Raw genomic sequence first — 96,538 nt, 5'->3', positions numbered from 1 at the left:
GATTTTTAGTGCAAGCACTTTTTTAAATTAATTTTAAAAAAGTGCTGACGGTTTGTTTGTATAAAATATTAAGCAATTGTTATGAGACTTCATCCCTTATATAGAAACCCAAAAGAGAAGCCGAAGCTTCTCTTTAAAGGTGTTAACACAATGCTCTTACTTTAAATTATCTGGGCCAAAGGAATAAGGTAGCAGTTCATTCATCGTTAATGTCTTACGAACTCCCTCAGGTGAACAGATATGTATAAGTGTTTCACTCGAAGAAAACTCTCGAATTCGCTGGCGACAACCACCGCAGGGCGTCACCAACTGCTCACCTTTGCCCATTACAAAAATTTGCTTAATGTGAGTATCGCCTCCTATAACCATCGCAGCTATCGCGCCAGCCTCAGCACAGGTACCTTCGGGGTAGGATGCATTTTCCACATTACAGCCAGAATAGATCTTACCTGTTTCCGTTTCAATGACAGCTCCAACTTGAAAGTGTGAGTAAGGCACATAGGCCTTACTCATGGCTTTCTTCGTCAACGCAATCCATTGTTCTGAGTGAGACATTAAGCACGTTCCTTAACATATGGCTTACCGATCGCTTTTGGACCTACTGCTTTACCAATGAATCCAGCAAGCAGCAGTACAGTCAGTACGTAAGGCAATACTTCGATCGCTTGCACTGGCACTTCACCAATACCAGGCAAAGAAACACCCTGTAAGCGCACCGCTAATGCATCAAGGAAACCAAACAGCAAACATGCACATAACACAGGAACTGGACGCCATTTACCAAAGATGAGTGCTGCCAGCGCCATGTAGCCTTTACCTGCACTCATATCTTTTAGGAAACCTGCATTGTGAGCAGTAGATAAGTAAGCTCCTGCAAGACCACATAAAATGCCACAAATGATCACCGCTCGATAACGTACTAAAGCAACCGAAATACCTGCTGTATCCACTGCATGAGGATTCTCCCCCACCGCTCGCAAACGTAAACCAAAGCGAGTTTTAAAAACAATCCAATAAGTAAGAGGCACCATTGCAAATGCTAAATACACCAGAATGTTGTGGCCACTTAACAACTCAGAATAGATCAGACCAATCACTGGCACATCAGCTAGCTGATCAGCAAACGGGAAAGTAATCGGCGTAAAACGGGCATCTCCCGTTAACGATGGCGTCTGACCACCTTGATCAAACCAATCTAGACCAAGCGTCACTGTTAACCCTGCAACAATGGTGTTGATTGCTACACCAGAGACAATGTGATCTCCGCGATGAGTAATACAGGCAAAGCCATGAATCAGCGCCAAGCTTACTGAAGCAGCAATGGCAAATAGCAAACCAATCCAAGCAGAGCCGAATACTGCAGCCGCGGCGGCAGCGGCAAATGCCCCCGCCAGCATCTTACCTTCTAAGCCAATATCGACTATGCCAGAACGCTCAGAAAATAAGCCAGCAAGCGCTGCTAAAATTAATGGTGTCGATACGCGCAGGGTCGCATCGAGAATCAGTATCAATGTTTCAAACATACCGCGCTCCTATGCTGCCGCTTTACGTAAAAAAAGACCTTCAATCTTGCCTTTGAACATATTTTCTAGCGCGCCAGAAAATAAAATCACAAGACCCTGAATCACCACCACTATCTCAGGTGTAATCGTTGGGATCTCAAAAGACAACTCGGCACCGCCTTGATACAACGCACCAAACAACATAGCCGCTAGCACAATACCAATCGGATGATTACGCCCCATCAAGGCAACGGCGATCCCCGCAAACCCATAACCAGCAGTAAAGTTAAGCAATAGATTGTGGTTGACCCCCATAATCTCGTTTACGCCAACCAAACCTGCCAGACCACCAGAGATCAGCATCACCCAAATAGTCACTTTTGCATTATCTATACCCGCATACTGTGCAGCAGTAGGGTTTGTACCCACGGTACGCAATTGATAGCCCCAGCGGGTATGCCACACCAATGCCCAGTAGAACACACAACACAGTAGCGCTAGCACGAATGCCAAGTTTAATGGCGAGTCACCGATATCAAAACCAAATGGTGCAAAGATGTCATGCATGTATGGCAGCCAAGCACTTTCCTCAAAGGTACGACTGATAGGTGACATAACACCCTCGGCCTTTAGCCAATTCACCATCAGGTAAACCATCAAAGACGAGGCAATAAAGTTGAACATGATGGTCGTAATAACGATGTGACTACCACGTCGAGCTTGAAGATAAGCTGGAATATAAGCCCATGCAGCACCGAACAAGGCGCCACCAATAATCGCCAACGGAGCAATCACTAGCAAAGGCAATGAGCTATCAAACCACAAACAAAGTAAACCTACCCCTAAACCACCGATATAGGCCTGACCTTCACCACCGATATTGAACAGCCCAGCTTTAAAGGCCACCGACACAGCAAGGCCAGTGAAAATTAAGTTGGTCGCGTAATATAAGGTATATCCGATCCCTTCATCATAACCAAAGGCACCATATACTAGGTAACCCGCTGCTTCGATTGGGTCTTCTCCGATCGCCAGAAACACCAAACCAGAGACTAAAAACGCCAATAGAATATTTAACAGTGGTATTAGACCCACACTTACCCACGCAGGGACTTTCGCTTGACTCATGCCTGTGCTCCTTGTCCCTCATTCCACGCATTGGCCATCATTAGACCTAGCGTACGTTCATCTGCTTCGTTGGCTGAGACTTCACCTACAACCGCCCCATCAAACATCACAATAATTCGATCACTCAACGCCATAATTTCATCTAACTCTACCGACACTAGCAAAATCGCTTTGCCAGCATCCCGTAGTTTCACGATTTGCTCGTGAATATTTTCAATTGCACCAATGTCCACACCACGTGTGGGTTGTCCGATTAACAGTACATTAGGATTTTGCTCAACTTCTCGAGCAATAACGATTTTCTGCTGATTACCACCAGAAAAGTTAGCCGTTTTCAAATGAGGATTCGGCGGTCGAACATCCCAAGCAGCCATGCGCTCATTACACTCTTCGAGCATCGCGCTACGCTTCATCAATACCGAACCGTTATAAGCCTCTGAATCGTGATAGCCTAATACTGCAGCTTCGTAGGCCTCAAAGCCCGTCACCAAGCCCATTTTGTGACGATCTTCTGGCACGTGCGCCATTTTAAGATCACGCATTTGCGCAGCATTCTTTGGCTCACTAGCAGTAATAGTCTGTCCCGCAAACTGGATTTCACCCGACGCCATCGGCGTGATACCAGAAAGCACATTTAAAAGTTCACTCTGGCCATTACCTGAAACCCCTGCAATACCAAGGATTTCACCAGCTTTAAGCTCAAGAGACACTTTTTTAAGGCGTTCAACACCTTGCCCATCAAAGAATGAAAGATCTTTTGCCGACAAGACTGTTTGCTCAGGTTTGGCTTCGTCTTTATTTACCTTAAGACGAACCTTCTTACCCACCATCAATTCAGCCAATTCTTCCTTATCGGTTTTTGAAGTTTCACGGTGCGCTACCATCTCACCTTGGCGCATCACTGAAACATTGTCCGTTGAGGCTAAAATCTCTCGCAGCTTGTGGGTAATCAGGATCACTGTCACCCCTTGCTCTTTGAGAGACTTAAGGATGCGGAATAGATGATCTGCTTCTTGCGGTGTTAACACACCCGTTGGCTCATCCAAGATGAGAATTTTTGCACCACGGTATAACGCCTTAAGGATTTCAACACGCTGCTGCAACCCTACTGGTAAATCTTCCACGATCGCATCAACATCAATATCCAGACTGTACTCTTGCTCCAAGCGCTTAAGCTCTTCACGGGCTGCATCCATACCTTGTTTTAGAACAGCGCCACCCTCGGCACCCAAAATAACGTTTTCTAAAACTGAAAAGTTTTCCACTAGCATAAAGTGCTGATGCACCATGCCAATGCCCACATTAATGGCATCTTGAGAGTTTCGGATCGCCACCTGCTGACCATCAATAGAGATCGAGCCCGAATCGGCTTCATAAAAACCGTAGATAATGCTCATTAAGGTAGATTTGCCGGCACCGTTTTCACCAATAATGCCGTGAATCGTGCCAGTAGGGACTTGCAAGTCGATATTCTTATTCGCCTGCACTGCGCCGAACCGTTTCGAAATCCCTTCTAACTCAATCGAGTATGGATGTGTTTGTTGAGTCATATTTCTTTCTATGCAAAGTTTTAAGCAAAAAAAAGCAGCTGTTCACTACTTAACATAGTGAACAGCTGCTTTTTTTGCGATTAATAGTTACAAGTGCTGTCAGACATGTAGTCGTGCACGCTGATTTCACCGCTGATGATTTTCGCTTTAACATCATCCATTTTAGCTTTCATATCCGCAGTGATCAGACCTTTATTGTTATCGTCTAAAGCCCAATCTACGCCACCATCAGATAGACCTAAGACTTCTAGTCCAGGCTTCCATTCACCTGTATTAGCTTCTTCAAACACTTTGTAAGCAGCAGAGTCTACACGCTTAACCATGGATGTTAGCATCGTACCAGGCTGAATATGGTTTTGGTTCGAGTCGACACCAATCGCCAATTTACCTTCGTCTTTAGCTGCTTGGTATACACCAATACCTGTACCACCTGCAGCAGCAAAGACTACATCAGCACCTTTAGAGAATTGGCTTTTCGCAAGCTCTGAGCCTTTTGTTGGGTCGTTGAACGCAGCGCCTGTAGAACCCGTCATGTTCTGAATAACGGTTGCATTTGGTGTGATAAATTTCGCACCTTGCTCATAGCCACAACCAAACTTACGAATCAAAGGAATGTCCATACCACCAACGAAGCCAACCGTATCCGTCTTGGATGCCATGGCAGCCAATGCACCAACAAGGAATGAACCTTCGTGCTCTTTAAATACGATAGACTGCACGTTTGGCAGATCAATTACCGCATCAATGATCGTGAACTGCACATCAGGAAAATCCTGAGCGACCTTTTGTACCGCAGACATCATAGTGAAGCCCACCGCAACAATTGGCGAATAACCACGTTTCGCTAAACGACGAAGGTTTTGCTCAACTTGAGCTTCGTTTTTTGGTTCAGATTCACGAACCTCAATACCCGTGTCTTCCGTAAACTTTGTAATGCCGTTGTAAACACCCTCGTTAAACGACTTATCAAACTTACCTGCTTGATCATAAACAACCGCTGGTTTGATATCAGCAGCATAAGCAGAAGATACAGCCATGGCTAATGCAGTAGCCGACGCAAGAAAGACACCTTTCATTCTATTCCCCTTTGATTTTTATCATGGCAATTTTCGATTACCAGAGCCAAAAGTTGGCTATTCGGTCAAAAATAAACTGATTAAGCTTTGAGCGCAATAACGACGTGCACATTTGCAGCATTATTCACTGAATTTTATGCAGTGCACTTCACTTTGCCCTTAAATGTAGACATAGCAAAAATGATTCGCCTGAAAAAATTTTATTCTGCAATAACTGTGCCTAGCACTATTTCTGACAAACAGTACAAAACACTGTACTACGCTGACCTTGGCGAATTTCTTTCAGGGGGGCTTTGCATATCGCACAAGGTTGATCTGCTCGGCCGTAGACTTTTAGCTCTTGCTTGAAGTACCCCGGCTTACCTTCGCCACTGACAAAGTCTTTTAGTGTCGTACCGCCTTGCTCAATCGCTGCTGTCAACACAGTCTTGATGCATTCTACAAATACAGCTAAACGCGCTTTACTGATATTACCCGCTGCGCGGGTGGGGCGAATGCCCGCCATAAATAACGCTTCATTGGCGTAAATGTTACCAACCCCAACTACGATTTTACTGTCCATAATAAACTGCTTGATCGCCTGCTTACGGCCTTTGGCTTTTTCATACAAATAATCAACATTGAAAACATCAGTAAGCGGTTCTGGCCCTAGGTGTGAAATCAGCTCATGAGCATGCCAATCGCCTTCTTGCCATAACATCGCCCCAAAGCGACGTGGATCGGTGTAGCGCAATACTTTATTAAGCCCCACAAAATGAATGTCCACGTGATCATGAAACATCGGCGGTGTTTCGGGAGCAACAAAGTACAAACTGCCCGACATACCTAAATGGATAATTAACGTACCGGAATCCGTTTGAACTCCGATGTATTTTCCACGGCGAGCAACCTCTCGAATCACCTGCCCAGGCAGCTTTGCAGACACATCCTCAGGAATCGGCCAGCGTAATTTAGGTTGGCGAATCTCTATACTTTCGATGGTTTGATTTAAAATATGCGGCGCAATGCCGTTCTTAGTGGTTTCAACCTCTGGTAATTCAGGCATACATTCCTCAAAGAGCATTTGCTGTGTTATATAAGTTCTTTTATCGCGAATAGAATTCGCTCGTACGACTTCGTACTATCGGAAAATAACGACTCGTACGACCCGATTCTATCGGGGACAAAGCCTTTTCACCACTAAGCCCGATCATCTCATGCTCTATATTTCAGACACAAAAAAACCGGCACTAGGCCGGCTTTTTTGTTTACAAGAAAGCAAAAATTATTTGATTTTCGCTTCTTTGTACATCACGTGCTTACGAACAACTGGATCAAACTTTTTCATTTCCAGTTTGTCTGGAGTGTTACGTTTGTTCTTGTCAGTCGTGTAGAAGTGACCAGTACCTGCAGAAGATACCATGCGGATTAGATCGCGAGCGCCTTTAGAAGCCATGATTCAGATTCCTTATACTTTTTCGCCACGGGCACGCATTTCAGTAAGAACTGAATCGATGCCTTTTTTATCGATGATACGCATACCTTTAGAAGATACACGAAGACGAACGTAACGGCTTTCACTTTCTACCCAAAAACGGTGCCAGTGAAGGTTAGGAAGAAAGCGACGCTTAGTGTGACGCTTTGAGTGAGAAACGTTGTTACCTGTAATAGGACGCTTCCCAGTAACTTGACATACGCGAGACATAATTAAATACCTTATGCTATCCGAAGATTATTGGAAGTTTGCACTTCCTCAGGCGGAGCGTGGGTCACTCTGGAACACTTTGCAGTGAACGCGGGGGCCACAAAATCCCGTACCGAGGATATAGCGGCGCGAATTCTCCCATAGTCCCCCGAAAACAGCAAATGATTTGTTAAAAAATGATCAATTAACTTAATCTGAGATAGCTACCCTGCATTCAAATCACTGAATTAAAAAGCTCGTAAACCAAACAACAGGAAATCTATTTGCAGGCAATCTCAGTCAGAGCAACCCTCGCTCTGCCAAAGACAATGGTCGTGCATCTCCTACGATAAAATGGTCCAATAAGCGCACATCAATCAGCTCTAGTGCTTTGCGGATACGTTCGGTAATGTTGATATCTGCTTGGCTGGGTTCAGAAACACCAGAGGGATGATTGTGAGCTAAGATCACCGCTGCGGCATTATGAGTCAGTGCAGCTTTCACTACTTCTCTTGGATACACAGCTGCGCTGTCGATAGTACCCATAAAGAGCTCTTGATAGCGGATCAGTCGATGTTGTGAATCTAAGAACAACACCGCAAAAATTTCCCGAGGAGAGTGGCGCAACTGAGTCGATAAATAAGTACGCACCGCTTCAGCACTGTTAAAAACCGCATCGCGGGTCAGTTGCTCTTGCAGATGTCGCTTGGACATTTCTAACACAGCCTGCAACTGGGTATATTTAGCATCGCCTAGCCCAAAACCTTGACAGAATTCTTCTCTGGAAGCCGACAGCAATGGGCGTAAGCCACCAAATTGATGTAATACTCTGCGCGCCAATTCCACTGCACTAATACCTTGGGTACCCGTTCTCAGAAAAATCGCAAGTAACTCTGCATCACTTAAGGCGTGAGCGCCTTGGTGCATTAACTTTTCCCGAGGACGCTCGGCTTCTGGCCATTGTTTTATACTCATAATACTCACCTCCTTGTGGTACTCTTTGCACATTCTAACTGCGAATACATGAGCACACCCTGTGCTTCATCATATTCAGCGAATATCTGCCACTTTGTGATAAGAAGCGAATTATGTCCAGTCTTGCGAACAAACAGATTCTCGTGGGGATTACCGGCGGTATCGCCGCTTATAAAACCATTGAGTTGGTCCGCCTGCTCACCAAAGCCGGTGCCGACGTTCAAGTGGTGCTAACTGAAGGGGCGAAAGCCTTTGTCACAGAGATGACATTGCAAGCCGTCTCTGGACACCCTGTGCGCAGCACTTTGCTTGATCCATCCGCCGAGTTGGGCATGGGACATATTGAATTAGCGAAATGGGCAGACCTCATCATCATCGCCCCAGCGTCGGCTGATTTTATGGCTCGTTATGCACAGGGTATGGCCAATGATTTACTAACCACCTTATGTTTAGCAACGGAAGCACCTGTTGCATTAGCGCCAGCTATGAACCAAGCCATGTGGAAGCATCCCGCGACTCAGACCAACCTACAGACACTGATCTCACGTGATGTTGCCATCATAGGGCCAGCCTCTGGCGCACAAGCCTGTGGCGATGTGGGCGCGGGGCGCATGGAAGAGCCAGTTGATTTATTCAAAGCGATCGAGCAGCTTCTAGCCCCTATCCAACAAGACTTGGCAGGTCAGCATTGGGTGATTACCGCTGGACCAACCATGGAAGCCATCGATCCAGTACGTTACATCAGTAACCATAGCTCAGGCAAAATGGGTTATGCGCTGGCAGCGGCTGCACAAGCACGCGGCGCAAGTGTCACACTTGTGAGCGGCCCAACACAATTGGACGCACCACAAGGCGTAAAGCGTATAGAGATCAAAAGTGCAGAAGACATGCTAAGCGCTTGTCGTGAAGCTATGGTCAAACCTGCCGATGTATTCATCGGTGCTGCCGCGGTTGCTGACTTTCGCATGAAAGAAGTCGCTTCCCAAAAGATGAAGAAGACTGGTGATAGCGATGAAATGCAGTTAACGCTGGTTAAAAATCCGGACGTGATTGCCACTCTAAGCCAAGAAAATACTGCCAAATGCATGGTTGGCTTTGCCGCAGAAACCCAAGATGTGATCGCTTACGCAAAAAGTAAGTTAGAACGTAAAGGTCTGGACTTGATCATCGCCAACGATGTATCACGCACTGACATTGGTTTTAACAACGATGAAAACCAAGTCACAGTACTGTCCAAAGATCAACAATGGACACCACCAAAAGAGTCAAAATCCGCCCTAGCCATTGAGCTTGTGGAGCTGATTACCCAATACCAATCCACCAAGTGATGAGTGAATCAATGAAACACCCTATTCAACTTAAAATCCTGAACCCAAAGATCGGTACAGAATTACCTTTGCCAGCTTACGCGACGGAAGGCTCTGCGGGGCTAGACCTTCGCGCTTGCCTAGACGAAGCAATTATTTTGGAACCAGGCCAGACTACTTTGTTACCGACAGGCTTAGCAATTTACATTGAAGATCCAAATTTAGCCGCGACGATTCTTCCACGCTCAGGTTTGGGGCATAAACACGGTATCGTATTAGGTAACTTAGTGGGTCTGATCGACTCAGATTACCAAGGCGAACTCATGGTTTCTTGCTGGAACCGCGGCCAAACAACGTTCACGATCGAACCGGGCGAGCGCGTTGCCCAGCTTGTTCTATTGCCAGTTGTTCAAGCGGAGTTCAACATTGTAGAAGACTTCGTTGCCAGCGATCGCGGCACAGGTGGATTCGGTTCTACCGGCACAAAGTAATCTCTTGCACTTGAAATAGTTGAGTTATTCTCAACTATTTCATTGCTCTTTTCGAAGCAGTTCACCCATCTTCCCTTTGGTAAATAAAGATCATTTTATTCGGTCAGAAATTCGTCAATTTTCTTTAATTTTTTATAGAGAGTCGACGCAGTTCACGTTATTATTTTCCACCATAAGTGGTCGCTTACACTCACTGTAATGTTTCTGGCACATAGTGTGCTTAAACTCAGTTGAGTTTTAACTGCACCCTCCCACAACTTTTTTCGACTCTGTCAAAAAAGCTCTTTGAATAACAATAGGAGTGTTACCAACGTGGCTTATACACGCGAATCTGCATTAGATGTAGCTCAGGTATTGAGTGAATCGCTTCCCTACATCCAACGTTTTGCTGGCAAAACATTGGTCATCAAATACGGCGGTAATGCCATGACTGATGAAGCACTGCAAGCAGGGTTCGCACGCGATATCGTGTTGATGAAAGCTATCGGTATTAATCCAATTGTTGTTCACGGTGGCGGCCCTCAGATTGGTGAAATGCTTGCCAAGCTAAGCATCGAGTCTAAGTTCATTAACGGCATGCGTGTTACAGACACTGCAACTATGGACGTAGTAGAAATGGTGCTTGGTGGTCAGGTAAACAAAGACATCGTGAATCTAATCAGCCGTGCTGGTGGTAAAGCGATCGGCCTAACGGGTAAAGACAGTGGTTTCATCAAAGCGAAAAAACTGTTTGTAAAACACCAAGCAGAAGGTATGAGTGCACCAGAACAAGTCGATATCGGCCATGTGGGTGAAGTGGCGAGTATTGACACAAGCGTTTTGAAAGTTCTTGAAAACAGTGATTTGATTCCTGTTATCGCACCGATCGGTATTGATGATGAAGGCAACGCTTATAACATCAACGCGGATTTGGTAGCAGGTAAAGTAGCCGAAGCGGTTAACGCAGAAAAGCTCATGCTACTAACGAATATCTCAGGCGTACAAGATAAGCAAGGTAACGTGCTAACTGGGTTAAGCACAGCACAAGTTGACAACCTTATTGCTGACGGCACTATCTACGGTGGCATGCTACCAAAGATCAGCTGCGCTTTATCTGCAGTCAATGCTGGCGTTACCAGCGCACATATCATTGATGGTCGAGTACCTCACGCTACGCTACTTGAAATTTTCACTGATACTGGTGTGGGCACTTTGATTACTAATCAAGCCAAAGACCTTTAATTCGCCCATTTAAAGCGATAGGCCGTATTAATATGAGTACAAAAAAAAGCGATCGACGCACGGAAATATTACAGTCCTTAGCGGGCATGTTAGAAAGCAGCCCAGGGGCTCGTATTACTACTGCCGCTCTAGCAAAAGAAGTGGGTGTGTCAGAGGCAGCTCTGTATCGCCACTTCCCAAGCAAAGCGAAGATGTTTGAAGGTTTAATCGAATTTATCGAAGAGACCTTATTTACTCGCATTCACCGCATTGTGCAGGACGAAGAAGACGTTAATAAACGTTTAGAAGTGATTCTATTCTTAGTATTGAGTTTTTCTGAGCAAAACCCTGGTATGTGTCGTCTACTCACAGCAGATGCCTTGGCAGGAGAAACGGAGCGCTTGCGTGTTCGTATTGCGCAGCTGTTTGATCGTATTGAAACTCAGCTTCGTCAAGTGTTACGTGAAGCCGATTTGAAACAAAACTTACGCCCAGTGATGGGCACAAACGCCTGTGCCAACTATCTGCTGGCGTTGTTGGAAGGTAAGATTCGTCAATACGTTCGTACTGAATACAAAACAAAGCCACTACAGAATTGGCAGGAGCAATGGCATGCCATTGCTCCAACTTTAATGGCAGGTCGCGCGTAAGGCACGGACTTACATTAATTAAACACCGTACTGATCGCGGTAAGCTTTGACAGCAGCTAGATGCTGAGCAAACTCAGGTGAGTCCTGCTCTTCCAAGTAAGTCATGATGTCATTCAGCGACACAATGCTCACAACAGGCATGCTGAAATCACGCTCTACTTCTTGGATGGCTGACAACTCTCCACGACCGCGTTCTTGACGGTTCAACGCAATAAGCACACCGGCAGGTTTTGCACCCGCTGAATTGATAATGTCCATCACTTCACGGATTGCAGTACCTGCAGTGATAACGTCGTCAATGATCATGATGTTACCTTCAAGTGGTGCACCAACTAAGGTACCACCTTCACCATGATCTTTTGCTTCTTTGCGGTTAAACACGTACGGTGTATCAATGTCATGATGATCATACAATGCAACTGCAGTGGTCGTCGCCAAAGGGATACCTTTGTAAGCAGGGCCGAATAAAACGTCAAATGACACACCTGCTTCAACCAATGCCGCAGCATAAAAGCGGCCTAGTTTTGCAAGCGCAAGACCTGAACTAAACAGGCCTGCGTTAAAGAAATATGGGCTTACTCGCCCAGATTTAAGAGTGAACTCGCCAAAGCGCAATACTTTTTGCTCAATGGCGAACTCGATAAATTCTCTTTGGTAAGGTTTCATGCCGACTCCAAGGGGGATAAAAAATTACAAACAAATTGCCTCTTGTCAGCAAAGTATGCTTTCCTGACAACCAATGGGCGCTAATATAACACACGGCTAGGAATTGTAGGGACCAGAAATGAAGGTCATCAGCCTTAATGTAAACGGTATAAAACAAGCAGCAGAGCGCGGCTTCTTTGAGTGGATGGTTCGTCAGAACCCAGACGTTGTATGTCTACAAGACATTCAAGCGGATGAACGCAGTCTGAACGACAGCGTATTCTTTCCTCCAGAATTCAACGCATACTTCTTTGATTCACTTGATAACCCTGATGAAGCAGGTGTTGCGATCTATAGTAAAGCAATGCCAAAAGCCATTATGACTGGTATGGGCTTTCCAGAATGCGACTTTGAAGGGCGTTTTATTCAAGCGGACTTCGATAAAGTAAGCATCGGGTCTTTTTTAACGCCACATGGCTCAAATCATGAAGAGGCGCTACAAGAGCATAAATATCGCTTCATGGAAGGTTTTAAAAACCACTTAATTAAAACACGTCGAAAACGCCGTGAGTTTATTTTCTGTGGTACTACCAATGTGGCTCGCTCACCTATCGACGTTAGTAGTTGGTTTGTGAACCAGCGCAACTCTGGTTTCTTGCCAGAAGAACGTAAGTGGATAAATGAGATTTTTAACGATCACGAATACATCGACGCGTTCCGCCAAGTAAATAAGCAAGATAAGCAATACACTTGGTGGCCAGATTATGAACGTGCATGGAAACTAGATGAAGGTGGTCGTTTGGACTATCAGATTGCCACACCGGGCTTAAAACATGTGATTCAAGGTGGTAGTGTGTACAAAGGACAGCGTTTCTCAGACCATGCTCCCATCATCATGGAATACGACTTAGATTAAAATGCGTACTTGAGACATTAAAAAAGCCCTAACAAGTTTTCTGTTAGGGCTTTTTCTTTATTTAGATGCCAATTCTAGCTAGAGGCGTTATTTTTCAGCGGCTCAACTTTTACCGTGAACCTCAACTGATGCATGTCTCCAGCTGGTATCTTGTAAGCATTGTCTAAAGCATTGGCTGTCTCGATACAAACAAACTGACGATAGTCTTCATCTTCCATGTCCGTGCGGAGCTTTGCTAACGCTTCACCTGGGTTCCACAAAACCGTTGATTGAGCACCTTCAGAGCTAATCACAAGCTTTCTCTGCAATACTAGGTCTTCCAGCACCGTTTCTTGGGGCGCATTCAAGTAGACACGATCTAACTCTTCACAAGGCTGAACAGAGCCTATCTGCTGTTTTTTGTTACCGTCATCAAACTTATCTACGTATTGGACGCCGTCTAAGCCTTTTATTTCTGCAGTTTTATTATCTCCCACTCGGAAATAAGTATGCAGTGCTTCAGAAATCGGCATAGCTTTATCTGATAGGTTCGCAGCAGAAAAGTTGACACTGAACCCTTCACCTAAACGGAACACTTGGCGCAACTCAAATGCATAAGGCCACATTTCTTCAATAAGAGGATGATCCTCTGACGCTAATCTGAGAACGATTTTTGCGTCACCATTCTTGAATCGGCCCACTTCAACCAGCTGCCAACGAAAATATCTTGCCAAACCATGGGCTGGCAAATCATCGTCCTCAGCATTGGCTCCAAACCAAGGCCAACACACTGGTACACCAAAATGACGTCGCCCAAAACGAGTTTGCGCTCCCTCATTATCTGACTGGAACAGAAGATCTTCTTGCCCCGTTTGAATAAAGCTAACTAAATGACCACCCCACAATGCAATACGGGCACTAAAGCTAGGCTGATCGATGAGAATCTCATCGCACTCTCTAAGGCTATTAGGGCGAATTTCGCCTCCTATTTCCTCAAGCTCTCGCATTAGCTGAGCATCCATCTATCGCTCCAATATAATTACTACGATTGGCTCATATTAGACCTTCACACCCTGATTACAATAGTTTGACGTAATGCTGAACATTCAAATCACAAAATGATCGTAGATTTTTAAATAGTACTTACTTATTGGTCAACTTTAAGATATAACGCAAACTTGTTTTCAAGGGTGCAGCCACTGCACATTGTCTCTGTGTAAGCTATCCTTGTTCATTATTGTTTTTCTCCCATGTATTAACGAGACTGCTGCATTATGAGTGAGTTTTTTGACCAAAAGTCAGTGATAGGTAATGCCGAATGGTGTGCCTTTCCTTCCCTGAATATTCCAGCGATAAAAGCGCGGGTTGATTCTGGAGCGAAAACCTCCTCGCTTCATGCTGTCAATATTCAGCCGTTCCAAAGAGCTGGCCAACAATGGGTGACATTTGAGGTGCACCCTATTCAAGACAGTCGTAAAGTAGTGATTTACTGTGAAGCAGAAGTCATTGATCAACGAGTCATCAAGAGCTCAAGTGGCGACAGAGAAAAACGCTATGTGATCTGTGTTCCTTTACAACTCGGCGAACGTACATGGGATGTTGAACTTACACTAACCGATCGCGATAGCATGGGCTTTAGAATGCTTCTTGGGCGAGAAGCCATGAATGGTCGTTTAATTGTAGACCCTCAAGTCAGCTGCATTTTCGGTGACCGACCTCAAGAGACCTTATCCAAGCTCTATGAAACACCTGAGATTCGTGAAGGCGGTTTGCGTATTGGTGTTTTAGCCAGTAATCCTGACTTGTACAGCAATCGCCGCATTATCGAAGCTGGTGAAGCGATGGGACATGAAATGCAGTTTCTAAATGTGCGCCACTGTTACATGAAACTAGATGCCACAACACCAGAGATTCATTATCGTGGCGGTCGAATTCTAAATGACTTGGATGCAGTCATTCCTCGCATTCGTCCAAGCATGACGTTTTATGCTTGCACACTGTTACGACAATTTGAGTCCTTAGGCATTTTTTGCCTAAACGATTCAACTGCAATTGCGCAATCACGAGACAAGCTACGTTCATTACAGCTATTACTAGAACATGGCCTTGCCATTCCTACTACTGGCTTCGCTAACTCGCCATTAGATACAACGGATTTGATCAACATGGTTGGCGGTGCACCATTAATTGTGAAACTACTTGAAGGCACACAAGGAAAAGGGGTTGTACTTGCTGAAACCAAAAAGGCGGCAGAGTCCGTTATTAATGCCTTTAAGAGCTTAAACGCCAATATTTTAGTACAAGAATTCATCAAAGAAGCCAGCGGCAAAGACTTACGTTGCTTCGTGATTGATGGCAAAGTGGTTGCTTCGATTCAACGAGTAGCCGCTCCTGGTGAGTTCCGCGCTAACATCCACCAAGGCGGTCGCGCTGAACTGGTGAAAATCACTGCGGAAGAGAAACGTATTGCCATCAAAGCTGCCAAGGCGATGAATCTAAAGGTCGCTGGGGTAGATTTGATACGCTCAAACAATGGTCCTCTTCTACTTGAGGTGAACTCTTCTCCAGGTTTACAAGGCATTGAAACCGCAACAAATGAAGACATTGCCTCAATGATGATCTCAGCTATTGAGAAGCGAGTGTTGAATAAATAAGAGCAAATAAAAAGCCCTACCTCTTAAGGTAGGGCTTTCTTGAACACTCTGATCCGTAAAATTTTACTCAGCCATCACGGTTTTATTGCGGCCTGTTTCTTTTGCTTGATACAGCGCATTATCAGCGCTTTCGATCCATTCCCCAATCGTATTGTGCTGCTTACCAAGCTCACAACAACCAAGACTCACTGTTATGTTAATGTTGCCTTTGTTCGTCTTAAAAACGTTTTCTTCCACTTGCTGACGAATCTTCTCACAGTAACTGTGCGCACCTTCTTTGCTGGTATTTAAAAGAATGACACAGAACTCCTCACCACCATATCGCCCGACAAAATCACCTCTACGAGAACCAGCGGTTAAGATTTTTGCCATTTCCTGAAGAACCACATCACCTGCAGGGTGACCATAGTTATCATTAACACTCTTAAAGTGGTCAATATCAGCAATCACAATCGTATGTGGACCACTATTACCCGCCGCATACGCATCAAATGTCATCTTAATCGCTTTATCTAAACTCGCACGATTGTTTAATTCCGTTAACCCATCCGTTTTGCTCATTTGATCAAGCTTACGGTTTGCGGCGGACAATGCTGCCTTGTTTACCGCCACATCAGTTACGTCGTAAACGACCAAACATATATGATCCACTGTACCGTTTGCATTATTAATTGGTCGAATCACTACATTCTGGAACATTGACTCAGAGATACTGGTTACGGAACGGTAAGACTTAAATGGAAACAAATATGGTCGCTGTTCCCATGAAATATAAATAGGCGTTCGAAGCGCCAACACTGTATCCAGCTTCTGCTGTAACCAAGCTGCATTTATACTGGGGAAAATATCAAACAGAGATCGATTGCGGGCATTCGTTGAGCTAACACCAGAATGATTCTCCATGAAGCCATTCCATAGCTCCACTTCATACTTGTTATTAATGACTACGAGGCCTACATCGATATGCTGTAGCATGTCGAATAACCAATGTAATTCAGTCATATCAGTTTGCTGCGACATAATCACTCATCCTCAACCAAATAAGACAGAAGATTCTCGAGTACTGACAACGAATCCTCTGTAAACAACAACATCAAATCACAGCTAATTTTATAATTATCCACTTCGTAGACAATTTCGACCGCTAATGTGCGCTTCCATTGCGCTCGTTTTACATTAATCAGGTCGGCTACTTTAATATGCTGCCCCAGCACCACCGGATGGCTGTAGCTAAAGTCGATATTCAGCTGATCCCCCAACGCTTTGATAAATGGACCAATCAAAACGGATGAGATATCCATTTGTAACTCAACTTCCAACGCACGATCAATATCCTCTGTGACATTGAGCAACTTCGCCATGTCTGGAAAGCTTGAGTCTGAGAAAATAAGTAGAGCTTCCATCGCGATGCCAGCCCCAACAAAACCTTGAGTCACAGCTGAACAGCGTCCCGTATTCATGGAACCGTACGTCAATGCCATTTGAAGCTCGCTAACCTCAAGGATATTCACTTTTGGAACAGGAAGCTTAACAAATACATTTAGCATATCAGCTAAAACACTGGCAGCGCGCCCCATCGCAACGTTGGAAACTTCTTGTAGACATTGACTTAAGCTAAAGTCATCGGCCGCACTTCCAGTCACAACCAGCCCAGCTGTTACTCCTGAGCCAAAAAGTCCATGCTTTTCGATCGCCTGATACAGATCATCTTTATCGACGGGTTTTTTCAGGAAATCTATCGCCCCCAGATCGGTAACGCGCTTGAGTGCTTGTGCCTGTACATCACCTGATACCACCAACACTTGTGGCGCATTCGGAATCATTTGAAGCGCTTCCAATGTTTGGTAGCCATCAAGCACAGGCATATTTAAATCTAAGAAGAGTACGTCGACTGGATTTTGCTGTATATAATCAAGTGCTTCTTGACCATTTACCGCAAACGCTACTTCTGCATCCCATTCTTGAGGGAGAACGCGAGCAAGCTGCTTACGTGCAATGCCAGAATCATCACAAATGAGAATTTTTTTGCTCATGAAAAATAAGGCCGCCTAACCGGGTGAGCACACTATCGCTCATTTTTTCTACAAGTTTGCACAAGTGTAGCGCTTTAGCTACGTGAATTATAGTCCAACTCATTGTCTTAGATAACTAAGTGAAAGATAACAAAGCCTCAACGACCAAATGCTCAGAGTACATATCTGGTTCATTGGTGATAAGAGGTGTTTTGACAACATTAACCCCCCATCCCTGTAATCGGCGATAGTCTATTTCTCCGTAATCATAAGCTTCATCAATTAATAACCAATTTAATACTGGCGTTTCATTGTTTTTTTCCGCATCCCCGAGCAGTAAAGTCAGTAGATACTCCACTCGTGACATCAACCCCCAACCAAGTTGCTCAGGGTCTAGGCCTAAATTAGGCAAATAAATTTTGGGGTTAGGGTTATTAATGATTGCTTGGCTAACACCATCTACCAATAAATTAGCGATTAAGCTTGTGAAAAAACTTCCTGGAGGAAAGCAGATAAGATCGGCTTGCTCTATGCTTTGTCGGCGATCTTCAGGCAATTTGGCAGAAATAGGTGAATACTTCTGCAGCCCCTGATTTAACCAAATGTGTTCAATTGGCTCAGCCAATGGTGACTGCTCTTTACCAGTAATCAAATGCTGCCCTAAGACAACTTCTCCCGAAGTAAGACGAACACCTAAATGGTGCGTCTCATCTATAATAGTCGCCACCTGTCCTAAGGTTTTCACCAATCGAGACACTAAAAAGACAATAGGATCTAATAACTCCTGATGACTTAAATACCCTCCAGCAATAATCAAGTTGCCAACGCTCGCTCCCCGTAAATCAAAGTCAGGTGGCAGGCGATCTTTAAGCTGAGCTAATTGAGTGGTAATCAGTGTTTTCATTGGCGCCATAATTGGCTCCATTAAACGATGAGTGCCCGCTGCCAGTTGCGCTAGCTCCATTTTAAGTTGCGACATTGAAGCATTATAGGGTAAGCGATAACTAAACAGCTCAAAGACATCTGGTTGGCCTAACACAGTCTCATCCGCAAGTGCCATAATACGACTTCTCAGATCACCTACGGCGGGAATATTAAAAGCTTGCCGTAACTTAGCCGAACTTCCACCGGAGTCAAAAGGCGTCACCAAATGCATCGAGTGATGAGTATAGCTTTTCAGCACTCTGGCGATTTTATTAAGAGCTGAGCCGCCGCTGAAAAACAAAAGAGACGGCGCTATTTCTGGAAGACTTTGATAGCGGTGAATGCGTACCGAATCTGGTACAACTAAACGGCGAGAAACATTAGACATAAGACATTATCCGCAGAAGGGAAGTACGATAGTTACAAAGAATCACCTAGATTGCCATCTTGCCAAAGGGTAACACGGTTACGCCCACTCTTTTTTGCCTGATATAAGCACTTATCTGCCTGATCAAATACTTTTAATAATGAGTCTGAAGACGACTCTTGGACACTTACACCACAGCTTACTGATAAATATTGATGGGGAGAAGATGGATGAGGGACATGTTGTTGATATACCTCTTCCACAATGTCTTGGGCAATTTCTAATGCTTCAGAAGAGTTTGCTTTAGGCAAAAAAACCAACAACTCTTCACCACCATATCGAATCGCCATTCCTTTGCTTGGGGTATTTCTTTTTATGACGGATGCAACCATTTTGAGCACTTGATCGCCTTGCAAATGCCCCAATTTATCGTTGTATTGCTTAAAGAAGTCGACGTCAAACAATAACACGGCAAAACTCATAAACTCCGTCGTCTGTTTTAATGACGCCACCTGATCCTCAAATAGTTTACGATTATACAAGCCTGTCAATGCATCTAACTTTGACTCGCTTTCTACAACCGAGAGCGTCTTTCGAAACTCTTGTTCAGCACGAACTTGAGAGGAGACATCCGTTAAACTAATTAAATACGCTTTTTTCCCCTCCCACAAAATATTGTCTTTGCTAACTTGAAACCAACTCTGACGATGAACATCCCAATAGGCCGACTCTAAGGTAGTCAAATCACCTATTTGAATCGATGCAATGCGTCGCTGAAAGTCGTCGGGGAAATCGTGTATAGACTTTAATTCTCTGTCCTTAAAAAGTTGGTAGAACGGTTCACTTAAATACAGGATTTCATCCTGGTATATCACTGCCGCCATCATATGTGAGTGTTTTATAACACTCTGTAACTGTAAGCTTGTCGATTCTATCTGAGCTTGCTGCTTCGAAATCGTTTCTAGATACGTTTGCAGCTGCTTTACTAACGAGCCCAGCTCGTTTCGCTCATCAAAGAACGCTACATCATGCGCAGTGATCTTCTTACGCTGACCGACTAAGCCTTTGAGGGCATACAAACGTCGAAATAAGTGCTTATGTAAATAGACCATGAGTGCTGCCGCTACCATTAACTGCACTAATAGAACCAACATAAGGACATTTATGAAGTCATTACTGTTTTTTGAAATAGCTTGAGCTTGTTGAGCCACGTTTGCTTCATTATCCATGTAAACTCGATGGCCGAAATCCACAATATTACCCAATAATATTCGATTCTGCGTGGTTAACCCCACCACTTCAGAATTATGTATTTCTCTTTTTGAAAGTAACTCAAGGACTCCTCTTGGCGACAATAATAGTGGCTCTAGTGGCTTATAATGAATAAGAGCTTGTTGCTGAAGCTGCTGCATTTGCTTCACTAGTCTAGCTGTAATTTGGTTTTGCTCGTATAGATGAGGACGAGTAATCAATTGAGCCAGATCTGACGTTATCTCACCTAATATCTGTTTGACTTCTTTATCATTTGCTTGATTGAAACTAGCCAAAGTCACTGTCATTGCTGAAAATAGACGCTCATTAAGCGCCTTATCGACCTGATCAAGCATGGACTTAGACAGAGAAATATTCGTAACACTTGGTTCGACTTTACCAACCACATCCATCAAACGCTTAATCTGTGCGTTATTCTCAGCCAAAAGCTCTAAGCTATGTTTTAGCTCATCAACTTGCTCTCTTACCTGAGACATCAGTATTCGGCTATAGGCAGGTGACGTACTATTGGATACTTCAATGGCGAGATTCGCTAGACGAGTGATATTTAGCTGAGCGCTATTTAGAACTTGTAGTTCGGGAAGCGCTTGCTGTGACTGTTGGTTCACCGCACTCTTCAGTTTGAAAAAATAAAAGAAAGAGATACCACTTGTTAAAAGCATCAATAACAACATAAACAAAACCGCCGCCGCTATTCTAAAGCGCAGACTTTTTAAACCGGATGCTTTTTGCTCTACTTCCACAACAAGTGCCTCAAGGAAGAATAGGAGTTACATTAACAATACGCCCTTCAATCACTGGCTGAATTTCATCATATTGCTCTAAGTAATCTGAAACGATATTCCAGATTAATCGCTGACTACTCACTTTATCAGATACAACCGTTGCGTCAGAGAAGTCATAATCGTCTCCCCCCTCAAGCATATAATCAGAAATGGCTACGGTGTACTCGCCCTCGTCAATTTCTCGATTATTACTGTGCAACATTTCTACTATACGTTGCCCAACGGGACGACTCGCATCGTATTTATAATGCAAACCTGAAACCTGTAAAAAGCGGCCATCTAGCCCTTCGACCTGTGACACGCCATGCTCTAAAACTTGTTTTAGTTTAGCCTTGGTAATACGAACAACGTATACTGTGCCACCAAAAGGCAACTCTCTTTGAATGTCTCTTCGGGTAAGAACATAGCCTGCCTCATAATCACGATAGCCGCGAATACTTCCACCAATGATGAGGGAAAAGTCTGCATGGGTATATTGACGGATGGCATCCATTACAATATTTCCCCAACTGGACTCTGCACTTCTTAATGTATCACGCTGAGAATCCATAGGACCGCTCAGGCGAGTCAATTGTTGACCTAAAACAACGTCGAGTTGACTGGTATAACGTTCGATAACTTGTGTCATCGCTGCATCAGGCTCTTCCTCTGCAATATGCAAGACAGATGCTGTTTGTCCGTCTTTGGTAACATCTATGAGCGTCATTTCATCGTCAACTCCGCCCGAAGCAAATATCCAGGGGCTGCTTGAAACTTGATGATCTTCAACATCTTGGGTAACCATCATCATATCGACCCCCTCAATCGAATGAACGGGGACACTTTTAAGAAAGTCTCGCTCGGTAACTAAGATGACTTTGGTTGCGCCACTTGAACGCACTTGCTGAACCCATCGATTGATATGCTCAACCGTTTCGTAAACAAAAGCTTTATTAAAGAGAAATGTGGTATTAATGTTTTCAGATACCGCCATGAGTACGGCAATGGAATGTTCCCCTAAGGGCAGCAATACATATGGCTGAACACCTTCCACTGGCTGCATAGAGCGGCGATCTAACAGATTCGTCAAAACCATTGGAAACTGAGCTTGGGTACTCAAAAGTGTTACTTGATCAATGCCATCTTTAAACTCTCTCTGATTTACTGCCAAGACATCTACACCTAACTCATTCATAATAGAAATCATATGAGCCCCTTTATCGTATACAGACAAAGGGTTTGGTGAGAGGCTGTCTCCACCGTGCACAAATAAGACAGGCTCATTGCTGCTTTTCAAGCGCTTAACAACCGTTGCCATTTTCGCCAGTGAATAGCCATTTTCTTGAGCAAACAACTCAGGGACATTCGACGTAAAGATAATTTTATCGGCATGAGCCATCATACTAAACATGTACATAGATAGGACAACAAACAGTTTTTTTATCATGGCCGACGCCCCTTTAATCCGGTTATTTACCGCAGGCAACATTAACTCGCTTGCATTAATACTGTATTAAAATCAATCAAACACCTAACTACGTTTTCCTAGCCAGCGCTCTAGAACTTCAGCGAGACGTTCCTTAGTAACAGGCTTTGCAACATGATCATCCATGCCGGCATCAAAACATAGCTGGTCATCGCCTTTCATGGCGTTAGCACTTAAAGCAACGATCACTACATTATTGGAGGTCGCCGAGTTTTGTTCTAGTTTACGAATGGCTTTTGTCGCTTCATAACCATCCATCACGGGCATCTGACAGTCCATGAAAATTAAATCGTACGCTGTCTCTTGGCAGGCTGTAACAGACTCCTCACCATTTTCCACAACATCGACCGTGACACCAAATAGCCCCAACATGCCCTTTGCTACAATTTGATTGGTTAAATTATCTTCTACTAACAGTATTCGCATGTCTTTCAAATAATCATCTTCTACTGCTGAATTCAACTCCGCATGCTTTGCAACGGGCATAGAATCGTCTTGCAAAAACGACTCTATTACAGCAAACAGAGCGCGACGGTGAACAGGCTTATAGATCGAAGCTATGTTATGCCCATCCAAGTTTTCCAAAGACTGGCCTTGCTCTAATAATGTAATCACATGTTGCTGGGGCACTTTAAAGCTCAGTTGACTTTCGACTCTAAGTGCATCATCAATAATAAGCAACGTACTATCATCAAGCGTAGGCAACTCCTCTGCAGACCGTAAAAACTCCACTGGGATAGATTTAGAAGCCAATAAAGATCTAATATAGGGAACATCATCTTGCTGCTGACTCAACACATAGACCATTTTCAAAGGGCCTAAATCGCTTAATGACTCATCTGACTTAGGCTGAATGGGTAAGGTAAGCTCAAACCAGAAGTTGGCCCCCTGCCCTAATTGGCTTTGGACCCCTATTTGCCCTTGCATAGCCTCAATTAACTGTTTGCTAATCGCCAATCCAAGCCCTGTGCCACCATACCGGCGCGTCGTTGACGCATCAGCCTGCTTAAAGCGCTGAAACAATCTCTGCTGTAAACTATCTGAGATACCAATACCAGTGTCTTGTATGCTGATTCTGAATGTTGCTTTATCCCCCTCAAGCAACAGATTCTCTGCCTTAAGCCGGACGTCTCCACCCGCCGCAGTAAACTTGATCGCATTTCCCAACAAGTTCAATATAACTTGTTGTAGGCGCTGCCGATCTCCATAGACCATCAACTCCGGCAAAAGTGTTTCAGGCGCAATAAAGGTAAGATCTTTTTCTTTAGCTTTGATACGCATTAAGCTTGCTGTATCTTCAAGTAAATCCTGCAGGTCAAAGTATTGAGGCTCAAGCTCCAATTCCCCCGCCTCAATTTTCGACAGATCTAGAATATCATTCACTAAACCAAGCAACGTATCGCCACTTTGATGCGCCAAATCTACCAACTTCACTTGTTCATTATTCAATCGTTGAGATTTCAATAAAGATAAACTACCTAACATCCCGTTAAGTGGCGTACGAATTTCGTGACTCATATTCGCTAAAAAGCGACTTTTAGCTTGGTTAGCATCTTGGGCGGCAAGCGTTGCTTGCTTCAACTTCTCACTCGATTCTCTAAGGGCCAAGTTCGCCTTAGAAAGCTCTTTTGTCCGCTCTGCGACCTGTCTCTCCACTTGAGCGGCATGACTGAACACAAGGCTTAATACCCAACCTAAAAGTCCTGCAACAAATAGACCTCCCACTAAGACAAAATGCGTTCCCCATGGCTGCTCAATAAACGATGAACGTGCTATGTGGACAAGCTCCCAACGATGGGCTTCCACTGGAATCATTGAACGATGTATGACGGGATACCGCTCAGCATTTACCCCATCAATCAATTCACTTATCTCAAGCGTTGCATTGCCACTTGCAGATAATATGTAAGGCGATTGCCCTGCTGGCCGGTCGATTAGGTAAATTTCAACGCCATTAGTAGGCGTACGCTCCAAAATACGCTCGGACAGATCTTCGATCTCAAAAAGACCGGTAGACATAGCAAACAGTTTTTGCTGCTTATAAATAGGTAAAAACATTAAGACAGCCTTGTTACCCTGCACCAGAGTAATGGCCGATGTCGGAAAGGCCGCGTTTAAGCGGATTGCATTTTGTATTGCGCTTCGTCTTGATGCTTCTGAGTATACATCAAAGCCCAGCGCCTTTAGATTCGGCTCTTTAGGATAAATCAGTCCAACTGGTACATAGCGATCTCGTACACTGGGTGCTACAAACTCACCCTCTACACTTCGCTCTTTTACTTGATAAGGAAAACCGTGCAAAGCCGACATTTGGGACTCATACATTGGAATATCTTGATAATCCAATACATGGTTAATAGAAAGCGCTTTAATTGCGCGATCTTGACTCATAATACTTTCGCTGAAGTTTTGAAACTCTTCAGCCGAGACTTTAGCGCTGCCGCGTACATAGCCTGCCATGCTATACAAGATATCAACCGAGTTTTTGATTCGTTCACTGAGTAACGTGGAACTCAGGTCTGCCGAGGCATTAAAAGCCTGCTTCTGTTTATTGATTTCAAAAAATGCCGTCGAAAACGATAAGATGCCCGTTGTTAACGCTACGATAACGAGAGCAAAAACAACCCTCATTGGATGGTCATAATAGACAGAAAAATGTTTGCGAAATAAAACAGCCAGCCAAGGAACCAATACCACGACACCGACCGTATCGCCTAGCCACCAACTTAACCAGTTAAGTAAAACCTGATCAGAGGAGAGCATCCCAAAACTATACAATATTGTTGTACCGGTGCTTGCACTCACCAAACAACCTAGAGGGCCAGCTACAACAATAAAGCTTAGAACATGACGAACATTGTAAAACTCGAGCTTTTTCCCGATAAAAAAACGAACCAGGGAATAAGCAAAAATCGTCTGCAATGCACTCCCAGATGCAATCAAAGCAGGAATGAGAATACTAATTTGACCTGTATTTTCGAACCCAATTAGCACATTGACACAAGTCGAGCCAACAAAGACACCAAGAGCAGGCCAATAGCCAAACAGCAGGCAAGCAGCAATGGCAATACCGGAAGCAGGCCAGATCACCGTTGCATACCCAGGAGGAATTGCAAACACCTGACCAATCCAACCCGCAATGAAGTAACTTATTGCAGTTAGTAGGATAATCTTCAAAACCCGAGTCATCTTTGCTACTACCTTTTCCTTATGCATCGCATTCCATTGGCGCAAATGCACGACAATAAAAGCAAATAACGCATTTTGTTTGCTAAAAATATAGCAAAGCCTGCAAGCAAAGATAAGAAAAGTTTAAATAGTGTGAAAGATTAACCTGAGAACGCAAAAAGGCTAAGATGAGAAAAGATTCTGATGAACAGAAACAAAAAAGCCTCGCATTAGCGAGGCTTTAATATACATGGTGCCCAGAGGCGGAATCGAACCACCGACACGGGGATTTTCAATCCCCTGCTCTACCGACTGAGCTATCTGGGCTTAACAAGTAAGCTTGATTTGGCACTTACTTTATATAAATCAGCAACTTGTCTGATTTAATAAAATAATGGTGCCCAGAGGCGGAATCGAACCACCGACACGGGGATTTTCAATCCCCTGCTCTACCGACTGAGCTATCTGGGCAAGTGCGGCGTATTATAAATAACTCACTACCACCGTCAACAGTTTTTTAATTTTTTTGTTGTTAAGTTAGTAAATTAGCTCTCTCTGGTATGATATGAACAATATAGGAGAGATGACATGCTGCACATTGTTTTGTACCAACCAGAAATACCACCTAATACGGGTAACGTTATTCGTCTATGCGCAAACACCGGCTACAAGCTTCATTTAATTGAGCCTTTAGGGTTTGATTTAGATGAAAAGAAAGTTCGACGTGCTGGTCTGGATTATCATGAGCTCGCAAATGTAAAACGCTACGAAAACTGGCAAGCTTTTTTAGAACAAAATGCAGGCCAACTTGGAACGGTATATGCCTTAACGACCAAAGGGAGTCACACCCATTCAGAAGCGTCTTTTCAGGCAAACGATGTATTAGTATTTGGTCCAGAAACACGTGGACTGCCTGCAGACTTTATTGAAGCATTACCATTTAGTCAGCGCTTACGTTTACCCATGCAACCCGGTTCACGCAGCTTAAACCTTTCAAACACGGTTGCTGTCATGGTTTACGAGTCATGGCGTCAACTTGGTTATGCCATGCCAAATGAACACCCTTAAATAGGACAAGTTATGTTGCTAGGAAAGCTGGTTCATAAAAAAAATAGGTCACGTCAACGTTATCGAAAGCAAGTTCACCTGCATGCGGTCAAAGACCTTAAGCGACGCTTTCTTATGCTGGCTGCTGTCGTTGCCGCGCACAGCGTTGCCATGGTCTACTTTGAAGACCTAGATTGGTGGCAAGCATTTTGGTTAACCATGACCTCAGCTAGCACGACTGGCTATGGAGACCTCTCTGCCGCCACCTTTTGGGGACAGCTTGCCACCATTGTATTTATTTACGGGATGGGCATTACGTTACTTGCTCAAATAGCAAGTGACTATGTTGAAATACGCCTACTTCGTAAAGAGATGAAAATTAAAGGACGTTTGGAGTGGAGCGATATGCAAGACCACCTTCTTATTATCAATACCCCCACGACTGATACTGAGCGCTATTTAACTCTCTTAGTTCAGCAAATTTGTAATACCCCTGGCCTAGACGATGCTCCGATACAAATACTGACTCCGAAATTTCCAGAAGGTTTGCCCGAGACACTTAGAGCACAAGGTGTCGTCCATCATACTGGGGACGCAACCACTCCCGGCATGCTTGATAGTGCAGGCGTGGCCAATGCCAAATACATCGTTGTACTGTCCCCTGAAAGCCTTGATGCTCATAGCGACAGCTTAGTTTTCGATACCTTACATCGCATTAAAGAAATTGGCACCAATGCTTTTATTCTGGCCGAAGCTATTGAAGACGCAAACAGAGAGCGATTTCGCCAGTCAGGAGCTAAGGCCGTCATTCGTCCTGTGCGCGCCTATCCAGAAATGCTTGTACGATCGTTAGTTGCTCCTGGTACAGAACGTGTACTAGAAGATCTATTTCGTTACCAAGGTGACCATACTATTCGTATCAATGTCTCACTTTACAATGTGAGATGGGCTGATGTTGTAACAGAATTGATTCAACGTGATTTAGGAACAGCTATTGGATTCGAAGACACGATGGGAAACATTATCACTCACCCTAAGTCCAGTGAGCGCATCAGTTTAAATGCTTTGATACTGTTAATTGGTGAAGATCAAAAGGCCCCCACAAAAGAGGACATCCTGCTAATTTTAGCTCAGCATAGCCAAGCATAAAAAAAGCCAAGCAAATGCTTGGCTTCTTTTTAAAGTTGCCCTGTTAGGACAAGGTATTTTTCCATCAACTGTTCTTCAGACTCTTTGAAATTAGGGTCATGAGGAATACAGTCTACAGGACAAACCTGCTGACATTGAGGCTCATCATAGTGGCCAATACACTCTGTGCACTTAGCCGGGTCGATGACATAAATCTCTTCGCCTTGGCTAATCGCTTCGTTAGGACACTCTGGTTCACACACATCACAATTGATGCATTCATCAGTAATCATTAGAGACATATTGCTCTCCTAATAAACCAACGCCCGTAGGCATTATAAAATCAAGAACGCTTTGTCGCCGCTTGACGATAGTGCTCTGTTAACACCTGCTTTACCTTAGGATGAACAAACATACCAAAGTCGCCGTCAAGCGAAGCTATTTCACGTACCAAAGTTGATGAGATGTACGAGTGCTTTTCTGAAGGTGTTAGAAATAAACTCTCAACATCCGGTGCAATTACTCGGTTCATATTGGCCAATTGGAACTCGTATTCGAAATCCGATACAGCGCGCAAGCCACGCACAACAACTTGGCCATTCACCGAGCGAGTAAACTCAGTTAGCAAATTATCGAAGCCTAACACTTCGACATTATCAAGATGACCTAGCACCTCTTTTGCCAACTTTATGCGTACATCGTGAGCCAAAGCAGGGCGTTTCTTTGGACTTGCTGCAACAGCAACAATGACCTTGGGAAACAGTTTCGCAGCACGTTCTACAAGATCTGCATGACCATTTGTAATCGGGTCAAATGTGCCAGGATAAACTGCGATTGTACTCATAGCTCTAGTCCAATTTTTAATATTAATTTGAAGAACCAGAAGATTCTCGGCTAACCTTTCGGCTGGGCATCATATAAGAATCTTCTACTCTTCTCAAATAAGCAGGCCATTTGTTCTAAATAACGAATGGGGCAACAAACTGTTTCAATACTGAAATCGCCAGAAAAATAAAGATTGGCGATAGGTCAAAACCACCTAAAGATGGTATGAAGCGATGACAGACACGGTACAAGGGCTCACACACCTGTCCGACCAATAGCGCTCCAGGGTGACCAGATCCAGGCGCCACCCAGCTCAGAATCACTGAGATCAGCATAGCCCAAAAATACAAATCCAATAAATGATACGCCACACCAGCCAGTGTATAGATCACATAATGAGTGGGTGTAAGCTGATAACCTACAATTGCCATAACAATCATTAGAATGACCGCTTGGACTGCCAAAGCCAGCACTACTGAAGAGGTATCAATACGTCCAATAGATGGAATAATTTTACGCAATGGCTTTAATAGCGGACTTGTTGCTTTGACAACTCCTTGGCTAATTGGGTTGTAAAAATCCGCTCGACTTAATTGCAATACCAGTCGTAGCAATACAATAAATAGATACAAATTGCCTAGCGTTTTTACCACCAAAATCAATGGATCACTCATCATTGTCTTTTTCAACCCTTATTATTTATTGGCAAACTCTTTGCCTAGCTCTTTTGATCGCGCCGCACAAGCATCTACCGCAGCAGTCATTAATGAATGAACGCCCTTATCCTCTAATGTTTCTAATGCCGCTTGGGTCGTACCGTTTGGTGAGGTAATGTTACGACGCAATTGGTCAATATCTTCATCTAACTCAGTCACCATGGCCGCTGCGCCCTTCATTGCATACGTAGCAAGCTTTCGGCTGGTTGCCTCATCTAAACCTTGAGCGATGCCAGCTTCAATCATTACTTCGAGAATACGGAAAAAATACGCTGGTGCACTGCCTGAAAGCGCCGTCACTGTGTGCATTTGCGCTTCATCATCAATCCAAACATGACTACCAAAACTATCAAAAGCCTGAGAAACCCACGTTTTTTGCGCATCTGTAGTATGAGTATTAGCGATTAAACCAGACATACCAGAGCCAACTAGCGCCGGCGTATTTGGCATAGAACGAACCACAGCCACAGGCTGTTTCAACCACGCCTCAAGCGAACTTATTTCCACACCTGCGGCAACTGAAACAAAAAGCTGATCAGGGCGTACAACCGGAGCAAACTCTTCAACTACCGTCTGTAATAGGTTTGGCTTTACACATAAGAAGATAACGTCTGCCTCCGCAACCGCTACTTTATTATCTGTGTGCATAGTCATACCAAAGCGCTGTTCTAGGCGTGGATGATCGTCAATATTGATCGAGCTCCCTACTATGGCATTCCCAGCATAACCACTTGCGCGCAAGCCGCCAATAATTGCCGATGCCATATTTCCTACGCCTATAAACGCAATTTTCAAACTCATGTTTCACCTTATTAATTTATGTTCGTTTTTTATATAAACGTATGATTTATGTGTACTGTCTAGCCCCAAAAATGGCCGTACCCACTCGTACCATTGTGCTGCCTGAAGCAATTGCTGCTGACAAGTCACCAGACATGCCAATGGAAAGAGTGTCGATCTCAGGATCCTCTGCACGCAGTAATGAAAAAGCTTTAGACAACGGTGCATATACTTCCCGCTGCAGTAACTCATCTTCCTGTGGTGCAGGAATCGCCATCAGGCCTCTCAACTTTAGATGCGGAAGACTTTTAACCAGCGTAACCATGTTATCTAAATCTGCCAAAGCGATACCGGACTTGGACTCTTCATGGCTAATATTAACTTGAATCAAAACGTTTAGTGGCGACAAATGGTCAGGTCGTTGCTCACTTAATCGGCGCGCAATTTTTTCTCGATCAACCGTATGCACCCAGTCCATCGTTTCTGCTATTTGACGCGACTTATTCGACTGTATTGGACCGATGAAATGCCATTCAATATCCTGTAAATGGGAGAGAGCTTGATGCTTTTCAACGGCCTCTTGGACATAGTTTTCGCCGAATAATCTCTGTCCAGCCATGTAGGCAATTTCTAAATCTTCAATCGGCTTTGTTTTGCTCACAGCAAGTAAACGAACATCATTTAGTTGACGGTGGCAAAGCTCTACACATTCTGAAATTTCTTGATGAACTTTTAATAAGTTTTCAGGAATTGACACAAAAACCTCATCTTTAAGCACCGTAGGCTTCATCCAAATCTTTGACAAACTTGCCATAATATTCCAAACGATACCCCATGCTCTCAGTCACAGCATTCGCCGCCGCTACCGAGGCAAAGTACAGTTTGTCGTGATTGGCCTGCTCTGGATAAAGTGCAACACCTATCTTCACTCCACCACTCAAAGCAGATATTTGACTTGGGTCCGCTTTGAGCAGTGCGCTCTGTACTTTTTCTGCCACGACAGGGGCATCGTCTAACTGAGAGATGCGCATCGCCATAACAAACTCATGATCCGAAACGTTCGCTAATAAATCATTATCACGCAAAGTTTCTCGTAATATATCGGATAACAACTTGAGTTCGTCTTCCTCGGCCTCTTCACTGACGAGTACCGAGACAAACGCCAACCGTTGAAAATAACGCCGAGCATCTCTTAACATCATGTCAAGCGCCTTAGCAAAAGCATGAGGTTGCAATAAACCTGTGATCTCATTGGTATGCTGTTGAAGCGTTATATCTGTTTGGCAGCGGGTGACCATTGCTTTTATCCACTGGGGAATAGAATGCAATACTTGCTCTAACGCCCAATAATGCGTTTGCGTCTCATAATCTGACGAGAATTTTGGAGAAAAGAGGCAAAAGGTAAACCAGTTTTTTTGGTCGTCTTGAATGCTCACCATATCGCAAGTATCAATAAAGTGTTCTGCCAAAAAATCCTGCCAACGCGACCAATCAGCACGAGCCACTAGATTCGTTTCTCGGGCAAAAGAACGGGAAGGACTGGCTACAAATGTTGCCAAAGATTGAGGAACATGAGGCAAACTACCAAGTGAGTCCCCCAAACCAGGCCAGTCCTGGTAATTCATGACGCGCCATTGCGTTAGTTCTTCATCGCACCAAAGAACACAAGGTTTCAATGTGCTAGGAAATAAGGCTTGTATGCTACTTATAATTTGCTCAACATAAATGATGAAACTGGCGCTATTTGCCACATGTTCCAATACTTTTTGGTCAGCCTTGCGTAATTGCAACAGAAAATCTCGCTGCAAAAGCGACTCATGCAACGCCTCATTAATTTGAGTGTCCTTAATTCCTATGTCCATAGACTCCATTACCAAAACAGTTCAAGCATCGAGATCACATACCCCATAACAAGCATGCGATCCTTATGCCACAACTCTAACACTAAAATTGAGTCTAATCACGAAACCACACCGTAACAGAGCTTCTAGCTTAAACTGTAAACTCGCTGGCCTGATATGTATGTCTGGGTCACACGACCAGTCATCTGTTCTCCTGTAAAGCCAGAGTTTGAGCCTTTTGATTTACGTGTCATACGGTCCCATACCCATTTATCTGTACTGTCGAAAATCACAAGGTCTGCAAAGCTTCCAACAGACAGTGAGCCGGCTTCGAGACCAAAACAAGCCGCTGGACCAACCGTTAAAGCAGTCAGTAGCTGATTAAGCTCTAAATCACCTTCATCCATCAAACGCAACGCTAAAGGTAACAGCACTTCAACGTTTGCCATACCAGGCTCTGTCGCAGCGAACGGCGCCACTTTAGCCATTTTTTCATGAGGCTGATGATCAGAACAGATCGCGTTAATCACTCCTGTTTTCAATCCTTCAATCAACGTTAAGCGATCGTTTTCAGAGCGAAGAGGTGGCAACACATGGAACTGACCATCGAATTCTTTGAGCACTTCATCAGTTAATAACAAGTTATGTAACGCCACGTCACACGTCACATCCAAGCCGGATGCCTTAGCATCAGCGATCATCTCAACCGATTTGGCGCAAGATAATCGAGCAAAGTGAGCCCTTACCCCGGTTTTCTCTACCAACAGTAAATCACGCATCAAGCCAATCGTTTCAGCCGTTTCTGGAATGCCCGCTAAGCCATGCATAGTTGACATCATTCCCTCATGAGCACAGCCACCTTCTGACAAGCTGCTATCATTGGCATGAAACACAACCAACAAATCATGTGTCGCAGCGTATTCTAATGCGCGCGATAACACTCGATTACTCGCCATGTCTCGACCATGGTTGGATAAAGCAACACAGCCAGCATCCGTCAACGCCACCATATTGCTCAATTGTTCACCTTGCAAACCTTGAGTCAGCGCACCAATCGGAAACACATTCGCCATGCCCGCTTCATCTGCTTTGTCTTGGATCAAGGCTGCTACGGCAGGAGTATCCACAATAGGTTTTGTATTCGGAGGGCAAACCAGTGTCGTCACACCACCTGATACTGCTGCACGACCTTCCGAAGCGATCGTTCCTTTCTGAGAGTAACCCGGTTCACGCAAGGCAACAGCGGTATCAACCAATCCTGGCAACACCCACCTCCCAGCCGCATCCAAGACTTCGGCATCATCAAATCCTAACGGAGCCTCACCTATTGCTACAATGCGGTGATCTTCAATGAATAAATCTACTACTGAGTCTAAATTCTGGCTTGGATCAATAACCCGACCATTCGTTATACGGAGCTTCATATCAATCCTCTTCTCCAGCAACTTGTTGCGCTTGTACTTGACCACTCATCGCCATAGACATCACAGCCATACGTACCGCAATACCATTGGTTACTTGATCGAGAATAACCGCTTGATCGCCATCTGCAACTTCAGAAGAAATCTCTACACCACGGTTAATTGGTCCTGGGTGCATAACGATTGCATCTGGCTTTGCCCAAGACAAGCTTTCTTCTGTCAATCCATATAAACGGTAAAATTCGCTCTCACTCGGCAGCAGTGCACCTGCCATACGCTCTTTTTGCAAGCGCAGCATGACTACAACATCTACATCCTCAAGACCGGCTCTTAAGTCATGACAAATGTTGGCCCCCATATCGCGGAAAAATTCCGGCACTAACGTTTTAGGCCCCACCAAACGGACTTCTTCAACGCCCAATGTTTTCAAAGCGTGCAGTTCAGAACGAGCCACTCGAGAATGAAGAATGTCGCCTACAATCGCAACCTTAAGCCCTTCAAATTGTCCCTTGTTACGACGAATCGTCAGCATATCCAACATCGCTTGCGTGGGGTGGGCATGACGGCCATCCCCCGCGTTGATGATCGCAACATTAGGAGCGCAATGCTCTGCAATAAAATGTGGTGCGCCACTGTCTTGATGTCGTACAACAAACATATCACTCTGCATCGCTTCTAGGTTTTGTAACGTATCAAGAAGGGATTCGCCTTTAGAGGTTGCTGATGTTGCAATATTGAGGTTAATCACATCAGCCGACAGGCGTTTTGCAGCTAATTCAAAGGTTGTTCGTGTTCGAGTGGAGTTTTCAAAGAATAGATTTACAACCGTTTTCCCTCGAAGTAGAGGGACTTTTTTAACGGACTGTTCTCCCATTGATAGGAAGGATTCAGCTCGATCTAGAATCTCCGTTAAAATTTCTTTGCTTAGGCCATCTAAGGTTAGAAAGTGCTTCAGCTGACCTTGTTCGTTTAACTGTAACGCCCGAGGGTCGGATCGCATCATAGTTTGCTTTCCTCAATCACTATGTATGATAGGAAAATGCCCGGCGTAGACAATTCTACAACCGGGCATTCGTGGCACTAAACATAGGCTATTTGGCTGGTCATTTTCGCCAAACACACCTCATCAGCGAACCACTGTATCCAAGCTCTAATTGTCGTATGAGTTGCTAAAAAAATAAAGCGCAGATGCCAACTTTAATCCGTTTCCATTACAGAAACCGCTAATGGTGCTGGGCCGGATAGCTTTATACGCTGTTTTTCACTCAAAGACAGATGCTCTCCCACTATATCTGCTCGAATAGGGAGCTCATGACTGTTTAAGTCAAATAGAATGGCAAGTGTAATGCTCGCTGGGCGGCCAAAGTCAAAAATCTCATTCATAGCGGCTCGAATCGTTCGGCCAGACATCAGCACATCATCCACCAAAATTACATGACGATCTTCAATGGCAGGTAAATTGGTTTGACCAACTTTTGGGTGTAACCCCGCACGAGTAAAATCATCTCGGTAAAAAGTAATATCAAGCGTCGCTAACTCTTCTTTAGTTGGCACCGCTTCAAGGATTTCATTTGCGACCCACACCCCACCAGAATGAATACCTACGACTATAGGGTTGTCAATATGTTGTTGCTGACAGTAGTCAGACAACTGCTGCTTCATAGAAGCCAGCGCTTTATCAAGATCCAATGTCATATACCGTGCTTATCCTTGGTCTATCCGTTCGATGTCTCAGCCTGCTGCGCAAACCATGATTCCAGAATCATTTGTGCTGCTAAGCCATCTACTGAATTTTCTTTAAAGTTACGATTACCACCTTGAGCAATCACTTGCCCTTTAGCTTCATAAGAAGACAGGCGCTCATCCATCATATGGTAAGGAAGGTTATAACGTCCATGCAGACGCTTAGCGAATTTCCGTGCTCGTTGACACATCTCATTCTCACTGCCATCCATATTTAAAGGCAACCCGACTACAAAAGCATCCGGTTGCCATTCTTCGACTAGTGCACTGATTGTATCCCAGTTAGGAATACCATCAGTGGCTTTAAGTGGCGCAAGCGGGCGACCTTGCCCAGTCAGGCTTTGGCCAATGGCAACCCCAATGCGGGTCGTACCAAAATCAAACCCCAATACCGCGATCGCGATATTGGGGTTTGTTGACGTCTTTGATGTGGACGTTTCAGTCATCAAGCGTGTCCTATATCCGGCGACAATAAACTCATATCAAGCCCTAGCACTTTGGTTGCAGCAGTAAACTGCATGTCACTAGGGGTGTTAAATAATACGTCTAAATCTGCCTCGCACACCAGCCAATCATTATTCGCAATTTCTCCTTCTAACTGCCCTTCTTCCCAACCGGCGCACCCTAAGGTAATCAAAAATGATTCTGGGCCATCGCCAGAAGCAATATGCTCAAGCGTTTCTAGCGAAGCTGAAAGGCAGACATCATCGGTGACTCGTAAGGTATTACCCCAGCACTTATCACTGCTATGGAGAATAAACCCACGTTCTGATTCAACAGGACCTCCAACCAAAATTTGCTCTGACGTTAACGTTGGCAACGACATTTGCATGCCTAGGTGTTCAGCCAACTCACCAAAATCGACACTTGATGGCCGATTAATGACAACTCCCATTGCTCCTGATGCCGTATGTTCACATATATACACCACCGTATGCTCAAAGTTTGGATCATTCAAATGCGGCATAGAAATCAAAAAGTGATTCTTTAACGATTGAAATGTATTCGCCATAAACAATGTCCCCTTTAAAAATGACGCAAGAGCTCGCGCCCAAACCCCTCGATCGAATAAAACGCTCTTTCTCTTAACTCTGTAAATCGAAGGCCATAATGCCAGTATAGGACAAACGGTACATTTGCCCACTCAATCGGTGCTTTTAACTGAATTATCCTTCATTCAGTATGAAATGCTGGTAAACTATGCAAAATTCAACCAAAAGGTTAATAAAAGCCTTATTTCTCACACACTGGATACAACGTAGGACACTCACTTGCACTACAAATCTCAACAAGTCAGTTTAGAGACATGGCGTGATCAGTATCTTGAAGAGACCATTGATCTGCGTTATTTCTTCCACAGTGGCTGGTCGTCCTAGGCCTTCCTTATCGTTTCGTCAATTCACTTTTTACTGACTAAGCTATGCTCTAGTCCATATTGAATACGTATTTAGGAAACTCGCCATGATTTTAGAAGCCGTCGATTACCAAAGCCCAACCGCTGCACAAGACTTTGTTAAATCCCTACGTGAGACCGGGTTCGGTGTACTTAAAAACCACCCTATTCGCCAGCAGTTAGTGTCCGATATTTACCAAAACTGGCACGACTTTTTTAACAGCGAAGAGAAACATAATTATCGCTATAATGTCGGTACGCAAGACGGCTACTTTCCACCAGATGTCTCTGAAACCGCAAAAGGACATAGTAAAAAAGACATCAAGGAGTACTTCCATTACTACCCATGGGGACAATGCCCTGCCGAGAATAAAGCAGAATTGGCTCAGTACTACGAAGAAGCGAATCAACTTGCAGAGCAATTGCTAGGATGGATCGAGCAGTACACACCGAGTGATATAGCAAGTCACTACTCTCAACCGCTATCCAGCATGATAGAAAACAGCGACCAAACCTTATTGCGGGTTTTGCACTACCCGCCATTGAAAGGTGATGAGGAGTTAGGTGCGATCCGCGCAGGTGCACACGAAGACATCAACTTGATCACCATTTTGCCAGCAGCGAATGAGCCAGGGCTTCAGGTGCAATTGAAAAATGGAGAGTGGATCGACGTGCCTTGCGATTTTGGTAATCTTATTGTCAATATTGGTGACATGTTACAAGAAGCCTCCGCGGGGTATTTTCCTTCTACTTCACACAGGGTCATTAACCCAGAAGACACTGACAAAACCAAAGCAAGAATCTCACTGCCGCTATTTCTTCATCCAAGACCAGATGTGAAGCTATCTGAGCGTCATACTGCAGGCTCATACCTACATGAACGTTTAGTCGAGCTAGGCGTCATTTAAGTCGTGGGTAAATTGTATGAAAGTGTCACTGTGACACTTTCATACTGCCTATACATTTCCCCGTTAAAATACCGCTTTTAACAATAACACCCCACCCGATACGACCAGCATCCCCATGGCTATTTGCTTTACAACATCTGCTTCAAACAGTGACAACAAGAAGCGCCTTGATAAATAAGTGCCAAACAGCACTAAAGGGATTCCGACTAAGGAAACATGAATCACAGTTAGTGATAGTGGACCACTGAATAAAGAGACTCCTGTCCTAAAGCTCGCTAAAATCAGGAACAAGCTCAGCAAAGTTGCCCTCACAACAACCAAGGGCACAGGTTGACGATACATTAGGTAGGATATCGGCGGCCCTGCTGTCGAAAAAAGACCACTTAACAAACCTGCAAAGGTACCACTGAGCGCAAAATGCCAGCTAGGAGAAGGCGTCTTGAGTGGATCAGGTTTTAACATCGAGCTAACGCAAACGAGCACCATCACTACACCCAACAACCCCTGCAAGACATCCAGTGCGGCTTGCCCCAGATGATCTAGCCAGTACAGGCCAACTGCCACCATCGGAAGAGCGGTACACAGAAACACCCACATAGAGCGAAATTGGGCTTGTCTCCAAACACCACCATAAAGTCCAGATACACCATTCACCAAGCTCAACAGACTGGCAATAAATGCCAATTCTGGAATCGACATCAATTCAAGAGCACCGCCTATTCCTAAAACAATTAGACCGAACCCAAACCCTGTTACAGTTTGAATATACGTTCCAGCTAAAATAACAAACAGCAAAACCAATATAGATGTATCTAGCATAACGCCTCAGTTTAAAGCATGAAAACACCACATCTGGACTATGAGGCAACACTTTTAGACTATCAATCAAGTAATTCCCGCAAGAACCATCTATGTTAATTCACGCAGATGATAATATTTCTTATTTCTGCCATACCACATAATAACAAGGGAGTTTGCCATGAAAGCAGCGGTTGCTAATACCTTCGGTTCCATTCTTAAGATCGAAGACGTCCAAAAGCCTACCATTGAACCTCACCAAGTGCTGGTAAAAATCCACGCCTGTGGTGTCTGCCATACAGACTTACATGCTTGCCACGGAGATTGGCCAGTTAAACCAACGTTACCTCTGATTCCTGGTCATGAAGGGGTTGGAGAAATTGTAGAAATTGGCTCTGCCGTTTCTCACCTAGCACTGGGAGACCGAGTTGGGGTGCCGTGGCTTTATAGTGCCTGTGGTCATTGTGAATACTGCTTAGCTGGACAGGAAAGTCTATGCTTGTCACAACAAAATGCGGGGTATTCTGTCGCAGGTGGCTATGCAGAGTATTGCGCAGCACACGCTGACTATGTCGTCAAAGTGCCAACAGGGTTGGACTATGTCGATGCCGCGCCGTTATTTTGCGCTGGCGTAACAACCTATAAAGCACTTAAGGTTTCGGATGCCAAACCAGGCCAATGGGTCGCTATCTTCGGAATAGGCGGATTAGGGCACTTGGCAGTGCAATATGCGGTAGCCATGGGACTTCGAGTGGTTGCAGTCGACACGGGTGATGCCAAACGCGAGTTAGCCACTTCCTTGGGTGCTGAATATTTCTTTGATTTTATGACTGACAATGTGGTTGAGGATATTAAAGCTGCCACTGGCGGCGTCCATGGCAGCGTTTGTACCGCGGTCAGTAAAGCAGGCTTTCGCCAAAGCTACGACGTTGTTCGCCGAGGCGGAAAATGTGTTTTAGTTGGCCTTCCTCCAGAAGACATGCCGTTACCAATTTTTGATACGGTATTAAATGGTGTCAGTGTCGTAGGCTCGATTGTAGGCACGCGTAAAGACTTGGAAGAGTGTCTAGAGTTTGCCGCTCGAGGCAAAGTAAAAGCGATCATTACAGAGAAAACACTGGATGACATTAACGATATTTTCCAAGACATGGAAAAAGGCGAAATTACAGGCCGAATCGTTATGAAGCTACCCTCATAACGCTAGCTTGCCTGAACATAGGCATAAATTAAAATCATAACTAGTATGCGGCGATTTTGTTTATAAAGTCGCCGCATTTTCTATTATCGCCTCTTCATTTTGTGATACCTTAAGGCTTCTTTGAACATTATTTGCAATTTTAGCGCCAACAAATGTCATGGATGGCTATATTAAGGGGGCATTGTGTTTTACCAGCGAGCGCTGTGGTTTCTGCTGACGTCCATTATCAGCTGTTTTTCAGGCTATTCTTCAGCTCAAAGTATCCTGTTTCCCGTAGAAAACTACCCACCCTATATCACAATAGACACTACAACCCATGTCGTATCAGGGATGGATATCCGCATCGTAAAAGCAGCATTTGAATCGGTTGGTATTAATGCTTCATTCGAAGCAGAGCAATGGCAAGAAATTCTACAGGGCATACAGACAGGCAAGTTTGTCGGTACGGTTAGTTGTGCACGACGACCAGAGCGCGCTCCCTATATGCTGTTTAGCGATGAAGTTAGTACAAGCAGCCGTGTCCTTATTAGCCGACCAGACTTCTCAAGCGATCAGATAGAAAGCATTTATGACCTTAGCCAATACCGAATTACGTCCGTTGCCAAGTGGGATATGGAGCAGCAGCTAACGCAACTCAATATTCCACACTCAACTGTACAAAGCATTTCGCAAGGGCTTGAACTGATTATGGCCCAAAAAGCAGATGCCTTTTATGTATCTAGCTACCCAGCCCTTCACCAAGCTAGACAAATGGGCCTGCAGAAATCTATCAAGGTCACCAGTCTGGTAGCCGAGCCATTGGTGCCATTGCATGTATGCTTTAGTAAAGCAAACCCTGAATCAAAAGATTTGCTACAAGCTTTTAATCAGGGTCTTAAAATTATTAAGCACAATGGCACATTCCAAGCCATTCGTGATGAGTACCTTTGATACGTTTATCAAATTGAACAAGCAGGAAGTTGCCAAATTTCATCTGCGTATTCTTGTATCGTTCGATCCGAGGAAAATTTGGCCATACGAGCTGTATTTAGGATCGCCATCTTCGCCCAGCGTGCTTTGTCTTTATAAACCTCAGACACCTGTTCCTGACAGTCAACATAAGCTCGATAGTCAGCTAATACCTTAAAACGATCGCCATGTTCTAGCAGTGCTGAACGAATCTCATCAAATGCATGCGGTTCACTTGGGCTAAAATAGCCTGAACATAACCAGTCAATCGCATTTTTAAGCTCTTCATCGCAGTGATAATAGTGGTATGGATTATAGCCATTACGATCCAACGCCTGCACATCCTCAACTTTCAACCCGAAAATAAAAATATTGTCAGCGCCGACTTCTTCCATAATCTCGACGTTAGCGCCATCTAAGGTTCCAATCGTCAGAGCACCATTTAACGCTAATTTCATGTTGCCCGTACCAGAGGCTTCTTTACCCGCTGTGGAAATTTGCTCAGATAGGTCCGCAGCAGGAATAATTTTAGCAGCCAGTGACACTCGATAATTGGGTAGGAAAACCACTTTTAACTTATCGTGAATACGAGGGTCATTGTTGATGACATTCGCTACCGCATTGATCGCGTAAATAATGGTTTTTGCAAGACCGTAACCTGGTGCAGCCTTTGCCCCAAAAATAAATACGCGCGGCACAATATCAAGCTGGGGATCGTTTAAAAGGCGGTGATATAAGGTCAGAATATTCAATAAGCTCAAATGCTGACGCTTGTACTCATGCAAGCGTTTAATCTGTACGTCGAACATAGCATTTGGATCCACCTCGACACCACACTCGGTTTTAATCACTTCGGCTAAGTGCTGTTTGTTTTGATGCTTAACTGCCATAAAAGCTTGTTGAAAGCTTTCATCTTCGGCAAAGTTTTCAAGCTTACGTAAGCGCTCTAGATTTTTTGGCCAATCTTTCTCAATACCATACTGATCAAACAGCTGCCCTAAACCATGATTACAGTTCAACAACCAGCGACGTGGCGTAATACCATTGGTTTTGTTGGTCAGCTTATCAGGATAAAACTCATGAAATCGAGCAAACAAATCTGTTTTTAATAGTTCTGAGTGCAGTGCTGCAACACCGTTTACTTTATGACTGCCTACCACGGCCAGATGGGCCATTCGCACCATTTTATGTTGCCCTTCTTGAATGATAGACAACTCTGCTTTGATGTCACCGCGACTAGGCCAACGCTGCTCTACTTCTTCCATAAAGCGATGATTAATCTCGTAAATCAGTTGTAGATGTCGCGGTAATACTTTCTGGAATAAACCAACACTCCAAGTTTCGAGGGCTTCCGGTAGCAACGTGTGATTAGTGTAAGCAAAGATACGGGTGACTAATGACCAAGCGTGATTCCAATGCAGACGTTTTTCATCAACCAAGATACGCATTAACTCCACCACTGCGATGGCGGGATGCGTATCGTTCAGCTGAATCGCAGCTTTCTCAGGCAGTTTATCCCAATCAGTACCACTGTTTCGCTCAAAACGACGTAGAATGTCAGCCAACGAGCAGGCGACAAAAAAGTACTGCTGCACCAAGCGGAGTTCTTTACCATTTTCAGTTTTATCGTTTGGATACAGTACCTTAGAAATAGTTTCACCAATGGCTTTGGAGCGTACAGCTTCCACGTAATCGCCTTTGTTAAACTCATCAAGATCAAAATCTTCCGTCGATCGGGAAGACCATAAACGCAGGAAATTCACTGTTTTGGTGTCATAACCTGCAACAGGAATATCATGAGGGATACCTAATACATTTTTCGTATCGACCCACAATGGATGGTAATTTCCTAAATCATCATAGGACTCTTCCACACGACCGTAGAATTGAATCGTTTGCGCGTACTCAGGTCGAACCAACTCCCAAGGAGTACCGTAGTTAATCCAAGTATCAGGGTGCTCTACTTGCTTCCCTTCGTGAAAGTCCTGTTTAAACAAGCCGAATTCATAATAGATACCATACCCGATAGCAGGTAGATCAAGTGTTGCCAGTGAGTCGAGGAAACACGCAGCAAGACGCCCTAACCCGCCGTTCCCCAATCCCATATCTACTTCCACTTCACACACGTCATCCCAAGAGAGGCCAAGCTCTTCGATGGCTTTTTGCGCTTCAGCAAAGACTCGAACATTATGAACATTATTTACTAACATCCGCCCCATCAAATATTCCATAGATAGATAGTATAAACGGCGTACATCATTATCATTATGACGGGTTTGTGTGAGCACCATGTCATCAATAATGCGATCACGAACAGCAAGGGATAAACATAACCACCAGTCTCGTTGGCTGGCTTGCTCTGCACGTAACGCCAATGTATAGCGCATGTGATATAAAATGCCCTGTTTCAGTTCAAGGCAAGAGGCCATCTTGGCCGTAGATAGCTGTTCAGATGGGGTTGGCATTGCTATCGTCCTCTATTTTCAATGGGGTTGTATGCATTATATAAGTGCTATATTGCAACTCAGTTGCGGTATCGGTCTAGGGGCAACCATGCACCTACTAAGGGTTTTATGATGGCCCAAAGCTGCATTAAGCCCATGCAAGAAAAAAGCCGACTCAATAGGCCGGCTCAAATAAGAGGAAAGAGAATGCGGACCGCACCTTACCAAACGTAATGACGCGCCTCCACATCAAGCGCAGTAAATGGAATTGAAACACCTTGCTTCTGCGACACCGCATGACACACAATTAAAGGGATCAAGTGCTCTTCACGAGGATGACAAAAACGGCCACCTTCGACTTTAGACCATTTCGACCAACGTTCTTTTGCCTCAGACATGGTCACACCTGAATTGGTGACTGTCTCATCCAGCCAAGCCTGGAACGCGTGCACATCGTGATTAACTTTTGGTGTTTTTGGCGCAAAGAACGTCCGCATATTATGAAAGCTAAAACCTGAACCAATCACCAAAGCATCTTCCGGCAATACATTAGCCAGCTGTTCACCGAATTCCCAGTGCTGAACAGGGTCTAATGAGCTCGACAGGGAAATCTGTAGTACTGGAATATTGGCCTCAGGGTACATCAATATCAGCGGTACAAACATGCCATGATCAAATCCACGACCTTCATTTAATCGAATAGGAATACCTTGAATGTCCATCTTCAACGCAATATCACGAGCCAATTGCGGAGCGCCAGGTGCAGGATATTTAATTCGGTAAGATTCATCCGGAAAACCATAGTAATCATAAATTAAATCAGGGGTCGAACTCGCTGTTATTTCAAAGCCAGTTGTTTCCCAGTGCGCACTAATCATAATAATCACCGATGGCTGCTTCGGCAGCTCATTCGTCAACGCCTGCAGCGTTGATACAAGCTCTGAGTGACTCGGGTCTCCCAATAAAGGCATCGGGCCACCACCATGAGAAACAAAAGCAACCTGAGACATATTGGACTCCTTCATAAGACCTTCACGACATAACTATTTAATGAACGCATCTTATCTTTCAACTTCAGATCAATAAACACACAAAAAGAAAAGTATTTATTAACCAAATTGAAATAAACAGACTATCCCTAGTTAAACCTAACCAAATATTCAACTATAAGGTGGAACCAATAGACTTTTAAATAGCATCATGTAGCAACTAAAATAATCTGATAGCATAATTTTAATGTGATGCCGCTCATGTTAGATTCCTTCACCCAACTTGCACAAGTTGTACGTAATCCATCAATAAGTTTACACATTGTCACAAGCAGATAGACCGTAAACTAGTTGCTGGATTTTGTTGGTATCACCAACTTTAAAACAATAATTAAAACGTTCTATGAGCGCATCACCCCTGGAGAATTTCTATGCAAGCATTCATTGATTTCCTCAATGGAATCATCTGGAGCCCAGCACTTATTTACTTATGTCTTGGCGCAGGCCTTTTCTATTCCATCTTGACCCGTTTTGCTCAGGTCCGACATTTCAAAGAAATGTGGTCATTACTGTTTAATTCGACGCCATCTGAAAAAGGCATTTCTTCCTTCCAAGCCCTAGCAGTATCTCTTTCAGGACGTGTAGGCACAGGTAACATTGCAGGTGTCGCTGCCGCGATTGGTTTTGGTGGTCCAGGCGCAGTATTCTGGATGTGGGTAGTTGCATTCCTTGGCGCAAGTACAGCTTACGCAGAGTCCACTCTAGGTCAAATCTACAAAGTTAACGACAATGGCCAATACCGTGGTGGTCCGGCGTACTACTTCGAAAAAGGCCTAAGCATGAAGTGGTTGGGCGTGTTGTTTGCCCTAGCGTCTATCATCGCGTGTGGCGTGTTCCTTCCAGGTATCCAAGCTAACTCTGTCGGTAACGCAGTGGCTCAAGTATTTGGACCAGGTGAAATCATCAACTCATCCTTTGGCTCTGTCGGCACCACCAAGCTTGTGGCACTGGCCGTGATTTTGGTTGTCCTTGCTTTCATCATCTTCGGTGGTATCAAGCGTATCGCAAACTTCACCCAGATCATCGTGCCATTTATGGCAATGGGTTACATCATCATGGCCTTGATCGTTGTTTTCCTAAACGTTGATCAAGTACCTGGCATTTTCTCAATGATCATCTCTGATGCCTTCACTGCGCAAGCAGGCTTCGGCGCAGCGATTGGTTGGGGTGTGAAACGTGGTGTTTACTCTAACGAAGCTGGTCAAGGTACTGGCCCTCATGCAGCCGCAGCGGCTGAGGTTGAGCACCCAGCACAACAAGGTCTAGTACAAGCGTTCTCTGTATACGTTGATACACTATTTGTATGTACTGCCACAGCATTGATGATCCTGATCACACAACAGTACAACGTACAAGGTACACTGCCTGACGGTCAGTTCATTGTTCAGAACATACCTGCTGATGTCATCATCGCTTCACCTGCGTTTACGCAAATGGCTTTACAGAGCATCTTTGGTAGCTTCGGTTCAATCTTTGTTGGTGTTGCGCTGTTCTTCTTCGCCTTCACAACGATCCTAGCGTACTACTACATCGCTGAAACGAACGTAGCTTACCTACGTCGCGCGCTGAAAGTAAATGTACCGCTAACATTGGTGAAACTGTTGATCATGTTCATGGTTGCATACGGTACTGTAAACACTGCAGGTTACATCTGGAACCTTGGTGATGTGGGCGTAGGCTTGATGGCGTGGTTGAACATCGTGGGTATCATTGTGATCTTCTTCATGGCTCGTCCGACGATGAAAGCTCTTAAAGACTACGAAGACCAAAAAGCTGCAGGCGTTGAGGAATACACCTTCGACCCGAAAGCATTAGGTATTAAAGGCGCAGACTTCTGGGAAAAACGCCTAGAGAAAAAGCAAGCGAATAAATAATCACTTCTTATTTGAAGATTTGCGAGAAAGCCACTTAGGGCAACCTAAGTGGCTTTCTTTATGCGCGACAACAGGTGATGGAAGTATCAAGCTTTACTGTTTGAGCTCCCCTGATCTAGCGTACTAGAGGGCAGTTCACCAAATAACAAGCGGTAATCTTTCGCAAATTGGCTCATATGCCAAAACCCCCAATTCGCAGCAATGTCCGCAATACTAGCGCTGGAAGGGGCGACTAAAAGTGCCCGACGAACACCGTTGAGGCGCGACATACGAAGATATTGAATTGGACTAATACTAAGAATGCTTTCAAAAGCATACTGTAATGTACGACGACTCACATTGGTCACTTGGCAGAGATCCGTTACCGTTACAGGCGTATCAGAATTTTCGTTGATCCAAGCTCTAGCGGCATCCACCACCATCTTTCGATGATGATAACTCTGCGTTTGCGCAGGGGCTGGCTGCTCCGTTTTTAATACCTCAAGTAACGCTGTCATTAGCAAATCTCGAGTCAAGCGTTCAGGCATTGCACTCGCACCCTGTAATGAGCGATCCAATACAAAACGTACATCATTTAACGTCTTATCTGGCAAAGACAAACGACCATGAGCATTGAGTTCAGCCCAATTTAGCTCTACACCATGAATGCCCGCCATGTGATTCAACGTTTCTAATTGAACGACCATGCCAAACAATTCGTAGTCCTGTGGCGTGGTTAATTCAAATTCGCAGTCACCCGGACGACACATAATGTGCTCTGAACGCACGGATAAGCCATTGATGCGCGACTCTTCCTGCTGGGCAAGTGGAATACCTAACCATACTGAGTCAGGCCACACCACGCATTTTTGCTGTAACGCTTGGCTAGTACTTTCTTGGAATACCTGTAAATCTTCGAAAGGTAACTCTGCAATTTTGCCATAGAAGCCACCACGACTGGTTTGGTCATACTCTTGCTGCCAATTTGTCAGATTACCAGCGTGCAGGTCCGCATCAAAAGCTTCTTTTAAGACAACCGAAGCGCACCCTTTTGGTGCAAATATATCTTCAAGCCCAGTCATTGGTTTTCTCCGAATATCAAATTTGCGCAAAACTAAAACACGAATTCATTGCAAAACATTGATATATATAATGTTTTTATTATTGCCAAAATTCGATAACGCCTTTCCATCAACATTTTCCACAATGTAATGAGTAACAAGTTTGAACGCAGCAATTCTCATGCCGAATAAACCTGCGTTATCAGATTGGTTCTTTACCTTAGACGCAAAGGCTTTCAAATGACAAATGCTTCTTCAAAATTTCGCTTTCGACACACCGTAGGTGAGCGCACTTTCGGCTTTCAAAGCTTAACCGAGCTGATGGCAAAAGCGACGCCTGCACGCTCTGGCGATCGCCTCGCTGGCGTCGCAGCAGACACCGCAGAAGAACGCGCCATTGCACAAATGACATTAGCGGATGTGCCGCTGAAGTTATTTCTAGAGGAAGTAGTAGTCCCATATGAAGACGATGAAATCACACGCCTCATCATTGACGAGCACGACAAGTCCGCTTTCGCTCCCATTTCACATTTAACCGTTGGCGGTTTGCGTGATTGGTTGCTCAGTGATTTGGCCACCCCTACAACATTGCACGCTATTCGTGCTGGGGTCACACCAGAAATGGCCGCTGCCGTCAGCAAAATCATGCGCAACCAAGACTTAATACTGGTCGCTAAAAAGTGCCATGTTAAGACGGCTTTTCGCAACACAATTGGCTTACCCGGCCACTTATCCACCCGCTTACAACCCAACCATCCGACCGATGATCTAACTGGCATTGCAGCCAGTATTTTAGATGGCTTGATGTACGCCAACGGCGACGCCGTAATTGGTATTAATCCAGCGACGGACAACGTTGCTCAAGCCTGTCGTCTTATGAAAATGATGGATGACGTGATTCAACACTACGAGATTCCAACTCAATCCTGTGTACTCACCCACGTTACTAATACCATTGAATGTATTGAGCAAGGTGCTCCGGTGGATTTGGTGTTCCAGTCTATCGGTGGCACACAAGCGACCAACGATAGCTTTGGTTTTAACTTGGCCACCCTTGCCGAGGCCCAAGATGCCGCCCTGTCTTTGAAACGAGGCACAGTTGGCAATAATGTGATGTACTTTGAAACGGGACAGGGCAGCGCGCTTTCCGCCAACGCACATCACAATGTCGATCAGCAGACCTGTGAAGCACGTGCTTATGCGGTTGCACGCAAATTCAACCCTTTGTTGGTCAACACGGTGGTTGGCTTTATCGGCCCAGAATACCTTTACGATGGTAAAGAAATCACTCGCGCCGGCCTAGAAGATCACTTCTGCGCCAAGTTACTCGGTTTACCTATGGGCTGTGATGTGTGCTACACCAACCATGCTCAAGCCGATCAGAACGATATGGACAACTTAATGACCCTGTTGGCCGTATCAGGATGCACCTTCATCATGGGTATCCCAGGCTCTGATGACATCATGCTGAACTATCAAACCACCTCTTTTCACGATGCCATGTATGTGCGCCAAGCCTTAGGATTGAACCCATCCCCTGAATTCGATCAGTGGTTAAAACATACCCGTATTTTCCAAGACGACCAATTTACCCTTAACCACAAGATACCTGGCGCCTTTGAGCATTCATTGAACCGTTTATTGGGAGGTGCTTAGTATGAAGCGCATCTTTCCTACCCATCCTATAGAAGAAGCTGTCGTTGAAAACCCATGGCACAAACTGCGCTCGTTCACCGATGCGCGTATCGGTCTTGGCCGTGCGGGAGTCAGTGTTCCCACCAAACACTTACTGGCCTTCCAGTTAGCCCATGCTCAAGCGATTGATGCGGTGCATTCACCGCTCAATATTGACGGTCTGACCGCTAGCTTCGCTGAGCAAGATTGGTCGATGGAACACACTCCTATTCGCTTACATAGCCAAGCGGAGAATCGCGCCACCTATTTGCAACGACCAGACTGGGGACGACGCTTACATCGTACGTCGATTGAACGCTTACAAGAGCACTCATCATCGCGCTCTGAGCCTTATGATTTAGCAATCGTAATCGTCGATGGTTTATCGGCTTTTGCAATCGAAGAAAACACAGTGCCCTTTTTAAATGAGCTGTTACCCCGCCTTCAGGACGATGCAACTCCTTGGTCGATTGCCCCGTTGTGCATTGTGGAGCAAGGGCGCGTAGCTATAGGTGATCCCATCGGAGAGATCCTGAATGCTCGCTGCGTCATTGTACTAGTCGGTGAAAGACCAGGACTTAGCTCACCCGACAGCATGGGCTTGTATCTCACTTGGGCTCCCAAAGCGGGGTTAACTGACGCTTACCGTAACTGTATTTCAAATATTCGCTTGGCAGGCCTAAACCACCATGATGCGGCCCGTAAAGCCTACTACCTACTTAGCGAAGCGCGCACCAAAAAGCTTTCTGGCGTACAGCTAAAAGATCGCACCGATGACTCGGTACTGGAACACGATAACGAACAACACAACTTTCTTGTCTCACAAACCAAATAACGAACTAAAAACATAAGAGGAACACACATGTCTGATCAAATGGATCAAGAATATCTGGCGAAACGCCAGTTAAAACGTGGCACTGCAGGCTGGCTACTCTTAGCAGGCTTAGGGGTGTCGTATGTTATTTCTGGTGACTTCGCCGGCTGGAACTTTGGTATTGGCGAAGCCGGCTGGGGTGGCTTTGCCATTGCCGCCGTTCTTATGGGCGTAATGTACCTAACATTGGTGCTGTCATTGGCAGAAATGTCTGCCTCAATCCCTGCAGCAGGTGGCGGCTACAGTTTCGCACGTCAAGCCATGGGTCCAGTGGGTGGCTATATGACGGGCTTGGCAGTCTTAATTGAATACGCACTAGCGCCTGCGGCCATCGTTATCTTCATCGGCTCTGCCGTAGAAGAGCTACTAGGCTTCAACGGCCCCGTGGTCTACGCCTTATTCTACCTTGTGTTTATTGGCATTCACTTGGCAGGTGTTGGTGAAGCATTGAAAGTCATGATGGTGATTTCAGGCTTAGCAGTGGTCGCTATCCTTGGCACGGCGGTGGCATTGATCGGTGATTTCGATGCCTCTCGTCTGTTTGATATCGCACCAACTGACGCAGCTGGCGCATCCGAGTTTATGCCATTTGGTTGGTACGGTGTGTGGGCAGCATTACCATTTGCAATGTGGTTATTCCTTGCGGTAGAAGGCGTGCCTCTAGCAGCAGAAGAAGCGAAAAACCCAGCGCAAGACGTACCTAAAGGCATCATTGGTGCCATGATCTTCTTACTATTCACAGCGGTACTAGTGGTATTCCTGCTGGCTGGTGTGACGGGGGCAGAAGCCATTGGTAGCAGTGCTGTTCCTCTAGTAGACGCACTAAACGTTGCTGGTAAACCTGTTTTGGCAACAACGGTTAACGTCTTGGCTCTAGCGGGTCTTGTCGCGTCCTTCTTCTCAATTATTTACGGCTACAGCCGTCTGGTATTTGCTTTGTCTCGCGCAGGCTACTTGCCAAAGGGCTTATCTGTTACCAATGAACGCAAGGTGCCTGCTCGTGCCTTGATCGTACCAGGCGTATTTGGCTTCCTAGCATCTTTAACGGGTGAAGGAGATCTGATGCTAGGTATGGCCGTTGTTGGTGCAACCGTGTCTTACGCGCTGATGGCACTGAGTCACATTTTACTTCGCGTGAAACAGCCTGACCTACCTCGCCCATACAAAACACCGGGCGGCGTGATCACATCAAGCATCGCCTTGGTATTGTCTCTTGTGGCGCTAACCGGAGTGTATGCCTACGATCCACGTGCCTTTATGTACACTTTAGCGCTATTTGTCATCGGTGCTGCGTACTTCTTCCTGTATAGCCGCAATCGTTTGGTGGCAAAAACACCAGAAGAAGAATTCAACATGTTGGCAGCGGCGGAAGCTGAGCTTTAATACCACTTTGCTCACACGCTAAGTGTTTAGAAAATCTAGTACAAAAAAGCGCCTCACGGCTCCCTAATCGTGAGGCGTTTTTTTAAGTTTCGACAACGCTTAACCACACCATGACGAATGACATCCGCGCAGTCCATCATGGGAATCCACCAATGTCCTATCACCCCTGATCGATCGATGGCGCGCCCCGTGCCAAATTTCAATGTCTGTTGATCACTTCCGGGCAACCAGGTTTTGAATAAGCGATCCCAAATCGCGAGCAACACACCAAAATTACGATCATAATGCGCCACATCCGTAGAATGATGGATCTGATGCTGAGCCGGAGAGATCAACCACTTTTCTATGCGTGGACCATAGCTCAATACCACCATTGAATGACGCAGGTTAGCGCCCAGTACATTGAACAAGAATGTCGTCACTAACACACCGTAGATTTGCCACAAGGACACTTGATTAGGAAACAGCACCAAGAACACGCTAACCAGAACACTTTGGACACAGAGAGAACGAATGAAGAACAGCCCCCCTTCGACAGGGTGTGTACGAAAAACGGTGAATGGTGTCAGCACTAGAGCGCTATGATGCACCTGGTGAAAAGCCCAAAGCACAGGGATCTTATGTAAACACCAATGAGTAAAGAACCGAGAGAAATCGTCTGCTATCACATAGCAGAACGTAAACAACACCATCACCCAAGTGGTCGACCAACCTAGGCCAAGGGGTGTCAAACCTTGTTTTTGCCAATAGTAATATAAGCCACTGATCCACAAGGCGTGAGTCAACGTTTTAGGGATCAACAATGCCAGCAACAGTCGATTGCAAAGCCACAACCCGACATCGGTTCGGGAAGATCGGCTCAACCAAACCTTAGGGGATACATAAGGCAGCAGACGTTGCCAGCCATGCTTACCATAGCGCCAATAGAACACGACGAAAGCGAACCCGACAGCACTTAGCAGATACCATAGAGAGACTCGTTTTCGAAGGTCCAATAAAGAAGAGCCTGCCGCAGCAAGCTCTTCCATAAGCCATGTTAAATAGCTTTCTAGCATACGCTAAATCAGTCGTTTTCAGCGCTCTGTGCCGCAGCGTTTAATTGCTCTAGCACATCGCTCATACCCGCTGTTTTGTCATTCAGCTTAGCTTTTAATGCAAAGCTTTGTGCCAGCAAGTTTTGCACTTTGATCATGTTCAGCTTGTATTCTTGCATCGGACCCGCATTGGCTTGAACGAAGCCACCGTTACCGTCCAGCGCGACCACTTGTGCATCACCGAACAATACTGGGCTAAAGCCGATCAAACGATCTAAACCTGCTTGAGCATTACCTAGATCACGGCCAGCAGCTTCCAACGCTAGCGCAAAGCCTTTTAGCTCACCCCAGTGTTTCACGTAGTTGCGGTATGCTTTAGATACATCACCATGGGCTTCTTCAATCACTGCGATTTTTTCTAGGTCCGCGTAAACACTGCCTGCATACTTGAACGCAGCCTCAGCAATCACTTGTTGCCACGCTGTCGCGATCACCGCTGCGCACTCTTTCAGCTCAGTTCGTTGTGCATCGGTTAATGCCTTACCTTTTGCATCACTGATCAACTGACGGCCATCAACAAAGGCTTGCATAATGGTATGGAAGTAGTTGGTTCCTGCACTGGCATCCACGCTGGCTGCATAGTAAGCGTGAGCAAAAGCCATTTCAGACTTCAGATCCACCACGCCATCACCGTTCGCGTCCGCTTTAGCGAAAACTTCAGGGTTTTGCTTCGTGATTTGCACCACTTCTTTAGCGCTTAAAGACAAACCATTTGCAGGTGCACCAAAGTAACCGAACGCCTCATCCCAAACGTGCTCTTTACCCGTGTAAGCTGTGCCTGGCTTGTAAGCTTCGTTGTTCGGATGCTGATCCGCTTCTAGCTTTTCTTCTAGGTAATGGTTCACGGCTTTGTTGTAGAACACAGCACCCATGGCAAATTTTGAAATCAACTGTACGTAATCATAACCGTTGACTGGATCATAACCCGCTTTTGTTTTTGCAGCCGCATCCACAAGTTGTTCTAACAGTTCTTGGCCTGTTGGGTTACCTGGCCAGCCGGTGATCACACCATCGTAAGCGCTTGATAGTAAGTCTTTACCAGAAGAAAGCTCATCGATGCTACTCTGCTTCACAGGGAAACCGTCTTTGCTAACCGGATCAAGAATTACACGACCAGCTTCTGTGCTAGAAAAGTAGGTGTTCATTTGTGCTTGATCACCTGTACCCGCTACCTTTTTCAAAGAGTTATGCAGTGCATGACGAGCAATTTGACCACCATAAGAGACCGAACTGGTTGCCGATCCATCATAGCCTTGCAACGTTACACCAAACTCATAGGGTTGAGCCGCTATGACACTTGTAGAGCAGGCAACCAACAAGCTAAGGAGTGTTTTTTTCATTGTTTTATCCTTTAAAAGGTAATTTTAGTTGATAATGTTAACCAATATGAGAAGAATCTAATGTAAGGAGAAATGTAACAATACCGATAACTATTATCAATATCAGATCAAAACTAATCGCTTTAACTTCTTTCAAATGCTGGATATATAAGAAAACAGACTTATAATTGCTACACTTTTTTATGGATAACAAGACCAATAGGTCGCTTCACTCCCCCTAACTAGCAGTGATTCGGAGCAATTATGAAAAAAATAATCCTCAGCACCCTTGCCGGCTTAGCGCTGTCTTCAACCGCTATGGCTGATTTCCCGAACAAAGACATCCAAGGCATTATCCAGTGGGGCGCAGGTGGCTCTACAGATACCGTGATGCGTTCTGTATCACCGCATGCTGAAGAAATACTTGGCACTGACATCATTTTGACCAATCGCACTGGCGGTGTCGGTGCCATTGCCACCAAATACGTCAATGCCAAAAAAGCGGATGGTTACACCCTACTAATGGGTGCAGAAAATCCGCAAATGTACAAAGTCTTAGGCTTGGCTGACATTGATTACAGCGACATGATTCCTGTTAATGTTCTAGCACGTGGTATTCCAATGCTGGTCGCGCAAAACGATGCGCCGTTCAACACAATGCAAGAGATGATTGACTACATCAAAGCAAATCCTGGCAGTGTTAAAGTCGGCTCGACTGGCCAAGGTGGTTTGGCTTCTATCGTTATGGCGATGATTGAATCTGAAGTTAAACTAGACGTTACAACCATCCCATACAATGGTGACGGTCCAGCTCTGACAGCACTGCAAGGTGGCGCCATTGATGTGATGCCAGCGGTATTAGGCGCAGCGGTGCAACATATTAAAGCGGGCCGAATGAAAGCCATTGCATTGGTTGATAATCAACCAAGCCCTGTTTTACCTGAAGTAGGCATCATTACTGAAGCTCTACCTGGTTTAGACAAATACCTACCGTACGGTCCTTTCTTTGGTGTCTTTGTAAAACAAGGCACGCCAGATGAAGCAGTTGCTAAACTGACTGATGCTTTCACTAAAGCGGCGCAAGCTGAAGATTTCCAAACTTTGATGAACAATCGTGGTTACGGCATTATGAATCTATCAGGTCAGCCAGCTGTCGATTTCCTTGAAAACTACCGCTCTGTTTCGTCTTGGCTAGTACACGATGCAGGCTTCTCAAAGCGTTCTCCAGAAGAGTTCGGTATTCCACGTCCTTAATCAATGCATGTAACGGAGCATGTTGCAAAGCAACATGCTCCGAGCTTCGGAGCTTCTATGTCTAGGCTGCCATCTCGCTACCCTGGCGAAAGGCTGTTCAGCTTTTTATTGGTCATTTTCAGTATTTTTCTGTTGTGGCGTTCCTACCTTATTTCTGGCTTTTCTGAACTCAGCTCACCAGGCGCTGTGCCAATCGGTGCATCAGCGATGATGGTCTTAGCATCATGTATTGCCTTTACTCAGAGTCTCAAAACACCTTTGGATCAAGAAGCCCGCTTCTTCTATCACTGTTTCCCTCCGGTTGTCGGTTTCGTGATGGCTTTGGTGTTAGTGTATGCCGTCGTACTTGAGCAACTTGGCTTTATTGCCACTTCGATCATCTTTTTATGGGTTGCTTTAAAGGTCTTATCCCAACGTTCGGCATTATGGTCACTTGGCCTAGCGTTACTCAGCCTTGTATTGATATACGTGGTCTTCCGCCTCATTTTTCAGATTGTACTGCCAGAAGGAATTATTCCTGAGCGAGCGATCCTCGCAGCCATCTCACGCTTTTTCGGAGGAGAGTAATTATGGAAGCTTTAAATTACTTTGCTTTATCATGGCTCTCCCCTGAATTGTTAGCCCTTACCGCATTAGGTACTTTTTTAGGTATTTACGTCGGTGCAATCCCAGGCTTATCCGTTACCATGGCGGTATCGATTCTGATCTCGTTCACCTTCTCGTGGGACGTCAATCATGCCTTGTGTTTGATGGTCGGCATCTTCATGGGAGGGGTATACGGCGGCTCACGCACCGCCATTTTGCTCAATATTCCAGGGGCGCCATCGGCCATAGCAACGGCATTAGATGGCTACCCACTGGCTAAGAAAGGCTTAGCCGGTGAAGCCATCGGCTTATCCACCGTGATGTCTGTGATCGGTGGCTTTGTCGGCATCTTCGTTCTAGCCATTGCCGCACCCACCATCAGTGAATTCGCGATCACCTTCCAGCCTCGCGATTACTTACTGTTGGCGATTCTAGGATTAACGTTAGTCGGTTCTCTTTCATCCGGTAGCCTTGCCAAAGGCTTGTTTGCTGGCGCGATGGGGGTACTGGTTGGCACCGTTGGGCTAGACCCTTTAACCGCAGAAGAGCGCTTTACTTTTGGCATCATTGAACTGTGGGACGGCATCAACGTGATCGCAGCAATGATTGGTTTGTTTGGTGTGTCTGAGGCGCTCCATCAGCTACACCATTTAGACAAAGCCATCATCAAGCAGAAAATTTCTCGCATTATTCCACCTTGGGCCGATGTGCGTCGCTTCTTGCCACTTAGCATTCAATCTTCTTTCATCGGTGTCATCATAGGTGCCTTACCTGGTACTGGTGGAGACATTGCAGCATTGATGGCGTACGACCAAGCTAAGCGCTCCACCAAAAAGCCTGAAGTACCATTTGGGCAAGGGGCTAAAGAAGGCCTGATTGCGCCCGAAGCGGCCAACAACGCTGCCGTGGGTGGTGCCTATATACCGATGTTAACACTTGGGATTCCTGGCGATGCCGTAACGGCTGTGTTTATCGGCGCGCTGTTCATTCACGGGTTAAACCCAGGGCCACTGCTGCTTATTGAACAACCGCATATGTTCTGGTTCACAGTGGGTAACTTAACCCTAGCCAATATTTTTGTCTTGATCTTTGGTTTGACAGGCATTCGCATTTTCTCGAAATTGGTTGAATGCCCGAAAGGGGTATTGATACCTCTCATCTTGCTGTTATCCGTAGTGGGCGCTTATGCCATCAACAACTCAGTTGTTGATGTATGGTGGATGTTGGCATTTGGTGTCTTAGGCTACTTTATGCGTCTGTATAACTACCCTATTGGCCCCGTTATACTAGGCGTTATTTTAAGCAAGCTAATAGACGAAAACTGGCGCCGCGCCATCTTGTCTGAGCGAGGCGATATGGGACAGTTCTTTGCGAACCTGTTCTCCAGCCCCCTTTCGAGTGTTTTGCTTGCTGCCATCGTATTCGCCTTGTTTACGCAAACTCCGCTTTGGACACGCTGGTTAAAGCCCAAACTATTCTCCAAAGTCTAGCCATTACCCTCCCTTATATCGATAACACGGTTTTCACCGTGTTATCGAATCAAAACGATCTGAAAACTCACCATAAACCGCTTCCATTCTGGAACAAAAAACCTATGATCGCATTTTTATAACACCACATTCATAGAGAGGTTGTGTGTGCTAAACGAAGAGTTTATTGATCTGCTAAAGGGCCTTATTCGCGCACCATCCGTAGTCGGTGCTGAGCATTCTTTCTTTCGCGTTTTACAGCGTGAGCTAGAAGAACGTGGCGCCAAAGTAACCTGGTACGAAGGAGTATTGGTTGCCCAAGGTAGCGACCCATTTAGCACTATGTTTTCGGCACACATTGATCGCCATGGGTTGGTATGTACCGGCCCTAATGAGTTTCAATATGCCGCCTTCGTTTCCGCGAACCGCACTGACTTACTCAACAACTCCGTCTCTGAACAGTTGATGACAAAGGTTACCGAGCGCTTCAACCAAGAACGTGTTTACGCATATGAAACATGGTCAGGCGGCTATCGTGGTAAAGGCGTCATCCGCAACGGCTACATTTGTGAGTTTCGTAACAACCTGATTTTCGAAGTGGATGGCTTAGAAGGCGTGGTCGCAGGCACTCCTGTTGCTTTTGAAGATACGCTGTCGAAAAACGGCGACCGGTTAGAAGGGCAACTGGATAACGTACTTAGTGCAGCCGCTTTGGTACATTTATTCAGTTTAGGGTTTAAAGGTACGGCTTTCTTTACCGCACAGGAAGAAGCTGGTAAGAGCTGGCGCTACTTATTGGAGTGGTTCCGTCGCTTCGGTGGTACCACTAACCGCCTGTTTGTGGTGGATACCAGTCCATTCCCAGATATTGAAAGCGCTAATGAACAACTGTTGGTACTGCGTGAGAAAGATGCTAACGCATCATTTAACCCTGAAAGTACTGCACTACTTGAGAAACTGTGTCAGGACATTGGCTTTAGCTATTTGTTTAAAAACCGTTATGTGGAAGCGGAAAACGAAAAACTGGTTGCTAGCGGACAATCCCCCAACTCATTAGGTAGTACCGAGCTTGGGCGCATTATCGCCGCATCCAATGGTTTAGTGGATGGCACAACATTACAGATCCCTACAACGGGGTATCACACCATGCATGAGTCAGCCTCAATTGCGTCCATCAATGCGTTTTTAACCATGTTGACGGCGATTGCGAATCTTTAGCTTGTACACAATTAGCGCTTTTGCCCCTTGTTCAGGCTATTCACTGGGCAAGATGTGCAAAAGTCATGTAATTAACCCGCTCTATTATTAGCCAATTTAATGAGTATCGAACTGAGAATTGTGTAAAGAAGCCAAAGAGTGTCAATTTTTTGTCAATATGCTTCAAGATCATCACAAAGCAGACACTTCTTGCACTTTCTTGTCTCATACACAAACTCAAAACTTGATGTACACTGTTTACATCATTTAATGACATTCCCCTAAGGAGAGAGACATGTCTAACATCTTTAAAAAAACCGCTCTTGTTAGCAGTATTCTTGCTGCAACAGCTGCAACGACTTTAGCGCATGCCGACCAACCAGCAGCCGGCTTCACTTTAACACCTAGCATTGGTTACTCTGCTCCAGATAACAACCGCGACATTGAAGATGATCGCGCGTTTGGTTTGAGCTTTGGTTACCAATTCGATAATCCATGGGCGGTAGAGTTCACATACTTAAACTTAGACAGTGAGCTTAGCACTGGACAAGATATTGATGCGGACCAATACCGTATCGATGGTCTATATAGCTTCTTTAATGAATCAAGTTTAACGCCTTACGTTGCCGCTGGTTTGGGTGCTACTGAATACAGCAACAACCTAGACGGTGATGGCAACACTCAGCTAAACGCGGGTGGTGGTTTAAAATACGCGTTGAATGAGCATACTTCTCTACGTGCTGACTACCGTGTGGTAGAAGACTTAGAAGCAGATCACACTGATCAAGTGGCAACCATAGGTTTGATGTACGCTTTTGGCGGCAAAAAAGCTGAGCCAGCACCTGTCGTAGTAGAACCAACGCCAGTTGTAGAGCCTGAACCAGCACCTGTTGTCGAGCCAGAACCAGCAGCAGCACCAGTAAAAACGGTATTACCATACGACATCCAGTTTGCCTTCGACTCTGCACACGTTGCTCAGTCTGAGTACTCGGATCTTCAGAGCATCGCAGACTACCTAGCAAATAACCCTGAGCAAGTGGCTCAAATCCGCGGTTTCGCAGATGCCATCGGTACAGACACTTACAACCAAGAACTGTCTGAAAAGCGTGCTCAAGCAGTTGCTGATCGCCTAGTACAAGAGTTCGGTGTTGACGCTAGCCGTCTAGACACTGTTGGCTACGGTGAAGCGTACCCAATTGCGGAAAACGACACGAAAGCGAACCGTCAGATGAATCGCCGTGCAACAACGGTTTCTTTCTCTTCTCGCGAAGCGATGGAAAACGATATGCCTAACTAAGGTTTATCTCGTATACAAAAAAACCAGACTTCGGTCTGGTTTTTTTATGCATGCTATAAAGGGTTAGTGACAATTGCCTTTTTTAGCTTGCCCAGGTGGGCAAAACTTCCCCGAATCCTGGGAATCATTCCCTTTATGATGGTCACCACTTCGACTTGCTTCCACATCGACACCCGCAATTTCTCCAGCGACACGATGTACCGAACAACCTGACAGTACTAACACAGAGCTGATTAATAGGATCATCATTTTCATAGACATTATTCTCCTGCAAATAACTTAACCATAGACAAAATGCCGCCTAATGACTGTCTCTCTTACACTTCGCATACGAACTTTTCGTAGCCTAGACACTTACTCTACCGCCTTGCCTTACGTGGCTCTTGATGAGATAGCACCATGCGAAGCGAGTCACCACATAGGCCACCATCAAACCGGCGATCACCAGCTCTATCGTGGCTATCCAATACAACTGCTTCGCATATTCTGACAGCCAAACATGCTGGGAAAAGACCTCTGACGCCTTGAATAACGCCGTTGGACTGATTACAAGAGGAAAGGTAAACGCTGCGTAACCAGGACTAAACGGCAGTGCCAGTAAGTGCCATAATGAAGCGTAAATCACACAGGTCATCAACAATGCCACACCTAGCAAGATCATCACCAGCAAGAAAGAAGGTTGTTCCATGACCGTTAAATAGGCCGTCAACGTCAAACTGGCTGGCGCCGCTAAAATGGCCAATGTCGGTTTAGCTTGATCCGGTAACCCTTCACCAGTAATCAGTCGATAGAGCATAAAAGGTAATAAGGCCGCGTAGCTGCTCAAACCAAACCAGACAACGCCTTTCACTAAGCCTAAGTACTGTGTATCAGGGACGGTTAGTGCTGCAACACTCAACCCAACAGGCGGTACAAACCAACTAGGAATTAACTCTTTTAAAGAACGAGCACGAACGCGATGCCAAATAAAGGCCACTAGAAACATAAGGTGAGCCACCACGGCAGCGCTCCATAATGCTAAGGCAAAGGCGCTAGACCAAGCCGTTAACGCTAAAGAAATCACCATCGCCGCCATGGCAAAGGTGGGCACCACACTGCCAACCACAGGGTGGGACAAATCTCGCCATAGACTCTTAGGGTGTAAAATGAACTTCGTCGTCAGCAATAGTAGCAACATCACGGCAAAGCCCAACAATCCCAAACGTAGCCACCAAAGGTCTGGCATAACATGATGTAGCACAGCACTTAGAGAGGCCATCCCTAACGACAGACCTGCCAAGGGCGTTGGGGCATTCAGCAAAGCTTGTCTGACAGTATTCATGGCATCTCTCCTATAAGAGCAAATAACAATCACACCATCTTAAACGTGCTATATTGAATAGAAAATCTATATGTTTTAAACAGTCTATTTAGAAAATCAAAACATGAAACTGACCCTACACCAGCTGCGGACCTTTTCAGCCATCGCGCGCTTCGGCAATCTTAATCAAGCCAGCGAAGAGCTATGCTTATCGAAAGGAGCTTTGTCACAGACATTGCAACAACTTGAGCAACAACTGGCGACAGAACTTTTTGATAGAGTTCAGCGCCGCTTGAAGCTCAATAGTCAGGGGCGCTTACTGCTGCCCTTAGCAGAGGAAATGCTTTCACGAGCACAAGAAATCGAGCAGCTATTTGGCTCTAATGACGATCAACCTGAAGTGCTAAATATCGGCGCAAGCCAAACCATCGGGAACTATATGCTACCAACTTTACTCGCCTCAAAACCCACTTCATGCCAAGTCAAAATCCAAATAGCAAATACTCAAACTCTATGCCAGCAATTGCTGCGGTTTGAACTCGATATGGCACTGGTTGAAGGTCAAAATACTCATGCAGAGTTACAAGTAACGCCGTGGCAACAGGATGAAATGGTCTTAATTGCTGCGCCTAACCACCCTCTCTTAGACAAAGGTGGCATCAGCTTAACGGATCTGGACGGTCAGCCGTGGGTGCTTAGAGAAGCCTATTCAGGTAGCCGCGAGCAATTCGAACGACACATTCGCCCAGCACTCACAAACGTAAATCAAGTCATGGAATTTAGCAGTCTTGAATCGATTATGCTGGCCGTCGAGAACGGTTTAGGGCTGTCATTCATCTCATTGATTGCCGCCCAAGCACGTTTAGATTTAGGGCGTATTGCTAGATTGCCCTATCCAAACCATTTTTACCGCCAATTATCGATTGTTCAGCATCGTCATAAATACGCTTCCAAAGGAATGAAAACGCTCACCGAGCACTTTCTTAACGCTATCTAAACTCGACGCAACAAAAAAGGCGACGGTCAATGACTCATCGCCTTTTGTATAGGTTTAAAGCGTTTCTAGATTACGCTTCGAAACGGTCTAGAGACTCTAGCGGGTAGAAGTCTGGGTATGGTAGAGACGCCACACCAGAATCCACTGCCGCTTTTGCAACCGCAGCTGATACTTCTGTTAGCAAACGTGCATCCATTGGTTTCGGTAGAATATACTCTTTACCAAATTCAAGCGCTGCACCGCCGTAAGCCGTGATAACGTCTTGTGGTACTGGCTCTTTCGCAAGATCTTTCAGAGCGTGAACCGCTGCCACTTTCATCTCTTCGTTGATCTTCGTTGCACGAACGTCCAACGCACCACGGAAGATGAATGGGAAGCCAAGTACATTGTTTACTTGGTTCGGGTAGTCAGAACGGCCTGTTGCCATGATCAAGTCAGAACGTGCCGCCAGTGCCGCTTCTGGGTTGATCTCTGGATCAGGGTTAGAACATGCGAATACCACTGGGTTAGCGGCCATTTTCTTAAGCTGCTCAACCGTTAGTAGATCAGGACCTGATACACCAATGAATACATCTGCACCTTCGATCGCATCATCTAGTGTGCGAGCAGGTGTTTCGATAGCAAATGTTGCTTTGTACTCATTTAGGTCATCACGGCCAGAGTGAATCACACCTTTACGGTCAAGAACGAAGATGTTTTCACGTTTCGCGCCACAAGCAATGATTAGGTTCATACATGCCGTCGCTGCTGCACCCGCACCTAGACATACGATTTTCGCATCTTCGATGGCTTTGCCTTGCAGTTCAAGCGCATTCAGAAGACCCGCAGCCGTTACGATTGCTGTACCGTGTTGGTCATCGTGGAATACAGGGATTGAACAACGCTCGATTAGCTGACGCTCAATTTCAAAACACTCAGGTGCTTTGATGTCTTCTAGGTTGATACCACCGTAAGTGTTCGCAATACGTGCAACGGTATCGATGAAGGCTTCTGGGCTTTCTGCTTCGACTTCAACGTCTACTGAGTTAACACCAGCGAAACGCTTGAATAGAACACCTTTACCTTCCATTACTGGCTTAGAAGCCAATGGACCGATGTTACCCAAGCCTAATACTGCAGAACCATCAGAAATTACGGCAACTAGGTTACCTTTACCAGTATAACGGTAAGCCGTTTCAGGATCTTTCGCGATTTCGCGGCAAGGTTCAGCAACGCCTGGGCTGTATGCCAAAGAAAGATCACGTGAAGTCGCTGTTGGCTTGCTGATAGTGATGTTTAGTTTGCCTGGTACAGGTTTCTCATGGTACTCAAGCGCCGCTTGTTTTAGATCTTCTGCCATTTTTGTTATTCCGTCTAATTAGTAGTGTTGTTCGTTGCTTTGCAGCATTTGGGTGACTTTCTGGTGTGAGTAATGCTTGTGGCATTCACCTAGAAGACACGCCTTATCGTTATAAATATAGTATGTCGTCATTGCGACGCCTCAATTCTACGTAAGTCTTGAGGATGTTTCACCGTTAAAACCACCGATTTAAAGCGATCTTTTTGGTGTTTTTTGCGTTGGTATTGCCAACCGCGTGCTTCAACAAGCTTTCCTTGAAGAAAATACACGTCTTTTTTGTGCCAATACTGCTCCGCGTAGCGAGGAATATTGATCACTAAATCTTGTTCCGTCTCCAACCACCAGCCGCCGCGATTGTACGTGACAGAGGTGATTTTGGATTGCGTTAGAGCGAACCCGGAGTTAGGTTGCCACGGTTTCGGTGTCTGCCAAACACCTCGTTCCGCCTGTCTTGCGCTGTACTCAGCCTTATCTAGGCAATCTTGGTAAGCGATATTAGGCGGCACCGCAACACGATAACCAAGCCCTTCTGATAGTAACTGACTTGATATCGAGGCTCGATCTTTCGTAAATAAATAATACAGCTTACGACCATAACGATCTTCACTTTCTTGGGCGCTTTGCCAATAAATATGATCTCCCGCAAGCACTTCCAAACGCTGTTTGGCTTCTAGCGCAAACGCATCGTGTTTGCCGTGTTCATGGTCTAATTCAGGTGTATTGATGCCGACTAAACGGACTTTCCGTCCATCGGTCAGGTGCAGGGTATCACCATCAATCACACGTTTTACCGCAGCGCGATGAAGTTCCCCTTGGGCCAGACACTGAGCATAGCTATCAAGTGATAGGCATAAAAAAAGCGCCAAGAAAACTTGGCGCTTTTTTTGAATCAGCATACGTGCCATCCACCAATTACTTAGTAGAACGACGAGCTCCGAAACGCTTGTTGAAGCGATCAACACGACCACCTGTATCAACCATTTTCTGTTGACCAGTGTAGAAAGGGTGGCAGTTGCTGCATACGTCGATGTGCAGGTCGTTGCCTAGTGTTGAGTTTAGAGTAAGAGTGTTACCACAAGTACAAGTTGCAGAAACAGCTGAGTAATTTGGGTGGATATCTTTTTTCATCGTTTTTTACCTTAAGGTTTGGTGTGCCGCCACTTAGTCAGTAATCGTTGCTAAGCACCGCACGATTCGTTGTACATCAATTGTACAGTGGTACCAAGAGCCGCGTATTTTAGGCGTCTAAACGCCATTCGGCAAGCCCTTTTACGATAATTTCGCCCCTTGAAAACCCATGAAAAGTTCACATTTTCCATTCAGACTAACGTACACTTAACTGATAATCTGTTACATGAAATCTTTTTGCTGATAAATCAAGGTATTAGTCTTTATATGGTCGATGCACTGCTTACTCAAGACCCGTACGTTAAAGTGGCGCTTAATGTGCCTTTACGTGCGACCTATGACTATAAAATCCCTAAGGCATTGGCTTATCGTCACCACATACGCCCTGGTATGCGCGTCAAAGTTCCTTTTGGTAAAGGGGATCGACACAGCATCGGCCTAGTGATTGAGACCTGCTCTAACAGCGACTATGACGATGCGCAGATTAAACCTATTACGGCACTGTTAGATGAAAGCCCGATCCTCTCTAAAGAGTTGTTCGATTTATGCGCCTGGGCGGCACGTTACTATCACCACCCAGTTGGTGAAGTGTTTTTTCACGCTCTACCAACTAGTTTACGCAAGGGTGAACGCCCAGAGTTTCGTACCGAAACCTGGTGGTTTTTAACTGCAGAGGGCAAAGCCACTACGGCTGAGTCGCTGAAAAATGCCAAGCAACAAAAAGCCTTTCTAGAAGCTGCTCAACAACATGAAGAACACGGTTTAAGCCCACACTTATTGACCGTACTAGAACTCACCACTGCCGCTGCCAAAGGTCTCGAAAAGAAAGGGCTGGTGCGCAGCGAGCAGCGTAACTTCATCAAGTCGGTTGAGACGCACGCTCATCAAAAGCAAGTACCGCCAACATTAAATCTTGAGCAAGCCGCAGCCACTAAAACGATCTTAGCCATGCGCAATGAATTTGGCGTGGCCTTACTCGATGGCATTACCGGCAGTGGCAAAACGGAAGTTTTTTTACGTGTGATCGACGCCTTGCTCAAAGAAGACAAGCAAGTCCTAGTGATGGTGCCAGAGATTGGCCTAACACCTCAGACTCTGCGCCGCTTTGAAAATCGCTTCAACACCGATATTGTGTTGATGCACTCTAATATGACAGATCGCGAGCGCCTAGATGCTTGGCTCATGATCGAACAAGGGGAAGCCAAGATCATCATTGGCACACGTTCTTCTGTGTTTATCCCAACGGCTAACTTAGGGCTTATCATCATCGATGAAGAGCACGATGCGTCTTACAAACAACATGAAGGGTTCCGCTACCATGCCCGCGATCTCGCCATCAAACGCGCCCATACACAAAACATTCCTGTTTTGTTAGCGTCAGCGACACCTTCTTACGAAAGCTTGGCAAACGCTCTACAAAAACGCTATTTGTGGCTTAAGTTACGCCAACGTGCGGGCGATGCCGAACTGCCGCAAATGGAACGAGTTGATTTACGTGGCCAAAGTCTTAAGCAAGGTTTTAGCGAGAACACACTTGAACGTATGCGCCAAACCTTAGAGCGTAAAGAACAGGTGCTGGTGTTTTTGAACCGTCGTGGCTATGCCCCAACCTTGATGTGCCATCAATGTGGCTGGATCGCTGCATGTGATCACTGTGACGTGAACCTCACTGTGCATAAGCGAGCTAATAAACTCCACTGTCACCATTGTGACAGTCATAAGGCACTACTGCATACTTGCCCTGAATGTCACAGCACTGAACTGTTTACAGTTGGCGAAGGTACAGAGCAGGTCGAGGGGGTACTCAATCAATTGTTCCAACATACACCGGTGTTGCGAATTGACCGAGACAGCACTCAGCGTAAATCAGCACTGACCCAGATTACCCAGAAAATTCACGAGCATGATCAAGCCATCCTGGTGGGCACACAGATGCTCGCCAAAGGCCATCACTTCCCAAATGTGACCTTGGTAGTGATTATGGATGCCGATGTGGGATTATTCTCTTCAGACTTTCGCGGTATGGAGCGCACGGCGCAGCTTATTACTCAAGTTGCTGGACGTGCTGGTCGAAGCTCAAAGCGTGGCCATGTATTGCTACAGACTTATCACCCAGATCACACTGCAATTCAGTGCCTGTGCCAACAAGGCTATGAAGCCCTAGCCATGGATGGTCTGAGAGAGAGACAGCAATTATCTTTGCCGCCCTTTTATCATCAAGTCATCATTCGCGCTGAGTCGCAGCGCGAGCAGTACGCTATGGAGCTTTTGATGGCACTTAGGCAAGCCTTATCGATTCACTTATCGGAAGACATGCAAATCGTTGGCCCTTATGCTGCCATCATTGTACGTAAAGCAGGTCAACACCGCGCACTCTTAAATTTGAAAAGCCCACAGCGGGGCAATTTACACTCTTTAATTGCTTATGCGAGCAATTGGTTGGAGCTAAACACAAAAAATAATCGAATTCGTTTCGCTATTGACGTAGATCCTCTGGAAACTTTTTAACGCTCTGCGCATAATGGGCGCACTTAACCAATGACAACGACTGATATCATGTTTAACTTGATGCAACTCGCAACCAAAACCAGCCGCCCTAAAAAAGGCGCAACCAGAAGAGCGCCTGCGCCACCACCAAAGCGCTCTGCCCCGTTACTACTGTGGGTTGCCGTCATTGCATTGGTTCTAGGCTTTGTATTTATTCTGTTTAAACTAGGATCTGTAGATCCCTCTGCCAGTACTCCGGCTGCGGTGCAAAAAGTAATACCAACCGCTCCGGTAGCAAAAGTTCCAGAGAAGCCCAAATCAACTCCTACTGAAAGCCAAAATAAGCGTGAGACATTTGAGTTTTATCAGCTATTACAGAATAGCGAAGTCGATACCAGCCATGTAGATGCCTACGAATATCAACCGCGAGAAGAAGAAAACTTCAGTTATATGATCCAAGCTGCGTCTTTTCGCTCAAACACTGACGCAGATCGCTTGCGCGCAAAATTGATTTTATCGGGTTTAGAAGCACACATTAAAGCCAGTGAGAGCAAAGACGGCGGAGTTTGGTATCGCGTCACAGTGGGCCCTTTCGATACACGTTCTGCGGAAAGTCGCGCACAGGACAAACTAGCGCAGATGGGCCTCAACTCTTACACCTATAAAATCCAGAAAGAGCAATAATCGTTCAAAAGCGTTCTGTTTCTCACAGAGCGCTTGAAATCTTCCCCCTTACCCCCATTTTGATAAGTAATCGAATGTGGAGTAAATCATGACTACGATTCTAACCGTACGCAAAGACAACCAAGTCGTCGTGGGTGGCGATGGACAAGTTTCCCTAGGCAACACTGTAATGAAGGGCAACGCCCGCAAAGTTCGCCGCTTATACCGTGGTGAAGTGATCGCGGGATTCGCAGGCGGCACGGCAGATGCATTCACGTTGTTCGAACGTTTTGAAGGTCAACTAGAAAAGCACCAAGGTCACTTGGTTCGCGCTGCCGTCGACTTGGCTAAAGACTGGCGATCAGACAAAGCATTACGCAAACTAGAAGCCATGCTGATCGTGGCCAACACAGAAAGCACCCTAATTATTACCGGTAATGGTGATGTGGTAGAGCCTCAACATGGCGCCCTTGCAATCGGTTCAGGCGGTAACTTCGCCGAAGCCGCAGCTCGTGCACTGCTCGATAATACAGAGCTAAGCGCCCAAGATATCGTTGAGAAGAGCCTCAATATCGCCGCCGACATTTGTGTCTTCACCAACCACAATTTAACGATCGAGACAATTAACATCGATCCTAAGCTTGAAGACCAATCTAAGTAACGAATTAAGAGATCAGACCATGAGTAATATGACACCTCGTGAAACAGTAAATGCCTTAGACCAACACATTGTTGGTCAGCAAAGTGCGAAGCGCGCCGTTGCCATTGCCCTGCGTAACCGCTGGCGACGTATGCAACTGCCAGACGACATGCGTGCCGAAGTCACACCTAAGAACATCCTAATGATCGGCCCAACGGGTGTAGGTAAAACAGAAATTGCCCGCCGTTTAGCCAAGCTGTCGAACGCACCATTTATTAAGATCGAAGCGACTAAATTCACAGAAGTAGGTTACGTTGGCCGTGATGTCGACTCGATTATCCGTGACTTGGTGGAAACCTCGATCAAAATGTTTCGCGAACAAGAAACGGAGCGCATGAAGCACAAAGCCGAAGATGCTGCAGAAGATCGCATTCTAGATGCCCTTTTGCCGCCAGCACGCGGTTTTGAAGAAGACTCAGCGTCCAACTCAACTCGTCAAACGTTCCGCAAGAAGCTGCGTGAAGGCCAACTGGACGATAAAGAAATCGATATCGAAGTCTCTGATGCCCCTATGGGCGTAGAAATCATGACACCTCCTGGTATGGAGGAAATGACCAGCCAATTGCAGAACCTATTCTCTAACATGGGTGGCGATCGTAAGAAAAAGCGCAAGCTAAAGGTGAAAGACGCACTGCGTCAGATTCGTGACGAAGAAGCGGCCAAACTGGTCAATGAAGAAGAGCTTAAAGCCCGCGCGGTAGAAGCGGTTGAACAACACGGCATCGTCTTCCTTGATGAGATCGATAAAGTAGCCAAAAGCTCTGAACGCTCTAGCGGAGAGGTCTCCCGTGAAGGGGTCCAACGTGACTTATTGCCATTGATTGAAGGTTGTACGGTCAACACCAAATACGGCATGATCAAAACCGACCATATCTTATTTATTGCCTCAGGTGCGTTCCATTTATCGAAGCCTTCTGACCTGATCCCTGAGTTACAAGGTCGTTTGCCGATTCGTGTAGAGCTAGACGCCCTCACCGTTGACGATTTTAAACGCATCTTGACTGAACCAAGCGCGTCTTTAACAAAACAGTATGTGGCACTGGCGAAAACTGAAAACATTGATTTAAACTTCACCGAAGAAGGCATCACTCGTATTGCTGAGATTGCTTGCCAAGTGAACGAACGCACAGAGAACATTGGTGCGCGTCGTCTGCACACGGTACTAGAGCGTCTCTTGGAAGAAGTTTCCTACTCAGCGAGCGATATGCCAGAAGGCCAAACCGTAGACATCACTGCTGACTACGTGAACCAACAGCTTGGTGAAGTGGCTGAAAACGAAGACTTAAGCCAATACATCCTGTAATGGCCGCGATTTAAGAAGAGTACACATCATGGCAACGCCAACGAAAATTCACTACCACAAGCAATCCCGTGAACTGGAGTTGGCTTTTGCCGATGGTGCAAGCTATCGCCTTAGCGCGGAATACCTTCGTGTTCACTCCCCTTCCGCCGAAGTGCGTGGACACGGCATGCAGATGCCGATACTGCAATACGGCAAGAAAGATGTGGCCATTATGAACATTGAAGCGGCGGGCAACTATGCTTTAAAAATCAGCTTTGATGATGGTCATGACACGGGCCTATATGCTTGGGATTACCTCTACAATCTCGGTAAAAATCATGATGAGCTTTGGCAAATGTACCTAGATCGACTAGCCAAAGAAGGTCGCACCCGCGAAACCTCTGCCATTCAAATTCATCAAGTACACTAATAAACATAGGCTTAACGTTATGACCATCAGTCTCGTCGCCCTGGCATCCATTGAACGTGCGGTAAACTATGCCCTTAAGCAAGATCCACCGTCACAACGCCATCTAGCTAAGTTAGCTGGCCAGCAGATATTCCTGGAAGTCGAAGACTTTAACCTGATTCTGCAAGTTCATGTATTGGAAGAAGGCATCATGCTGGATCGCCCAGAAAGCATGGACGAGATAGAACTGGATGCTAAGCTCGATACCCATGTCAAAGGCCCAAGCAGTGCTTATCGCAAGCTTTTGGAAGGTGATGGTTTCTTTGATGGCGACTTACGCATTCGCGGTAACGCACAAGCTCTGATGACGCTTCATAAAGTCATGCAAGGTTTTGAATTCGACTGGGAAGGCATCTTAGCCGATAAAGTCGGTGACCTACCTGCAGCGACATTTGCCCGTCTCGTTCGAACTCAATGGAGCGTAACTAAAGAACTGACCACCAATGCCCGCATTCATTTAGTCAATTATTTACAATCCAACAGTGAGTTGCTGCCCAGCAAAATCGAGTTCGACCACTTTGTCGATGAAACTGAGCGTTTGGGTATGCAATTGGACCGCTTTGAAGCTAAGTTGAAGTTGGCTGAGAAAAGGCGCTAACAGGGCTCGTTCACTTTAAGCTTTCACATCTTCAGCGTTAAGTGTCTGCTTGCGCTGTTCTAACCATACTTCTAAATCAGCGGCGGGCATGGGGCGCGCAAAACCATAGCCTTGTAAATAGTCACAACCATGCTCAGCCAAATACTGAGCTTGGTACTCTATCTCAACCCCTTCGGCGATCACTTCCATGTTAAGCCCTTTGGCCATGGCGATGGTGGCGCTGACTATGCATTCATCAGACTCGATATCACCAATACCGCGTACAAACGACTGATCAATCTTCAGGTAGTTGGCCTCTAACTCTTTTAGATAACTCAACGAACAATAGCCCGTGCCAAAGTCATCAATGGCAATGCTGATATTATTGGCTCTCAGCATAGCAAGATTGCGAGCCAGTTGCGCAGAGCGGACCATTAACGTTGTTTCAGTAAACTCAATCGCAATTACCTCACTAGGTACGTTGTAGTGTTTCAACGCATTGAGTAACTCATAGGCAACTTCCGAATTCGACAGTTGTACCGCAGAAATGTTGATCGACACTTTCCCAACCTCAATATTACGTGCTCGCCAATCAGCCACTTGGCTTAAGGTACGATCAATAATCCAACGCCCCAGCTCAATGATTTGACCACTGTCTTCCGCAATAGGAATAAAGACTGCAGGGGAGATCCACTCACCCAAACGACGCCAGCGAATCAGTACCTCGACTCCAACGACTTGATTGGTTCGTGCATGCACTTGTGGTTGAAAGAACAGACTGAGCTGATCATCTTGAGACATGGCTTCCTCAAGGTGTCGCTGGGTAGCCACTCGACGCTGCATGCTTTCATCCATTGAGTCGTCGAAGAAGCGATAGGTATTTTTACCGGAGTGCTTGGCCCGATACATAGCTAAGTCAGCTTGACGTAATAACGATGAGCTATCGATGTCTGCGACATCGCTCATTGCCACCCCAACACTACAACTGACCGAAAAGGTCGTGTCTTGGTACTCAAAAGGCTGGGCTAATGCATCCACGATGGCTTGAGCTAAATGATGAATATGAGACGCTTGCTGTGCTGGATGCAGGAATAAAGCAAATTCATCGCCACCAAGGCGTGATAACAACGCCTCATCCGGTGCGACGCGTTCAAGCTTTTTAGCAACCCGTTTAAGCAGTACATCCCCTGCTTCATGGCCTAAGGTATCGTTGATTTCTTTGAAACGATCAAGGTCTATAAACAGTAAGGCAATGCTACCGTAATGTCGCTGCGACACACACTCGTCCAAACATTGCTCAAAATACCGCCTATTAGACAGCCCTGTTAAGTCATCATGTTGTGCCATATACAAGACTTGCTGCTCAGCTTCTTTTCGAACCGTAATATCTTCATGCACAGCAACGAAGTATTCCACCCTACCTTTGCTGTCTAAGATTGGCGTAATAGTCTGCTCAACGGTGACGAACTGGCCATCTTTATGTCGATTAATCAGCTCATTTCGCCAACTACTACCATTTGAAATCGTCTCCCAGAGCTCTTGAAAAAAGGGCCGCTCATGAACCCCTGAGTTTAAAATACGTGGAGTTTTGCCCCGCACTTGTTTCAGACTATAGCCTGTGAGTGTTGTGAATGCTTCGTTCACCCACTCTATACGACCTTTTGGATCAGTAATAAAAATGGCATTGGCCGCACTTCGAACCGCCATACTGAGCAAGTGATTACTGCCTTGGACTTTGTCTCTTTTATGCTTAAAGACAAGGTACATAATCAGCATCAATACAATCACAATTGCTAACACTGTAAAAATACTTCTAACAAGCTGAGCATCGTTGCGCCAATTTGCCAACGCATCGTTGTTATAAGATCTTAAAGAAATCACTAAAGGGTAGAATGAGGTGGCGCGATAACTGTCTAAATACTCACCTTGACGGTTTTCTTCTCGAATATTTCCCCATGAACGATCTATCATCAGTTCTTTTCGCTCATGGTCGAGCATGTCTTTCCCTTCTCCTAGAACTTTCTCACCTGAAAACAAATAAAGAGAGACTTCTCTGCGACTGGTCGAAACTGATTGAAATAAACTCTGGAAGTAATGGGTATTTAATGACCCGATGACAAAGCCAGATAGCTTTCCTTGAGAATAGTACGGCAGACAAATAGGCCAATACTCTAAGTCAGCGGCTCTAATAGAATCTCCCCAATACCGACCAAAATGAATAGGCAGGAATAAAATATCGGCATTCGATATTCGCTGTGCACATTCCGGAGCGGCTTGCAGGGGTACGACATTAATATTTCGCAACTGAGGTAACCCTCTCAGCAAGCGATTAGACAATGATTTTGTGGATACCCCATTCCCCTCTGTAATGTCCAAAGCAATCGTCTGTAAAGCTCCCACTGCTGCTTGCAAGGAACGTATGACAGAGTCCTCAATGGCGTAGGCCAACGAGGCATTTGTAACAGCTTGCTCCTCTAGTGCGCGTTGATATCCTCTGCCAAGAATATTTTGCAAACTGATCGTCATCACCAGCAGGATTATAATCATGCTCGCCACAATGACGGATTGCCGCTGAATAAAATTAGTCAGTATTTTGAGCAATGTTCTTAACCTAGATCAGCACCTGATGGATGAAATGTTTGCATAATAAGCATAGCTTATCGTTTTAATGTACTCGAGGTGTTGATTTATGTCGCTAAGACAGGGTTCTATAGCGCTCTTTTTTGCAGTTTTATCTACGCTCTTAAATGTTGCATGGGGGCAAGATGGTAAAGTTCTCAATAATGTAAAAGAACGCGGGGCCGTAAACGTTTGTATATGGCCTGATTATTTTTCTATTACATATTTGAGTCCTCGTACACAGCAACTCGAAGGCATTGATATCGATCTCAGTCACGCACTAGCTGACGACTTAGGCGTACAAGTCAACTACGTCAAAACACATTTCGGCCGTTTCATGGACGACCTGGAGGCAGGCCAATGTGATGTTGCTATGTTTGGGGTAGGTAACACAGCAGCTCGCCAGAAGCGCATCAATTTCACTCAACCTTACCTCGCCAGTAATATGTACGCCGTCACCACCAAACAGCACCCATTTATTAAAAATTGGAATGACATAGACCAACGTGGTGTGATCGTCTGCGTTCAAAAAGGCACCTACATGGAAAATGCCATGCGTAAAAATTTAAAACATGCCAGTTTGGTCACTGTCCTAAGGCCAAACGAGCGCGAAGTGGAGGTGCTTTCTGGCCGTGCAGATGTGTTTATTACAGACTACCCGTACGGTCAAAAAATGATCAACATCTATGATTGGGCAGAGTTATTACCTCCCCCAGGGCAAACAGAGCAATTCCAATATGCCTATGCCGTGGCCAAAGGGGACGATCAATGGCTACAACGTATGGATCAGTTCGTTAGCAAGATAAAACAAGACGGTCGCCTCGCCAAAGCAGCGGAACGCTATAACCTAACACCGATTATGATCTCAAAGTAGTCGAATGATAGCCTGACCGTTTCTAGAAACGAAAAAGCCCGAACATATCACCATGTTCGGGCTTTTTAATGTCTTTAAGCCATTAAGCGTTAAAGCGCTTACATACGCTCTAGAGTTTCAATACCTAGTAGCTCTAGACCTTGCTTCAACGTTGCCGCAGTACTTAGGGCAAGCTGTAGACGGCTTTCTTTCAACGCGTCTTCTGCGTTCAAGATTGGGCAGGCTTCGTAGAAGCTCATAAAGATACCCGCAAGCTCGTACAAGTAAGCACACATAAAGTGTGGCATACCGTCGTTGATCACCTGCTGGATCGCCTCTTCGAATTGGCAAAGCTTCACAGCCAAGGCACGCTCTTGGTCTTCTACTACTGTGATCGGAGCATTCAACGCAGATACGTCCATTTCTGAACGACGCACGATGCTCGCAACACGAGAGTATGCGTACAACAAGTAAGGCGCTGTGTTGCCTTCAAAGCTTAGCATGTTGTCCCAGTTGAACACGTAATCAGAGGTACGGTTCTTAGATAAGTCAGCGTACTTAACCGATGCGATACCAACAACACGGCCGATATTGCGCTGCTCTTCTTCTGGCATATCTGGGTTCTTCGACGCTACTAGCTGGAACGCACGTTCTTGTGCTTCTTCAAGCAACGCAGAAAGTTTCGCCACACCACCAGAGCGTGTCTTAAATGGCTTACCATCACTGCCCATTACCGTACCAAACGGCATGTGCTCAAGGCTGATACTTGGCTGAGCAAAGCCTGCTTTGCGCGATAGCGTGAAGATCTGTTGGAAATGCAAAGATTGGCGAGCATCTACAAAGTACAGCGCACGATCTGCATTCAACACTTTCTGACGGTAGCGAACAGCGGCTAAATCAGTGGTAGCGTAAAGGAAACCACCGCCGGTTTTCTGAACGATGATCGGCGTGATGTCACCTTCTTTATTGGCAAACTCTTCTAAGAAAACACACTTCGCACCTTGGTCTTCTTTGATCAATCCCTGTGCTTCTAGATCGTTGATTACGTTCTGCAAATCGCTGTTGTAAGCGCTTTCTGGCATCACGTCTTTACGCTCAAGTGAAACACCCAACATGCGGTAAGTTTCTTCACAATGCTCAAGAGAGATATTGATGAACTCTTGCCACAGTGCCATGCATTGCTCGTCACCAGACTGAAGTTCCACGACCAGTTCACGAGCACGTGCCGCAAAGGCTTCGTCGTCATCAAAGCACTTTTTCGCTTCGCGGTAGAAAGACTCAAGATCCGACAGTGCCATGCTGATTTCAGAGTTTTCCGCACGTAGACGCTCCATGTAGGCCAACAGCATACCAAACTGAGTACCCCAGTCGCCGACGTGGTTCTGGCGCACAACGTTGTGGCCCATAAACTCAAGGGTGCGTACCACTGCATCACCAATAACGGTAGAACGTAGGTGACCAACGTGCATCTCTTTTGCTAAGTTCGGTGCCGAGTAATCCACCACCACGGTTTGTGGTGCTTCTACCGTCGCAACATCTAGACGTTCACTGTGACGAAGATCCGCTAACGCTGAACCTAACCATTCGTTTTTCAAGAAGATATTGATGAAACCTGGGCCTGCGATTTCGACTTTATCTGCCACATCGGAAAGATCCAATTGCTCCAACACTTTGGTTGCGAACTCACGAGGATTGGTGCCGATTTTCTTTGCCGCGCCCATGATGCCATTGGCTTGGTAGTCACCAAATTGAACTTTTGCAGATTGACGAACGAGAGCCGGAGCATCGTCCGCCGCACCCGATGCGACCATAGCCGCTTGAATACGTTGATTAAGAAGCGTTTGAATATTCACAAGAAACCCATTTTAAAATACAGAACCCTCTGCTGAAGCAGTCGTTCACTCAAGGTCTAAAGAGGAAAGTCGTCAACCAATCACCGCCCGAACGGGCGGGTCGCCCATCCATGGGCTTAATGCTTGTGATCAGCCGACAACTTTCTAAAAGCTTTAGCTTAAGCGACAAACCTACCTTCACCAGAGGGTTGCCATGTCATTTGAAGTTGGCGCTATGATAACCGATTTTCGACTATTTAGCGAAAGAACAGCTTACAAGCTGGGTTATCATTTTCATCTTGGTAAGGGTAGCCTAGCTCATCTAAATAACGCGTCACATCGGTCTCTTCGCCAACCGCCTGCAACCCCACCAACACTCGACCGTAAGCATCACCGTGGTTACGGTAATGGAACATGGAAATATTCCACTGACCGCCCAAGGTGTTAAGGAATTTCAGCAACGCACCAGGGCGCTCTGGGAATTCAAAGCTGTACAGCAGCTCGCCTTTCTCACTGCGTAAGTGACCGCCAATCATATGACGTACGTGAACCTTCGCTGTTTCGTCATCGGTTAAATCAACGATTTCGTAATCTTTCAGATCATGTAGCAGCTCTTCACGACTGTTTGGACTGCCGCCCAGCGCGACACCGACGAAAATCACCGCTTGCTTGTCATTGCTGTAGCGGTAGTTGAACTCGGTGATTGAACGACCCACCAGCGCCTGACAGAAATCTTTAAAGCTACCAGGCGCTTCTGGGATTTTCACAGCGATGATGGCTTCGCGTTTTTCACCTAATTCGGCACGCTCAGAAACATGGCGTAGACGGTCGAAGTTAACGTTCGCACCAGAGTTGATCGCTACCAAACGCTGACCTTTAGCGCCTTCACGCTCAATGTACTTTTTCAGTCCCGCTAGCGCACAAGCACCGGCTGGTTCAGTGATAGCACGGGTATCGTCGTAGATATCTTTGATCGCGGCACACATTTCGTCAGTGTTCACAGTAATGACTTCGTCAACGCACTCTTTGGCAATTTCAAAGGTGTTTTTACCGATTTCAGCCACCGCGACACCTTCTGCGAAGATACCCACTTGAGCAAGACGTGTTGGTTTGCCTGTGTCTAATGCGACTTTTAAACACGCGGCATCAGTTGGCTCCACACCAATGACTTTAATCTCAGGGCGTAGGTATTTGATGTAAGCAGCAACGCCAGCGATTAGACCACCACCGCCCACGGGGATGAACACCGCATCGATGTCACCTTCGATTTGGCGCAATAGTTCCATACCGATCGTGCCTTGACCGGCGATCGTATCGAGGTCGTCGAACGGGTGTACATAGACTTGACCAGTTTGCGCCATGATTTCTTGGGATTTTGCAAACGCTGCATCAAAGGCATCGCCCGCTAACACCACTTCGGCGCCACGGGCACGCACTGCATTGACTTTTACATCAGGGGTCGTTTCTGGCATCACGATGGTGGCCTTGATGCCTAGCTTTTTCGCAGCAAGGGCAAGGCCTTGCGCATGGTTACCTGCTGACGCAGCAATCACGCCTTTGGCACGGTCTTCTTCAGAAAGCTGAATAATTTTATTGTATGCACCACGAATCTTAAACGAGAATACTGGCTGTAGGTCTTCTCGCTTCAAAATAATATCGTTGCCAGTGCGTTCAGACAGTTGCGTAGCACGGGAAACGGGGGTTTCTACCGCGACGTCATAAACCGGCGCTTGTAGAATCTTTTTGATGATTGTGTGAGGCATATACATTCCTGCTTTTTCTCCAAAGCACGCCTAGAATCGGCGTTTGCGGGGGTAACTCTGCTAATAAATGAACACGCAATATACTCTTTCCCATCATTATGAGCAAAGGCTTGGGCGGGATTTGATGCCATTTCGGTTGAAGTCAGCAACTTCATCCCAGAGGGGTAACAATAAAGAGGTTAACTGACTATAATGTGCCCACCCTTTTGGGCAACACCATTACTCACACTCTAAGTCACAGGTTTACCCAGCATGACGCAAGACGAATTAAAAAAAGCAGTCGCTGAAGCCGCAGTTGAATATATTCTTCCTCTTCTTGAAGAAGACACTATTGTCGGCGTAGGTACCGGTTCAACAGCGAACATGTTCATTGATGAATTGGCAAAGCACAAACAACTATTTGATGGCACGGTAGCGAGCTCTGAAGCTTCTGCAGAACGTCTAAAAGGTCACGGCATTCCTGTGTATGACCTAAACGCTGTGGACTCGATCCGTGTGTATGTAGATGGTGCGGATGAATCAAACGACCACCTTCACCTAATCAAAGGTGGCGGTGCGGCACTCACACGCGAGAAGATCGTGGCAGCCGTATCAGAAGAATTCGTGTGTATTGCAGACGAATCAAAATTGGTGAAAGTGCTAGGCGATTTCCCTCTACCAGTAGAAGTTATCCCAATGGCGCGTAGCTATGTGGCTCGTGAACTAGTGAAACTTGGCGGTGACCCAGTGTACCGTGAAGGCGTAGTAACCGATAACGGCAACCACATCCTTGACGTTTACAACCTAGAAATCTTGGACGCAGTGAAGCTGGAAAGCCAAATCAACGAAATCGTTGGCGTGGTCACAAACGGTCTATTCGCTGCACGCCCAGCAAACGTTCTATTGCTAGGTACTCAGTCTGGTGTGAAAACACTTAAGGCTTAAGAAGATAGGGCCCAGTCTTATTTTTCAGTGACTCCTAGCACTTGAAAAATAATGACTGGGCTCTAGCTATCTAAATCACAAGCCGAACTAAAGCACTAGAACCAGCGACTCTTGCGCATTAGAACGTATTGGCCAATCCCCATAAATACCAGCACGCCGACAAACAGCCAGAATGCTGCACCATTCTCCACGCCAGGCATACCACCGATATTGATACCAAATAAGCCAGTTAAGAAGCCCAACGGCATAAAGATACCAGACAGGATCGACAGCACGTACATGCGGGCGTTCATCTTCTCTGCTTGATGGTTGGCAAACTCTTCCTGCATCAGCAAGCAACGCTCGCGTAATGACTCCAAGGCTTCCACATAACGAGTAATATCGTTGGCAGCTTCTTGAATATCAGCCATCTGCTCTTTGGTTACCCAAGATTGAAGCTCTACCGCCAGACGGCTAATGGCTTCTTTTTGAGGCACTAAGAAACGACGCAAACGAACGGTTTGCAAGCGTCGATCTACTAGGATGGTACGTTGCTCAGGTAAAACCTGTTCGCTCATTTCTTCCTCAAGCTCACCCAATGTGTCTTCAAGACCATCGATAACCCCCGCCATGCGAGCGGTAAGAGTGTGCGTTAAGGTTGCAACAAGCTCGGCAATGTTTTCCGGGCCTTCACCTTTCTCGAGGTTATTTACTTGCTCTACAACGGACAGCAAACGGCGACGACGCGTTGAAATAATAAAATGTGGGGTGGCCCACAAACGCAAGGACACCATGTCTGAAGGATCTGAGTCTGGGTTTAAATTGACGCCACGCAGCGTGATCAGGACACCTTGTCCCATTTTAACCGTACGCGGACGTGTTTCATCGGCAAACAGTGCATCCACCACGGCTTCAGGGATATCCGCTATGTTATCCAGCCAGTCCCGACCGTCACCTTTTGAGCAGTCGATGTGTACCCAGTGGGCACCACTTTCAGGCAAAACAGTTGGCAATTGCGTTTCACGTGTTGCGCCACCTTGACCATCAAATTTTAAGTAGTGCAGTAAGTAATCCATAGTGTTCTCATCTCTTAATTCATTGAGTTGTGCCATCAACTCATATTTATTGGCATTGTAGGCTGACGTGGAACTAAGCGGGTGGCATAATTTCCCAAGACGAATAAATAAAAAGGACCCTTGCCATGCAAAGCTTATCTCAGTTCCTTGCGTCCGATGCCTCAAGCGCATCATTGCAGGAAGTACTGTTAGTCACAACCCAAACTTGTATCGAAATCTCAAGCGCACTGAAAAAAGGTTCGCTAGCCGGCATCCTCGGCATGGCTGGTAACGAGAACGTTCAAGGGGAAGAACAAAAGAAACTGGATGTGATCTCTAACAACATGCTTAAAAGTGCTTTGCTGGCCTCTCCTGCGGTACGTGCTATTGCGTCCGAAGAAGAGGACGACATCGTCCCTGCCAACACTGATGGCGAATATTTGATTGCCTTTGATCCACTAGATGGCTCTTCAAACATCGACATCAACTCAATGGTAGGAACCATTTTCTCCATCTACCATCAGGTAGGTAGTGAATCTGCAACGGAAGCAGACTTCCTACAACCAGGTAAAAACCAAGTCGCAGCAGGCTATGTGCTTTATGGCCCATCGACGATGTTGGTGTTCACCACTGGTAACGGTGTGAACATGTTTACTCTGGATGTGGAGAAAGGCGAATTTATTCTGACTCGTGAAAACGTAAAAGTGGACAACGAGACGCAAGAGTTCGCGATCAATATGTCTAATCAACGCTTCTGGTCAGAAGCGATGCAAAATTACGTGAATGACTTGGTTGCAGGCAAAGACGGCCCACGCGCTAAGAACTTCAATATGCGTTGGGTGGCGGCCATGGTGGGTGATGTTCACCGCATCCTTTGTCGTGGCGGTATCTTTATTTACCCTTGGGACAAGAAAGATCCAAATAAAGCTGGCAAATTGCGTTTGATGTACGAAGCTAACCCTATGGGTATGCTGCTTGAACAGGCTGGCGGTAAAGCATTCACCCATACGGATCGTATTTTGGACATTCAACCAGAAGGCATTCACCAACGCGTTGCAGTGGTCCTAGGTGCTGCAAACGAAGTGGATAAGTGTTTAAGTTATTAACACTGACTTTGGAATAGCAAAAGACCGACTAATTTAGTCGGTCTTTTTCGTTCTGAGCAATGAGCTTCAATATTGGATCAATCTGGGGCAGCACCGGATAGGAAGATCTGTACTTGCTGGTGTTTATCTCCCCATATATGAGATTTCACATCTTGTAAGAATTTCTGAGCTTCGTTTAAGGTCACAATGCCGCCCATTAGCTCGACACCAATCCCTTCTTGTGTGAAAAAGAAACGCCAGTTGTGGCCATCGACTTTTACTTCCCCTTCTCCATTAACATAAGACACTTGCTCAAAACGGTAATCCGTTGGCACAAAGCACGCCAGCTCTTGGCCCGCTTCACCGTAATTCATATCCGGAACATACCCTTGGCGATCGACTAATCCGAATTTCATACTGCGCTCCTGTTGTTGTTTTCTTCAGCATAGCTGCATCTACAACTTCTTGCAGTGTTAGTTCCATAAATTCAGATACTAAGTTGATCCAGGTTCTAGCTCTTGCACGTTCTCATATTCTTCCTTTAGGGTTCTAAATTGGAACAGAATTGCCATAATAAGTGATACTTCAAATATAAGCTGAACTCTGTATGTGGAAGAGTAAACAGTGGGAGAAAAGCCCATCATCATTACGCTTGCTATCCCCAAGGAAAGAACGATCAAAATTTGCACACCAAAACTCGTTAGTTGCCTCAATATCAATATTAAGCTGGACACTAGAACAAGTAAAAATGCGAAATACCAAACATACATTTTTCCACCGATGATAGCATCAGAGTTAATCTCTCCAATGTATTGAGCTTTTGCGAAAGATTGGCTTGAAAAGGGAAACTCCTGAGCATGCGCTAAGAAAAAGGCCATAAAGAAAACAAGAACAACCAGCGATATTTTTTCTGATACAGCATACCTATTTATAAAAAAATAACGCCCGCAGAGCATCCCTAGAAATATAAAAAGAGGCCAGTTATCAGGAAAAATAAAGCCTTGGTATAGCTTATCAAACCCCAATGCAAGCTGCTCTGGTAATCCAAAATCCAGATATTGAGGAAAAGCCCCCCAGTAAGATATAAGAAGTCTGTTAGCATTTCCCGGCGCCAGAAATAAAACTGCAGCATTTACGATAACAAAAAAAATCAACGCCAACTTAAACTTATCTTTATAAAAATTTGGAACGCATACACAAGCCAACAGGAATAAAACAACGACTTGTTCTTGATAAGCAAAAATAAATACCGAAAAAAAGCTAAAAACCATAGACATTCTAGATGGAGCTTTTTTTATCAATATTGAAAAGCAGTAAAGCCCAAGAGAAAGCGGTAGTAAATAATTATAAAAACCAGTTACCCAATAAGTGGATTCTGAAATAATTTCTACAGGACTTATCGCCATTAAAACCAGTATCAAAAGCACCGCAAATGCTTTTACTTCATTAAATATAATATTCGATATAGAAGTGGCCATTAGTAGCATTGTGAGAGGAATGAGTATTTTCCAAAATGCCGGATAATTGATAGTGCCCAGCATTAGAAACTCTATAGTGACTCGACCACTCCATTCGAAGTAGCGATTATAAAGCCAGTCTAGAATATTAAAATTCGTTTGGTTAGCAATCGCTAGAAATGTTGCATCATCACCCCAGTGCAATGTTTCAATTGAGTAAGAAACAATCAAAAGGTATAAAGCGATAAACAGAGAGGAGAAATACCTAACTTTATTACTTACATGTGTATTCAACATTTGCTTTCTTTCCGTAAGGGCCTCTCATGGTAAAGATAATATCTTTAGTGAAATCGTTTTCTTTAAGGATCCTCAAAGAGGAGTTAAAACCAATCTTATCAAACTCATCTTCAAGTTTTAGAAACTTACGAGCATCAACACGCTTAGTTCGAATCGTATTCAACTTATAAAAGCCGCCTGTTTTGCTTTTTACATACACCTCGTGTTTTATATAAGGCATATCTTCTAGGTATCCCCACCCAGAAACAGAAATAGTATGCCCATCATGTTCGATTGAACATGTATCAATCCAGTAATTAAGTTCATCATTTTTATCAACTAGCTCTATTTCATCCAATTTTTCTTGATCATTCCAAACAAAGAATATGAATACCACTAGCGCAACTGAGAGCAACAATAAAAACAAAAAAATGACGTTGATAGCTTTATTACTAAACATCCTTTCGATCTTCCTTTATCAGATAGCGAGGTCTACGCTTCGACTCCATGTAAACTCTTCCAATGTACTCACCTAAAACGCCAATACCAATGAGTTGAATCCCACCTAGAAAGAGAATCGAGACTAAAATTGATGGATATCCCGGAACACTATTCCCCCACACCAACTTATCAATAATCATCCAGCTACCATACAAAAATGCTACGCTGGCAATAGTAAATCCAAGGTAAGTCCAAATACGAAGAGGAAATGTCGAGAAGCTAGTAATCCCCTCTAAAGCCAAGTTCCATAGTTTCCAACCATTAAATTTACTTTCTCCTACAGAACGCTCAGGCCGTGTGTATTCAACAATTTCGGTCTTGCCACCAACCCATGAAAGCACTCCTTTCATAAATAAATTATGCTCACCAAGACGCTTTACATCTTCCACTGCTTTTCTGGACATTAAGCGGAAGTCACCAACATTTTCTTCAATTTTGACCTTACTAATCATATTGTGAAATCGATAAAACCATGTGGCTGTTTGGCGTTTTAGCCAACTGTCAGTTGAACGGTCAGCCCGCTTAGCTAATACAACATCTGCACCAGCTTGCCACTTCTCTATAAGAAGAGGGATCACTTCTATCGGATCTTGTAAGTCAACATCGATTGGTATGACAACATCTCCAGATACATGCTCTAACCCAGCCATTAAAGCAGCCTCTTTGCCAAAGTTACGAGTAAAGCTAATAACCTTTACACACGAGTCTTGCGCTGTAAGACCAAGCGCCACAAGCTCTGTATTGTCTTGACTGCCATCATCTATAAACACAATTTCAATTTCGTATTCCGTCAAATGATCTTTTACAGCACGATAAAAGACAGGGATAGCGTCTTCTTCATTAAAGACAGGGACAACTAATGAGACTTTCAAGTTTGCTCCTTACCTACTCGCTACAAGCCTTAATCACTTGTACAGCGAATTAATCCGTTTATACTTGCACTAAAATGACGCTACTTTGACATATTTCAAACAGCAATTCAGCGTACTTTGCAAAATCAATATGAATTATTAGCCCCAGAGGGGTTTTAAACAAAGAAACTCCCTTTCTTAAAGACCCATTCTGATTTAGTATTTTGCAATTAAGTCTTGGACATCCACTCTAATCGCCTGCCCAAACTTAATGTTAATGGCACACATCTTTTCGTAATTTCATTCAGTAGGAAATCATAATGGCGGCTTTTGGTAGCGTGTTTATGCCGAAAATGGCATTAGCAACATTCGAAAACAATCAATGGTCTGAGTCTCAGATCGTTGCTTCTGACAGCATCTCTCTTCACCCTGGTGCACACGTTTTGCACTACTCAAGCACTTGTTTTGAAGGCTTGAAAGCATTCCGTCACGAAGACGGCAGCGTGCACGTCTTTCGAATGGACCAAAACGTCGAACGTTTCGCACAAAGCAGCCGCTTGTTGTCACTTCCAGAAGTAAACAAAGCACAACTGACTCAGATGATTTCTGACATCGTTGCAGAATATGCAGCGGACGTACCAACGCCTCCAGGTTCTATGTACATCCGTCCTACACACATTGGTACTGAAGCAGCCGTAGGTAAAGCGGCAGCGCCTTCTGATTCATCTTTGATGTACGTTCTACTGTCTCCTGTAGGCGATTACTTTGCTGGTGGCGCACGCGCACTTCGTCTATTACTAGACGAAACGGGACAGCGTTGTGCACCACATATGGGTATGATCAAAAGTGGTGGTAACTATGCAAGCGCCCTAGCGCCTACGCTTGAGGCTAAAGAGAAATTCCAAGCCGATCAGGTGTTGTTCTGCCCGAACGGTTATATTACTGAAACAGGCGCTGCCAACTTCCTCATCGTTGATGGCAACGAAATCATTACTAAAGCCTTGGATTCAAGCTTCCTACACGGTGTAACACGTTCAAGCATTCTACAGATCGCTAAAGACCTAGGCATGACAGTATCTGAACGTGAAGTATCAGTAGAGGAGCTTCTAGAGCGTGCTAAGAAACCAGGCGTTGAAGCCATGCTTTCTGGTACAGCAGCCGTTCTGACTTCTGTTGGCACTTTGATCCACAACGGTGAAGACGTTCAGGTAGGCAATGGTGAGGTGGGGCCTATGGCGCAAAAACTTCGCCAAGCGCTGAATGATATTCAGTGGGGCAAAGCACCGGATACCCACGGTTGGTTGACCAAGATCGCTTAATTTTGATCATTATTCAATCTACAAGAAACCAGCGTCTGATTCAGCCGCTGGTTTTTTTGTTTGCACACAGTCTCCTTTTTCGTGCCTTGAGGTTATCGCTTGATCGCCATATAACCTATATAGGTTAAATGAATAAGGAGTCTGAGATGAGTTCTGAAAACGAATACACACCGGATAAAGTTTGGAAGTGGGATGCTGAAAAGACCCAACAGTGGTCAAAAACTAATCGCCCTTACGCTGGCGCAACCCATGAAAAAGAGCTGCCAAAAGGCGAGCACCCATTGCAATTGCATTCCCTTGCCACTCCGAATGGTCAAAAAGTTACCATCCTACTAGAAGAATTATTAGCCCTTGGCATTGATGGGGCAGAATACGATGCTTATATGATCAATATCGGTGAAGGTCAGCAATTCTCATCCGGCTTTGTTGAGATCAATCCGAACTCGAAAATTCCAGCCATGGTTGACACCACTGTGAATCCACCGCTGCGCCTGTTTGAATCCGGTTCCATACTGCAATACTTGGCAGAAAAGCACGATGCCTTCATTCCACAAGACCTAAAAGCTAAAACAGAGTGTCGTAATTGGTTGATGTGGCAAATGGGATCTGCGCCATTCTTAGGCGGCGGTTTCGGTCATTTTTATGTATACGCACCGTTTAAACAAGAATACCCAATTGAACGCTACACGATGGAAGCTAAGCGCCAACTAGATGTGCTAAACAAACATCTAGTGGAAAACAAATACATGGCAGGCGATGAATACTCGATTGCCGATATGGCCATTTGGCCTTGGTATGGGAAGTTAGTGCTTGGCGATCTTTATGGTGCAGCTGAGTTCTTAGATGTCGGAGAATACCCATACGTACAACGCTGGGCGAAAATGATTGCCGAACGTCCTGCTGTTAAACGGGGAATACGTGTTAACCATTGGGGTGAAAACGGCATCAGGGAACGCCATAACGCAACGGACTTAGACTAGTCATTAGAATTTAGTTGATCAAATCAACTAGTGTAAATTAACGTAAAGAAACTAAAACCTCCTAAAAGTGTGCCGTTATCCCACAAAGCGGTATTACATCTATTAAGGAGGTTTTTTATGAGCGCTATCTCAATGAACTTGAGCAGCATTACTAGCCAAAGCAGCAGTTCTTCCCAGTCTTCCTCTTCTTCTCGAATAGAAACACTGAAACAGAAGATGGAAACCTTGCAAGAAGAGTTAACCAGTATTTCAACCAGCACGGATAAAACAGAAGAAGACGAACAACAAGCCGAGCTTTTGCAGCAACAGATTCAGATGCTACAGCAACAAATATCACAGCTGGAAATGCAGGAAGCTAAAAAAGCTAAGCAAGAGGAGTCTCAAGAACCTTCTAGTGAGAATAGCGAAACAGGATCCTCTGTAACGGAAAAAGACCCAGATGACCCGTTAGGACAATCGCTTGATACTTATGCTTAACAACCTTCATATGGCTTTCTTGGAAACCTTTTTAAGAAAGCCATAGTTCTCCGTAGCGCTCCTTGTGACAAAGGTACACACGAAGCTCAAACTCTAATTGATGATAATCAGGTTCCATATACTGACACAGCTTATAAAATGCCTTGTTGTGTTCTTTCTCTTTGAGATGCGCGAGCTCGTGAACCAAAATCATACGTAGCATGGGTTCTGGTACTCGACGAAACATTGAAGCAACACGGATTTCATTTTTTGCTTTTAGCTTTTTTCCCTGCACTCTGGAGACAAAAGTATGTAGCCCCAAAGCATTATGAATTACGTGAAGCTTATCATCATAAGCTACCTTGCTAATTGACCCAGAACTCTTCATAAACCGTTGCTTGAGCTCCTGTACAAAATGATAAAGCTGCTTATCATTTGTTAACTCATGTGCTTTAGGATACTTATTCAAAAGCCAAGCCTCCGTCTTACCAGAATCCAACATAGCTCGCGTTTGAGACTGTAATTCTGGACTGTAGTGACCTAAATACTGATTTACTTCTGACAAAGTACTGCCTCATACCATGTAAAAAAAACAAACATTTAATCATATGCAGTTCATTAACTTCATACAAAATGCAAACTTCATTTAAGCATTGCTTAAAAAATTAGAGTAAACAAAGCAACCTGCACCAAGCCCCTCTATTCATATCGAACGCTATGATAATTTTTAGTGTATACGATCAATAAACGAACGAGGATGACCATGAAAAGAGCTCTGCTACCTTCAATTGTTGCAGTCAGTGTCTCTGTGTCGAACCTATATGCAGCAGATACCAATCTGAATCTAACAACACCTCCTGACGAGTGGTCAGGCTCGGCAGAACTTGGAATGGTTTTGACTACAGGCAACACAGATACTCAAAACTTAAACGGTGCGTTGAACCTGACAAAAGAGTCTCTAAAGTGGCGTACAGATTACAGTTTAAGCTCTCTATACAGTAGTTCCGATAGCGCGACCACAGCAGAACAATACAAAGGGTCAGTGCAAGCCAACTACAAATTCGACACAGAACAATTCTGGTATGTCAGAGGCTCCTATGAAGAAGACCGTTTCTCGGGATATCGTAGTAAAGGCTCAACGTCTACAGGTTACGGTAATCGCTTTTGGCAACATCAAGACGGTTCCTATCTAGAGGCTTCAGCAGGAGTAGGTTACCGAGATTATGCGATTGAAGATGGCGCCGATGGTAATTCAGACCGAGGTACATTTGTTCGCTTATCTGGCACTTATGAAAACCACTTTTCTCCAACTTCTCTCTTCCGACAAGAATTAAACAGCGAAATCAGCACCAGTGGTGGCAACACAGTCAATGAGTCAATCTCATCCATCCAAGCCAATATCGTTGATAACTTAGCCATGAAATTAGCTTATAAAGTTGAGTACACATCGGATGTTCCGGCAGAAACTGACACTACCGATACTGAGACAACAGCATCTGTTTTATATTCTTTCTAATCAAAAAAGCCCACTCAGTTGAGTGGGCTTTTTAAGTCTGTGACAGATGCAAATTAGCGCAAATCGTTCAATCGTCTCGCAATTGCATCAATTTCTTCACTCATTCTACTGAGTCGGCTCGAATCGTCTGCATTGCTACTTGTGAGAGCCTGCAATCTTGATACAAATTCAGTCAGATCATTAGATACTTTCTGCTGCTCATTTGCTGCAACGGATATTTGTGTTGCTTGATCCGTTATCTGAGAAAAGGCACTCACTACTTCCTGTAAATGACTCGCTGTTGCCTCTGCATTGTTCACCGCACTTTCAGTTTCAGACTGGCCCGTCGTCATCGAATCAACAGACTCTTTTGATGCTTCCTGAAGGCGGTTCAACACTTGTTCAATCTCCACAGCAGAGCTTTCACTTTTAGCGGCCAAATTTCGTACTTCATCTGCTACTACCGCAAAGCCACGACCCGTTTCCCCTGCTCGTGCAGCTTCGATCGCGGCATTCAAAGCCAATAGATTTGTTTGCTCAGCAATATCCCTAATAACGCCTAGCATACTGTGTGCTTTACGGCTGTCTTGGTCTAATTGAAGGATATTTTGTTCTGCTCGGTTCATGGTCTGTGCCAAAGAACGCATTGTTTGAATAACGCCTTCCATTTCTTGGCCACTGGTACGAACGTCTTTATGTATGCGCTCTACCGTTTCTTTCGTCTCATTTGAGTACATAGCAACGTCAGCGGAAGTCGCACCAAACTCTTCTGTCGCCGCAGCCAACATATGGTTTTCATCACTCAGACTATTCGCCTTACTGAGAAACTCATTACTAAACACATTCAATTTACCCGCGTCATCCACTAGTTTGGCTGACTCTTGATGGATACTTGCAAGCAAAGACTTTAATTTTGCGCCATAAGCATTGACGGATGTGCGTAATTCTCCTATTTCGTCTAGTTTTAAAATCTTTAATTCTTGATCAACATTACCAGATACTAAGTTTTGAATTTGTTCAGTTGTTTGAGCAATGCGGGACAATAAACTTTGGAAAAACAGCCACGCAACAATGCTTACAATAATAAGCAACGCGCCTAGTGCTAGCATAAGAAAAATACTCATACTGCTGGCAACTTCAGTCATCACACCTTTCGGCACCACTAAACCGATGGTCCAACCCGTTTGCGGTTCTTTCACTAAGTCAACAAACGCGGATTCGCCCAAAATAGCATCATACTCTAAAGCGACCGCTGCACCGCTGTTATTCTGCTTAGCCGCTTGCAAAGCAGGCGCTAACCACTCAAGTGTCTTCGCCAATTCATCTGCAGTCACCATAGAATCATCAGCTTTCACAATTTCCGCAGCAGATTTAGGAAAGCTAAGCATTTGACCTTGAGCATCTAGAGCAAATACATAACCATTATTTTTAGCGCCATGTTGCTCAAGGATATCGGTAATGCCATCCAACATCATATCGACGGTAGCAACGCCAGAAAATTTACCTTGCTCTTTAATAGGTATCGTACATGTCACCATTGGGACTTTTGAAACAGGGTCCGTATACGCCTCTGACCATGAACATTGGTTGATCGGCGCATTACGTCCAACAGTATACCAACCTTCATTATGATAGCCTGAGCCGTTCGGGTCGTTATAGTCCTCAAGTAACTCCAGACCACTACCGGAGCGAGCCCAAAAGAAACTGCGTCGTTCAACACCAGGCGTAAAGGCGTTAGGTTCGGGCCATATACCACCGCCAGCAATACTTACATCACCATGATTATTAATAAGAGGAGGTAATATCGATTTATAGAGCTCAACATCTTCAGGTAATTGTGTGGCAGCCAAAGCAATAGAGCTGGTCATTAGTTGAATTTCATCAAGTTTTGCACCTAACAGGGCAACAAGACCTTGTTGATTGACACTTATTTGTTTTTGACGCTCAGAGATTAGATCAGACTTAACTTTACCTTCCACGACCGCGTACACGACAGCCATGGCTAACACAAAGATGACAACTAAGCCTAAGCTGATTTTTTGGCGAATCTTCATTGCAGGCATTTAGGACTCCCTAGTCTTCGTCAATTATTTTACACGCTTCAAGTTCATGGTTTTTATTAAGTTTTAGCACAAAGTTTGCACAAGGGTATATCAAATATAAGCAAAAATATCTGAAGCTGTTAAAAAAAGCGTGCAGACGAGCACCGAGCACTCGTTGCACGCACTTATGCAGAAACGCCTAAGGAATCAAAGGCACGACTGCATAATCCAAAGGAGCCTTTAATAGATTGTAGACCATTATTTGGTATGAGCTAGTGGCCCTTTCTTAGCTAGACCATTTGAAGAATATTAGATGAGCCATGATGGCGGTGTCTCTGCTGAATACCCTGTAGTAGCGGCTTCTACACATTGGGCTAAGCTGCCAAAGCGAATTGCACGCCCGCTGAGACCTGGTCCGTAGTGGGCGTATTTGCCAGAGTTGGTCATCAGTGTTTTAGTGCTTGTTGGGAAAACGGGTTCAGAGATCGAACACCAACATAAATCGGGATAAATGATAAAACCCGCCTGTTCAATGGGCGCAACAAGCCCTTCGCTTTTCACAAGCTCCAGTACATCACGACCTAATGTGATCATCCCCACCACACCCGTCAGACAGCGTTTCCCTTCTAATAGCTTCGCTAAAACACGACACTCCGTTAACGAAAAATGCGGGCTACCTAAAGCAATCAACTCTACTGGGACTTTAGTCGGATTAAACTGCTGCCAAACCGCCAGGAAGTCCTCTGATAACACCGCCACTTGATCAGTTTGAGGCGCTATATTGGTTGCCTCAGGGGTGATATCAGCCACATGTAACATGGGCGCTCCCGATGTTGTGCCAAACGCACCACACAAGGCTTTTAGATCATCTTGATTGGGGGATAAATGAGCTACACCTCGGATCAAAGGAATTCGATCCGGCGCTAAACTCCCTGCTAAATATCCCAGCATTGGCCAAAAAGCATCATCCACCGAGGTGAAGTAAGGCACATCAATGATACGACGCGCAGCACGCTGCTCCGTTAGATACATCCCCGTGCGAGGGGATCGGCCCGTTAAGGCAATACACAAATCAAGAAAATCAGGATGTTTTGCCGTACGGGCACCTAGCACCGTGTTGGCATAGATCACCGCATTGGACTCGGCCCAAGCAATGTTTTCTGCTTGTGCAGGTGCGTCGGGAAGCAAATAAGGGGCGCAGGTGAACGTCGCTCTAGCCCCCATATTAAGGTAGGCGTCTGCAAGCCCTTGAGCCGCTTCACCAAAGGCTTCCTCTAACCCCTGTCGGCGCCAGTTGGCATAATCTACGGAAATCGAGTTAGTCGTCGTCGGGATCCGAACTTGAGCCCCCATTTGCTCGAATTGTTGCGCAAAACGTAGCAATGCAGGTCCAGCATAGATACAGCCATCGATATGCACCTTCGCCACATCAATCAACTCTGTGGCGCCTTCATTACGAGCCACATCACACAGTAATCGCATGGCCAATTGCACCGCCACGCCCTGTTGCCCCTCTAGCATAGCGAGGTCTGTGTCCGACAATAGCAATTCCGTGTGAGGTGCTGGCTCTAGTGGAAAACTCACGCCTTTAGTCTGAATCGTGTGTTCTGTAATGTTGATTTGATCGGCTTGGGCCAGTAACTCAAACTCTGCTTCAGAGACACGGACGATCGGAATGGTTAAACCAAATACATGCTGAGCAACCAACACCCCAAGCGTTAAGACACTTTCCGTTTCTCGAAAGATCAATGCAGCCGGAGCGTGGCCATTCTGAATCAATTCCAACAGCACTCCGCTGCCCGTACAGGAGCCACGACTGGTCGGCAGCATCAGCACCTTCGCCGCCAAACACTGTTGATGCAAAGGGTGATGCGCATCCATCACCACACCCGACGCAGAATCCACGCCGCCCCAGAAACTCAACCCTTCTTGGGAAGCCAATACAGCGCCATTTGCGGAGCCTGGAACTAACAGATGTGCCATGAACGATTCCTCTCGACTATCGTAGTAATGGCATCATCTTATCGCGTTCTTAAATGAAGCAGTTGACCAATACTCTGCTCTTTCCCACTCTAAACGATCAAATCTACATGCTGCATACTGTCTACGGTGCCATCATTTTTGACATAAAGACCCGTTTCTCGAATGATGCCAGTGCGCTCACCTTGGTCGTTGAAAAGACTAAATGGAGAGCTGGTGCGCTCTAATACAAAGGCACTAACTCCCACATCACTTAAACTTAACAAGCTTTCATTGCCTTGTTCGTCTCGCTGCACTAGCACCAGATCTTGCCAAATATCGTCAAGGCTATCGATCAGACCATCTTGATTACTGTCGTATTGGGCAAGGTCAGCAAAGCCACTGCCTGACTGGGGGCCAAATAACTCAGAGCCATCATCGATGCTACCATTGCCATTTTTATCAATGGCTAAGAATGCCGAATCACCCGTCGCAAACACCACTTGCTCTTCTGTACCATCACCATCAAGGTCAAAGCTAACACGCTGATTGGTTAACTGTGCGGCATTACCGTTTAAATTCACTACCAATGGGTCCACATTACGGCCTGTGAATGAGATCTCGCCGTAGAACTCTTCGTAACGAGAACGAGACATATCCAAACTAAAATCGACATTCAATGATCGACCATCGTTGAGGTCAAGGCGTCCTTGTATGCCGACATAACTGGACTCTTGTTCCGTTATTTGATGATACTCTCGCATGGCCATGGCGGTTTGACGCACTTGCCCTTGTGCCGAACCACTGTTGGCTGAAGGCTCACTTTTGCCATTTCCTGCCCCTTCAAGCTCTGAGGCATCATATAGGGATATTTTCATGCCAAACATGCGCTCAAGGATCGAGATCATGCTTTGAAAGCGCTGCTCGACACGCGAAATGCTCTCCTCCGCATCATCTAAGCCAAGCTCTTCAGTCCGTGCTTGGAAGCTAACCTCTTGCTGCGCAATGATGCGCTGACCTGCTTGGGCTTTTAACTCCAATGCAGATTCGCTATCAGCCCGAGAGGAAGTCTGAGTAACACTCACTGCCTGTCGCGTTACGACTTCTTCTCTTTGATACTCATATCGGGATTGAAAAGACAAATTGCTCGTTGCCATCATCGTCACTCCGTGAAACCATGCAAAGAGAAGCTATCGGCAGATAACTCTGTTTAATTAATAACCAAAGCTTATATCTGATAAAACTGGAAAAATGCTAAATCTATGCATAGCCAAACGCCTTTTTCATAATGTTCGATAAAACCATGCAAAATTCGCTAAGTCTTCGCGCCTACACCAAACGTACAGATACTCATATTCACTCTTATCATCAATTGGTACTGCCTACACAAGGCGCCATTATGATCGAGATTCCCAACTTTCGTGGCAGCGTTTCGGTCGGAGAATGCGTGGTCATTAAAAAGGAACAAGAGCATCATTTTAAAGCTGACGAAGCCGCGCGCTTTGTCGTCGCTGATATGAATAGCCTGCCAAATCATCTTGCTCAGAGTGAGCAACAGGTCTTTGATATCAGTGCGCCACTACAAAGTTTCTTGCTGTTTGTTGAGAAACAACTCGTACATCAGGTGAACTCTGAGATCGAGCAAACTCTGTTTCAATTGTTCAAGCAATTACTGACACAACAGACGCTCGGGCATCAAATTGATCCGAGAATCCGTCGAGCGCAAACCTATATGATTGAGCATTTAGCACACCCCCTTGATATCAACATCCTCTCGCAACAAGCCCATCTAAGCGCCACCCAATTCAAAACACTCTTTAAGCACCATATGGGGCAAAGCCCAATGCACTACATCATGAGTTTAAGGATGGAAAAGGCCAAAGCCCTGCTGACCCACTCCGATTTACCTGTCCAGCACGTCGCTGAACAAGTGGGCTACAATGACTTATCGGCTTTTAGTCGACGCTTTCGTCAACATTTTGGTTTGTCTCCAAGCCAGCTGTCTGGACGCCATTAATTCCATCTTAACGGTCTACAAGAGCGTCTTTTCAGCACAATACACAGTGTCTTTTTCTCATATGATAATCCTCATAAAGACACAGAGAGCAGAACCATGCATACCACTTCCATTAACAACGTTAATCACCAAACCGGTCACCTTGCTATATTACTGGCCTCTTTTTTATGGGGCACCACCGGCACTGTTGCTAGCTTAGCCCCTGACGTGAGCCCACTGGCTATCGGAGCTTTTGCCATGGGCGTTGGCGGCCTATTACAAGCATTGGTAGCTCTAAAAAACTTACGGCGAGATGCTAAACAGTTATGGCAATTGAAAGTCTATGTCGTTGGTGGAGCGCTCGGCATAGCCGTTTACCCACTGACCTTTTACAGCGCCATGCATTTAGCAGGTGTTGCGATTGGCACCGTTGTCACCATCGGTAGCGCACCTTTTGCCACAGCCTTATTGGAGTGGCTAATCAGCAAAAAGAACCCTTTTACTAAAACCTGGTTAGTCAGCTTAAGCTTTGGTCTGCTCGGCATTTTGTTACTAGCGTTTTCCGAAGCAGCCCCGACTCAATCTGCTAATAATCAATGGGACACCGTAGTCGGTATCATCCTCGGGGTAGTCGCTGGCGGCTCTTATGCTTTATACGCATGGATCGGTAAGCATATGATTGAGCAAGGCATTCACTCTAAAACCTCGATGAGCAGTATGTTTATGGTCAGTTCTTGCATTCTATTACCGTCACTAGCCCTGACAGGAGAACACCTATTCGGCTCGATAAATAACATCAGTGTGGCACTTTATATGGCAGCCGTGCCGATGTTTCTAGGTTATGTGTTGTTTGGATTCGGCTTGAAGACCACTCATGCAAGTACGGCCACTGTTCTCACCTTATTTGAACCTGTAGTAGCGGCAGTCTTTGCGGTTACCATCGTAGGGGAACATTTAGGAGTCTCTGGATGGTTGGGAATGGTTTTAATCGGTGCCTGTCTGGTCATACAAAGCTATACCTCTAAACCCAGCAGCGCAATTCCGGAAAAGCCCTAGCAGCTTGCTAGTGCTGACGGCCTCGGGCTTGTGCCGGAGAATGCCCCATCATTTTACGATACGCTCGGGAAAACGCTGAGGTGCTAGAAAAACCGAAACGATGCGCCAGTACAGATACCGGCAAAGATGACTGGTGTAATAGCCTTTGCGCCTGCTGCAGTTTGCGCTGCAGTATATACTTTTGTGGACTTAAGCCAAGTTGCGCCTGACAGACCGTATAGAAATGGCTTTCACTCATATTAAAGTAATGGGCGAGCCATTCATTGCTCCATTGCCGTTCTGGGGATTGATCAATCAGGCGGCGAAACTCTGATGAGTTAAAGCGCTGATGCTGAACCGAATGCCATAATCGATCTTGTTCTAACATAGCATCCGCCACCTGCAACACAAGCATTGGCAACATCTGCGCATTAATGCGCTGCTGAATCATGGGGGATGCGTTCGTTAATTGCCCTGCGGCAAACTCAAGACAGGGGAGCGAGGCGGTGGGCAGCGCGGAAAATAAATGCTGCTGACGAAAGAGTTCTGGTACCGATACGCCCGTACTGTCTTGAATATATCGCACAGTTGGATCGTCCGCAGACAAATCCACCACCAATAACTCACAGTCTTGGGAATCGCCTGAGAAAAGATGCGGCAATTGATCAGGTGCCAGCGCAAAACGACCGCGGGACAAGGCGCCCGTTTCGTGGGGTAACTCGCAAGTCATCTTACCTTGCCAGCCAATCAAGATTTGGGCGAAATCATGCATATGCTCACCGTGCTGCGTTGCGATCAGCTCACGCCGAATTCCACTTTGATGATCTTGCATACATTTCTCCCCGCTACTTTAAGCTTTATAACAAGTCTCTTTGCAAATGCATAGTCTTGGTCAACTTGTGCAGAGTTTTAGAACACTATCTAGGTCAGTTCGACACTAGTATGTAATTCAGATCATGACGACGACTTCCAAGGAGAATGCGATGTACTTAACCGCCGAACAATTAACTGAGCGCTTGGGTTGGCCTGAGCTTATACAGGCACTACAAAAGATTTTTACTACGGACGTTCATTCGCCCGTTCGCCATCATCATTTCATTGATGTGCCAAATACCAAACAAGCCACACTACTACTGATGCCTGCCTGGATCGAAGGGAAATATCTAGGAGTTAAACAAGTCTCGGTGTTTCCTGGTAACAACGAGAAAGGCAAGCCTGGATTAACAAGCCTATACACCCTAAGCTCTGGCGAAACGGGCGAGACCTTAGCGCAAATGGACGGCAATATCATCACTGCGCGTCGCACCGCAGCAGCATCTGCTCTGGCTTCAAGCCATTTATCTCATCAAAACAGTGACAGTTTACTCATGATCGGAGCGGGTCGTATGGGACGCTACTTAGTACCAGCTCATATGAGTGTACGCCCTATCAAAACCCTATGGATTTGGGACCGTAACCCATTTGCAGCTAGCCAGTTTGCAAAGGAGCTCAAAGAGCAAGGATATGACGCGCAGGCCATCACGGAACAAGAATTACCTAACATCGCTTCACAAGCATCGATTATCAGCTGTGCAACACTTGCAACAGAGCCCGTCCTAAAAGGCGAATGGTTAAGTCCTGGCACCCACGTTGACTTAGTTGGTAGTTTTACTCCAAGCATGCGTGAAGCGGATAACGCGGTACTGCAAAAAGCCAACGTCTTCGTCGATACCCGTGCTGGTGCCTTAGCAGAAACCGGAGATTTAATCATCCCTATTAACGAGGGTGCCTTCCAAGCGGAAGCAATTATCGCAGAATTGACCGAACTGTGTTCTTTGCAACATAAAGGCCGTCAAGCATTGGCAAATACCGAGGACGCGATTACTGTATTCAAGTCGGTTGGTGACTCTCGTGAAGATCTTGCCGCCGCTATTTTAGCATTTGAAGCGTCCTGTTAACCTGTGTCGAAGGAGTTGTTATGAATGCCTCATTATCTGTCACACCGTTTTCCTCATCTCAGTCACAGGATAAACCGACCTATGCAGTTGTCGGTGCTGGTGTCGTGGGACTATGTGTCGCACTGGAAGCGCAACGTCAAGGGTATCAAGTCAC

General features: G+C 45.5%; 90 protein-coding genes, 2 tRNA genes and 1 pseudogene (1 of these 93 only partly in view). 39 read left to right on the top strand and 54 right to left on the bottom strand.

All coding sequences use genetic code 11. The features are described from left to right. Positions 1-156: 156 nt before the first annotated feature. From JHD44_RS07055 to radC, 9 genes are all read right to left on the bottom strand, one after another. Positions 157-555 carry a cytidine deaminase gene (locus tag JHD44_RS07055; RefSeq protein WP_199462049.1) on the bottom strand — a complete coding sequence of 133 codons (399 nt, stop codon included), beginning with the start codon at positions 553-555 and terminating at the stop codon, positions 157-159. Further along, positions 555-1,523, bottom strand: a complete 969-nt coding sequence (locus JHD44_RS07050) for an ABC transporter permease (protein ID WP_199462048.1) — start codon at positions 1,521-1,523, stop codon at positions 555-557. The genes JHD44_RS07055 and JHD44_RS07050 overlap by 1 nt, the downstream gene beginning before the upstream one ends. Before the next feature lie 9 nt (positions 1,524-1,532). Next, positions 1,533-2,630, bottom strand: a complete 1,098-nt coding sequence (locus JHD44_RS07045; RefSeq protein WP_133560844.1) for an ABC transporter permease — start codon at positions 2,628-2,630, stop codon at positions 1,533-1,535. Continuing rightward, positions 2,627-4,180: an ABC transporter ATP-binding protein gene (locus tag JHD44_RS07040; protein ID WP_199462047.1), complete on the bottom strand. Its 1,554-nt coding sequence runs from the start codon at positions 4,178-4,180 to the stop codon at positions 2,627-2,629. Before JHD44_RS07040 ends, JHD44_RS07045 begins: the two co-directional genes overlap by 4 nt. An 80-nt stretch (positions 4,181-4,260) precedes the next feature. Continuing rightward, positions 4,261-5,256, bottom strand: a complete 996-nt coding sequence (locus JHD44_RS07035; RefSeq protein ID WP_199462046.1) for a BMP family lipoprotein — start codon at positions 5,254-5,256, stop codon at positions 4,261-4,263. A 226-nt stretch (positions 5,257-5,482) separates the two neighbouring features. Then, on the bottom strand, positions 5,483-6,301 hold the full coding sequence (gene mutM / locus JHD44_RS07030) for a bifunctional DNA-formamidopyrimidine glycosylase/DNA-(apurinic or apyrimidinic site) lyase (RefSeq protein WP_199462045.1): 819 nt from the start codon (positions 6,299-6,301) through the stop codon (positions 5,483-5,485). A gap of 219 nt (positions 6,302-6,520) precedes the next feature. Then, positions 6,521-6,691, bottom strand: a complete 171-nt coding sequence (gene rpmG, locus JHD44_RS07025) for a 50S ribosomal protein L33 (RefSeq protein ID WP_011978459.1) — start codon at positions 6,689-6,691, stop codon at positions 6,521-6,523. A 12-nt stretch (positions 6,692-6,703) separates the two neighbouring features. Next, positions 6,704-6,940 (bottom strand): 50S ribosomal protein L28, encoded by a 237-nt coding sequence (gene rpmB, locus JHD44_RS07020; protein WP_055463997.1) that lies wholly within the window; start codon positions 6,938-6,940, stop codon positions 6,704-6,706. Positions 6,941-7,219: 279 nt separating this feature from the next. After that, complete coding sequence (radC, locus tag JHD44_RS07015; RefSeq protein WP_199462044.1) at positions 7,220-7,894, bottom strand: RadC family protein; 675 nt, start codon at positions 7,892-7,894, stop codon at positions 7,220-7,222. Positions 7,895-8,007: 113 nt separating this feature from the next. Here radC and coaBC point away from each other — a divergent pair, with 113 nt between their 5' ends. The 4 genes from coaBC (at position 8,008) to slmA (ending at position 11,542) form a co-directional block, all read left to right on the top strand. Further along, positions 8,008-9,222: a bifunctional phosphopantothenoylcysteine decarboxylase/phosphopantothenate--cysteine ligase CoaBC gene (gene coaBC, locus JHD44_RS07010; RefSeq protein ID WP_199462043.1), complete on the top strand. Its 1,215-nt coding sequence runs from the start codon at positions 8,008-8,010 to the stop codon at positions 9,220-9,222. An 11-nt stretch (positions 9,223-9,233) separates the two neighbouring features. Continuing rightward, positions 9,234-9,692, top strand: coding sequence for a dUTP diphosphatase (gene dut / locus JHD44_RS07005; RefSeq protein WP_199462042.1), 459 nt, complete (start codon positions 9,234-9,236; stop codon positions 9,690-9,692). Positions 9,693-10,004: 312 nt separating this feature from the next. Beyond that, entirely contained in the window at positions 10,005-10,913 is a 909-nt protein-coding gene (argB, locus tag JHD44_RS07000) for an acetylglutamate kinase (protein WP_199462041.1), read from the top strand. 32 nt (positions 10,914-10,945) lie between these two features. Beyond that, positions 10,946-11,542 carry a nucleoid occlusion factor SlmA gene (gene slmA / locus JHD44_RS06995; protein WP_199462040.1) on the top strand — a complete coding sequence of 199 codons (597 nt, stop codon included), beginning with the start codon at positions 10,946-10,948 and terminating at the stop codon, positions 11,540-11,542. 18 nt (positions 11,543-11,560) lie between these two features. Here the strand turns inward: slmA and pyrE are convergent, their stop codons facing one another. Then, positions 11,561-12,208, bottom strand: a complete 648-nt coding sequence (gene pyrE, locus JHD44_RS06990; RefSeq protein ID WP_199462039.1) for an orotate phosphoribosyltransferase — start codon at positions 12,206-12,208, stop codon at positions 11,561-11,563. A 118-nt stretch (positions 12,209-12,326) separates the two neighbouring features. Between pyrE and JHD44_RS06985 the strand changes: the two genes are divergently transcribed. Continuing rightward, positions 12,327-13,103 (top strand): exodeoxyribonuclease III, encoded by a 777-nt coding sequence (locus JHD44_RS06985; RefSeq protein ID WP_133560862.1) that lies wholly within the window; start codon positions 12,327-12,329, stop codon positions 13,101-13,103. A 74-nt stretch (positions 13,104-13,177) separates the two neighbouring features. Here the strand turns inward: JHD44_RS06985 and JHD44_RS06980 are convergent, their stop codons facing one another. Further along, on the bottom strand, positions 13,178-14,104 hold the full coding sequence (locus JHD44_RS06980; RefSeq protein WP_199462038.1) for a D-hexose-6-phosphate mutarotase: 927 nt from the start codon (positions 14,102-14,104) through the stop codon (positions 13,178-13,180). A gap of 252 nt (positions 14,105-14,356) precedes the next feature. Between JHD44_RS06980 and JHD44_RS06975 the strand changes: the two are divergent. Beyond that, positions 14,357-14,767 (top strand): annotated as a pseudogene (locus JHD44_RS06975) (ATP-dependent zinc protease); the annotation flags it as partial. 84 nt (positions 14,768-14,851) lie between these two features. Next, complete coding sequence (gene rimK, locus JHD44_RS06970; protein WP_199462064.1) at positions 14,852-15,736, top strand: 30S ribosomal protein S6--L-glutamate ligase; 885 nt, start codon at positions 14,852-14,854, stop codon at positions 15,734-15,736. A gap of 63 nt (positions 15,737-15,799) precedes the next feature. On the opposite strand, the gene JHD44_RS06965 is transcribed toward rimK, so the two are convergent. The 8 genes from JHD44_RS06965 to JHD44_RS06930 all read right to left on the bottom strand — a co-directional run bounded on the left by JHD44_RS06965 (position 15,800) and on the right by JHD44_RS06930 (position 26,200). Next, positions 15,800-16,756: a GGDEF domain-containing protein gene (locus JHD44_RS06965; RefSeq protein WP_233401831.1), complete on the bottom strand. Its 957-nt coding sequence runs from the start codon at positions 16,754-16,756 to the stop codon at positions 15,800-15,802. 2 nt (positions 16,757-16,758) lie between these two features. Beyond that, entirely contained in the window at positions 16,759-17,769 is a 1,011-nt protein-coding gene (locus JHD44_RS06960) for a response regulator (protein WP_199462037.1), read from the bottom strand. Positions 17,770-17,884: 115 nt separating this feature from the next. Next, positions 17,885-19,060 carry a GAK system CofD-like protein gene (locus JHD44_RS06955; protein WP_199462036.1) on the bottom strand — a complete coding sequence of 392 codons (1,176 nt, stop codon included), beginning with the start codon at positions 19,058-19,060 and terminating at the stop codon, positions 17,885-17,887. Between the two features lie 32 nt (positions 19,061-19,092). Continuing rightward, positions 19,093-21,054, bottom strand: a complete 1,962-nt coding sequence (locus tag JHD44_RS19075) for a GGDEF domain-containing protein (protein ID WP_199462035.1) — start codon at positions 21,052-21,054, stop codon at positions 19,093-19,095. Between the two features lie 10 nt (positions 21,055-21,064). Further along, the gene (locus JHD44_RS06945) at positions 21,065-22,522 is read right to left on the bottom strand and encodes a bifunctional metallophosphatase/5'-nucleotidase (protein WP_199462034.1); all 1,458 of its coding nucleotides are present in this window, start codon (positions 22,520-22,522) and stop codon (positions 21,065-21,067) included. An 84-nt stretch (positions 22,523-22,606) separates the two neighbouring features. Next, entirely contained in the window at positions 22,607-25,777 is a 3,171-nt protein-coding gene (locus JHD44_RS06940) for an ATP-binding protein (protein WP_199462033.1), read from the bottom strand. 203 nt (positions 25,778-25,980) lie between these two features. Next, positions 25,981-26,056, bottom strand: a tRNA-Phe gene (locus JHD44_RS06935). A 68-nt stretch (positions 26,057-26,124) separates the two neighbouring features. After that, a tRNA-Phe gene (locus JHD44_RS06930) sits at positions 26,125-26,200 on the bottom strand. Between the two features lie 117 nt (positions 26,201-26,317). Between JHD44_RS06930 and trmL the strand changes: the two genes are divergently transcribed. Both trmL and JHD44_RS06920 read left to right on the top strand, forming a co-directional pair. Further along, a complete protein-coding gene (gene trmL / locus JHD44_RS06925; protein ID WP_199462032.1) occupies positions 26,318-26,797 on the top strand; it encodes a tRNA (uridine(34)/cytosine(34)/5-carboxymethylaminomethyluridine(34)-2'-O)-methyltransferase TrmL in 480 nt (159 codons plus the stop codon). A gap of 12 nt (positions 26,798-26,809) precedes the next feature. After that, the gene (locus JHD44_RS06920) at positions 26,810-27,925 is read left to right on the top strand and encodes a potassium channel protein (protein WP_199462031.1); all 1,116 of its coding nucleotides are present in this window, start codon (positions 26,810-26,812) and stop codon (positions 27,923-27,925) included. Positions 27,926-27,954: 29 nt separating this feature from the next. Here the strand turns inward: JHD44_RS06920 and JHD44_RS06915 are convergent, their stop codons facing one another. The 11 genes from JHD44_RS06915 to JHD44_RS06865 all read right to left on the bottom strand — a co-directional run bounded on the left by JHD44_RS06915 (position 27,955) and on the right by JHD44_RS06865 (position 36,242). After that, the gene (locus JHD44_RS06915) at positions 27,955-28,206 is read right to left on the bottom strand and encodes a YfhL family 4Fe-4S dicluster ferredoxin (RefSeq protein WP_199462030.1); all 252 of its coding nucleotides are present in this window, start codon (positions 28,204-28,206) and stop codon (positions 27,955-27,957) included. A gap of 41 nt (positions 28,207-28,247) precedes the next feature. Beyond that, complete coding sequence (gene coaD, locus JHD44_RS06910) at positions 28,248-28,748, bottom strand: pantetheine-phosphate adenylyltransferase (RefSeq protein WP_199462029.1); 501 nt, start codon at positions 28,746-28,748, stop codon at positions 28,248-28,250. A 115-nt stretch (positions 28,749-28,863) separates the two neighbouring features. Continuing rightward, complete coding sequence (locus tag JHD44_RS06905; protein WP_199462028.1) at positions 28,864-29,406, bottom strand: YggT family protein; 543 nt, start codon at positions 29,404-29,406, stop codon at positions 28,864-28,866. 18 nt (positions 29,407-29,424) lie between these two features. Continuing rightward, entirely contained in the window at positions 29,425-30,246 is an 822-nt protein-coding gene (gene proC, locus JHD44_RS06900; protein WP_199462027.1) for a pyrroline-5-carboxylate reductase, read from the bottom strand. Positions 30,247-30,292: 46 nt separating this feature from the next. Beyond that, the gene (locus tag JHD44_RS06895; protein WP_199462062.1) at positions 30,293-31,015 is read right to left on the bottom strand and encodes a YggS family pyridoxal phosphate-dependent enzyme; all 723 of its coding nucleotides are present in this window, start codon (positions 31,013-31,015) and stop codon (positions 30,293-30,295) included. Continuing rightward, positions 30,996-32,087: a GGDEF domain-containing protein gene (locus JHD44_RS06890; protein ID WP_199462026.1), complete on the bottom strand. Its 1,092-nt coding sequence runs from the start codon at positions 32,085-32,087 to the stop codon at positions 30,996-30,998. Before JHD44_RS06890 ends, JHD44_RS06895 begins: the two co-directional genes overlap by 20 nt. Positions 32,088-32,212: 125 nt before the next feature. Then, entirely contained in the window at positions 32,213-33,490 is a 1,278-nt protein-coding gene (locus JHD44_RS06885; protein WP_199462025.1) for a dihydroorotase, read from the bottom strand. A gap of 1 nt (position 33,491) precedes the next feature. Further along, positions 33,492-34,490: an aspartate carbamoyltransferase catalytic subunit gene (locus JHD44_RS06880; RefSeq protein ID WP_199462024.1), complete on the bottom strand. Its 999-nt coding sequence runs from the start codon at positions 34,488-34,490 to the stop codon at positions 33,492-33,494. A 194-nt stretch (positions 34,491-34,684) separates the two neighbouring features. Continuing rightward, positions 34,685-35,182, bottom strand: a complete 498-nt coding sequence (pyrR, locus tag JHD44_RS06875; protein WP_199462023.1) for a bifunctional pyr operon transcriptional regulator/uracil phosphoribosyltransferase PyrR — start codon at positions 35,180-35,182, stop codon at positions 34,685-34,687. A gap of 20 nt (positions 35,183-35,202) precedes the next feature. Beyond that, entirely contained in the window at positions 35,203-35,676 is a 474-nt protein-coding gene (ruvX, locus tag JHD44_RS06870) for a Holliday junction resolvase RuvX (protein ID WP_233401829.1), read from the bottom strand. Next, the gene (locus tag JHD44_RS06865; protein ID WP_199462022.1) at positions 35,676-36,242 is read right to left on the bottom strand and encodes a YqgE/AlgH family protein; all 567 of its coding nucleotides are present in this window, start codon (positions 36,240-36,242) and stop codon (positions 35,676-35,678) included. Before JHD44_RS06865 ends, ruvX begins: the two co-directional genes overlap by 1 nt. A gap of 449 nt (positions 36,243-36,691) precedes the next feature. Here JHD44_RS06865 and JHD44_RS06860 point away from each other — a divergent pair, with 449 nt between their 5' ends. After that, on the top strand, positions 36,692-37,531 hold the full coding sequence (locus JHD44_RS06860) for an isopenicillin N synthase family dioxygenase (RefSeq protein WP_199462021.1): 840 nt from the start codon (positions 36,692-36,694) through the stop codon (positions 37,529-37,531). A gap of 63 nt (positions 37,532-37,594) precedes the next feature. Here JHD44_RS06860 and JHD44_RS06855 read toward each other — a convergent pair whose 3' ends face one another. After that, positions 37,595-38,350: a sulfite exporter TauE/SafE family protein gene (locus JHD44_RS06855; protein WP_199462020.1), complete on the bottom strand. Its 756-nt coding sequence runs from the start codon at positions 38,348-38,350 to the stop codon at positions 37,595-37,597. 160 nt (positions 38,351-38,510) lie between these two features. Here JHD44_RS06855 and adhP point away from each other — a divergent pair, with 160 nt between their 5' ends. Then, on the top strand, positions 38,511-39,527 hold the full coding sequence (gene adhP / locus JHD44_RS06850; protein ID WP_199462019.1) for an alcohol dehydrogenase AdhP: 1,017 nt from the start codon (positions 38,511-38,513) through the stop codon (positions 39,525-39,527). A gap of 183 nt (positions 39,528-39,710) precedes the next feature. Next, the gene (locus JHD44_RS06845; protein ID WP_199462018.1) at positions 39,711-40,457 is read left to right on the top strand and encodes a transporter substrate-binding domain-containing protein; all 747 of its coding nucleotides are present in this window, start codon (positions 39,711-39,713) and stop codon (positions 40,455-40,457) included. An 8-nt stretch (positions 40,458-40,465) separates the two neighbouring features. On the opposite strand, the gene JHD44_RS06840 is transcribed toward JHD44_RS06845, so the two are convergent. Then, on the bottom strand, positions 40,466-42,940 hold the full coding sequence (locus JHD44_RS06840) for a glycogen/starch/alpha-glucan phosphorylase (RefSeq protein WP_233401827.1): 2,475 nt from the start codon (positions 42,938-42,940) through the stop codon (positions 40,466-40,468). A 200-nt stretch (positions 42,941-43,140) separates the two neighbouring features. Next, positions 43,141-43,929 (bottom strand): DODA-type extradiol aromatic ring-opening family dioxygenase, encoded by a 789-nt coding sequence (locus JHD44_RS06835; RefSeq protein WP_199462017.1) that lies wholly within the window; start codon positions 43,927-43,929, stop codon positions 43,141-43,143. A gap of 410 nt (positions 43,930-44,339) precedes the next feature. Here JHD44_RS06835 and JHD44_RS06830 point away from each other — a divergent pair, with 410 nt between their 5' ends. Then, entirely contained in the window at positions 44,340-45,842 is a 1,503-nt protein-coding gene (locus JHD44_RS06830; RefSeq protein WP_199462016.1) for an alanine/glycine:cation symporter family protein, read from the top strand. 86 nt (positions 45,843-45,928) lie between these two features. Here JHD44_RS06830 and JHD44_RS06825 read toward each other — a convergent pair whose 3' ends face one another. After that, positions 45,929-46,903, bottom strand: a complete 975-nt coding sequence (locus JHD44_RS06825; RefSeq protein WP_199462015.1) for a helix-turn-helix domain-containing protein — start codon at positions 46,901-46,903, stop codon at positions 45,929-45,931. Between the two features lie 219 nt (positions 46,904-47,122). On the opposite strand from JHD44_RS06825, the gene JHD44_RS06820 reads away from it, so the two are divergent. Genes JHD44_RS06820 through eat form a run of 3 tightly spaced genes read left to right on the top strand, consistent with a single transcriptional unit; the run spans position 47,123 to position 50,813 of the window. Continuing rightward, complete coding sequence (locus JHD44_RS06820) at positions 47,123-48,538, top strand: ethanolamine ammonia-lyase subunit EutB (RefSeq protein ID WP_199462014.1); 1,416 nt, start codon at positions 47,123-47,125, stop codon at positions 48,536-48,538. A 1-nt stretch (position 48,539) separates the two neighbouring features. After that, on the top strand, positions 48,540-49,391 hold the full coding sequence (gene eutC / locus JHD44_RS06815; protein ID WP_199462013.1) for an ethanolamine ammonia-lyase subunit EutC: 852 nt from the start codon (positions 48,540-48,542) through the stop codon (positions 49,389-49,391). Positions 49,392-49,418: 27 nt separating this feature from the next. Continuing rightward, positions 49,419-50,813: an ethanolamine permease gene (eat, locus tag JHD44_RS06810; protein WP_199462012.1), complete on the top strand. Its 1,395-nt coding sequence runs from the start codon at positions 49,419-49,421 to the stop codon at positions 50,811-50,813. Positions 50,814-50,866: 53 nt separating this feature from the next. Here eat and JHD44_RS06805 read toward each other — a convergent pair whose 3' ends face one another. Together JHD44_RS06805 and JHD44_RS06800 are read right to left on the bottom strand one after the other, a co-directional pair. Beyond that, positions 50,867-51,868 (bottom strand): sterol desaturase family protein, encoded by a 1,002-nt coding sequence (locus tag JHD44_RS06805; RefSeq protein WP_199462011.1) that lies wholly within the window; start codon positions 51,866-51,868, stop codon positions 50,867-50,869. Positions 51,869-51,876: 8 nt separating this feature from the next. Then, entirely contained in the window at positions 51,877-53,247 is a 1,371-nt protein-coding gene (locus JHD44_RS06800) for a DUF4856 domain-containing protein (protein ID WP_199462010.1), read from the bottom strand. Between the two features lie 243 nt (positions 53,248-53,490). Between JHD44_RS06800 and JHD44_RS06795 the strand changes: the two genes are divergently transcribed. The 5 genes from JHD44_RS06795 to JHD44_RS06775 all read left to right on the top strand — a co-directional run bounded on the left by JHD44_RS06795 (position 53,491) and on the right by JHD44_RS06775 (position 59,028). After that, on the top strand, positions 53,491-54,480 hold the full coding sequence (locus JHD44_RS06795; protein ID WP_199462009.1) for a tripartite tricarboxylate transporter substrate binding protein: 990 nt from the start codon (positions 53,491-53,493) through the stop codon (positions 54,478-54,480). A 57-nt stretch (positions 54,481-54,537) separates the two neighbouring features. Continuing rightward, positions 54,538-55,047, top strand: a complete 510-nt coding sequence (locus JHD44_RS06790; protein WP_199462008.1) for a tripartite tricarboxylate transporter TctB family protein — start codon at positions 54,538-54,540, stop codon at positions 55,045-55,047. Positions 55,048-55,049: 2 nt separating this feature from the next. Continuing rightward, positions 55,050-56,555 carry a tripartite tricarboxylate transporter permease gene (locus tag JHD44_RS06785; protein WP_199462007.1) on the top strand — a complete coding sequence of 502 codons (1,506 nt, stop codon included), beginning with the start codon at positions 55,050-55,052 and terminating at the stop codon, positions 56,553-56,555. Positions 56,556-56,702: 147 nt separating this feature from the next. After that, the gene (locus JHD44_RS06780) at positions 56,703-57,752 is read left to right on the top strand and encodes a peptidase M42 (RefSeq protein ID WP_199462006.1); all 1,050 of its coding nucleotides are present in this window, start codon (positions 56,703-56,705) and stop codon (positions 57,750-57,752) included. Positions 57,753-58,026: 274 nt separating this feature from the next. Next, positions 58,027-59,028: an OmpA family protein gene (locus JHD44_RS06775; protein ID WP_199462005.1), complete on the top strand. Its 1,002-nt coding sequence runs from the start codon at positions 58,027-58,029 to the stop codon at positions 59,026-59,028. A gap of 63 nt (positions 59,029-59,091) precedes the next feature. On the opposite strand, the gene JHD44_RS06770 is transcribed toward JHD44_RS06775, so the two are convergent. Both JHD44_RS06770 and JHD44_RS06765 read right to left on the bottom strand, forming a co-directional pair. Further along, on the bottom strand, positions 59,092-59,283 hold the full coding sequence (locus JHD44_RS06770; protein WP_199462004.1) for a membrane lipoprotein lipid attachment site-containing protein: 192 nt from the start codon (positions 59,281-59,283) through the stop codon (positions 59,092-59,094). Positions 59,284-59,374: 91 nt separating this feature from the next. Then, complete coding sequence (locus JHD44_RS06765; protein WP_199462003.1) at positions 59,375-60,349, bottom strand: TDT family transporter; 975 nt, start codon at positions 60,347-60,349, stop codon at positions 59,375-59,377. 103 nt (positions 60,350-60,452) lie between these two features. On the opposite strand from JHD44_RS06765, the gene JHD44_RS06760 reads away from it, so the two are divergent. Beyond that, complete coding sequence (locus tag JHD44_RS06760; RefSeq protein WP_199462002.1) at positions 60,453-61,325, top strand: LysR family transcriptional regulator; 873 nt, start codon at positions 60,453-60,455, stop codon at positions 61,323-61,325. Positions 61,326-61,395: 70 nt separating this feature from the next. Here the strand turns inward: JHD44_RS06760 and JHD44_RS06755 are convergent, their stop codons facing one another. From JHD44_RS06755 to rpmE, 3 genes are all read right to left on the bottom strand, one after another. After that, positions 61,396-62,664, bottom strand: coding sequence for a malic enzyme-like NAD(P)-binding protein (locus tag JHD44_RS06755; protein ID WP_199462001.1), 1,269 nt, complete (start codon positions 62,662-62,664; stop codon positions 61,396-61,398). Positions 62,665-62,792: 128 nt separating this feature from the next. Continuing rightward, positions 62,793-63,560, bottom strand: coding sequence for a thermonuclease family protein (locus tag JHD44_RS06750; protein WP_199462000.1), 768 nt, complete (start codon positions 63,558-63,560; stop codon positions 62,793-62,795). Between the two features lie 16 nt (positions 63,561-63,576). Further along, on the bottom strand, positions 63,577-63,792 hold the full coding sequence (rpmE, locus tag JHD44_RS06745; protein WP_067332970.1) for a 50S ribosomal protein L31: 216 nt from the start codon (positions 63,790-63,792) through the stop codon (positions 63,577-63,579). A 237-nt stretch (positions 63,793-64,029) separates the two neighbouring features. On the opposite strand from rpmE, the gene JHD44_RS06740 reads away from it, so the two are divergent. The 6 genes from JHD44_RS06740 to JHD44_RS06715 all read left to right on the top strand — a co-directional run bounded on the left by JHD44_RS06740 (position 64,030) and on the right by JHD44_RS06715 (position 69,991). After that, on the top strand, positions 64,030-66,300 hold the full coding sequence (locus JHD44_RS06740) for a primosomal protein N' (RefSeq protein ID WP_233401824.1): 2,271 nt from the start codon (positions 64,030-64,032) through the stop codon (positions 66,298-66,300). Positions 66,301-66,330: 30 nt separating this feature from the next. Beyond that, complete coding sequence (locus JHD44_RS06735; RefSeq protein WP_233401822.1) at positions 66,331-66,963, top strand: SPOR domain-containing protein; 633 nt, start codon at positions 66,331-66,333, stop codon at positions 66,961-66,963. 88 nt (positions 66,964-67,051) lie between these two features. Continuing rightward, on the top strand, positions 67,052-67,603 hold the full coding sequence (hslV, locus tag JHD44_RS06730; RefSeq protein WP_133560959.1) for an ATP-dependent protease subunit HslV: 552 nt from the start codon (positions 67,052-67,054) through the stop codon (positions 67,601-67,603). Positions 67,604-67,622: 19 nt separating this feature from the next. Next, entirely contained in the window at positions 67,623-68,945 is a 1,323-nt protein-coding gene (hslU, locus tag JHD44_RS06725) for an HslU--HslV peptidase ATPase subunit (RefSeq protein ID WP_199461999.1), read from the top strand. 28 nt (positions 68,946-68,973) lie between these two features. Further along, entirely contained in the window at positions 68,974-69,354 is a 381-nt protein-coding gene (locus JHD44_RS06720; protein ID WP_133560963.1) for a gamma-butyrobetaine hydroxylase-like domain-containing protein, read from the top strand. A 19-nt stretch (positions 69,355-69,373) separates the two neighbouring features. Next, positions 69,374-69,991: a ubiquinone biosynthesis accessory factor UbiJ gene (locus tag JHD44_RS06715; RefSeq protein ID WP_199461998.1), complete on the top strand. Its 618-nt coding sequence runs from the start codon at positions 69,374-69,376 to the stop codon at positions 69,989-69,991. 15 nt (positions 69,992-70,006) lie between these two features. Here the strand turns inward: JHD44_RS06715 and JHD44_RS06710 are convergent, their stop codons facing one another. After that, positions 70,007-72,517 carry a putative bifunctional diguanylate cyclase/phosphodiesterase gene (locus JHD44_RS06710; RefSeq protein WP_199461997.1) on the bottom strand — a complete coding sequence of 837 codons (2,511 nt, stop codon included), beginning with the start codon at positions 72,515-72,517 and terminating at the stop codon, positions 70,007-70,009. A 142-nt stretch (positions 72,518-72,659) separates the two neighbouring features. On the opposite strand from JHD44_RS06710, the gene JHD44_RS06705 reads away from it, so the two are divergent. Beyond that, on the top strand, positions 72,660-73,463 hold the full coding sequence (locus JHD44_RS06705; RefSeq protein ID WP_199461996.1) for a substrate-binding periplasmic protein: 804 nt from the start codon (positions 72,660-72,662) through the stop codon (positions 73,461-73,463). Between the two features lie 98 nt (positions 73,464-73,561). On the opposite strand, the gene argS is transcribed toward JHD44_RS06705, so the two are convergent. Both argS and ilvA read right to left on the bottom strand, forming a co-directional pair. Continuing rightward, positions 73,562-75,295 (bottom strand): arginine--tRNA ligase, encoded by a 1,734-nt coding sequence (gene argS, locus JHD44_RS06700; RefSeq protein WP_199461995.1) that lies wholly within the window; start codon positions 75,293-75,295, stop codon positions 73,562-73,564. A 236-nt stretch (positions 75,296-75,531) separates the two neighbouring features. Next, positions 75,532-77,037: a threonine ammonia-lyase, biosynthetic gene (ilvA, locus tag JHD44_RS06695; RefSeq protein WP_133560973.1), complete on the bottom strand. Its 1,506-nt coding sequence runs from the start codon at positions 77,035-77,037 to the stop codon at positions 75,532-75,534. 252 nt (positions 77,038-77,289) lie between these two features. On the opposite strand from ilvA, the gene rpiA reads away from it, so the two are divergent. Beyond that, positions 77,290-77,961, top strand: coding sequence for a ribose-5-phosphate isomerase RpiA (gene rpiA / locus JHD44_RS06690; RefSeq protein WP_199461994.1), 672 nt, complete (start codon positions 77,290-77,292; stop codon positions 77,959-77,961). 95 nt (positions 77,962-78,056) lie between these two features. Here rpiA and JHD44_RS06685 read toward each other — a convergent pair whose 3' ends face one another. Further along, complete coding sequence (locus JHD44_RS06685; RefSeq protein WP_199461993.1) at positions 78,057-79,016, bottom strand: zinc transporter ZntB; 960 nt, start codon at positions 79,014-79,016, stop codon at positions 78,057-78,059. A 125-nt stretch (positions 79,017-79,141) separates the two neighbouring features. Here JHD44_RS06685 and JHD44_RS06680 point away from each other — a divergent pair, with 125 nt between their 5' ends. Then, positions 79,142-80,101, top strand: a complete 960-nt coding sequence (locus JHD44_RS06680) for a class 1 fructose-bisphosphatase (RefSeq protein WP_199461992.1) — start codon at positions 79,142-79,144, stop codon at positions 80,099-80,101. A 77-nt stretch (positions 80,102-80,178) separates the two neighbouring features. Here the strand turns inward: JHD44_RS06680 and JHD44_RS06675 are convergent, their stop codons facing one another. From JHD44_RS06675 to JHD44_RS06660, 4 genes are all read right to left on the bottom strand, one after another. Further along, positions 80,179-80,496: a hypothetical protein gene (locus JHD44_RS06675; protein WP_199461991.1), complete on the bottom strand. Its 318-nt coding sequence runs from the start codon at positions 80,494-80,496 to the stop codon at positions 80,179-80,181. Between the two features lie 78 nt (positions 80,497-80,574). Further along, complete coding sequence (locus JHD44_RS06670) at positions 80,575-81,834, bottom strand: hypothetical protein (protein WP_199461990.1); 1,260 nt, start codon at positions 81,832-81,834, stop codon at positions 80,575-80,577. Continuing rightward, entirely contained in the window at positions 81,812-82,273 is a 462-nt protein-coding gene (locus JHD44_RS06665) for a hypothetical protein (protein ID WP_199461989.1), read from the bottom strand. Before JHD44_RS06665 ends, JHD44_RS06670 begins: the two co-directional genes overlap by 23 nt. Beyond that, on the bottom strand, positions 82,266-83,186 hold the full coding sequence (locus JHD44_RS06660; protein ID WP_199461988.1) for a glycosyltransferase family 2 protein: 921 nt from the start codon (positions 83,184-83,186) through the stop codon (positions 82,266-82,268). Before JHD44_RS06660 ends, JHD44_RS06665 begins: the two co-directional genes overlap by 8 nt. 299 nt (positions 83,187-83,485) lie before the next feature. Between JHD44_RS06660 and JHD44_RS06655 the strand changes: the two genes are divergently transcribed. The 3 genes from JHD44_RS06655 to JHD44_RS06645 all read left to right on the top strand — a co-directional run bounded on the left by JHD44_RS06655 (position 83,486) and on the right by JHD44_RS06645 (position 85,941). Continuing rightward, positions 83,486-84,484, top strand: a complete 999-nt coding sequence (locus JHD44_RS06655) for a branched-chain amino acid aminotransferase (protein ID WP_199461987.1) — start codon at positions 83,486-83,488, stop codon at positions 84,482-84,484. A gap of 146 nt (positions 84,485-84,630) precedes the next feature. Beyond that, positions 84,631-85,464, top strand: coding sequence for a glutathione-dependent disulfide-bond oxidoreductase (gene yghU / locus JHD44_RS06650; RefSeq protein ID WP_199461986.1), 834 nt, complete (start codon positions 84,631-84,633; stop codon positions 85,462-85,464). A 117-nt stretch (positions 85,465-85,581) separates the two neighbouring features. Next, positions 85,582-85,941 carry a FlxA-like family protein gene (locus tag JHD44_RS06645; RefSeq protein WP_199461985.1) on the top strand — a complete coding sequence of 120 codons (360 nt, stop codon included), beginning with the start codon at positions 85,582-85,584 and terminating at the stop codon, positions 85,939-85,941. 31 nt (positions 85,942-85,972) lie between these two features. Here the strand turns inward: JHD44_RS06645 and JHD44_RS06640 are convergent, their stop codons facing one another. Continuing rightward, positions 85,973-86,485, bottom strand: a complete 513-nt coding sequence (locus JHD44_RS06640) for a YgjP-like metallopeptidase domain-containing protein (protein ID WP_267905818.1) — start codon at positions 86,483-86,485, stop codon at positions 85,973-85,975. 198 nt (positions 86,486-86,683) lie between these two features. On the opposite strand from JHD44_RS06640, the gene JHD44_RS06635 reads away from it, so the two are divergent. Continuing rightward, positions 86,684-87,436 carry a DUF481 domain-containing protein gene (locus JHD44_RS06635; RefSeq protein ID WP_199461984.1) on the top strand — a complete coding sequence of 251 codons (753 nt, stop codon included), beginning with the start codon at positions 86,684-86,686 and terminating at the stop codon, positions 87,434-87,436. Positions 87,437-87,489: 53 nt separating this feature from the next. Here JHD44_RS06635 and JHD44_RS06630 read toward each other — a convergent pair whose 3' ends face one another. The 3 genes from JHD44_RS06630 to JHD44_RS06620 form a co-directional block, all read right to left on the bottom strand. Continuing rightward, positions 87,490-89,478: a methyl-accepting chemotaxis protein gene (locus JHD44_RS06630; RefSeq protein ID WP_199461983.1), complete on the bottom strand. Its 1,989-nt coding sequence runs from the start codon at positions 89,476-89,478 to the stop codon at positions 87,490-87,492. 288 nt (positions 89,479-89,766) lie between these two features. Then, the gene (locus JHD44_RS06625; protein WP_199461982.1) at positions 89,767-91,440 is read right to left on the bottom strand and encodes an aconitase X; all 1,674 of its coding nucleotides are present in this window, start codon (positions 91,438-91,440) and stop codon (positions 89,767-89,769) included. Positions 91,441-91,529: 89 nt separating this feature from the next. Beyond that, positions 91,530-92,576 carry a hypothetical protein gene (locus JHD44_RS06620; RefSeq protein WP_199461981.1) on the bottom strand — a complete coding sequence of 349 codons (1,047 nt, stop codon included), beginning with the start codon at positions 92,574-92,576 and terminating at the stop codon, positions 91,530-91,532. Positions 92,577-92,719: 143 nt separating this feature from the next. Here JHD44_RS06620 and JHD44_RS06615 point away from each other — a divergent pair, with 143 nt between their 5' ends. Both JHD44_RS06615 and JHD44_RS06610 read left to right on the top strand, forming a co-directional pair. Next, positions 92,720-93,433, top strand: coding sequence for an AraC family transcriptional regulator (locus JHD44_RS06615; RefSeq protein ID WP_199461980.1), 714 nt, complete (start codon positions 92,720-92,722; stop codon positions 93,431-93,433). Between the two features lie 96 nt (positions 93,434-93,529). Next, positions 93,530-94,468 (top strand): DMT family transporter, encoded by a 939-nt coding sequence (locus JHD44_RS06610; protein ID WP_199461979.1) that lies wholly within the window; start codon positions 93,530-93,532, stop codon positions 94,466-94,468. 7 nt (positions 94,469-94,475) lie between these two features. On the opposite strand, the gene JHD44_RS06605 is transcribed toward JHD44_RS06610, so the two are convergent. Continuing rightward, positions 94,476-95,279 (bottom strand): AraC family transcriptional regulator, encoded by an 804-nt coding sequence (locus JHD44_RS06605; RefSeq protein ID WP_199461978.1) that lies wholly within the window; start codon positions 95,277-95,279, stop codon positions 94,476-94,478. 151 nt (positions 95,280-95,430) lie between these two features. Between JHD44_RS06605 and JHD44_RS06600 the strand changes: the two genes are divergently transcribed. Beyond that, entirely contained in the window at positions 95,431-96,384 is a 954-nt protein-coding gene (locus tag JHD44_RS06600) for an ornithine cyclodeaminase family protein (RefSeq protein WP_199461977.1), read from the top strand. Positions 96,385-96,404: 20 nt separating this feature from the next. Next, positions 96,405-96,538 carry the 5' portion of an NAD(P)/FAD-dependent oxidoreductase gene (locus JHD44_RS06595; protein WP_199461976.1) on the top strand. Its footprint extends 1,159 nt past the window's final position, so the window shows 134 of its 1,293 coding nt (coding positions 1-134); its start codon is at positions 96,405-96,407; its stop codon lies off the right edge, out of view.

Source organism: Marinomonas ostreistagni (assembly GCF_016461785.1).
GTDB lineage: Bacteria > Pseudomonadota > Gammaproteobacteria > Pseudomonadales > Marinomonadaceae > Marinomonas > Marinomonas ostreistagni_A.
Note: the sequence above shows the minus strand (reverse complement) of the source record. Positions and strands in the feature narration are given on the sequence as shown.

What these genes read in the sequence shown, in the direction of transcription:
- JHD44_RS06685 (WP_199461993.1), bottom strand. Translation starts at nt 79,016, where the DNA reads ATGGATTACTTACTGCACTACTTAAAATTTGATGGTCAAGGTGGCGCA.
- dut (WP_199462042.1), top strand. Translation starts at nt 9,234, where the DNA reads ATGAAACACCCTATTCAACTTAAAATCCTGAACCCAAAGATCGGTACA.
- adhP (WP_199462019.1), top strand. Translation starts at nt 38,511, where the DNA reads ATGAAAGCAGCGGTTGCTAATACCTTCGGTTCCATTCTTAAGATCGAA.
- JHD44_RS06895 (WP_199462062.1), bottom strand. Translation starts at nt 31,015, where the DNA reads ATGAAGCCTACGGTGCTTAAAGATGAGGTTTTTGTGTCAATTCCTGAA.
- JHD44_RS06860 (WP_199462021.1), top strand. Translation starts at nt 36,692, where the DNA reads ATGATTTTAGAAGCCGTCGATTACCAAAGCCCAACCGCTGCACAAGAC.
- JHD44_RS06820 (WP_199462014.1), top strand. Translation starts at nt 47,123, where the DNA reads ATGACAAATGCTTCTTCAAAATTTCGCTTTCGACACACCGTAGGTGAG.
- JHD44_RS06735 (WP_233401822.1), top strand. Translation starts at nt 66,331, where the DNA reads ATGACAACGACTGATATCATGTTTAACTTGATGCAACTCGCAACCAAA.
- eutC (WP_199462013.1), top strand. Translation starts at nt 48,540, where the DNA reads ATGAAGCGCATCTTTCCTACCCATCCTATAGAAGAAGCTGTCGTTGAA.
- JHD44_RS06710 (WP_199461997.1), bottom strand. Translation starts at nt 72,517, where the DNA reads ATGATTATAATCCTGCTGGTGATGACGATCAGTTTGCAAAATATTCTT.
- JHD44_RS06890 (WP_199462026.1), bottom strand. Translation starts at nt 32,087, where the DNA reads ATGGACATAGGAATTAAGGACACTCAAATTAATGAGGCGTTGCATGAG.
- JHD44_RS06885 (WP_199462025.1), bottom strand. Translation starts at nt 33,490, where the DNA reads ATGAAGCTCCGTATAACGAATGGTCGGGTTATTGATCCAAGCCAGAAT.
- JHD44_RS06905 (WP_199462028.1), bottom strand. Translation starts at nt 29,406, where the DNA reads ATGATGAGTGATCCATTGATTTTGGTGGTAAAAACGCTAGGCAATTTG.
- JHD44_RS06680 (WP_199461992.1), top strand. Translation starts at nt 79,142, where the DNA reads ATGCAAAGCTTATCTCAGTTCCTTGCGTCCGATGCCTCAAGCGCATCA.
- JHD44_RS07045 (WP_133560844.1), bottom strand. Translation starts at nt 2,630, where the DNA reads ATGAGTCAAGCGAAAGTCCCTGCGTGGGTAAGTGTGGGTCTAATACCA.
- JHD44_RS06610 (WP_199461979.1), top strand. Translation starts at nt 93,530, where the DNA reads ATGCATACCACTTCCATTAACAACGTTAATCACCAAACCGGTCACCTT.
- JHD44_RS06920 (WP_199462031.1), top strand. Translation starts at nt 26,810, where the DNA reads ATGTTGCTAGGAAAGCTGGTTCATAAAAAAAATAGGTCACGTCAACGT.
- JHD44_RS06625 (WP_199461982.1), bottom strand. Translation starts at nt 91,440, where the DNA reads ATGGCACATCTGTTAGTTCCAGGCTCCGCAAATGGCGCTGTATTGGCT.
- JHD44_RS06755 (WP_199462001.1), bottom strand. Translation starts at nt 62,664, where the DNA reads ATGGCAGAAGATCTAAAACAAGCGGCGCTTGAGTACCATGAGAAACCT.
- rpiA (WP_199461994.1), top strand. Translation starts at nt 77,290, where the DNA reads ATGACGCAAGACGAATTAAAAAAAGCAGTCGCTGAAGCCGCAGTTGAA.
- JHD44_RS06835 (WP_199462017.1), bottom strand. Translation starts at nt 43,929, where the DNA reads ATGTCTCAGGTTGCTTTTGTTTCTCATGGTGGTGGCCCGATGCCTTTA.
- JHD44_RS06795 (WP_199462009.1), top strand. Translation starts at nt 53,491, where the DNA reads ATGAAAAAAATAATCCTCAGCACCCTTGCCGGCTTAGCGCTGTCTTCA.
- yghU (WP_199461986.1), top strand. Translation starts at nt 84,631, where the DNA reads ATGAGTTCTGAAAACGAATACACACCGGATAAAGTTTGGAAGTGGGAT.
- JHD44_RS06785 (WP_199462007.1), top strand. Translation starts at nt 55,050, where the DNA reads ATGGAAGCTTTAAATTACTTTGCTTTATCATGGCTCTCCCCTGAATTG.
- rpmE (WP_067332970.1), bottom strand. Translation starts at nt 63,792, where the DNA reads ATGAAAAAAGATATCCACCCAAATTACTCAGCTGTTTCTGCAACTTGT.
- mutM (WP_199462045.1), bottom strand. Translation starts at nt 6,301, where the DNA reads ATGCCTGAATTACCAGAGGTTGAAACCACTAAGAACGGCATTGCGCCG.
- JHD44_RS06855 (WP_199462020.1), bottom strand. Translation starts at nt 38,350, where the DNA reads ATGCTAGATACATCTATATTGGTTTTGCTGTTTGTTATTTTAGCTGGA.
- radC (WP_199462044.1), bottom strand. Translation starts at nt 7,894, where the DNA reads ATGAGTATAAAACAATGGCCAGAAGCCGAGCGTCCTCGGGAAAAGTTA.
- JHD44_RS06715 (WP_199461998.1), top strand. Translation starts at nt 69,374, where the DNA reads ATGACCATCAGTCTCGTCGCCCTGGCATCCATTGAACGTGCGGTAAAC.
- JHD44_RS06635 (WP_199461984.1), top strand. Translation starts at nt 86,684, where the DNA reads ATGAAAAGAGCTCTGCTACCTTCAATTGTTGCAGTCAGTGTCTCTGTG.
- JHD44_RS06800 (WP_199462010.1), bottom strand. Translation starts at nt 53,247, where the DNA reads ATGAAAAAAACACTCCTTAGCTTGTTGGTTGCCTGCTCTACAAGTGTC.
- pyrE (WP_199462039.1), bottom strand. Translation starts at nt 12,208, where the DNA reads ATGAAACCTTACCAAAGAGAATTTATCGAGTTCGCCATTGAGCAAAAA.
- JHD44_RS06790 (WP_199462008.1), top strand. Translation starts at nt 54,538, where the DNA reads ATGTCTAGGCTGCCATCTCGCTACCCTGGCGAAAGGCTGTTCAGCTTT.
- JHD44_RS07050 (WP_199462048.1), bottom strand. Translation starts at nt 1,523, where the DNA reads ATGTTTGAAACATTGATACTGATTCTCGATGCGACCCTGCGCGTATCG.
- JHD44_RS06955 (WP_199462036.1), bottom strand. Translation starts at nt 19,060, where the DNA reads ATGTCTAATGTTTCTCGCCGTTTAGTTGTACCAGATTCGGTACGCATT.
- JHD44_RS06645 (WP_199461985.1), top strand. Translation starts at nt 85,582, where the DNA reads ATGAGCGCTATCTCAATGAACTTGAGCAGCATTACTAGCCAAAGCAGC.
- JHD44_RS06825 (WP_199462015.1), bottom strand. Translation starts at nt 46,903, where the DNA reads ATGACTGGGCTTGAAGATATATTTGCACCAAAAGGGTGCGCTTCGGTT.
- JHD44_RS06840 (WP_233401827.1), bottom strand. Translation starts at nt 42,940, where the DNA reads ATGCCAACCCCATCTGAACAGCTATCTACGGCCAAGATGGCCTCTTGC.
- JHD44_RS06770 (WP_199462004.1), bottom strand. Translation starts at nt 59,283, where the DNA reads ATGAAAATGATGATCCTATTAATCAGCTCTGTGTTAGTACTGTCAGGT.
- JHD44_RS06765 (WP_199462003.1), bottom strand. Translation starts at nt 60,349, where the DNA reads ATGAATACTGTCAGACAAGCTTTGCTGAATGCCCCAACGCCCTTGGCA.
- JHD44_RS06720 (WP_133560963.1), top strand. Translation starts at nt 68,974, where the DNA reads ATGGCAACGCCAACGAAAATTCACTACCACAAGCAATCCCGTGAACTG.
- JHD44_RS06985 (WP_133560862.1), top strand. Translation starts at nt 12,327, where the DNA reads ATGAAGGTCATCAGCCTTAATGTAAACGGTATAAAACAAGCAGCAGAG.
- JHD44_RS06775 (WP_199462005.1), top strand. Translation starts at nt 58,027, where the DNA reads ATGTCTAACATCTTTAAAAAAACCGCTCTTGTTAGCAGTATTCTTGCT.
- JHD44_RS06880 (WP_199462024.1), bottom strand. Translation starts at nt 34,490, where the DNA reads ATGATGCGATCCGACCCTCGGGCGTTACAGTTAAACGAACAAGGTCAG.
- JHD44_RS06620 (WP_199461981.1), bottom strand. Translation starts at nt 92,576, where the DNA reads ATGATGGCAACGAGCAATTTGTCTTTTCAATCCCGATATGAGTATCAA.
- JHD44_RS06960 (WP_199462037.1), bottom strand. Translation starts at nt 17,769, where the DNA reads ATGAGCAAAAAAATTCTCATTTGTGATGATTCTGGCATTGCACGTAAG.
- ruvX (WP_233401829.1), bottom strand. Translation starts at nt 35,676, where the DNA reads ATGACTGAAACGTCCACATCAAAGACGTCAACAAACCCCAATATCGCG.
- rpmG (WP_011978459.1), bottom strand. Translation starts at nt 6,691, where the DNA reads ATGGCTTCTAAAGGCGCTCGCGATCTAATCCGCATGGTATCTTCTGCA.
- rpmB (WP_055463997.1), bottom strand. Translation starts at nt 6,940, where the DNA reads ATGTCTCGCGTATGTCAAGTTACTGGGAAGCGTCCTATTACAGGTAAC.
- JHD44_RS06670 (WP_199461990.1), bottom strand. Translation starts at nt 81,834, where the DNA reads ATGTTGAATACACATGTAAGTAATAAAGTTAGGTATTTCTCCTCTCTG.
- JHD44_RS06760 (WP_199462002.1), top strand. Translation starts at nt 60,453, where the DNA reads ATGAAACTGACCCTACACCAGCTGCGGACCTTTTCAGCCATCGCGCGC.
- JHD44_RS06600 (WP_199461977.1), top strand. Translation starts at nt 95,431, where the DNA reads ATGTACTTAACCGCCGAACAATTAACTGAGCGCTTGGGTTGGCCTGAG.
- slmA (WP_199462040.1), top strand. Translation starts at nt 10,946, where the DNA reads ATGAGTACAAAAAAAAGCGATCGACGCACGGAAATATTACAGTCCTTA.
- coaBC (WP_199462043.1), top strand. Translation starts at nt 8,008, where the DNA reads ATGTCCAGTCTTGCGAACAAACAGATTCTCGTGGGGATTACCGGCGGT.
- JHD44_RS06750 (WP_199462000.1), bottom strand. Translation starts at nt 63,560, where the DNA reads ATGCTGATTCAAAAAAAGCGCCAAGTTTTCTTGGCGCTTTTTTTATGC.
- JHD44_RS06965 (WP_233401831.1), bottom strand. Translation starts at nt 16,756, where the DNA reads ATGTCGCAGCAAACTGATATGACTGAATTACATTGGTTATTCGACATG.
- JHD44_RS06630 (WP_199461983.1), bottom strand. Translation starts at nt 89,478, where the DNA reads ATGCCTGCAATGAAGATTCGCCAAAAAATCAGCTTAGGCTTAGTTGTC.
- JHD44_RS06665 (WP_199461989.1), bottom strand. Translation starts at nt 82,273, where the DNA reads ATGTTTAGTAATAAAGCTATCAACGTCATTTTTTTGTTTTTATTGTTG.
- hslV (WP_133560959.1), top strand. Translation starts at nt 67,052, where the DNA reads ATGACTACGATTCTAACCGTACGCAAAGACAACCAAGTCGTCGTGGGT.
- pyrR (WP_199462023.1), bottom strand. Translation starts at nt 35,182, where the DNA reads ATGACATTGGATCTTGATAAAGCGCTGGCTTCTATGAAGCAGCAGTTG.
- JHD44_RS06830 (WP_199462016.1), top strand. Translation starts at nt 44,340, where the DNA reads ATGCAAGCATTCATTGATTTCCTCAATGGAATCATCTGGAGCCCAGCA.
- trmL (WP_199462032.1), top strand. Translation starts at nt 26,318, where the DNA reads ATGCTGCACATTGTTTTGTACCAACCAGAAATACCACCTAATACGGGT.
- proC (WP_199462027.1), bottom strand. Translation starts at nt 30,246, where the DNA reads ATGAGTTTGAAAATTGCGTTTATAGGCGTAGGAAATATGGCATCGGCA.
- JHD44_RS06655 (WP_199461987.1), top strand. Translation starts at nt 83,486, where the DNA reads ATGGCGGCTTTTGGTAGCGTGTTTATGCCGAAAATGGCATTAGCAACA.
- JHD44_RS06605 (WP_199461978.1), bottom strand. Translation starts at nt 95,279, where the DNA reads ATGCAAGATCATCAAAGTGGAATTCGGCGTGAGCTGATCGCAACGCAG.
- JHD44_RS06980 (WP_199462038.1), bottom strand. Translation starts at nt 14,104, where the DNA reads ATGGATGCTCAGCTAATGCGAGAGCTTGAGGAAATAGGAGGCGAAATT.
- JHD44_RS06940 (WP_199462033.1), bottom strand. Translation starts at nt 25,777, where the DNA reads ATGCATAAGGAAAAGGTAGTAGCAAAGATGACTCGGGTTTTGAAGATT.
- hslU (WP_199461999.1), top strand. Translation starts at nt 67,623, where the DNA reads ATGAGTAATATGACACCTCGTGAAACAGTAAATGCCTTAGACCAACAC.
- JHD44_RS06615 (WP_199461980.1), top strand. Translation starts at nt 92,720, where the DNA reads ATGCAAAATTCGCTAAGTCTTCGCGCCTACACCAAACGTACAGATACT.
- JHD44_RS06805 (WP_199462011.1), bottom strand. Translation starts at nt 51,868, where the DNA reads ATGCTAGAAAGCTATTTAACATGGCTTATGGAAGAGCTTGCTGCGGCA.
- JHD44_RS06945 (WP_199462034.1), bottom strand. Translation starts at nt 22,522, where the DNA reads ATGATAAAAAAACTGTTTGTTGTCCTATCTATGTACATGTTTAGTATG.
- JHD44_RS06865 (WP_199462022.1), bottom strand. Translation starts at nt 36,242, where the DNA reads ATGGCGAATACATTTCAATCGTTAAAGAATCACTTTTTGATTTCTATG.
- JHD44_RS07055 (WP_199462049.1), bottom strand. Translation starts at nt 555, where the DNA reads ATGTCTCACTCAGAACAATGGATTGCGTTGACGAAGAAAGCCATGAGT.
- coaD (WP_199462029.1), bottom strand. Translation starts at nt 28,748, where the DNA reads ATGAGTACAATCGCAGTTTATCCTGGCACATTTGACCCGATTACAAAT.
- JHD44_RS06675 (WP_199461991.1), bottom strand. Translation starts at nt 80,496, where the DNA reads ATGAAATTCGGATTAGTCGATCGCCAAGGGTATGTTCCGGATATGAAT.
- JHD44_RS07035 (WP_199462046.1), bottom strand. Translation starts at nt 5,256, where the DNA reads ATGAAAGGTGTCTTTCTTGCGTCGGCTACTGCATTAGCCATGGCTGTA.
- eat (WP_199462012.1), top strand. Translation starts at nt 49,419, where the DNA reads ATGTCTGATCAAATGGATCAAGAATATCTGGCGAAACGCCAGTTAAAA.
- JHD44_RS06705 (WP_199461996.1), top strand. Translation starts at nt 72,660, where the DNA reads ATGTCGCTAAGACAGGGTTCTATAGCGCTCTTTTTTGCAGTTTTATCT.
- ilvA (WP_133560973.1), bottom strand. Translation starts at nt 77,037, where the DNA reads ATGCCTCACACAATCATCAAAAAGATTCTACAAGCGCCGGTTTATGAC.
- JHD44_RS07040 (WP_199462047.1), bottom strand. Translation starts at nt 4,180, where the DNA reads ATGACTCAACAAACACATCCATACTCGATTGAGTTAGAAGGGATTTCG.
- JHD44_RS06915 (WP_199462030.1), bottom strand. Translation starts at nt 28,206, where the DNA reads ATGTCTCTAATGATTACTGATGAATGCATCAATTGTGATGTGTGTGAA.